Annotated in this window: 86 protein-coding genes (1 of these 86 running past the window's edge); 49 read left to right on the top strand and 37 right to left on the bottom strand. The window is 60.9% G+C overall.

Annotated features, from left to right (window positions below):
- Positions 1-125: 125 nt before the first annotated feature.
- A complete protein-coding gene (locus ACILSI_RS04140) occupies positions 126-1,421 on the bottom strand; it encodes a formylglycine-generating enzyme family protein (RefSeq protein ID WP_395720583.1) in 1,296 nt (431 codons plus the stop codon).
- A gap of 26 nt (positions 1,422-1,447) precedes the next feature.
- Positions 1,448-2,242: a hypothetical protein gene (locus ACILSI_RS04135; protein ID WP_395720582.1), complete on the bottom strand. Its 795-nt coding sequence runs from the start codon at positions 2,240-2,242 to the stop codon at positions 1,448-1,450.
- 123 nt (positions 2,243-2,365) lie between these two features.
- On the opposite strand from ACILSI_RS04135, the gene ACILSI_RS04130 reads away from it, so the two are divergent.
- The gene (locus ACILSI_RS04130; protein ID WP_395720581.1) at positions 2,366-2,629 is read left to right on the top strand and encodes a hypothetical protein; all 264 of its coding nucleotides are present in this window, start codon (positions 2,366-2,368) and stop codon (positions 2,627-2,629) included.
- A 13-nt stretch (positions 2,630-2,642) separates the two neighbouring features.
- On the opposite strand, the gene ACILSI_RS04125 is transcribed toward ACILSI_RS04130, so the two are convergent.
- On the bottom strand, positions 2,643-3,524 hold the full coding sequence (locus ACILSI_RS04125) for a hypothetical protein (RefSeq protein WP_395720580.1): 882 nt from the start codon (positions 3,522-3,524) through the stop codon (positions 2,643-2,645).
- A gap of 49 nt (positions 3,525-3,573) precedes the next feature.
- Complete coding sequence (gene trpD, locus ACILSI_RS04120; RefSeq protein WP_395720579.1) at positions 3,574-4,611, bottom strand: anthranilate phosphoribosyltransferase; 1,038 nt, start codon at positions 4,609-4,611, stop codon at positions 3,574-3,576.
- Positions 4,612-4,675: 64 nt separating this feature from the next.
- Here trpD and ACILSI_RS04115 point away from each other — a divergent pair, with 64 nt between their 5' ends.
- Positions 4,676-6,403 carry an Hsp70 family protein gene (locus ACILSI_RS04115; protein WP_395720578.1) on the top strand — a complete coding sequence of 576 codons (1,728 nt, stop codon included), beginning with the start codon at positions 4,676-4,678 and terminating at the stop codon, positions 6,401-6,403.
- Here ACILSI_RS04115 and ACILSI_RS04110 read toward each other — a convergent pair whose 3' ends face one another.
- Positions 6,404-7,126: a hypothetical protein gene (locus ACILSI_RS04110; RefSeq protein ID WP_395720577.1), complete on the bottom strand. Its 723-nt coding sequence runs from the start codon at positions 7,124-7,126 to the stop codon at positions 6,404-6,406.
- Between the two features lie 22 nt (positions 7,127-7,148).
- Here ACILSI_RS04110 and ACILSI_RS04105 point away from each other — a divergent pair, with 22 nt between their 5' ends.
- Complete coding sequence (locus ACILSI_RS04105) at positions 7,149-7,343, top strand: hypothetical protein (protein ID WP_395720576.1); 195 nt, start codon at positions 7,149-7,151, stop codon at positions 7,341-7,343.
- 179 nt (positions 7,344-7,522) lie between these two features.
- Here the strand turns inward: ACILSI_RS04105 and nadB are convergent, their stop codons facing one another.
- From nadB to ACILSI_RS04080, 5 genes are all read right to left on the bottom strand, one after another.
- Complete coding sequence (nadB, locus tag ACILSI_RS04100; RefSeq protein ID WP_395720575.1) at positions 7,523-9,127, bottom strand: L-aspartate oxidase; 1,605 nt, start codon at positions 9,125-9,127, stop codon at positions 7,523-7,525.
- Between the two features lie 42 nt (positions 9,128-9,169).
- Positions 9,170-10,288 (bottom strand): aldo/keto reductase, encoded by a 1,119-nt coding sequence (locus tag ACILSI_RS04095; RefSeq protein WP_395720574.1) that lies wholly within the window; start codon positions 10,286-10,288, stop codon positions 9,170-9,172.
- Between the two features lie 125 nt (positions 10,289-10,413).
- Positions 10,414-11,145: a hypothetical protein gene (locus tag ACILSI_RS04090; protein WP_395720573.1), complete on the bottom strand. Its 732-nt coding sequence runs from the start codon at positions 11,143-11,145 to the stop codon at positions 10,414-10,416.
- Positions 11,142-11,744 (bottom strand): RNA polymerase sigma factor, encoded by a 603-nt coding sequence (locus ACILSI_RS04085; protein ID WP_395720572.1) that lies wholly within the window; start codon positions 11,742-11,744, stop codon positions 11,142-11,144. The genes ACILSI_RS04090 and ACILSI_RS04085 overlap by 4 nt, the downstream gene beginning before the upstream one ends.
- Before the next feature lie 200 nt (positions 11,745-11,944).
- The gene (locus ACILSI_RS04080) at positions 11,945-12,466 is read right to left on the bottom strand and encodes a glutathione peroxidase (RefSeq protein ID WP_395720571.1); all 522 of its coding nucleotides are present in this window, start codon (positions 12,464-12,466) and stop codon (positions 11,945-11,947) included.
- Positions 12,467-12,611: 145 nt separating this feature from the next.
- Here ACILSI_RS04080 and ACILSI_RS04075 point away from each other — a divergent pair, with 145 nt between their 5' ends.
- The gene (locus ACILSI_RS04075) at positions 12,612-14,630 is read left to right on the top strand and encodes an FAD-dependent oxidoreductase (RefSeq protein WP_395720570.1); all 2,019 of its coding nucleotides are present in this window, start codon (positions 12,612-12,614) and stop codon (positions 14,628-14,630) included.
- 56 nt (positions 14,631-14,686) lie between these two features.
- Positions 14,687-16,507, top strand: a complete 1,821-nt coding sequence (locus ACILSI_RS04070; RefSeq protein ID WP_395720569.1) for a monovalent cation:proton antiporter-2 (CPA2) family protein — start codon at positions 14,687-14,689, stop codon at positions 16,505-16,507.
- A gap of 26 nt (positions 16,508-16,533) precedes the next feature.
- Here ACILSI_RS04070 and ACILSI_RS04065 read toward each other — a convergent pair whose 3' ends face one another.
- A complete protein-coding gene (locus ACILSI_RS04065; RefSeq protein ID WP_395720568.1) occupies positions 16,534-17,169 on the bottom strand; it encodes a DUF1080 domain-containing protein in 636 nt (211 codons plus the stop codon).
- Positions 17,170-17,235: 66 nt separating this feature from the next.
- The gene (locus ACILSI_RS04060; RefSeq protein WP_395720567.1) at positions 17,236-20,778 is read right to left on the bottom strand and encodes a hypothetical protein; all 3,543 of its coding nucleotides are present in this window, start codon (positions 20,776-20,778) and stop codon (positions 17,236-17,238) included.
- Between the two features lie 98 nt (positions 20,779-20,876).
- Here ACILSI_RS04060 and ACILSI_RS04055 point away from each other — a divergent pair, with 98 nt between their 5' ends.
- Together ACILSI_RS04055 and ACILSI_RS04050 are read left to right on the top strand one after the other, a co-directional pair.
- Entirely contained in the window at positions 20,877-21,587 is a 711-nt protein-coding gene (locus ACILSI_RS04055) for an SGNH/GDSL hydrolase family protein (protein ID WP_395720566.1), read from the top strand.
- Between the two features lie 2 nt (positions 21,588-21,589).
- On the top strand, positions 21,590-22,405 hold the full coding sequence (locus ACILSI_RS04050) for an SGNH/GDSL hydrolase family protein (protein ID WP_395720565.1): 816 nt from the start codon (positions 21,590-21,592) through the stop codon (positions 22,403-22,405).
- Positions 22,406-22,411: 6 nt separating this feature from the next.
- Here ACILSI_RS04050 and ACILSI_RS04045 read toward each other — a convergent pair whose 3' ends face one another.
- Both ACILSI_RS04045 and ACILSI_RS04040 read right to left on the bottom strand, forming a co-directional pair.
- Positions 22,412-23,071 (bottom strand): response regulator, encoded by a 660-nt coding sequence (locus tag ACILSI_RS04045; RefSeq protein ID WP_395720564.1) that lies wholly within the window; start codon positions 23,069-23,071, stop codon positions 22,412-22,414.
- Entirely contained in the window at positions 23,068-25,188 is a 2,121-nt protein-coding gene (locus tag ACILSI_RS04040) for a sensor histidine kinase (RefSeq protein WP_395720563.1), read from the bottom strand. The genes ACILSI_RS04045 and ACILSI_RS04040 overlap by 4 nt, the downstream gene beginning before the upstream one ends.
- 117 nt (positions 25,189-25,305) lie before the next feature.
- Between ACILSI_RS04040 and ACILSI_RS04035 the strand changes: the two genes are divergently transcribed.
- The 8 genes from ACILSI_RS04035 to alr all read left to right on the top strand — a co-directional run bounded on the left by ACILSI_RS04035 (position 25,306) and on the right by alr (position 34,672).
- The gene (locus tag ACILSI_RS04035) at positions 25,306-26,157 is read left to right on the top strand and encodes a BPL-N domain-containing protein (protein WP_395720562.1); all 852 of its coding nucleotides are present in this window, start codon (positions 25,306-25,308) and stop codon (positions 26,155-26,157) included.
- Entirely contained in the window at positions 26,154-26,984 is an 831-nt protein-coding gene (locus ACILSI_RS04030; RefSeq protein WP_395720561.1) for an NlpC/P60 family protein, read from the top strand. The genes ACILSI_RS04035 and ACILSI_RS04030 overlap by 4 nt, the downstream gene beginning before the upstream one ends.
- Positions 26,985-26,989: 5 nt before the next feature.
- A complete protein-coding gene (locus tag ACILSI_RS04025) occupies positions 26,990-27,928 on the top strand; it encodes a hypothetical protein (protein ID WP_395720560.1) in 939 nt (312 codons plus the stop codon).
- Between the two features lie 93 nt (positions 27,929-28,021).
- Positions 28,022-28,600 (top strand): hypothetical protein, encoded by a 579-nt coding sequence (locus tag ACILSI_RS04020; protein ID WP_395720559.1) that lies wholly within the window; start codon positions 28,022-28,024, stop codon positions 28,598-28,600.
- A gap of 21 nt (positions 28,601-28,621) precedes the next feature.
- Positions 28,622-28,756, top strand: coding sequence for a PEP-CTERM sorting domain-containing protein (locus ACILSI_RS04015; protein WP_395720584.1), 135 nt, complete (start codon positions 28,622-28,624; stop codon positions 28,754-28,756).
- 97 nt (positions 28,757-28,853) lie between these two features.
- Positions 28,854-30,680: a phosphoenolpyruvate carboxykinase (GTP) gene (locus ACILSI_RS04010; protein WP_395720558.1), complete on the top strand. Its 1,827-nt coding sequence runs from the start codon at positions 28,854-28,856 to the stop codon at positions 30,678-30,680.
- 143 nt (positions 30,681-30,823) lie between these two features.
- Positions 30,824-33,466 carry a PAS domain S-box protein gene (locus ACILSI_RS04005; RefSeq protein WP_395720557.1) on the top strand — a complete coding sequence of 881 codons (2,643 nt, stop codon included), beginning with the start codon at positions 30,824-30,826 and terminating at the stop codon, positions 33,464-33,466.
- 87 nt (positions 33,467-33,553) lie between these two features.
- Entirely contained in the window at positions 33,554-34,672 is a 1,119-nt protein-coding gene (gene alr, locus ACILSI_RS04000) for an alanine racemase (protein ID WP_395720556.1), read from the top strand.
- A 3-nt stretch (positions 34,673-34,675) separates the two neighbouring features.
- Here the strand turns inward: alr and ACILSI_RS03995 are convergent, their stop codons facing one another.
- On the bottom strand, positions 34,676-35,563 hold the full coding sequence (locus tag ACILSI_RS03995) for a diacylglycerol/lipid kinase family protein (protein ID WP_395720555.1): 888 nt from the start codon (positions 35,561-35,563) through the stop codon (positions 34,676-34,678).
- A gap of 141 nt (positions 35,564-35,704) precedes the next feature.
- On the opposite strand from ACILSI_RS03995, the gene ACILSI_RS03990 reads away from it, so the two are divergent.
- The 9 genes from ACILSI_RS03990 (at position 35,705) to ACILSI_RS03950 (ending at position 48,419) form a co-directional block, all read left to right on the top strand.
- Positions 35,705-37,441, top strand: coding sequence for a molybdopterin-dependent oxidoreductase (locus ACILSI_RS03990; protein WP_395720554.1), 1,737 nt, complete (start codon positions 35,705-35,707; stop codon positions 37,439-37,441).
- A gap of 33 nt (positions 37,442-37,474) precedes the next feature.
- Positions 37,475-39,916 (top strand): DUF3656 domain-containing protein, encoded by a 2,442-nt coding sequence (locus ACILSI_RS03985; RefSeq protein WP_395720553.1) that lies wholly within the window; start codon positions 37,475-37,477, stop codon positions 39,914-39,916.
- Between the two features lie 57 nt (positions 39,917-39,973).
- Positions 39,974-41,467 carry a glycerol kinase GlpK gene (gene glpK / locus ACILSI_RS03980; RefSeq protein WP_395720552.1) on the top strand — a complete coding sequence of 498 codons (1,494 nt, stop codon included), beginning with the start codon at positions 39,974-39,976 and terminating at the stop codon, positions 41,465-41,467.
- Between the two features lie 17 nt (positions 41,468-41,484).
- Positions 41,485-42,027, top strand: a complete 543-nt coding sequence (locus ACILSI_RS03975; RefSeq protein WP_395720551.1) for a Uma2 family endonuclease — start codon at positions 41,485-41,487, stop codon at positions 42,025-42,027.
- A gap of 2 nt (positions 42,028-42,029) precedes the next feature.
- Positions 42,030-43,115, top strand: coding sequence for a GNAT family N-acetyltransferase (locus tag ACILSI_RS03970; RefSeq protein ID WP_395720550.1), 1,086 nt, complete (start codon positions 42,030-42,032; stop codon positions 43,113-43,115).
- Positions 43,112-43,537, top strand: coding sequence for a hypothetical protein (locus ACILSI_RS03965; protein ID WP_395720549.1), 426 nt, complete (start codon positions 43,112-43,114; stop codon positions 43,535-43,537). The genes ACILSI_RS03970 and ACILSI_RS03965 overlap by 4 nt, the downstream gene beginning before the upstream one ends.
- A gap of 295 nt (positions 43,538-43,832) precedes the next feature.
- The gene (locus tag ACILSI_RS03960; RefSeq protein WP_395720548.1) at positions 43,833-46,487 is read left to right on the top strand and encodes a DEAD/DEAH box helicase; all 2,655 of its coding nucleotides are present in this window, start codon (positions 43,833-43,835) and stop codon (positions 46,485-46,487) included.
- Between the two features lie 193 nt (positions 46,488-46,680).
- A complete protein-coding gene (locus ACILSI_RS03955; RefSeq protein WP_395720547.1) occupies positions 46,681-47,328 on the top strand; it encodes a hypothetical protein in 648 nt (215 codons plus the stop codon).
- A gap of 62 nt (positions 47,329-47,390) precedes the next feature.
- Positions 47,391-48,419, top strand: coding sequence for a PIN/TRAM domain-containing protein (locus ACILSI_RS03950; protein WP_395720546.1), 1,029 nt, complete (start codon positions 47,391-47,393; stop codon positions 48,417-48,419).
- Here the strand turns inward: ACILSI_RS03950 and ACILSI_RS03945 are convergent.
- On the bottom strand, positions 48,403-49,407 hold the full coding sequence (locus ACILSI_RS03945) for a hypothetical protein (RefSeq protein WP_395720545.1): 1,005 nt from the start codon (positions 49,405-49,407) through the stop codon (positions 48,403-48,405). The genes ACILSI_RS03950 and ACILSI_RS03945 overlap by 17 nt on opposite strands.
- Before the next feature lie 176 nt (positions 49,408-49,583).
- Between ACILSI_RS03945 and ACILSI_RS03940 the strand changes: the two genes are divergently transcribed.
- Positions 49,584-50,894 carry a L,D-transpeptidase family protein gene (locus ACILSI_RS03940; RefSeq protein ID WP_395720544.1) on the top strand — a complete coding sequence of 437 codons (1,311 nt, stop codon included), beginning with the start codon at positions 49,584-49,586 and terminating at the stop codon, positions 50,892-50,894.
- Here ACILSI_RS03940 and mpl read toward each other — a convergent pair.
- Together mpl and recO are read right to left on the bottom strand one after the other, a co-directional pair.
- Positions 50,891-52,276 (bottom strand): UDP-N-acetylmuramate:L-alanyl-gamma-D-glutamyl-meso-diaminopimelate ligase, encoded by a 1,386-nt coding sequence (gene mpl, locus ACILSI_RS03935; RefSeq protein WP_395720543.1) that lies wholly within the window; start codon positions 52,274-52,276, stop codon positions 50,891-50,893. The two genes, ACILSI_RS03940 and mpl, sit on opposite strands and share 4 nt — an antisense overlap.
- Positions 52,277-52,381: 105 nt before the next feature.
- Positions 52,382-52,963 carry a DNA repair protein RecO gene (gene recO / locus ACILSI_RS03930; RefSeq protein ID WP_395720542.1) on the bottom strand — a complete coding sequence of 194 codons (582 nt, stop codon included), beginning with the start codon at positions 52,961-52,963 and terminating at the stop codon, positions 52,382-52,384.
- A 12-nt stretch (positions 52,964-52,975) separates the two neighbouring features.
- Between recO and prfB the strand changes: the two genes are divergently transcribed.
- The 6 genes from prfB to rnr all read left to right on the top strand — a co-directional run bounded on the left by prfB (position 52,976) and on the right by rnr (position 59,825).
- Positions 52,976-54,125 (top strand): peptide chain release factor 2 gene (gene prfB / locus ACILSI_RS03925; RefSeq protein WP_395720541.1). Its coding sequence is split into 2 segments (ribosomal slippage): positions 52,976-53,062 and positions 53,064-54,125, totalling 1,149 coding nucleotides; the frame shifts between segments, so codons are not numbered across the junction.
- Positions 54,126-54,223: 98 nt separating this feature from the next.
- Positions 54,224-55,090, top strand: a complete 867-nt coding sequence (locus ACILSI_RS03920; protein WP_395720540.1) for a helix-turn-helix domain-containing protein — start codon at positions 54,224-54,226, stop codon at positions 55,088-55,090.
- A gap of 42 nt (positions 55,091-55,132) precedes the next feature.
- Positions 55,133-55,930: an Hsp33 family molecular chaperone HslO gene (locus tag ACILSI_RS03915; RefSeq protein WP_395720539.1), complete on the top strand. Its 798-nt coding sequence runs from the start codon at positions 55,133-55,135 to the stop codon at positions 55,928-55,930.
- Positions 55,931-55,933: 3 nt separating this feature from the next.
- Positions 55,934-57,022, top strand: a complete 1,089-nt coding sequence (locus ACILSI_RS03910) for a glycosyltransferase family 4 protein (protein ID WP_395720538.1) — start codon at positions 55,934-55,936, stop codon at positions 57,020-57,022.
- A 2-nt stretch (positions 57,023-57,024) separates the two neighbouring features.
- The gene (locus ACILSI_RS03905) at positions 57,025-57,561 is read left to right on the top strand and encodes a YkgJ family cysteine cluster protein (protein ID WP_395720537.1); all 537 of its coding nucleotides are present in this window, start codon (positions 57,025-57,027) and stop codon (positions 57,559-57,561) included.
- A gap of 41 nt (positions 57,562-57,602) precedes the next feature.
- The gene (gene rnr, locus ACILSI_RS03900) at positions 57,603-59,825 is read left to right on the top strand and encodes a ribonuclease R (protein ID WP_395720536.1); all 2,223 of its coding nucleotides are present in this window, start codon (positions 57,603-57,605) and stop codon (positions 59,823-59,825) included.
- A 129-nt stretch (positions 59,826-59,954) separates the two neighbouring features.
- Here the strand turns inward: rnr and trpS are convergent, their stop codons facing one another.
- The 6 genes from trpS to ACILSI_RS03870 form a co-directional block, all read right to left on the bottom strand.
- A complete protein-coding gene (gene trpS / locus ACILSI_RS03895) occupies positions 59,955-60,920 on the bottom strand; it encodes a tryptophan--tRNA ligase (protein ID WP_395720535.1) in 966 nt (321 codons plus the stop codon).
- Between the two features lie 34 nt (positions 60,921-60,954).
- Positions 60,955-61,788 (bottom strand): metal ABC transporter permease, encoded by an 834-nt coding sequence (locus ACILSI_RS03890; RefSeq protein ID WP_395720534.1) that lies wholly within the window; start codon positions 61,786-61,788, stop codon positions 60,955-60,957.
- Positions 61,785-62,636 carry a metal ABC transporter permease gene (locus tag ACILSI_RS03885; RefSeq protein ID WP_395720533.1) on the bottom strand — a complete coding sequence of 284 codons (852 nt, stop codon included), beginning with the start codon at positions 62,634-62,636 and terminating at the stop codon, positions 61,785-61,787. The genes ACILSI_RS03890 and ACILSI_RS03885 overlap by 4 nt, the downstream gene beginning before the upstream one ends.
- Positions 62,637-62,705: 69 nt before the next feature.
- Positions 62,706-63,614 (bottom strand): manganese/iron ABC transporter ATP-binding protein, encoded by a 909-nt coding sequence (locus ACILSI_RS03880; RefSeq protein ID WP_395720532.1) that lies wholly within the window; start codon positions 63,612-63,614, stop codon positions 62,706-62,708.
- A 2-nt stretch (positions 63,615-63,616) separates the two neighbouring features.
- A complete protein-coding gene (locus ACILSI_RS03875; protein ID WP_395720531.1) occupies positions 63,617-64,516 on the bottom strand; it encodes a metal ABC transporter substrate-binding protein in 900 nt (299 codons plus the stop codon).
- A 6-nt stretch (positions 64,517-64,522) separates the two neighbouring features.
- Positions 64,523-65,305 (bottom strand): transporter, encoded by a 783-nt coding sequence (locus ACILSI_RS03870; protein ID WP_395720530.1) that lies wholly within the window; start codon positions 65,303-65,305, stop codon positions 64,523-64,525.
- A gap of 134 nt (positions 65,306-65,439) precedes the next feature.
- On the opposite strand from ACILSI_RS03870, the gene mntR reads away from it, so the two are divergent.
- From mntR to ACILSI_RS03840, 6 genes are all read left to right on the top strand, one after another.
- The gene (gene mntR / locus ACILSI_RS03865; RefSeq protein WP_395720529.1) at positions 65,440-65,889 is read left to right on the top strand and encodes a transcriptional regulator MntR; all 450 of its coding nucleotides are present in this window, start codon (positions 65,440-65,442) and stop codon (positions 65,887-65,889) included.
- 73 nt (positions 65,890-65,962) lie between these two features.
- A complete protein-coding gene (locus ACILSI_RS03860) occupies positions 65,963-66,277 on the top strand; it encodes a hypothetical protein (protein WP_395720528.1) in 315 nt (104 codons plus the stop codon).
- 119 nt (positions 66,278-66,396) lie between these two features.
- The gene (locus ACILSI_RS03855) at positions 66,397-66,897 is read left to right on the top strand and encodes a hypothetical protein (RefSeq protein WP_395720527.1); all 501 of its coding nucleotides are present in this window, start codon (positions 66,397-66,399) and stop codon (positions 66,895-66,897) included.
- Between the two features lie 122 nt (positions 66,898-67,019).
- Complete coding sequence (locus ACILSI_RS03850; RefSeq protein WP_395720526.1) at positions 67,020-67,472, top strand: hypothetical protein; 453 nt, start codon at positions 67,020-67,022, stop codon at positions 67,470-67,472.
- Between the two features lie 111 nt (positions 67,473-67,583).
- A complete protein-coding gene (locus tag ACILSI_RS03845; RefSeq protein WP_395720525.1) occupies positions 67,584-68,825 on the top strand; it encodes a TolC family protein in 1,242 nt (413 codons plus the stop codon).
- Positions 68,826-68,842: 17 nt separating this feature from the next.
- Complete coding sequence (locus ACILSI_RS03840) at positions 68,843-71,977, top strand: efflux RND transporter permease subunit (protein WP_395720524.1); 3,135 nt, start codon at positions 68,843-68,845, stop codon at positions 71,975-71,977.
- Positions 71,978-71,985: 8 nt separating this feature from the next.
- On the opposite strand, the gene ACILSI_RS03835 is transcribed toward ACILSI_RS03840, so the two are convergent.
- The 7 genes from ACILSI_RS03835 to grpE form a co-directional block, all read right to left on the bottom strand.
- Positions 71,986-72,525, bottom strand: a complete 540-nt coding sequence (locus ACILSI_RS03835; RefSeq protein ID WP_395720523.1) for a septal ring lytic transglycosylase RlpA family protein — start codon at positions 72,523-72,525, stop codon at positions 71,986-71,988.
- A 138-nt stretch (positions 72,526-72,663) separates the two neighbouring features.
- Positions 72,664-74,994, bottom strand: coding sequence for a sialidase family protein (locus ACILSI_RS03830; protein ID WP_395720522.1), 2,331 nt, complete (start codon positions 74,992-74,994; stop codon positions 72,664-72,666).
- A 454-nt stretch (positions 74,995-75,448) separates the two neighbouring features.
- On the bottom strand, positions 75,449-76,333 hold the full coding sequence (locus ACILSI_RS03825) for a polysaccharide deacetylase family protein (RefSeq protein ID WP_395720521.1): 885 nt from the start codon (positions 76,331-76,333) through the stop codon (positions 75,449-75,451).
- A 41-nt stretch (positions 76,334-76,374) separates the two neighbouring features.
- Positions 76,375-77,115, bottom strand: a complete 741-nt coding sequence (locus ACILSI_RS03820) for a pseudouridine synthase (RefSeq protein WP_395720520.1) — start codon at positions 77,113-77,115, stop codon at positions 76,375-76,377.
- Between the two features lie 24 nt (positions 77,116-77,139).
- The gene (locus ACILSI_RS03815) at positions 77,140-77,475 is read right to left on the bottom strand and encodes a hypothetical protein (protein ID WP_395720519.1); all 336 of its coding nucleotides are present in this window, start codon (positions 77,473-77,475) and stop codon (positions 77,140-77,142) included.
- A gap of 27 nt (positions 77,476-77,502) precedes the next feature.
- The gene (locus ACILSI_RS03810) at positions 77,503-78,993 is read right to left on the bottom strand and encodes an Hsp70 family protein (protein ID WP_395720518.1); all 1,491 of its coding nucleotides are present in this window, start codon (positions 78,991-78,993) and stop codon (positions 77,503-77,505) included.
- 46 nt (positions 78,994-79,039) lie between these two features.
- Entirely contained in the window at positions 79,040-84,595 is a 5,556-nt protein-coding gene (grpE, locus tag ACILSI_RS03805) for a nucleotide exchange factor GrpE (protein ID WP_395720517.1), read from the bottom strand.
- Between the two features lie 154 nt (positions 84,596-84,749).
- Here grpE and ACILSI_RS03800 point away from each other — a divergent pair, with 154 nt between their 5' ends.
- Positions 84,750-85,574, top strand: a complete 825-nt coding sequence (locus ACILSI_RS03800; RefSeq protein ID WP_395720516.1) for a hypothetical protein — start codon at positions 84,750-84,752, stop codon at positions 85,572-85,574.
- Positions 85,575-85,580: 6 nt separating this feature from the next.
- Here the strand turns inward: ACILSI_RS03800 and ACILSI_RS03795 are convergent, their stop codons facing one another.
- A complete protein-coding gene (locus tag ACILSI_RS03795) occupies positions 85,581-86,243 on the bottom strand; it encodes an FHA domain-containing protein (RefSeq protein WP_395720515.1) in 663 nt (220 codons plus the stop codon).
- A 131-nt stretch (positions 86,244-86,374) separates the two neighbouring features.
- Between ACILSI_RS03795 and ACILSI_RS03790 the strand changes: the two genes are divergently transcribed.
- From ACILSI_RS03790 to ACILSI_RS03780, 3 genes are read left to right on the top strand one after another with little or no spacing between them, the layout of a single operon-like run.
- Positions 86,375-86,839, top strand: a complete 465-nt coding sequence (locus ACILSI_RS03790) for a hypothetical protein (protein ID WP_395720514.1) — start codon at positions 86,375-86,377, stop codon at positions 86,837-86,839.
- 12 nt (positions 86,840-86,851) lie between these two features.
- Positions 86,852-87,778 carry an FAD:protein FMN transferase gene (locus ACILSI_RS03785; RefSeq protein WP_395720513.1) on the top strand — a complete coding sequence of 309 codons (927 nt, stop codon included), beginning with the start codon at positions 86,852-86,854 and terminating at the stop codon, positions 87,776-87,778.
- Between the two features lie 57 nt (positions 87,779-87,835).
- The gene (locus ACILSI_RS03780; protein ID WP_395720512.1) at positions 87,836-89,851 is read left to right on the top strand and encodes an ATP-dependent DNA helicase; all 2,016 of its coding nucleotides are present in this window, start codon (positions 87,836-87,838) and stop codon (positions 89,849-89,851) included.
- 27 nt (positions 89,852-89,878) lie between these two features.
- Here ACILSI_RS03780 and ACILSI_RS03775 read toward each other — a convergent pair whose 3' ends face one another.
- Positions 89,879-91,141 carry a Glu/Leu/Phe/Val dehydrogenase gene (locus ACILSI_RS03775; RefSeq protein WP_395720511.1) on the bottom strand — a complete coding sequence of 421 codons (1,263 nt, stop codon included), beginning with the start codon at positions 91,139-91,141 and terminating at the stop codon, positions 89,879-89,881.
- Positions 91,142-91,241: 100 nt separating this feature from the next.
- Between ACILSI_RS03775 and deoC the strand changes: the two genes are divergently transcribed.
- Positions 91,242-92,180 carry a deoxyribose-phosphate aldolase gene (deoC, locus tag ACILSI_RS03770; RefSeq protein WP_395720510.1) on the top strand — a complete coding sequence of 313 codons (939 nt, stop codon included), beginning with the start codon at positions 91,242-91,244 and terminating at the stop codon, positions 92,178-92,180.
- Positions 92,181-92,191: 11 nt separating this feature from the next.
- Here deoC and gltB read toward each other — a convergent pair whose 3' ends face one another.
- Together gltB and ACILSI_RS03760 are read right to left on the bottom strand one after the other, a co-directional pair.
- A complete protein-coding gene (gltB, locus tag ACILSI_RS03765) occupies positions 92,192-96,766 on the bottom strand; it encodes a glutamate synthase large subunit (protein ID WP_395720509.1) in 4,575 nt (1,524 codons plus the stop codon).
- A gap of 121 nt (positions 96,767-96,887) precedes the next feature.
- On the bottom strand, positions 96,888-98,042 hold the full coding sequence (locus ACILSI_RS03760) for a M20 family metallopeptidase (RefSeq protein WP_395720508.1): 1,155 nt from the start codon (positions 98,040-98,042) through the stop codon (positions 96,888-96,890).
- Between the two features lie 145 nt (positions 98,043-98,187).
- Here ACILSI_RS03760 and ACILSI_RS03755 point away from each other — a divergent pair, with 145 nt between their 5' ends.
- A complete protein-coding gene (locus ACILSI_RS03755; RefSeq protein ID WP_395720507.1) occupies positions 98,188-98,943 on the top strand; it encodes a c-type cytochrome in 756 nt (251 codons plus the stop codon).
- On the opposite strand, the gene ACILSI_RS03750 is transcribed toward ACILSI_RS03755, so the two are convergent.
- Together ACILSI_RS03750 and ACILSI_RS03745 are read right to left on the bottom strand one after the other, a co-directional pair.
- On the bottom strand, positions 98,944-100,233 hold the full coding sequence (locus ACILSI_RS03750; protein ID WP_395720506.1) for a DUF1501 domain-containing protein: 1,290 nt from the start codon (positions 100,231-100,233) through the stop codon (positions 98,944-98,946). It abuts the gene before it with no gap.
- A gap of 90 nt (positions 100,234-100,323) precedes the next feature.
- Positions 100,324-101,985, bottom strand: a complete 1,662-nt coding sequence (locus tag ACILSI_RS03745; protein WP_395720505.1) for a DUF1549 domain-containing protein — start codon at positions 101,983-101,985, stop codon at positions 100,324-100,326.
- Between the two features lie 105 nt (positions 101,986-102,090).
- Here ACILSI_RS03745 and ACILSI_RS03740 point away from each other — a divergent pair, with 105 nt between their 5' ends.
- The 6 genes from ACILSI_RS03740 to ACILSI_RS03715 form a co-directional block, all read left to right on the top strand.
- Entirely contained in the window at positions 102,091-103,254 is a 1,164-nt protein-coding gene (locus tag ACILSI_RS03740; protein WP_395720504.1) for a DUF4013 domain-containing protein, read from the top strand.
- Between the two features lie 63 nt (positions 103,255-103,317).
- Positions 103,318-104,085, top strand: coding sequence for a sulfite exporter TauE/SafE family protein (locus ACILSI_RS03735; protein WP_395720503.1), 768 nt, complete (start codon positions 103,318-103,320; stop codon positions 104,083-104,085).
- A 23-nt stretch (positions 104,086-104,108) separates the two neighbouring features.
- A complete protein-coding gene (locus ACILSI_RS03730; RefSeq protein WP_395720502.1) occupies positions 104,109-106,859 on the top strand; it encodes a PVC-type heme-binding CxxCH protein in 2,751 nt (916 codons plus the stop codon).
- A 78-nt stretch (positions 106,860-106,937) separates the two neighbouring features.
- Positions 106,938-107,942: a UDP-glucose 4-epimerase GalE gene (gene galE, locus ACILSI_RS03725; protein WP_395720501.1), complete on the top strand. Its 1,005-nt coding sequence runs from the start codon at positions 106,938-106,940 to the stop codon at positions 107,940-107,942.
- A gap of 50 nt (positions 107,943-107,992) precedes the next feature.
- Positions 107,993-108,730, top strand: coding sequence for a fibronectin type III domain-containing protein (locus tag ACILSI_RS03720; RefSeq protein WP_395720500.1), 738 nt, complete (start codon positions 107,993-107,995; stop codon positions 108,728-108,730).
- Positions 108,731-108,767: 37 nt separating this feature from the next.
- Positions 108,768-108,961, top strand: partial view of a hypothetical protein gene (locus tag ACILSI_RS03715; RefSeq protein ID WP_395720499.1) — the 5' portion only. 124 nt of this gene lie beyond the right edge of the window; the window shows 194 of its 318 coding nt (coding positions 1-194); it begins with the start codon at positions 108,768-108,770; its stop codon lies off the right edge, out of view.

The raw sequence follows: 108,961 nt of genomic DNA, 5'->3' as shown, positions 1-108,961 counted from the left end.
AACGCCTCGCTTTGCGTGCCGACAAAACCGCCTCATCCTTTGCGGGGTTCATCACTTTCGCCGCCCTCCTGGATAGAACTCACCTCGCTTGATTTGCAAAGACACCGCCTAGTCCTGCTGGCGTGCTATGGAGCAGACTCGAGAACGCAACGGAATCCTCGGTTGTAGAAACGACCTTCAGGAGCAATATGCTCACGGTTCGATGATAGCAGGACATTACTTTCGCAGCTGAACCAAGAGCCGCCACGCAATACACGCTCATCCCCAGCCGCGCTGTATTTGTCTTCACACCACTCCCACACATTACCACCCAGGTCGTAAATGCCTTGCTGAGTGGGCTTGAAACTCATTACCGGTGCGGTTGTGACAATCCCATCGTTGTAGCCAACGATAAATGGCTGTGTTGGGAATTTTGAATTCCAGGCTAAATCGCCGTAGTTCCCGGCCAAGTCGCTCGATTGCGGCGGATAGTGGCCGCCCCATGGGTATTCCTTTTGTAGTTTTTGACTCATCATTTCCGGAGTCATCGCCCGCGACCACCTTTCCTTGTTACCGATGCCCACCGCATAACTCCATTCCTTGTCTGTTGGTAAGCGATAGGAAAGCCTTTCCTTCTTGCTCAGCCAGGCACAAAATGTCTGCGCGTCATCCCAGTTTACATTGGTTACCGGATGGTCTTCTCCCGTGCTGACCGGAACACCGTCTCGACTGGCGGCTTTCCAGCCATCATGCACTCCGACGTTCTCGGCGGAGTATGCGGCATAATCCCCCTTTCGAGTCTCATGAATGCAAATAAGAATGTTGGTTCCTTGCACAGGAAGAAATTTCATCCCGAGGCTGTTCACGAACATTTTGCCTCCAGGGGCCAATGAAACAGTTTTTTCTGAATCTGAAACACTGGAGGCAGGTGCGAGCAGTTCTTCGCGCATTTTCTTGGCGGCCATCGCCTCATCCAGCTTGCCATTTTTAGTCAGGGTATCGATCACCACTTCGAGCGACTTGGCCAAGACATCTTTGAGTGGGCGCAATTTTTTATCCCTATCGAGTTCCAATTTTGCCAGCGCTGTGCGGTAAGTGGCTCTCAAAGTTTTAAGACCGGCGGCTGTCTTGGCGTCATCTGCTGCCGGAGTGTAGTTGCCAGCCTGCACAGCCTCCTTCTCCGTCTTGATAGCAATGGCTTCCTCCAATTTTCCCGACTTCTGGGCTGCTTCCTGAGATCGTTCCAGCGCGGCGGCAAACTTGGTATTCAGATCCGCAACCGCCAATTCATGCGGGCGCAAAACATCGAGTTTCACTTTTTCATCATACTTTGTCTTCAGTTCTGAGGTGGACCCCGGCACACTGACTGTTTGTGAAAGCGCGGCGCTGAGCGCCAGTCCTGTAAACACCAAGACGATGAGAAATGCGGCTGGATTTTTCATGAATGTTTCGAATGAGTTCAGAGTGCTTACAAAAGATCAAATGGCGTCAGAAAACCCACGATCTCGGAACCTGCCTTTTTAGAGGTCACTAGGAGGGGCTTGCCACCGCTCTGATTCAAAGCTTGGGCAATCGTCGCCGATGAATGGATGCACACTGCATCATCAAGACTCGGAAACGAATCTTTATCCTCCATTGCCTCTTCGAGTGATGTGGCGAGGCGCTTTTTCCTTTTTGCATTGGAACAGCCTTGCAGATACTTGGCAACCGCCAAGTCAGATACCAATCGCCATTTGCCGTCTCCCATCGCCACGGGCAAATACGAAAATGAATTCGTCAGCATGATCTGTCTGACGATGCTGATGGGCTGCCAGCTATGGGCAAATACAGGATTACGAATCATGAAGTCACTGACGGTTGTTTCCATTTTTTTGACCTCCTTGAGATTGGTTTCTTTGATTCTCAACGCATCCTCCAAAACTATGGCCAGTTCAATCGCGTGGATCGTCAGATGTCGAGCGTAAGCACCGACGTGCAAAGCGTCGTTTCGTGCGTTTTTGACTTCGTTGTAGAGCAAATCGAAGGGCGTGTGCAGTTCTCGCCACTCGCTGGGAATATCCGAAGCCAAAGCAGATAGCTCTGCAAGATCCTTCAAGGGAGGCTGATATGGCCCCAGTGCTTCGATTCTTCCCAGCAAGAAACTTCCGAGACGTTCAATCGCATGGATAATCCCTTCGAACGCTTCTGCGTCCTTGATCGCATTTTCTCGCGCTGCCTGAAGATCGAGCCGGAAAGCACGAGCAGATTTTTCATCCAAATGCATTGGCTTTGATAAAAGGAATCGAGAGATGCCGCAAGGTTTTTGATGGGCATCTGGCGAACTGACAGCCAGGGGATGAAATGAACTTGGCGTGGATTTTCAAAGGGCTAAGACTAGACTTCAGCCATGCCCGCCGTCGCCACCCGTGATCTCGCCAGCCTCATCGCCGAGGAAGCCGCCATGCTGCCGGCGGACAAGCAGTCCTCCGTGCTCGACTATGTGCTGTTCATCAAGCAGCAGGTCCGTTTGGAGGATGAGACCGAGGAGGACGGCGATGCGATTTGGGAGCGCCTGCTCTCCGACCCCAAAAAGACGGCGCGTGTTGCCGCCTGGGCTGAGGAGGCCATGAAAGAAGGACCGTCGGAACCTCTCGACTTGTCCAAGCTGTGAATATTCGTTTGTTTTAACGCAGCGTCACCGGCTGCGGGCGTTGATAAACGACGGAATCCATCGCTTGTTCAAGCGCCAATCCGCTGAGCACGGGCTCCAGGTCCGGGTGGTGGGCGGCTTCTTCGACCTTTTTCATCTGCATCAGTCCGGCGAAGTCCTGTTTCTCGATGGCCTTGCGCACCTCCGGGTCGTAGCCAAGTTCGGCGATGCGCGGGTGGTTCAGCGCGGCGGCCGTGGAGGGGCTTTGGGCGGCGAGGCGCTGCCACATGCTGCCTTCCGGCCACAGAATCAGCAGGCGGGCGAGGTTCGCGGTGGCCTTGATGTCATACGGATCGAGTTTTTCGGCCAGCTTGCCGAAGGGGCTGCCGTCCATGCGCTGGCTGAGGCTGTGCCAGAAGGATTTCGCCTGGCTTTCCAGTTCGCCGCCTTTTTTCACCACCTCGGAGGCGCTTTCCATGCCGTAAATGTTGCCGACGAGCCGCAGCACCATGCTGGCGATCCACAGCAGCGCCCCGGAGGGGATGAAGCTCATCATCACCCCTTTCCAGCCGGCCATGCCGCCGAGGATTTTCAGGAAGCCCAAAGTGGCCAGGAGATACATGCCGAGCTTGCACAAAAAGTAGGTCAGCAGGCCGGCGGCGGCGGAAAGCATCAGCAGGCGGTCGGTGCTCATGCCCATGCCTGTCGCGCCAAAAATCTGCACACGATGCCGGAACACATACCACGCGACACCCACGGAGATCGCCAGCGTCGCCACGCCAACAATCTGGCGCACCGCACCACGGGCGAAGGCCAGACCGGCGGTGAAAAACAAGAAACCGACGATGCCCCAGTTCACCCAGGTGCTAGAGGGCACCTTCTGGACGGTTTCGAGCACTTCGCTGGTCATGGGCATGGGAATGATCGTAACATCTCTCGCCGCGCTGTCTCGCGGGAAAATGGCCTCAGCACAGGTCTTGCATGGCCCGCAGCTTCGCATGCGCCGCGCCGCGCTGGAGAAGTTCCTCCGCCAGCGCTTTGCCCGCAGGCAGGTCCGGGGCTTTGCCTGTGATGACAAAACCCGCCGCCGCGTTCAGTACGGCGATGTCGTGCTTCGCGCCTTTGATGGTCCCGGCCAGCACACCTTCGAGGATCGCCGCATTCTCAGCCGCATCGCCGCCGACAAGCTCTTCGAGCCTCGCTTTGCCGAAGCCGAGAGACTTGGGATCGATCTTCGCCTCGCGGAGACTGCCATTTTCGAGCTGGCAGACTTCGTTCAGGCCCAGCGTGGAGAGTTCATCCATGCCCAGGCCACTTCCGGTGCTGCCATGCACCACCCACGCGCCTTTGCGGCCGAGCTGCACGAGGATTTCGCCAAAGGCGCGCGTCAGTTTCGGATCAAACACGCCGATGAGCTGGTAGTCCGGTCGGCTTGGATTCAAGAGCGGCCCCAGCACGTTGAAAATCGAGCGCTGGCCCTCGGCAGCGAGCATCTTCCGCGCTTCAGCCACCGCCTTGAAGGCCGGATGATACAGCGGCGCGAAAAAGAAGCCCAGACCAATGCTTTCGATGCCCGCGACGACTTTCTCCTTCGGCAGGTCGATCTTGATGCCCAGCGCCTCCAGCACATCCGCGCCGCCCGCCTTCGAGGTGATGCCCCGGTTGCCATGCTTCGTCACACACACGCCACCAGCGGCCAGGATGAACATCGCTGTGCTCGACACATTGAAGAGATGCAACTGGTCACCGCCCGTGCCCACCACATCCAGCATCGGTCCCGGCAGTTTGGTGCGGTCCAGGCCCGGATCGACCGCCAGCTTGAGGAATTCATTCACAAAGGCCGCGATCTCCGCCGGCGTCTCGCCCTTCTTTGCCAGCGCCCGCAGAAAATTCGCCTTCGCCGCCGACTCAATGGCCGGATCGACCAAATGCGCCGCTGCTTCGGCAATCTGGGCGTCGGTGAGGTTCGTTTTGGAGAGAAGCTGGTGGGTGAGCGATTCCATGATTTGATTTTGAATGCCGCCCCGTGTTTAGCAACCCTCGAACTTGAAACCTGAAACTTTGAACTTGGCTCCGATCCTCGGCATCGACCTCGGCACGACGAATTCCCTCGTCGGCGTGGTCGATTGCGGTTTCCCCATTCTGCTTGCCGATGAGCATGGCAGCCGCAGCACGCCCAGCGCTGTTTGCATCGCGGAGAATGGCGCGATCACCGTCGGAGCCGTCGCTTTGCGCCAGAGGGCGCTGCATCCCACGCGCACGATCACCTCGGTGAAGCGCCTCATCGGTCGCAGGCCCGGTGAAGGCGGATGGGTGCCGCCCTATGCTCTAGGTGATTTGAAAACCTCCCCCGTCGAGGTCTCGGCGGAGATCTTGAAGCACTTGAAAGCCGTCGCGGAGCGGGCGCTGGAGCAAAGTGTGTCGCAGGCCGTCATCACCGTGCCCGCCTATTTCAATGACGCCCAGCGCAACGCCACGAAGCGAGCCGGAGAGCTCGCCGGACTCGAAGTCCTGCGCATTTTGAGCGAACCGACCGCCGCAGCACTCGCCTACGGCCTCGACAAACTCGGGGAGCATCAAAAAGTGGCCGTCTATGACCTCGGTGGCGGAACCTTTGACATCTCCGTGCTCGAAATGCGCGACGGTACCTTCCAGGTGCTCTCCACCGCCGGAGACACACAGCTTGGTGGCGACGACATTGACCGCCTGCTTGCCGGATTTATCGCCGAGCGGCTCAACTTGCCTGCCAATGACATCCGTGTGCTCGAAGGGGCCGAAGTAGTCAAAAAACGCCTCTCCAGCGACGAAACGGCCTCCTTCAACGGTCTGGACATCACCCGCGCCGATCTCGAAAAAATCGCCCGCCCATGGATTGAGCGGACACGCATGCACTGCCTGCGCGCGTTGAGCGATGCGAAGATCAAACCCGATCAGCTCGACGAAGTCATCCTCGTCGGCGGCAGCACCCGCATGCCGTTGGTGCGCGATTATGTGCGCGAACTCTTCGGACGTGAGCCAAACACTTCGCAAAACCCCGACGAGGCCATCGCGCTCGGCGCCACGATCCAGGCGGGCATTTTGGGCGGCAGTCTGCGACAGGTGTTGCTGCTCGATGTCACACCGCTCTCGCTCGGCATCGAAACCTTCGGCGGTTTGATGAACATCATCATCCCGCGCAACACAACGATTCCTGCCAAGGCAGGTGAGATGTTCACCAACGCCGTCGCCAACCAGGACAGCATGCTGATTCGCATCCTTCAAGGTGAACGTGAGCTGGCCAAGGACAACTGGGAGCTAGGCCGCATTGAGGTGCCGTTTCCAGCGGGACCGAAGGGCAGCGCCCGGGTCGGTGTGCAGTTCAGTTTGGACGCGGATGGCATCTTGAAGGTGCTTGCGCGTGACACGGCCACGAACCACGACCGCACGCTCGAAATTCGCGGCACCGCCGTCGACGTCGAAGATGAACGCGTGGAGCAGATGATTGCCGAGAGCGTTGATTTCGCCTTTGAGGACATGAACGAGCGCATCTGGACCGAGGCGAGGCTCAAGGCGGAAGAATTGCTGCCCGCCGTCGATGCCGCGCTTGCTCAACTTGGCGATGCGATCAGCGCCGAGGAGAGCGCCACCGTGCTCCAGCATGCCGCCGAGGTGCGCCGTCTGCTCGTCTCTGCCGAGCACAACGCCCAAGCCCTCAAATCTGCCACTCAGTTGCTCGACGAAGCCACGCAAACGCTTGCTGTGCTGCTCATCGACCGGGCGATGGAGGAATCCCTGGTTCGACGCGGGCTGGTGTGATCAGCGAACCACGCTGGCACCTTGCTTGAAGTACGCATCACGCATGCGGCGGAGTTCATCGAGACGTGAGGAGATGGCGGTGTGCTCGCGTTCTTTTTCGACCTTTTGCTGGCGGACGAAATGGTTGTTGTCGCCAATGTTGCGCCAAGGACCGGAGGGAACCTCGCTGACATCCACGAAGCGCCAGTCGCAGCGGGACATGCTTTTCAGGCCGAGGTAGTCGCGGATGGCAGGTGAGATGTCGATCCCGGCGCCGTTGTTGCTGGCGTTCTTTGGGCGGGCGTTGCCGAAGACATAATCGTGATCGTCTGTGACAAAGGGGCCGCAGTCTTCCCACTGGGCGTAGCAAACGCGGTTGCCGTGGCGGATGGCCACCCACTGGCCTTTCAGCACCGTCCTGCCTGAGCGGCTGAAGCGCTGCTGGAACCACGGGATGACTTTGGACGCCTCGGGCTTGTGCGAGTTGTAGTCGATCACGTCATTGTAAGGCAGCGCGATGTAAAAAGGGTTCTGCTTGGGCATGAACCCGATCGGGGTGAAAGCCTCGGAACGCTTGGTGGGGTCAGGGTCGTCGTATCCGCCGAAGTTTTCCATCCACTTGGTGTCCCAGGAGCTTTTGTCGTTCGGCGTGGGATTGTTTTCCGTTGGCTGCTCCCCCACCCAGAACACGGTGGCCACGATGTCGAGCTTCCAAGGGTAGCGGGCATAGCCAAGGCGGGGCATTTGAGAGGGGAGCGATGCAGGCATGGAAGACACCAAGCTTGGGGCTTTGCTCTGCGGCAGCGCTGTCGCGGATTCGCGTTTCTTCAAAGCCGCCACAGCACCTGTGGCGGAAACGGATGACGCGCTCTGTCCAAAAGCCGCCAGCACCGTCGCGAAGAACGCGGCGACGATCATTGGGAAAGAACGTCCGGCAGGCATAGGGGTTGAGGCGATTTAGGTGAATTTTAGCAGCTTCACGGGGTGAACTGCAATCTGTAATTCGTGCGGTGAGGCACGCGTGAATGGTTTCGATGGATGAAACAAACCCACAGAAATCTGGACAGGCACCGCTGCGGGCCGTTCAAAAACGAACTTGGCACGAGGCTGCCGCCACAACGCAGGAAGCCGGCAATAATCTCAATAGCGCCGCAGCGTGCTGTCCTGTGGCGGTCGCGTGTCGTCCGTTTGCGGGTAGTCCAGCGTGTAATGCAGACCCCGGCTTTCATGCCGACGGATGGCGCACTCGACGATGAGGGAGGCGGTTTCGACGAGGTTGCGCAGTTCCAAGATCTCGCTGGTGACGTGGTTGCTCCAGTAAAACTCCTGCACCTCACGCTTGAGATTGCGCAGACGGGCGGCGGCGCGTTGGAGGCGCTTGTTGGTGCGCACAATGGAGACGTAGTCCCACATCAGGCGGCGGATTTCGTCCCAGTTGTGGTAGATGACGACGAGTTCGTCATTCTCCACGTCACCGCTGGTCTGCCAGGGACGCAGATCGTAGCTCTGCTCGGCTTGTTTGCCCTGCGGGATCTTTTTGAGCAGATGCGCCACCGCCCGCTGCGCGGTGACGCAGCATTCGAGGAGTGAATTGCTGGCGAGACGGTTAGCGCCATGAAGGCCGGTGCAGCCGACTTCGCCCACAGCACAAAGACCCCGGATGTTGGTGGCGCCGTTCACATCTGTGAGGACGCCGCCGCACTGGTAATGCGCGGCGGGCACCACGGGGATCGGCTCCTTGGTGATGTCGATGCCGACTTCGAGACAGGCCTTCTGGATGTTCGGGAAATGACTCGCGATGAAGTCCGCCGGCTTGTGGCTGATATCGAGATACACGCAGGGGCCGCCGGTGCGCTTGATCTCGTGGTCGATGGCGCGTGAGACGATGTCACGCGGGGCCAGGGAGCCGCGTTTGTCGTAACGCTGCATGAATTCCTGGCCGTCCTTACCGATCAACCGCGCACCTTCGCCGCGCATCGCCTCGGTGATGAGGAAGGAGCGTTTTTGAGGATGGTAGAGGCAGGTCGGGTGGAACTGGATGAATTCCATGTTCGAAATCGTCGCCCCGGCGCGCCAGGCCATCGCCACACCGTCTCCCGTCGCGACGCGTGGATTCGTTGTGTACAAATACACGCGTCCGCAGCCGCCGGTGGCCAGGATCACACGGTCGGAGCGGAAGGTGTGAACGTCGCCGCTCGTCTCATCGAGCACATACAGCCCCAGCACACGGTCTTCAGACACGAGGCCGAGCTTGGCAGTGGTGATGATGTCGATGGCGTAATGATTCTCGTAGATCTTGATGTTTGGCTTCGCTCGCACGGCGGCGAGCAGCTTCTCGGTGATCTCACGGCCTGTGGCATCGGCGGCATGCAGCACCCGGCGGGCGGTATGGCCGCCTTCCTTGGTCAGATCGAACTCCAGATGGCCGCTTTCCGACTCGCGCTGGTCGAAATCCACACCCCACTTTACCAAATCGGCGATGCGCTCCGGCCCTTCGCTCACAATGGTGCGTACGGCCGGTTCTTTGCACAGACCAGCGCCGGCGATGAGCGTGTCACTCACATGCTTCTCAATGGAATCCGTCTCAGCCGTGACACAGGCGATGCCGCCCTGCGCCCAGTTTGAGTTCGAGTCCAAAGCGCCGCGTTTGGTGACCATCACCACACTGCCATGATCCGAAGCATGCAAGGCGGCCACGAGGCCGCCCGCGCCGGTTCCGACGATGATAAAATCTGCCTCGATCATGGGTGATGCCTATCAACGTGGAACGGCCAAGATGCAAATGCGCTACCACGCCGTGCCCAAACTCCAGCGCGTCGCAAGGTCGAGCAGGTCGGGGCGCATCGGCCATTCGTCGGCACGAGGTTCCTGCCCCTCGTGACGCTGGCTGGCGCCCTTGAGAGCCATGCAGCCGGTGTTGTCGCCGATCTGGCGGATCGCCTCGACTTCCTCGGCAGTCAGGCGCTGCTCTGGCAGGGCGGCGAGATCATCGAGCTTGCTCTCGATCGTGCGCGCACCTTCGCCGTGCTCCTGAATCAGCGTGGGGACGACGCTTTTCACGCCTTTGTTTCCCAGCGTCCACTGGCAGGCCAGTTGTAGCATGGTCAGGCCGTGTTTTTCGGCATAGGGCCGCACCTTTTCGAGTTTTTCGACGCCGTGCTCGATCCAGTCGCCCGGACGATGCGTGCGGTGGTCACCATCGCGGAACTTGTGACCGGGCTTCACATCATCGTGGAACAGACCGCCGTAATCGACCACACGGGCCAGAATATCGACGCCGTTCTTTTCCGCCGCGCCGAGCACATGCTGGCCGGGCCAAGGCTCGAAGGGATTCAAGATGATCATCGCCCAGTCCATGCGGTCGCCAAAACGCTCAAAGCACTCGATCATGTCGAGTGTGAAGCCGTTCGCGGGTCCGGGGGCGATGCCGAGACGGTCTGTGAGACCTTCGGTCTTCAGCGCAGTGAAGGCATCCCACACTTTTTCGCTCGTGTAGGCGATGCTATCGGGATTGTGCAGCATCAGCAGGTCAAACTTCGAGGTCTGGCAGCGTTCCAGGCTCTTCTCCGTCGCCATTTTGAGGTAGTCGTAATACTTCTCCGGCCCGCGCAGCGTGGGATCGGTGAAGCGCGGGTAGCCGCGTGAACCCTGGCGGATGCCCTCGTAAATGTCGTGGCCCACGATGCCTGCGAGGCAGTATTCCTCACGCGGGATGCCCTTCAAAGCCTCACCCAGGAGCGAATCGGCACGCCCCACGCCATACACATCCGCCGTGACAAAGGTGCGCACGCCCTTGTTAAAAGCATCGCGCATCAACTGCATGTAATGCTCTTCCGTGAGCTGCTCTCCATAATGCATGAAGCGTCCGCCGCTCCAGGTTCCGTAGGCTGTCCGTGTCAGGTTCATAAAAGGTCGGTTGGTTTTTGAGGGGCGGATACATACCGAGCCTGTCCGGGCTTTCAAACGCGGATCAGAACGCGCCGCAAATGGCGCGGGGTGCATGACAATTCCTGTCATGCGACGATTTTCACTCAAACCAGTCCGAACAGCTTCTTCAAGGCCGCCTCGTCCGCCGTGGTGGCGAGCATGAAGACGTGGGAGCCATGGCTCCAGGAGGCGTAGCGCCAGTTCTTCGCGGATTTGAAGCAGGGGGCGTCGGCGGCGGGGCAGTCGCCGAGGTTCGTGTTATCGAGGACGACGAGATGGGCCTCCTTGCCGGTTTGGAGTTCGAAACAGATGATCGTGGCGGCATGGCCGTCGATCTGGACGCGTTTGCAGCCATAGGTCCGCAGGCCGGCGAGAGCGGGAGGCAGCGCGCTCGGACACGGGCATTCGGCCAGTGTCAGATGCTTCTTCACCGCCTCCAGGCTCGCCTCCCGCTCATCGAGCTTCATCACGCCGTATTCGACTTTGGCGACGGCGGCGAGAGATTCGGACTCCCAAGCGGCCATGGCGGAGTTTCCAGGCCAGAACAGGGCCCAGCCAAAGGCCAGGCAAGCAGCGGCGGCGATGAGTGTGGGCGTCACCCAGCGCGTGCTCTTTTTGGGGCGGGCATAGGCGGAGCTGAGGATGCTATCGCGCAATCCAGGTGCCACGGGCAGGTTTTGAAATGCATCGGCCACACTCGCATCGAAAGCGGTGCGCTGCTCCAGCCACGCGGCCAGCTCTGGATCGCTTTCCGCCTGCGCACGGGCCTCTGGCGACGCGTCCTGGGGGCGGAGCGTGGTGGCGTCGAGTTCGAGTCTGGCTTCTTCGCGGTTCACGAGGTGAATGGGGCAGGGATGATGTTGGCGGCGGTGGATTCTTCGAGGCGGAGCAAAATGGATCGCAAACGGTCTTTGGCGCGGGAGAGGCGTGACATCACCGTGCCGATCGGCAGGCCCAAAGTTTCGGCGATGTCGCGATAGGACAGTTCTTTGAGGTAAAACAGCACCAGCGGGGCGCGGTAATTGGGATCGAGCTGCTCCAGGGCCGTTTGCAGGGTAGCGCTGTCCACGCGCGGATTTTCGCCTTCATCGTGAGGCTGGCTCGCGCCATGCAGGTCCGGCTCAAACTCGACCTGCTCGTGTTTTTTCTCCCGACGGGCGATGCTGAGCCATTCGCGGTAGATCGTGGTGAAGAGCCAGGTCTTCACTTTCGCGGCATCCCGCAGCGTGTGGCCCTTCCTCGCCCATTGCAGGAAGGTCTGTTGCACGAGATCCTGCGCCGTCGCATCACTCCGGCACATGCTCAGGGCAAAGCGGTGGAGCCCCTGGTAGTGGGCGTCCACGATCTGCTCGAAGCTGGGCGGGGAGTCGGTCACGCGGCGTGCTATCGGGCGGTACGCGGGCAGTTCAATGCCGAAATTGAGGGTGAGTTCCATGAGGGCATGCGGGCCATTTCGACATAAGAGGGGTGGAAGGCCGGCTTATTCCCACAGGCGGTGAGAAAATGGGTTCGTTTGGCAAATAGGACTGCCATGGAACAACCTGCGGCAAGCTCGTGGCTGACGCATGATCGGCAGGAGTGAACGGTGTCACCCAGGATTCTGTGAACCCTGGGGCTTCATGACGCAAGCCCGGCTTACTTCAGCGCCGCCTCAATCGCCGCGAGCAGCTCCGGCGATTCCGGCTCCACATCGGAGCCAAAGCGCTTCAAGACCTTGCCGTCCTTGCCGACGAGGAACTTTTCGAAGTTCCAGCCAACTTCACCGGCGGCGGATTGCAGGGCGGCGTAGAGCGGGTGCTTGGCATCGCCTTTGATCGCGACTTTGGAGAACATCGGAAAGGTCACCTTGTAGTTCTCGGTGCAGAAGGTCTTGATGACCGCCTCGGTGCCAGGTTCCTGGCCGCCGAAATCGTTGCAGGGGAAACCGAACACGGCCACGCCCTTGGCCGCCATCTTCTCGTGCAGCGCCTGCAATCCGGCATACTGACCTGTGTAACCGCACTCGGAGGCGACATTGACGATGAGCAGCACCTTGCCCGCGTAGGCTTTGAGCGTGGTGTCCTTGCCGTCGATGTCTTTGACGGCGATGTCACTCACGTTGGTTTCGGCGGCGAGTACAAGGGAGGTCATGAGGAGGGAGAGCAGAAGGGTTTTCATGGTGCGTTGAGTTACGACGAAAACAGCGGCGAGCGCTCAGGAAAAGGACGAATTTTGAGTCGGGCCTCGTCTGAAGACCGGCCTGGGGCCCGAAAGTTCATGCCACATTGGCCCGGCGTGTGCGCTGCCGCGTGGTCTGCCGCCCATGCACGAGACCCCATCCCGCCATTTCGACGTTGCCATCATCGGCGGAGGTTTTGCGGGGGTGTATTGCGCGCAGCAGGTGCTGAAGCGGCTGGGGGCGGAGCGGTTGCGCGTGGGCGTGATCGCGAGTGAGAACCACATGGTCTTTCAGCCCATGCTGCCGGAGGTGGTGGGCGGGTCGCTCTCGCCACAGCATGTGGTGAATCCCATCCGCATGATCTGTGATGGTGCCGACGTGCTGAAAGCGCAGGTGACGGACCTAGACCTGACAAACCGGGTGATGACACTGGACGGCGGACGCTTCACCCCGGCGGTGAAGGTGAGTTTTGACCATTTGATGCTCGCCCCTGGAGCGGGCGTGGATTTGAGCCGCATTCCGGGCATGTCCGAGCATGCGTATCTCATGCGTACCGTCGGTGACGCGATGAAACTGCGTGCGGCGATCATCAGCCGCATGGAAGAGGCGAATCTGATCAACAAGGCACAGCAGCGGAAGGAAATGCTGTCCTTCGTGGTCGTGGGCGGCGGTTACTCGGGTGTGGAGACGGCGGGACAAATTCAGGATCTCATTGTCGGCGTGCGGCGCTATTACGACAACATCGAGGAAGGCGAGGCGAGCGTGACGCTGATCCACAGCGGCGACCGGCTGCTGGGAATGTTAGGCAAGCGATTGGGCGACTACACCGGCAGTTGCTTGGCAAAAATGGGCGTGAACATCGTCTTCAACAAACGCGTGCGGGCTGTGACGGCGCGCACGGTGCAGCTCAATGATGGGACCACGATCACCTCGCATCTCGTGGTCTGCACAGTGGGCAATGCGCCTCATCCGCTGATCAAGGCGCTGGGAGAAAGCGGCGCGGTGCCGCTGGAGCGCGGCAAGCTGGTGGTGGAGGCGACGGGACAGGTCAAAGGACTCGAAAAAGTGTGGTCGGCTGGCGATTGCGCCGTTTTTCCAAAGGCCGATGGGGGTTGCTGCCCGGAGACCGCGCAGTTTGCCATGCGCCAGGGCGCCTTGATCGGCGACAACATCTTTGCCAGCCTGCGCAAGCTGCCACTGAAGCCCTTCAAGTTCACCGGGCTTGGCGAGTTGGCGACCATCGGGCATCGCAAAGCCGTGGCGATGGTGATGGGGCTGCGCTTTTCCGGCCTGCTGGCCTGGTTCATGTGGCGCAGTGTTTATTTGATGAAGCTGCCGGGCCTCGACCGCAAACTGCGGGTGATGATGGAGTGGACCTTCGAGCTGTTCTTCCCACGCGACATCAATCTGCTCACGCCGAGCTTCTCCTCCCCGCTGGGAGAAATGCACCTGGAGGCGGGAGATTCACTGTTCCGCAGCGGCGAACCGGCGCAGTCGCTGTATGCCGTGAAAAAAGGCTGCGTGGAGATCACGGACGCGCAGGGCCAGATCGTGAAGTCCGCCGTCGCTGGCGAGCACTTCGGCGAGCGGGCGCTCATGGGCGACGGCATCTGGCGCTTTGACGCGACGGCGAAGGAATCGAGCGAACTCGTCGCCATCGACGGCGGCACCTTCAAGACGCTGGTAAAGAGCATCGGCTCGCTTGAATCCCTCTTCAAATCGACCGCGCAGCAGTACCACCTGCCGGAGGAAATTCAGAAGACCGTGGACGCGATCTCCGAATCCACACGTTCGGCCACAGCGGCGGATGTGATGACAAAAAACATCGCTTCGCTCGATGCCGCGCTGTGCGTGCAGGACGCGGTGGAGGAGTTTCAGCGTCACCCGCACAGCACTTATCCCGTCACGGAGGACGGCAAGGTCATCGGACTGCTGCGGCGCTCCGTGGCCTACGACTGGCTCAAAAACCACGGCCTCACCTGCCGCGACGGCTTGAAGGATCTGCCGCTCACCACGCCCTTCTGCGTGCGCGGCGAGGTGCTGGTGCCGGAGCTGGTGCAAACCCTCATGCGCACCGGCGTGAGCAAGGCCGTGGTGATGGACGCCGAGCGCCGCCTGCTCGGCATGGTGACGGTGTTTGATCTGCTCAAAGGGGCGCGATGAACGGCAAATCTGATTTGGCATCGCCGTGATTTTGGCGTCAACATTCGTCCACGCGCATGCACGATCCGAACTTTTTTCTCTCCGCCTTCATTTACCTCGCGGCAGCCGTTCTTCTGGTGCCGGTGGCGCATCGGCTGGGATTGGGCAGCGTGCTGGGTTATTTGATCGGCGGGGCGTTGATCGGACCGTTTGTGCTGGGATGGGTTGGTGGCGCTCAAGGCGAGGAGGCGCTGCATTTCGCGGAGTTTGGCGTGGTGATCATGCTGTTCATGATCGGGCTCGAACTGGAACCATCGCGGCTGTGGCGCATGCGCGGGCCAATTTTTGGCCTCGGCGGGATGCAGGTGGTGTTCACGGCGCTGGCGGTGATGGGCATCGCGCTGGCTTGCGGGCTGGAATACAAGCCTGCCATCGCCACGGGCATGATTCTGGCGCTGTCATCGACGGCGATCGTGATCCAGACGCTGCAAGAGAAGGCGCTGATGCGCACCGATGGCGGCGCGGATTCGTTCGCGGTACTGCTGTTTCAAGACATTGCGGTCATTCCGATGCTGGCGGTGTTTCCGCTGCTCGCAACGAGTGGAACAACGACCGAGCATCATGGCTGGCTGCAAGAGCTGCCGCATTGGGCGCAGCCGCTCGTCACACTGGGCGCGGTGGTGGCAATTGTGATCGCAGGTCAGTTTGTGGTGCCGCGCGGGTTTGCGATTCTGGCGAAAACAGGCTTGCGCGAGCTGCTCACGGCGGCGGCGCTGCTCTTGATCGTCGGTGTGGCGCTGCTGATGACACAGGTCGGCCTCTCACCGGCGCTCGGTGCGTTCGTGGCGGGCGTGGTGCTCGCGGGGAGTCATTACCGGCATGAACTTGAGAGCAATCTGGAGCCGTTCAAAGGCCTGCTGCTCGGCTTGTTCTTCCTCGCGGTCGGTGCCTCGCTGGATTTCAGCGTGATCGCGGCCAAACCGCTGCTGGTGGCCGTTTTGGTGCTGACGTTGATCGTGTTGAAGACCGTGGTGATGTTTGTCATTGCCACGGTGCTGAAGATTCGCGGCAGTCACCGCTGGTTGCTCGCCCTGGCGCTGGCGCAGGGCGGCGAGTTTGCCTTTGCGCTGCTGTCGATGGCCTCACAGCAGCAAATTCTCGATGCGGAGAATGCGAAGCTGCTCGTGGCCGTCGTGGCGCTCTCCATGGCGGTTACGCCGCTGCTGTTCATCCTCTATGAGCGCGTCATCGCGCCGCGTTACACGGCGGTGAGCAAGGAGGAGCGCGCTCCAGACACGATCGACGAGCATGCGCCGGTGATCCTGGCTGGCTTCGGCCGCTTCGGCAATTTCCTGGGCCGCTTCATGATGTCGCAGGGTGTGAAGGTGACGGTGCTGGAAAGCGATCCCGACCATGTGGACATGCTGCGCGCCTTTGGCTTCAAGGTGTTTTATGGTGGTGCCACGCGGCTCGATCTGCTGCATGCGGCGGGCATCGAGCAGGCCTGCATGCTGATCATCGCGCTGGCGGATCAGTCCAAGGTGGCGCGGCTGGTGACGGAGGTGCGCGAGAAATATCCGAGCGTGCGCATCCTGGTGCGCGCGCAGGATTACGACCACCGCTTTGAGCTGCTAAAGCTCGGCATCGAGGCGGAGGACATGGTGCACGAGCAGATGCACAGCGCGCTGGTGCTGGCCACGCGGGCACTGCAAGCGCTCGGCAAACCTGCCGCCGCGATGGAAGAAGCGGCGCGCAAGTGGCGGCGCTACGACGATGAGACAATGCACCTCATCGTTCCGGTGCAGGACGATTTCGATGCCTATGCGAGCATCGTGCGCGAGCGTCGCATTCAGTTGACGCAGTTGTTTGAGAAGGATCGCGCGGAAGTGGAAAAGTAGGCTTGTTGCGGCGCAACCGGACTACTTTATTTCGCCGTGAGGCGAATGTTGCGGAACCACGTCTCGTCGCCGTGTTCGGTCAGCATGATTTTGCCTTTGCCGGGAGCGAAGCCTTCCTTGTTCTTGAACTTGCTCTTCCCGACCATTTCCTTCCACTCAGGCGTCGTGGTGTCCGCCTCGCAGGCAAGAGCACCATTGAGCCAATGCTGGATCTTGCCGTCCTGGACGATGATCTTGCTCGTGTTCCACTCGCCGGCGGTTTTCACCAGCTTGTCCTTTGCGGGTTCTTTGATGTCGTAGATCGATGCCGTGGTGTGGGAGCCGCCGCGCAGGCCGTCGGGATGGCCGCTGTCGTCGATCATCTGGTATTCGATGCCCAGCCATTCCTTGCCGCCGATCTTGGTGACCCAGTATTTGATGCCGTTGTTGCCCTTGGAATTGAGCTTCCATTCCCATTCGAGCTCGAAGTTCGAGTATTCGTTCTTGGAGATCAGGCTGCCACCGCCTTTGCCAGTGAGATGGATCGTGTTATCACCTTCGGCCGTCCAGCCGCCGGAGGGTGCGGCGTCCTTGGTGTCAGTGAAATCGGCGAGCGTCAGATAAACCGGCTCAGCGGCGGATACGAACGAGACGAGGGCGAGGGAGCAGAGAAGCGTGCGCATGGTGGTTGGGGAGTGGCGGAGCGCCCATCAAAGTCGCGTTGAGGCGGGACGCCAGCGCGTTTTTCCTCAATCATCCACCACGATCCGCCCCGGCGGGTTCACGCGGATGATCTCATGAGCGGTGGTGAAAAGAATGACGTAGCCACGGCTGTCGAAGGCCATCGGCGTGCCTTCACAGGGCTTCGGGAGGTGGAAGCGGCGCGTGATCATGCTGGTCTTCTTGTCCATCTGCACGAGCACGTCGGGACGCTCCAGCCGCCAGGAGCGTTTGCGCTTTGAGCGGCCCGGAGTTCCGCCTTCCGGCATGTCATCCGGCGAGCCGGGCTCGACACCGAGCAGACGCAGGCCGTCGCGATGCTCCATGTGAAAGAGCAGCCCGTCCTCATGCAGCGTGAATTTCGTCCCGCCCGGCCCCCACCAGGCCACTTCGAGGCCCGGTTTGTTTTTCAGCGGCGGACGCGGCAGTTTGACCACATGCGTCTTCCCGTCCGGCTCCACCCACGCGCACACCGGCTCGGGGTTCTCGCCCATTTGAGAGGACACCATGAGCACCGCGCCGTCGAGCCATTCGGAGATCTCACCCTTGCTGTAAGTCGGCAGCGGCAGATCAATGCGGCGGCAGCCGGCGTAGCGCTCGCCACGCGTGTCGAAGGGCGTGAAGCGCAGCCCCAGGTCGCGCGTGTTGTTCCATGGCGGCTCGATGATGTTGCAGTGCTCCGGCGTGAAGATCATCGGCCACTCGTTTCCCTCAATGAGCGGCGACTCGGCGCGCATGAGCGGCTTCCATGGGATGTGCATCACGTCAAAGCCCGCCAGCGCTCCCTTGCCCGTGATGATGCCGCGATCCGAGGCGAAGGTGACGTGCCACGAATGCACCGCGAAGCCGAGATGGCCGATGAACTCGTCATTGAGCTCCGGCAGGTCCGGCGCAATCGAGCGGAGGCCCTGTTCCGCAGGCATGGAGGCCTGATAAGGCCGCAGTTGCACCAGCGGCAGCGTCTTTGGAAAAGATTCACGCGTGACGAAGGCGATGAATCGCGGCTTCTGCTCCCCGGCGCGGCCGTCCGAGGGAAAAACGAGATCGCCATCCCCCGCCCAGTCAGACGGGCGGAAGCGCTGCATGCGCGCGCGTGAGCTGCGGTTCAGCGGCGTATGCGTCAGCGAGAGATTGCCCGCCTGCCAGCCGGTCGAAGCGACCGGCACAGGGCCGAGCGGACGCTGTTCCGCATCGAGCAATATCATGCGCGTGATGCTGTGCGGCTGCTCGGGCCATTCGGTGAGCAGATATTCCACACCGTCCTCGATCTGGACCGGCGGCGCGATCACACGGCCCCAGCGGTGCGCGTCCTCCGGCCGCCAGGATGCCGGCTGCGGGACGTTTGCGAGATCCGGGCATGGAACGGAGGCGATCTCCTCTGCAGCGGCCGGTTCGCGGCCGTTGGCGAACAAAACCGGCCGCGTGGAGAAAAATCGCGGCTCGCTTGAGGAGGTCATGCCGTTGATTTGGGAGCGCAGCATGATCTTCAGGCAGCCCGAGGCGGGCAGCGTGATCAATGTGTGCGATCCGCTCGCCGCCGCGTTCGGAATCGTGGCCAGAGAGCGCAGCTTTTGCGGATCGTCTCCGGCGAGCACTTCGAGTGAAAATTTCCCACCGAGCCTGGCGAGCGCGGGAAGCGCGGTCCCGGCACGCCACCAGCGCGCGTCCGCCAGCTTGTCCGCAGGCGTGCGCGCGTCGCGGTCACCGGTCGTGATGATCATGGCGCGATCCGGCGCGAAACCGAGTTCCGGCAGCACAAGCTGCCACTGCGCCGTCACGGCCTCGTTTTCACCCGCCGCCGGGCGTATCCACGCCTCGACCGAAGGCACGAGATCGCCGCGTCCAGTGATCAAGTCGCGCAAGGCCGCGAGTTCCCGCGTCATCGACGTGTAAAAGGATGTGACGCGGTGTTTGGGCAGTTTTTCCAGTCCTGTGACGAAGCGCTCGAAGCCTTCCAAATAATCGCAGGCCATCAGCGCCTCCCCCACGCGCGCCGCGATGCCCGGCGGCGGCAGCGCGGTGCTGCTCATCTCCGCGTGGTGCCGCTCCCACAAGCCCAGCGCCATCATCGCAAACTCCACGCCACCATTTTTTCCAGCGATCACGGCGATGCGTGTGAGAGGCAGCAGATGCTCCTTCTGCTGCGAGGACTGGTCCAGCGCACCGCCCCAGGCCGTGGCGAGCTGCCGCGTTTGCGTCAGATTTTTCCGTCGCAGCACGATCTGCGCGTAGCGCTCCCAATGATCCAGATCATCGAGGCGCGGCGTGGCGTTTTGCATCGTGGTGAGCACATGGCCGAGCCGTTCGCCCTCGCCACCGCGCTCCAGGCCCTCCAGACAGCCAAGCAGGCTCTCAAACGAGGCGCGATCAGTGTTGTCCTTTAATTTTGTGCTCAAACCGAGCGCCAGTTCCTCCAGCCATGGTCCCGATGCGTTCTGCGGATGACTGCCCGGTGGTGCGAAGGCCGTGAGCCGCAGTGCCACACGCGCACGGGCCTCCGCGCTCAAGTTTGAGGCCAGCTCCATTTGCTCCGCGCTCACGCCGCCATCCAGCGCGCGCGCCAGCAGCGCATGCGTGACGAGATTTTCATTCCACGGCTGCTCTAGCGCGACGCGCAGGCAATCCTCCGTGAAGGCGGGATCATCCGCCATCGCGGTGCTCAGGATCTGTCGTGCTTGCGTGGCCGGCTGGTGCGGCGGCGTGGTGTCCTCCCACATGCCGAGCAGCTCGCTGAAGCCGCGCCCGAGCTCCTGATCTGTGTTTTCGCGTGAAACAGGCGCGAAAACGAGCAGTCGTGCCATCTGCCGCGCCAGCGCGGGCTGGCCGCTGTTTTGCAGATCACGCAGCACCACCGCGAAATTCGCCGGATCACCCAGCACGAGGCGCGGTTGCGTGTTTTGCACCGCCTCCAGCAGGATTTGGAGGAGCAGCGGCTCCTTCCTCGCCGCATCGTGGCGCAGGATGGTCAGCACGAGTCGGCAGGCGTCCGGCCGCGCCGTGTTCCTCGGCGCGTTTTCCAGCGCGGCGGCCACGGCCTTGACCCATTCGATGAGATGATCCGCCTTCACCGCGCGCTCCAACCAGTCCACACCGCGATAGGCCCGCAATTGTTTCTCCCAGTGCGGCGAGGCGAGGTCCACACGCCGCATGCCCTGCACACACGCCTCAACCGCCCACACCGCGGCATCCTTCTGCGGAGACGCGTCATACTGCTCCGCGCGGCCGAACCAGCCCTGCGGGAGATTTGGTGCAGCCTGCAGCACCAGATCGTCCGACGCGCTGATCTCCTCGGCGGGCCGTTTCAGCTCGCGGGCCAGGCGTGCCAGCAGCAGGCACTCGATCTTGTGCTGCTGCGGCGGTTTTGCGCGCTCCCGCAGCCATTCATAAAGCGCCGGTTGCCCCGCCGCCGGCACTGCCAGTTCACGCAGCGCCTCGTCCACGCCGTCCGCGTGCTCCACACGCTGGCGGAAGGCGGCATCGTCGAATTTCGTCTTCCAAGCGGCTGTTTCCGTCTGCGCCAGAAGCCCGAACGGTAGCCAGAGAAAAAGACGGAACACGAGGCGCGGCATCATGGTGGGCATTTCCGCAGGCTAGCGAAAAACGCCGCCCGTGGTCAAGCACGGCCTTCTTCGCCGAAATGTGGGCTTTGGGAACGCGTTGATGTGCGCGCATGAAACACCTCTTCCTTCTCGTCCTGCTCGCCACCGCCGTCACGCTCGCCGAAACACCCAAAAAACCCGTCAAACGCGAGCGCAAACCCAATCCCTCGCTCGTGAAAGTCGAGGACGTGGCTGGTCTGCCACGCGTGCTGCTCATCGGCGACTCGATCTCGATGGGCTACACGCTCGACGTGCGCGAATTGCTCAAGGGCAAGGCCAACGTGCATCGCATCCCCACCAATGGCGGACCGACGACGAACGGCCTCAAAAACATTCAGGCGTGGCTCGGCGAGTCGAAGTGGGACGTGATTCACTTCAACTGGGGCCTGCACGATCTGAAATACATCGCCGAAGATCCCTCGAAACGCGCCGACCCGAAGGCTCCCGGATCGCATCTCCAGGTGCCGCTGGCCGATTATGAGAAGAACCTCTCCGAACTCGTGAAAATCATGCAGGCGACTGGTGCGAAGCTCATCTGGTGCAACACCACGCATGTTCCCGCCGGTTCTGATGGCCGCATTGAAGGTGATGAGGTGAAATACAACGAGGCCGCTGCCCGCGTGATGAAAGCAGCCGGCATTCCCACCGATGATCTGCGCGCTCATGCTCTCGCCAAACCGGAGGCGCAACTTCCTGCCAACGTGCATTACTCGCCGGAAGGTTCTCGCTACCTCGCCGAGAAGGTCTCCGCCGTGATCACTGAACATCTGCCGAAGAAATGAGCATGCGATCACTCCTTCTTCTTTTGGCATTCGCGGGAATCGCGAACGCGCAGGTCAAATCGCAAAACGAGCCCACGAACGCCGCCGAAGCTGCCGCTAAGAAGGCGGCAGATGACAAGGCAGTCGATGAAAAATACCAAGCCTGGAAAGCGAAACTGCCTGCCGACCAACAGGCCTGGGAAACCGTGCTGGAGCAGAATCTGGGCAATGGTTTCTATCTGCCTCTCCACAAAAAGGATAAGATCGCAGGCCGCTCCAACGCCTGGGATTTTGTGCAGGATGATCCCAAGCTGCCGCGCGTGCTGCTGATCGGTGACTCCATCTCACGCGGCTACACGCTCGACGTGCGGAAGGTCATGGCTGGCAAGGTGAATGTGCATCGTGCGCCGGAAAACTGCGGTCCCACGGCCAATGGCGTGAAGAAGATCGACATCTGGCTCGGTGACGGCAAATGGGACGCTATTCACTTCAACTTCGGCATCCACGACCGCAAGACGCCCGCCGCCGACTACGAGCAGCGCCTTGAAACCCTCATCGCTCGCATGAAGCAAACCGGCGCGAAGCTCATCTTCGCCACCACAACACCTGTGCCGCCCGACACGAAGGACGGACCTGAAATTGTCACTCAAATCGCCGAGAAGAACGAAATCGCTCGGCGAGTGATGCAGAAGCACGGCGTCATCATCAACGACCTGCACGCCTTCCTTGCCCCACAGCTCGAAGGCATCGCCAATCCGAAGGATGTGCATTTCAATGCCAAAGGCTATGAACTCATGGGCCAGCAAGTGGCGAAGTCGATTGAGGCGGCGTTGAAGTAATTCACCTCACACCAACCGGTCCTTGAGCGCACGAGCCACGGCGGCGGCGCGGCTGTGGACGCCGAGTTTGGTGAAGAGGTTGCGTGTGTGCGTGCTGGTGGTGTGGATGCTGACCTGGAGGCGATCGGCGATTTCTTTGGCGGTGAGGCCTTCGACGAGAAGTTTGAGCAGGTCGTGCTCGCGTGGCGAGAGCGAAACGGGCTGCGCGGCGGGCTTGGTGAGCTTGGCGAGCATTTTGACGACGCTGGTCGCCACCTTGGGTGACATGGGCGAGCCGCCTTGCGAGGCTTCGATGATGGCCTCGACGACGGTTTCGGCGCGTGAGGTCTTCAACAGGTAGCCGCTGGCGCCGGCGCTGATGGCGCGGCTGATTTTTTCCTCGTCCTCGAAGACGGTGAGGATGACGATGCGGCAGTCGGGGGCGAGTTTGTGGACGTCGCTGATGATTTCGAGGCCGCTTCGGCCGGGCAGGCCGACATCAAGGAGTAGCACGTCGGGCTTTTGATCGGCAGGGGCACTTTTCAACGCGGCGAGCATGGTTTCGGCGTTGGCAAAGGCGGGCGCTGCGGCGAGGCCGCGCTCAGGCGCGCAGAGACGCTGCAAGGAGCGGCGGAAGGTGTCGTGGTCCTCGACGATCCAGGTCTGAATCAGAGTTTCAGGTTTCATGTTTCAGGTTTGAGCCAGCGTGGCCCGCGCGGCACGTCGAGGGTGATGGTGGTGCCTCCGCCGGGCTTTGAGAGAATTTGCAGATTCGCTTTCATCACAGCGGCGCGTTCGCGCAGGTTGCCGAGGCCGTGGCCGCTGGAGGATTGGTCGGTGTCGAAGCCGAGGCCGTTGTCGGTGATCTCGACGCGGAGACCGTCGGTGGTGGGTGCGAGGTGGAAGCGCACGTTCGTGGCCTGCGCGTGCTTGGCGATGTTGTGGAGGACTTCTTTGCAGAACAGGTACAACTCGCGGCGCGTCTCGATGTCCGGCTCCAACGTCAGGGGAGCGGCGGGCAGGGCGCAATCGAGCGTGTGATGACGGAGGAGGCGCTCGGTGAGGCGGTGGAGGACGTCGAGCCAGTCATTTTCGGCCTCGGATCGGCGGGTGCTGATGAGATCGACCATGTCACGCATGGAGTCGGCGGTTTCAGCAGCGACGCGCTCGATCTCGGCGATGTCGGCGCGCATCGAATCGGGAGTGGCATCGGCTTGCGCGGCGAAAGAGCAGATGAGAGTGATGCTGCCGAGGTTGGAGCCGATCTCGTCATGCAGATCACGCGCGAGCTTATCATGCAGGCGCTGCGCATCGCGGCGGCGGTGTAGGTGCTGCCGCCAGAACAGGAGGCCAAAGAGCAAAGTGATCCCGCCCACGCTGCCGACGCTGCCATAAACGAGCTGGCGCTGCGAGCGCTCGACGAGGGCGTCTCGTTTCGATCTCAGTTCATCGCGCTCACGCTCGAGTTTCTGCCGCGTTTCGAGCTGAGTGAACCATTCGGGCAACGAGATGAGGCGTCCGCCTTCGGTGAGGCCGTCGTTGAGGGCGGCGAGGCTCCAGTTTGCGGCATCGTCGCCCGTGAGCACATCGCTGGCGGTGAACTGGCCACGTTGGGCAATGTTTTGACCGTCGCTGAAGGCCTGAAACTCGGCGAGGGCAAAGACGTGGTCACCCTTGCGATACCAAAGCTGTTTGGTCGTGATGCGGATGAATCTGGCAGATGTGCGCCGTGCTGGAATGCAGACGAGGTTCATGCCGGGCGCTGGCTGAAATTTGTCCGTGACCTCATGCAGCAGCACGGCATCGCTGAAGTCTTCTTTTGTGGCGGCCTCGACCTTGAAGGTGACGGGGAAGCCGTAATCGAACCATAGCGGCACGTCTTTGCGACGCACGGGCACGAGGCGGATCTCATCGAGCGGTGTGACTTCCGGCAGCGTGAGCGTGAGCGTTTTTTCGTCGTCGGCCTTGTCGGAGACGGCGCTGTGAAAGCCGAGTGTGCCGCCGCTTTGCGGAGCCACGGGCAGGCCGAGCGGCGTGGTCATGTCGATGAGATTTAGCCGCGTCCAGGCTCGCGGCGCGTTGCGGGAGCTGGAACTGGTAACGGTGGCGTCGAGCGCGAGATTGCGATCCCCAGAAAGCACGAGCATCTCGGCCATGGCGAGAATTTCCGGGCCATCGACCGACCACGGGTCGGTAGCGGTGAAGCGCGCGCGTTTGATGCGACGAGGCTCAAATCGCGCGACGACTGGAAAGCAGCCGGGATTGCGAAAATCTGATGCGGTCTGATCCAGGATGACGTGCGGCTGATTTTGCTCATCGAAGACCTCCAGCTTGAAGCGCACAGGGAAACCGTAGCCGGCCACAACGGCGTTCGCGCCCTTCGCCAGCGGCGGCACAAGCACGATGCTGTCCACCGACGCGGCCTCTTTGAGCGTGAGCTCGAACCAGCGCACGTCCTCCTCGGTGGTGTAGCCGGTCTTGAGGCCGATGCGGAGGCAACTGTTGATCAGCATGAGTTCGGGCAGCCTGGCGAGCTGCTGCTCACGCTCGTGGATGCCGGCGCTGAGTGTTTCCAGCTCTGACCATGACCAGAAGGCGAGCCGGTCCACCCAGCGCGAGTCCGCGCCCTGGGCGGGGGAGAACGACGAAATCAGAGCCGAGCAAAGCGAGACAGACAGCCAACGGCTGCCCCGAAGGGGAGAGCAAAGCGAATCAATGACGAATGACGAAACAAGCCGCGCGAGGGCGCGTGGCAGGTTGTGGGTGCTGGACCGCAGTCTCGTCATTCGGGCTTCGATATTCATTCGTCATTCGGAATTCGCCATTCGTCATTTCCAGCTCCTGCCTCACCTATTTTGGTGAGATGACGGAAACGCCCCATGGCGCACGATCTGCGCTGTCCACATCCGGCACCCACACTCATGAAGACCCTGCTCAAGCACCTGCTCTTTTTCACCATCATCGGCGTCTGCGCACCGGCCTTGGCTCAGGACGAGGAGAAGCCAAAGACGACGAAATTTGTCGTGCCGCCAGATGTGAACGGCAACAAGACGGTCATCGCGCTGCCGGAGACCCGGCGGCCGATCAAAGTGGGCGTTTACAGCGGACCTGGAGCGCCACAGAGCAGCGTGGATGCGGTGGTGAAGGTGATGAAGCCTTTCACCGAGGCCACGACGGTCATCCTCAGCGGTGAGGAGATCGGCACGCTGAACCTCAGCGCGTATGACGTGCTCGTTTTTCCTGGTGGCAGTGGCTCCGGCCAGTCGAAGGGCATTGGCGAGGCCGGATTGAAAAACGTGCGCGAGTTTGTGGGCAACGGCGGCGGCTATGTGGGCATCTGCGCGGGGGCTTACCTGGCGTGCTCGAATTTTTCGTGGGGACTCGGCATTCTGAACGCGGGCACGGTTTCCAGCAAATGGCGGCGCGGGCAGGCGATCCTCGACCTGGAGATGACGGAGGCAGGCAAGCCACTGCTGGGTGATGTACCAGGCGTTTTCAAGGTGCGCTACAACAACGGACCGATCCTGAAACCGTGGACCCGCACCGATCTACCCGCCTACACGCCGTTGGCGCTGTTTCGCACCGAGGTGGCAAAAAATGACACACCCGCTGGCGTGCAGGTTAATTCAGCAGCCCAGGCCATCGGCACGTTTGGCAAAGGACGTGTGTTCGTCTCCAGTCCGCATCCCGAAGGCACACCCGGCCTGGAGAATCTCATCCCACGCGGTGTCTTCTGGGCCGCAGGGGACAAGAAAGAAGCCGTGCTGCCATGATCCTGCGCGCCTTGGTCTTCATCTTCGCGCTGCTCGGTGTTGCGCAGGCGCAGAACGCCTACAAGTCGCCCTACAGCGTGAAATTTTCCTTCCCGGAGGAGGAACTCATCGGTGATCTGCTCAAAGGGCCGCGTTCGGATTGGAAAGATCATGCCAGCGTGCCTTTTCGTGATTGGTACAACCCGTCGAATCAAACGCGCTGGGGTTACTGGGGTCCGGCGATGCGGCATTTCGATCCACCAGCCGGTTTGGCGAAAAAATCGCCGCAGTGGTCGCGCGAGCGCGTGATCGCCACGGGCATGCGTTTCATCGGCTACAGCTACCAGCACCATCATGTGCCGGACTGGGACCCGCCCGCCGACTGGCCGTGTGATCCCGAGCAAAAGACACCGGTGGGGAAAGGCGTGGATTGCAGCAACTTCACCGGCTTCGTGTACAATCTCGCGCTTGGCATCCTTCCCTCCACCGGGATCAAAACACAGTCGGAAATGACCGAGGCCGCCGGCCCAGGCGCGGGCCGCAGCGTGCCGGTGAGGCGCGTTGAGCTGCCGAAAAGCCACGAGGATTTTTCCAATGCGTTGCTCACCGGCGATTTGCTCTTCGTGAAGAGCAACAAGGGCAACGTTTCGCATGTCGTGCTCTGGGTCGGCAAGATCGGCAACTCGCCTGAAGGGTTGCCGCTCATCCTCGACAGCACCGGTAGCGGAGCAACGGACTCGAACGGCGAAACCATCCCGGATGGCCTCCAGCTTCGCCCCTTCAAGCGGACAAGTTGGTATTTCACCCAGGCCAGCCATGTGCTGCGCATCATCCCGGAGGACTCCTAGCATTCATGAAGCTCCTGTGCGCCATTGTTGTCTTTGGCATGGTCTTCAGCAGTCATGCGGAAGATCTGGTGCCGGGAAACAGCGTCTTCGGGCAGCGCAACTTCATCGAATACGTCCCCGGCGAGCTGCCGCTCGTTATCGCCGCGCCGCATGGCGGCCGGTTGACGCCTGCGGAAATTCCAAACCGCACCAGCGGCGTGACGGACATTGATGCGAACACGCAGGAGCTGGCACGAACGATTGCGGCGGTGATTCATGCCGAAACGGGCCGCCACATCCATCTCGTGGTGTGCCGCCTGCACCGCAGCAAACTGGACGCGAATCGCGACCTCGCCGAGGCCGCGCAAGGCAACGCGCTGGCGGAGCAGGCGTGGCAGGAGCATCACGCGTTCATCGAAACTGCCTGTGAAGCAGCGGTGAGGCAGTTTAGCGTGGCATTTTTGATCGACCTGCACGGCCACGGGCATGCTGATCCGCGCGTGGAGCTGGGTTATCTGCACAACGCGCTTGATCTGGCAGATTGCGACGAGGCGTTGAATGAATCGACCTATGTAAACGCCAGCAGCCTGCGTTGGATCGTTGAACGCAGCGATTTAAGCCACGTTGACCTCCTGCGCGGCCCGCTGAGCCTCGGCGCGCTGCTTGAGGCGCGAGGATTTCCCGCCACGCCAAGTCCGCGCATGCGGGTGCCCACTGAGCCGTTCTTTCGTGGCGGTTACACCATCGCGCGGCATTGCAAGGCTGACAAAAACATCACCGGCCTGCAAATCGAGGCGAATCGCCCGCGCCTGCGAGACACGGCAGAGAACCGGCTGCGCTTTGCAAAGGCGCTGGTGAGCACCCTGCGAGAATACTTCCCCAAGCATCTTGGCATCAGCCTGTCCGGCGAGCCGAAGTCAAAGGAATGCCAGCGGGTGCAAGCGAGCCTGACTCCCGCGCAGTAGATCGCGCCAGCAACGTCCTCACCCATTTTGGTGAGGTGCCGCCTCAAGCCATGGCACCGCGACTGCTAAATCAATGCACACCCCTCAATGTGCATGGACCCCTCACTCAAAACAAACGCGCTTGCTTTGCTGGCGCCACAGCGCGGTCATTGGCGCGAATTTGCCGTCGCCCTCGTCATCACACTTGCCTTTTGCCAGGCTGCTTGGGCACAAACCACGACTTACTGGGATGGCAGCGACACTGGCGCGGGATCTTCCTGGGGTGTCTCTGCCAATTGGGCTGGCGATGTCATACCGCCGAATGCCAGCAACTCGCATGTGGTCATCGATAATCGCAATGGCACGGGCACCATCTCCACGCTGTCTATCAGCGCCGCACGGACACTGGGCACCATCACCTTTGACAACATCAACTCGAAACTGGCAACGACACTCAATGTGGACACCAATTTCTCCGGAACAACCGACCGCGTTCTCACCCTGCACGGCGGCATCACGCTGCAAAACGCGGACACCAGCGTCGTGTTTCGTGGCAATAACGGTGTGCTGACCATCCATTTGGCGGCAGACAATGTATTCGCCACCTCCTCAAACTCGCTGCTCAGGATCAATGACGAGGCGGTCGTGACAGGAGCCGGAAAAATCACCAAGACCGGCACGGGAACGCTATAGCTTGAAGGCACCAACTCGTACCTGGGCGGCACAGACATCAATAGAGGCACGCTTTGTTCAGCAGCACGGGGGGGCCTCGCCGTCGTTCCAGAGCCAACACGGACGTGCTTCACCATGATCGGCCTGATGGCGCTCGTTTTGCGCCGCAGGAGGTAGGTCCGGCGGCAGTTTCGCCAATATACGCGAGGCTTCTGCGGTGGACATTTGGCATGAAAGCCGCGTGTATGAGACGCGCCAACCGCGCGTTCCGACAATGACCAAACTTTCCTCCTCGAAACCCCTCAGCAAAAACATTCACCTTCAGCGCTGGGTCACCAAAATGGCCGCTCTGTGCAAACCGGACAAGATTCACTGGGTGGACGGCTCCAAGGCCGAGTACGACCGCCTCTGCGATGAAATGGTCGATGCAGGCACCTTCACACGCCTGAACCAGAAGCAATGGCCCGGCTGCTTCTACGCCAAGTCCGATCCGAGCGATGTGGCGCGCGTGGAAGAGCGCACGTTCATTTGCAGCAACGCCAAAGAAGGCGCGGGGCCGACGAACAACTGGATGAACCCCTTTGAGATGAAGGAGAAGCTCCGCAAGCTCTTCAACGGCTGCATGCGGGGCCGCACGATGTATGTGCTGGCCTTCAGCATGGGGCCGGTGGATTCGCCGATGGCGCAGATCGGTGTGCAGCTCACGGATTCACCGTATGTGGTGGTGAACATGCGCATCATGGCGCGCATCGGGAAGAAGGTCTTCGAGAAGATCGACAAGTCGAAGAAACGCGTCGTGCCGTGCATGCACACCGTCGGCGCACCGCTGAAAAAAGGCCAGAAGGACGTGGCCTGGCCGTGCAACAAGGAGAAGTACATCGTACATTTCCCCGAATCACGCGAGATCTGGAGCTACGGCAGCGGTTACGGCGGCAACGCCTTGCTCGGCAAGAAGTGCTTCGCGCTGCGCATTGCCTCCGCGATGGCTCGTGATGAAGGCTGGATGGCCGAGCACATGCTCATCCTTGGCGTCGAAGATCCGAAGGGAAAAAAGACGTATGTGGCCGCCGCCTTTCCCAGCGCCTGCGGCAAAACCAACTTCGCCATGCTGATTCCGCCGAAGTACTTTGCGGACAAGGGTTGGAAGATCTGGACCGTGGGCGATGACATCGCGTGGATCAAACCCGGCGCGGATGGGCGGCTCCATGCGATCAATCCTGAGGCTGGATTCTTCGGTGTGGCTCCTGGAACGAGCGACAAGACGAACCCAAATGCCATGGCCTCGCTGCGGAAGAACACCATCTTCACCAACGTGGCGCTCACGCCTGATGGTGGCGTGTGGTGGGAAGGCATGACTGACACGCCGCCCGCCAAATGCACCGACTGGCAGGGCAATCAATGGACGCCAGAAATCGCCAAGGAGAAAGGTGTCAAGGCCGCGCATCCGAACTCACGCTTCACCGCGCCCGCCTCGCAGTGCCCCACGATTGATCCCGATTGGGAAAAACCCGAAGGCGTGCCGATCAGCGCGATCATTTTCGGCGGTCGCCGTGCCACCACGATGCCGCTCGTGTATCAGGCCTTCAACTGGAGCGGCGGTGTGTACACCGGCGCGACGATGGGCAGCGAAATGACCGCCGCCGCCGCGGGAACCATCGGCAAGGTGCGCCGCGACCCGATGGCCATGCTGCCCTTCTGTGGCTACAACATGGGCGACTACTTCCGCCACTGGATCAGCATGCAGCGCAACCTGAGCGAAACACCGCGCGTCTTTAATGTGAACTGGTTCCGCAAGGACGCCGACGGCAAGTTCCTCTGGCCCGGCTTCAGCGAAAACATGCGCGTGCTCAAGTGGATCGTCGATCGCTCCAACGGCCACGGCAAATCCAAGGAAACGCCCATTGGCTGGGTGCCGCATTACTCGGATATCGACTGGAAGGGCCTCGATTTCTCGAAGGAGAAGTTCGAGGAGCTGCAGCACTTCGACCGCGCCGCCTGGCGGCAGGAAATCCTCTCGCATGAGGAGCTGTTCCTCGATCTGAAGACGCATCTGCCCAAAGAGCTGATCTACGAGCGCGAGCTGCTCATCTGCCGGATGTAGTTTGTCCTGGTCTTCAAGCGGCCCAACAGAGCGGAGGCATGACCTCCGCTTACCTCTGACCACCGCGCAAACGGGTGGTTGTATTGTCGCGTTCTGCAAGTCTGTTTCCGGCGGTCCGTTGTGGTGACGGTCTGGCAGCCGACATGAAACCATCCTCCAAGACGAAAAAGAGCCAGATCAAAGGCGGCCGGAAAGCCGCGCTTTCGCGTCCAGCGCCCGCAGTGACAAGGCTTGCGCAAACAGAACTGGCGCTTCGAGAAAGCGAGGAGCGCTACCGGCGCATCGTGCAAACTGCGGAAGAGGGCGTCTGGACGATCAATGCCGCGTCACTGACCGACTACGTCAATCCAAAGATGGCTCAGATGATGGGCTACAAGGCGGAGGAGATGATCGGGCGGCCGATCGACGATTTTTTGGACGACGAAGGGCGCGCCATGCTGGCCCGGCTGATCAAACGCCGCAAAGGAGGCATTGCCGAGCAGTTTGAGTTCAAATACCTGCGCAAGGACGGCTCCGAGCTGTGGGCCTTTGTCTCCACCAATCCCATCACAGATGCCAACGGCGTCTATGTGGGCGCGATGGCGCTGCTCACGGACATCAGTGCGCGCAGAGAGGCGGAGACGGCGATGCGTGAAAGCGAGGCACGTTACCGCCTGCTGGCCGATCACTGCGACGACATTGTGGGTCTCAACGACACGAAAGGGAACCGGCTCTACATCAGCCCGTCTTATTATCGCAAGACGGGTTGGACACCAGAAGACCTGCAAAGCAGTGATTGGCGCTCCCGCATTCATCCAGACGATATCGAAACCGTCGAACGAGCACGCCTCCAAAACCTGGCAGGCAAGGCCACCCGGATCGAGCATCGCACGAGCTGCAAAGATGGTTCCTGGATCTGGTGTGAAACAAACTGCAAACCACTTACTGGACCTGATGGCAAAGTTTGGCGTCTGCTCGTCTGGTCGCATGACATCACGGATCGAAAGCAAACTGAAATCGAGTTGGCCCATGTCGCCAATTTACTGCTGCGCACGGGTGAAATCGCGAAAATTGGTGGTTGGGAGCTGGATTTGAAAACCTCAAAGCTTGTCTGGTCACTGGAGACTTGCCGCCTTTTTGAAGTCGATGTTCCAGAGGCACCTTCCCTTGAAGGAGCGATTAACTATTATGCTCCGGAAGCGCGGCCAATCATTCGGGCGGCCGTGAATTCCGCGATTGAGAAAGGCACGCCTTATGATTTGGAATTACGCGTGATCAGCGCCAAGGGGCGCCCCTTTTGGGCGCGATCCCAAGGCGCCCCCGTTTTCGAAGGTCATCAAATCATCAAATTGATCGGCACGTTCCAAGACATCTCCGATAAAAAAGAGGCGGATATAGCCTTGCGAGAAAGCGAGGAGAAATTCCGTGCCATCTTTGATCAGGCCGCCGTGGGTGTTGCGATACGCGACAGCTTCACCGGCAAATTCCTGAACATTAACGACCGGTATTGCGAGATCATCGGATTGCCCCGAAAGAAAATCCTGGAGCGGAGTTTCATGGACTTCGTGCATCCCGATGATCTGCAAATTGACTTGGAGCAGATGCAGAATCTCAGAGATGGCAAGATCAGCCATTTCACCATGGAGAAGCGCTACCTGCGTGCCAAAGGCCCGGTGGTATGGGTCAGCCTCACCGTCTCGCCGCTGTGGAAGCCTGGTGAGGCACCGAGCCACCACATTGCCGTGGTCGAACACATCACCGATCGCAAGCTTGCTGAGGCAAAGTATTTACGTGAACTCAAGTTCAACGAGACGCTCGTCGATCACACTTCCGTGATCATTGTATTGTTGGATCGCCAAGGACGCATGGAACACGTGAATCAGGCCACGGTGGACATCCTCGGCTACAGCCGGAAGGAATTGCTTGGACGTACGCCATGGGCTGTCGGCATTATGGACCCCGAGGAAAAACTGCGAGCAATGGAGCGGCTCCAAGTCCTACTCAAAGGTGGTGGCTCCAATCCACCGCGAGAAACCATCCTCAAAGCCAAGGATGGTAAGCCTCATGTGTTCTCCCTTTCGAGCGTCGCCACCAACGCGCCAGACGGCACGGTTGACCGCATCATCGTGACCGGAACCGACCTCACCGAGCGCAACCGCATGCAGCGGGAGATTCTCAAAATTTCCGAGCAGGAGCAGGCGCGCATCGGGCACAATCTTCATGATGGCGTCGGACAAACGATGACCGGTGTCGCGACCCTCATTGAGGCGCTGGAAAGCGAGCTGGAAGGCCGGCAGCGAGACAGTGCCGAGCGCATCCGACAGCTCATTCAACAGGCGATCCAGGAAGTCCGCCGAATGTCCCACAGCATGTCTCCAGCCGCGGTGAAGAATCGTGGTCTGGGCGGCGTGCTGCAGTTGCTCGCCGAAACCATCCGCATCAATCACCGCACCCAATGCGTCTGTGAAGTCGATTCAAGTGTTCACATTCGTGACTCGGAGATGGAGACCCACATTTACCGCATCGCCCAGGAGGCCGCCAACAACGCCATCAGGCACGGCAAACCCGCCAAAATCTCCATTTCTCTCAAACGTCACTCGGACAGGGAATGCGTTCTGACCATTGAGGACGATGGTTCCGGCATCAGCAAAGCCAGCCGCAAGGCCGGCCATGGGATCGGCATGCAAGTCATGGACTACCGGGCAAATCTCATTGGTGGCAGCCTTAAAATTGCCGCCAAGCCACGCCGTGGCGTGAGGGTGACCTGTCGCTTTCCTTGCGACAGCAGTCAGGCCCGCAAGCCCTGATTCCCGACAGGCTGGAGAAGAGGTGTTCGCGACTCTGCTTTGAAATTCGGGAGCGAAAATTTGAAAGCCCGCCTATCGTCACGGCTCATGAATCGTGAACCGGACGCCATCCGCCCCACCCACGTCGAGGTGAACCTCGGCTCTATCGCGCAGAATTTTGACGCGATCCGGGCGCATGTCGGCACGGCGGAGGTGATGCCGGTGGTCAAGGCGAACGCGTATGGACACGGCCTCGTCGAGGTGGCGCGGCATCTGGCGGCGCATGGGGCAGGGTGTTTCGGCGTGGCCTTGCTTGAGGAAGCCGTCGCCCTGCGGCAGGCAAGCATCACGGTGCCGATTCTGGTGTTTGGCGGCGTCGCGACACGACAGATCCCGCAGTTCATCGCGCATGATCTGATGATGTCGGCGTCGTCCATCGACAAGCTGCGACAGATTGACGAGGCGGCCGCAGCGGCCAGGACGAAAGCACGCGTGCATTTGAAGATCGACACCGGCATGGAGCGCATTGGCGTGCATTGGTACAGCGCGGAAAAGCTGCTGGAGGCCAGCCTGGGCTTCGCCAACGTCGAGGTGGCCGGAATTTATTCGCACTTCGCCAGCTCGGACGCGGAAGACCTCTCGGCGGCGCGGACGCAGCTCACTCGATTCCTCGAAGTGCTCGAATTTTATCCCAAACGTGGCCTGAAGCCGCCACAGCGGCACATCGCAAACTCCGGCGGCATTTTGCAGCTTCCCGAGAGCCATCTCGACCTCGTGCGACCAGGGATCATGCTCTACGGCGTGTATCCGTCGCGTGAAACGGCGCAAACGGTCGCGCTCAAGCCAGCGCTGGGCTGGAAATCACAAGTGGTGTATTTCAAGGTCGTGCAGCCAGGCAACGCGGTGAGTTATGGAGGCACCTGGGCCAGCGATCATCCGGTGCGCGTCGTCACCGTGCCCGTGGGCTATGGCGACGGGTATTTCCGCGCTCTGTCCAATCGCGGGCAGGTCATCATTCGCGGCGAGCGGCATCCTATTGTGGGCCGTGTGTGTATGGACCAGTTCATGGTGAATCTCGAATGGGGCACGGCCTACAACGGCGACGCAGTGACGATCATCGGCGACTCCATCACCGCGCAGGACGTGGCCGACTGGGCGGGCACGATCCCGTATGAAGTGCTGACGAACATCAACGCCCGCGTGCCGAGGCTTTACCTCCAGTCCTGAGCCTCAAACCGCGACACTCAGGCGAAACGGCGCGGGGCGGAACACCACGGGCGCGTTCAGCTCCGCTAGCTCTCCATCCAGTTCCACCGGCGTCTCGCCCGCGTCCGAGGTCACGGTGAACTCGCAGGCCTGGAGGTAGTCGAGGTATTCGCACTCCTGGTAGCCGTCCAGCAGCATGCCGCGCAACAGTTGCAGGAACTCCAGCCCGCCGAGGCCGCGGAAGATGATCAAATCGAGCTTCCCATCCGTGTTCGACGCGTCGCGGAACAGCGGGAACGGCCCACCGTAGTGCTTGCCATTGCCGATCAGCACCACGGTGCCGAGCAGCGGCGCTTTGCCATCAATCTGCACGCTGAGCGTGGGCGGCGGGCGCATCAGCACGTTCACGGCACTCATCACATAACTCAGCGGGCCAAATCTCTTCTTCGCCTCCCACGAGGTCTCCTGCACGATCTGGGCGTCGAGCCCCACCCCGGCGAGCTGGGCGAAGTACATGTCATTCGCCATCCACAGATCGACCTCACGGCGCTGGCCGGAGGTGATTTCGCGCCAGCAGCCTTCGATGTCCCGGCCCGGCAGCTTCAGCTCCACGGAAAACACATTCATCGTGCCGAGTGGCAAAACCCCGAGCGTCGTGTGCTTTTCTCCGGGTTGGCGGAGGGCATTCGCGCGGCAGAGGCCTTGCAGCACCTCGTTCATCGTGCCGTCGCCACCGGCGGAGACGACGAGTTCGTGGCCTGCTGCGGCCAGTTTTTCAGCAATGAGGGCTGCGTCGCCAGGCCCGGTCGTCAGATGCAGCTCCGGCTCTGGGGAAAGCCTGCGCAGGGCATGTTCGAGCGCGGCGGCTTTCGTGCTGCGGGCGGCGGGGTTTAAAATGACCGGAATGGGCATGGCGGGGGCGCATGAATGGCACGCGGAGACCGCTTGGCAAAGCAACAAGGCCGTGAGCTTGTGAAACTTTTCACAAAATCGGGTTGCCGCACCCCTCCCCGCTCCGATAATCGCCCGAACGCCCCCTTTTCCCCTTCGCTCATGCCTGCCCCCGCCGAAGCTCCCGCCCCCGTCGCCGCCCCCCCTCCGGTCGATCTCGTGAATGTGCAGATCGACGGCGTCTGGCACAAGTTCCCCAAAGGCACGCGCATGATCGAGGCGTGCAAGCAGGCCAAGTCAGAAGTCCCGCACTACTGCTACCACCCGAAGCTCTCGTCCCCCGGCAACTGCCGCATGTGCCTCGTCGAGATGGGCATGCCGCCGCGTCCCGCGCCCGGCACCGAGCCGGAGAAAGACGAGCACGGCATGCCGAAAATCGGCTGGATGCCGCGTCCGGTCATCGCCTGCGCGAACACCGTCGCCGAAGGCATGGGCATCCGCACCGAAAGCGTCCTCACGCAAGAATGCCGCAAGGGCGTGATGGAATTCCTCCTCATCAATCACCCGCTCGACTGCCCCATATGCGACCAGGCTGGCGAGTGCCGCCTCCAGGAGTTCAGCGTCGAGCACGGCAAAGGCGAGAGCCGCTTCCGCGAAGACAAGGTCAAGAAGCCGAAGAATGTCGATATCGGCCCCCGAGTGCGCCTGGATGACGAGCGCTGCATCATGTGCAGCCGCTGCATCCGCTTTACCGCTGAGATCGCCGACGATCCTGTGCTCGGCTTCACCGAGCGCGGCAGCCACACCACGCTCGCCGTGCATCCCGGCAAGCGCCTCGAAAACAACTACTCGCTCAACACGGTGGACATCTGCCCCGTCGGCGCTCTCACCAGCAATGATTTCCGCTTCCAGCAGCGCGTGTGGTTCCTCACCGAGACGAACAGCATCTGCACCGGTTGCGGTCGTGGCTGCAACATGGAAATCGGCGCCCGTGGCGACACGATTTACCGCCAGACACCGCGCGATAACAATGACGTCAACTCCACTTGGATGTGCGACAGCGGCCGTCTCGACTTCCACTTCGTGAACAGCGAGTTCCGCCTCACCGACCCGATGATCAAAACTGGCGGCAAGCACAACATTGCCACATGGAAGGCCGCGCTGAGCAACATCGCCACCGCTTTGGCCGGCAAGAAGGGCGAGGAGATCGCCATCATCGCCAGCGCCCGCATGACGAACGAGGAATTGTTCTTCGTGAAGCATCTCGCCGCCCAGCTCGGTACCACCAATGTCGATGTCATCCCACGCACCGGCGGTTCGGATAATTACCTCCGTGCCGACGACCTCAATCCGAACACCAACGGCGCCAAACTCATCCTTGGCATCGAACCCGGCGCTAAAATCGCCGAAATCACCGAAATGATGAGCCGTGGCCGCCTCCGCGCCGTTCTCGCCCTCGGTGAAAACCTGCTCAAAGTCGGCTTCGCCCAGCGTGATCTCGAAAAAGTGCCCTTCATCGCCACTTTGCACCTTCTGGCCAACGCCAGCGCCGAACTCAGCAACGTTGTCCTGCCCGGCACCGCCTATGCCGAAAAGCGCGGCAGCATGATCAACGTCACCGGCCGACTCCAGCGCCTCAACAAGGCCGTCAAAGCCCCTGGCAACGCCCGCGACACCTGGGAAATCCTCCGCGACCTCATCGTCGCCCTCGGTGGCTCGAATGGCATCCATACCATCGAAGACGTCTTCAAACGCCTCGCCGCCGAAGTTCCCGCGCTCAGCAACCTCACTTTCTCCAAGATTGGTGACCAAGGCGTTCAAGTGCTCGAAATATCCGAGAAAATCCCGCTGCTGGAGCGCGAGAAAGAGCGCAAGGCGAAGGGCATCATCGTCGGTTGAGTGTGGGGCCGTGCGCCTGTAACCATAGGCTGCATGCTACCTTCCACTTCGCCACGTCCCGAACTCCTCTCTCCCGCCGGAAACTGGGATTGCGCCCGCGCGGCGGTCGCGAACGGGGCGGATGCGATTTACTTTGGCATGCCGCGCTTCAATGCGCGCCTGCGGGCGGATAACTTCACGGAGGAAGACCTGCCGGAGCTGATGAAGTTCCTCCATGCGCATGGGGTGAAGGGTTATGTGGCCTTCAACACGCTGATCTTCACCAAAGAGCTGCCGGATGCCGAAACGCAGCTTCGTTTGCTCGAAAGCAGCGGTGTGGATGCGGTAATCGTGCAGGACCTCGGCCTCGCACGCATGGTGAAGGCGCTCACGCCCGGCCTGCGGCTGCATGCGAGCACGCAGATGACGATCACCTCGCCTGAAGGCCTCGAATTCGCCAAGCAACTCAACATCGACCAAGCGGTGCTGGCTCGTGAGCTTTCGCTGCGCGAACTGGAGCGTTTCAAGGACGCGCATGTGCCGCTGGAAGTGTTTGTGCATGGCGCGTTATGCGTGGCTTACTCGGGTCAGTGCCTCACGAGCGAGTCGCTCGGCCGCCGCAGTGCGAACCGCGGCGAATGCGCGCAGGCCTGCCGCATGCCGTATGAAATGATCGTTGATGGCGAACAGCGCGACCTCGGCGACAAGCGCTACTTGCTTTCGCCTCAAGACCTCGCCGCTGTGGATGAAATCCCGCGCTTGATCGAGCTGGGCATTCGCAGTTTCAAAATCGAAGGTCGCCTCAAGACGCCGGAATACGTCGCCGGTGTCACGCAGGTGTATCGCGCGGCGATTGATCGTGCGCTGGCCGGAAAACCGGCGCCCGCGACGGAAGACGACCGCTACGCGCTCGAAATGACCTTTTCACGCGGCCTTTATCCCGGCTGGATGCATGGCGTGAATCACCAGGAACTCGTCGGAGCCTATTACGGTAAGAAACGCGGCCCGTATGTCGGCCAGGTCACACGCATTCTCGGTGCGGACACGCTGGAGCTTGATGAATTGCACATCGCCATGAAGCCGGGCGACGGTGTGGTCTTGGAGAACCTTGCCGACACCAATTACGAACAAGGCGGCAGTGTTTATGAGATGCGCGGCAACGCCTTGAGCTTCCGCCATGGTCATTTCCGCATGGAGGATGTCAAAATCGGCATGCGCGTCTTCAAAACCAGCGATCCCGCGCTCAATCGCTCGCTACGGCAGTCGTTTGAAGGTGATCTGCCCATTCGCAAGCAGCATCAGCTTGATCTCCACGTCACTGGCAAGGCTGGCGAGCCTCTCGTCGTGCGCAGCGGCGCTCATCAAATCGCCTCCGCCATGCCCTTGCAGGCCGCGATGAAGCGCCCACTGACACCGTCCGCATTCATCGAGCAGTTCAGCCGCCTCGGCGGCACGGAGTTTGAACTCGGCAGCGTGGATTTCCAGGTCGAGGGCGAAGTGATGCTGCCGATCAGCGAGCTGAACCGCATGCGACGTGAGTTGGTGACGCTTTGGAGCGGCGACGACTCGTCGCCAAAAAAACCTGAACGAAGCCTGGTGACACTCGAAAGCCTCATGCCCGCTCGTGGGAAAGGCGACGAATCGTCGCCACTCCATATCCATGCCTTGTGCCGCACGCAGGAGCATGTGGAGGCGGCACTCGTGCTGGGCATCCCGCGTCTCTACCTCGACTTCGAGGACATCCGTCGCTACGCGGACGCGGTGAAGCACATCAAAGCCGCCAGCGACACGGCGCAGGTCTGGCTTGCGACGCCACGCATTCAAAAATCCGGCGAGGCGGGCTTCTTCAAGCTCATCCAGCGCGCGGAGCCGCATGGCGTGCTCATTCGTAATCTCGGAGCCATGTCGTTCTTCCAGGATGCGGGCATCCCAATGACGGGCGATTTCTCGCTCAACGTGGCGAATCCGCTCACGGCGGAGATTTTGAAAAAGGCCGGGCTGGAGCGGCTGACCATCAGCTATGATCTCAACATCGAGCAGGTCGTCGATTTGCTCGCCGCCGCGCCGCCGTCGTGGTTTGAGCTCACGCTGCACCAGCACATGCCGATGTTTCACATGGAGCACTGCGCTTTCGCGGCGTTTTTGAGCAAGGGAACCGATTTCACGAACTGCGGGCGTCCTTGTGACCGCCATCGCGTGCATCTGCGCGACCGAGTAGGCATGAACCATCCGCTCAAAGCCGATGTCGGATGCCGCAACACGCTCTTCAATGCCGTGGCGCAAACTGGGGCGCAATTCTTCTCCGAGCTGCGTGATTTTGGTCTGAGCTGCTTCCGCGTCGAACTGCTCGAAGAAGACGCCGACGAGGCGATGATCGTCCTGCGCACCTACCAGGAGCTTTTGGCCGGTCAGCGCGATGGCGACGAGATCTGGCGCGATCTGAAGGCCCAGAGCCAGCTCGGCGTGACGCGCGGGACATGGACCGAGATGGCTTAACCGCGCAGAATTCATCTTCTGACTGGCCTTCCGGGCGCGGATGTGAAAAATCGCGCCATGAAATACATCCTCGCACTCGACCAAGGCACCACCAGCTCACGCGCCATTTTGTTCAACCACGAGGGCGGCATCGTGGCGACGGCACAGAAGGAGTTTCGGCAGATTTTCCCCAAACCGGGCTGGGTGGAGCATGACGCGCAGGAAATCTGGGCCACGCAGGCCGGGGTTGCGGCGGAAGTGTTGCAAACCGCGCGCGCCAAGGCGGCGGATGTGGCCGCCATCGGGATCACGAATCAGCGCGAGACGACCGTGGTGTGGGATCGCAAGACCGGGAAGCCGGTTTGCAACGCCATCGTCTGGCAGGACCGCCGCACGGCCTCGATCTGCGACAAGCTGCGTGCGCAGAAGCTCGACAAGCTCATCCAGCGCAAGACTGGCCTCGTCGTCGATGCCTACTTCTCCGCCACGAAGGTGCAGTGGATGCTGCAAAATGTGAAAGGATTGAAAGCCCGCGCTGCGAAGGGCGAACTCGCCTTTGGCACCATCGACACCTGGCTGCTGTGGAACCTCACCGGCGGCAAGGTGCATGCCACCGATGTCAGCAACGCCTCACGCACGATGCTCTACGACATTCGCAAGGGCGATTGGGACGATGAACTGCTGAAGATCTTCGGCGTGCCGCGCTCCATGCTGCCGGAGGTGAAGGATTCGAGCGGCGTGTTTGGCTCGACCTCGCTGCTCGGCGGCAGCATTCTTGTCGCGGGCATTGCGGGGGATCAGCAGTCGGCGTTGTTCGGTCAGGTCTGCACGAAACCGGGCATGGTGAAGAACACCTATGGCACCGGTTGCTTCATGCTGATGAACACCGGCACCAAGCCCATCGCCTCGAAGAACAAACTGCTCACCACCGTCGCTTGGCGCATCGGCGGGCGCACCGAATACGCACTGGAAGGCAGCGTGTTCATCGCCGGGGCGGCGATTCAGTGGCTGCGCGATGGTTTGGGCATCATCAAAAAATCCACCGATGTCGAAGCGCTCGCCGCGAGCGTGCCGGACACGGGTGGCGTCTATCTCGTGCCCGCGTTTGCCGGTCTCGGCGCTCCGCATTGGGATGCGTATGCGCGTGGCACGCTCGTGGGCATGACGCGCGGCACCACGGCGGCGCACATCGCGCGTGCGGCGCTGGAAGGCATCGCCTTGCAGGTCATGGACATCTTGAAGGCCATGGAGGCCGATGCGGGCATCAAGCTGAAGGAACTCCGCGTCGATGGCGGCGCGTGCGTGAACAACCTGCTCATGCAAATGCAGTGCGACCTGCTCGGCGTGCCCGTCGTGCGTCCGAAAGTGAATGAAACCACCGCGCTCGGTGCCGCCTGTCTCGCCGGACTTGCCGTCGGCTTCTGGAAGAACGTGGCCGACATCGCGAAGCACTGGCAGATGGATCGCAAATTCAAACCGGCCATGAAAGCTGCCGCCCGCGCCAAAATCACGGCGGGTTGGAATCGTGCGCTTGGCCGCGCGAAGGCGTGGGAGTTGAAGCAGGAAGGATGATGTGCCAGACTCCCGCCATGAACGCCCTGCTTTCCATCCCGAAGGTCAAAAACCAGACGGTCTTCAACATCGACCGCTGGGAGAAGATCGGGCGCGATCCAATGGTCCGCAACTGGCCGGGCAGGGTGGAAACTGACCGCTACGGAAACACGATTATGATGTGCTACACCGAATTCTCTCATGGCGGCAAACAATACGACCTCGCCAAGCTCATCGAGATGCATGCGCCTGCCGGCAAAGTGACTGTCGAGTGCCCCATCTCCACAAGTGAGGGCATCAAGGTCGCAGATGTGGTGTGGCTCTCGAAGAAGCGGCTTGTGCAGGTGGGTGGCCGCGTGGCGCTCAAGGGTGCGCCGGAGATTTGCGTCGAGGTTGTTTCTCCTGGCAACAAGCGTGGCGAGATCGAGGAAAAGCGCCGCCTCTACTTCGAAGCGGGTGCCAAGGAAGTCTGGGTGTACGACCGTCGTGGACGGCTGCTGTTCTTCCTCAAAGACGAGCCAGAAAAGGCCGCCGCATCACTGCTCTGCCCGAAGATGCCACGCAGCTTAAGCATTGACTGACCATGCGACATAACGCGTGGATCAATCCGCCCTGTCCGTTGCTGCCGGAGGAGAATCGTCATTACGATCACACGGACATTGAGGAGCTGGGCAGCGAGCGTGGGCCGTTATTCTATGAAACGGCACTGCATTACGCGCAGAGCCTGTGGCGCGAGGGTTTTCCGGCCAAAAGCATCCTGCTCATCAACCGGGCGCTCTCGTTGCCGTTGAAGGCGAGCGAACCCATTCTGGCGAAATGGCCGCTGCCGTATGCGGCGCTCGTGTGGGTCATGCAGAGCCGTGTGGAAGGCCAGTTTATCGGCAATCCGCGCCGCCACTGGCAGCATCTGGCCACGCGCATGGTCGAGCCGAACAAGGAGCTGCGCACCTGGCGTGCCTGGGCCTGCTGGTATCTTGCCAAAACCGTGCTGCCGGAGGCAGATTTCCCATCCGACCAAAAACAAATCCGCGAGGAGCAGATTGTGGAGCCGACGCACGAGCAAATCGCCGATCATTTGCAGAGACTCTCACCCGCCAACGATCTCGAATTCTGGCAGCGCACGCTGGAGTCGATCCAGGGCGTGAAACAGCCGCTCCACTCGCGCATCCGCCGCATCGGGCCGGAGGAACTGCCCATGGTGCAGCAGCTCGGGCATGCCATCTGGCTTGCGTATTATCCTGGCATCATCAGCGTCGAGCAAATTCGCTACATGCTCTCCGTCTGGTATCAGCCCGGCAACATGGCGCACGAGATGCAGGCGCGTGACGTGTGGTATGCGCTGGTCGAGGTCGAGGAGCGCGGGGCGGTCGGCTACATCTCGTTTGAAAAGCTCGCCTTGGAGCCTGTGCTCTTCATCAACAAACTCTACCTCCTGCCCGAGGTGCATGGCCACGGCCTCGGTGGCCTCACCCTGCGCTGGGCCGAGGACCGCGCCCGCGACTTGCGCTGCAAACTCGTGCGCCTGCGCGTGAACAAACGCAACGCTCCCGCCATCCGCGCCTACCTCCGCCACGGCTTCCACTTCACCGAAGACGTATGCAGTGACATCGGCAGTGGCTTTGTCATGGATGACTATGTGATGGAGAAGGAGATTGGAGGCTATTTATGAAGCAACAATGGAGAGGAATTTTTCTGCTTGTAGGGGGGGCGCTTTTGCTGGCCTATATGTTCCACTGCGTCAGTGATCCGGGTCCTGAAATGCATGCCCACATCGTGATACCAGCGATATCGAATTTAAATCATGCCCTTTTGAATCGAACGGCAACCGACTCCAACTTTGTGCCCGCAGAAGACTTTTGGAGCATGATCGAACAGCTTGGTAGAGATCCTGATGAAATGGCCGCCAAACTTCAATACGGAACTCTTTATTATCGCGGTGGGCGACTTGAGTCCAGAAAGGACACAGTCCGTTTTCTCTATGCTTCTGATTTTGGCTCAGCCGCTTACTTTACCGACGGGTCTAATACAGAATTCAATCTCAGTTCCAAAGTGTTTTTGAGTGAGGATGGTAAAGCCATGCCGGCGAAATGAGGGTTCCGTTCGGGGGGGGGATTCGATCTAGTGTAGTGGTTCCACCCGACCTGTTCTTTGTGAATGTCCTTCGAATGTTCGCACATGCAGCGCATTTGTCTGGGAGGGAGCGCACGCGTCCCGCGTGCAGACTTCAGCGTCCCCGCTGAAGGACATTGCAAGACATGGTAGCATCCTAGAACGTCGAATCAGGAGTCGCTGATCCTCGGACGGTTTCCCGCGAGGACGCGGGAAACAGCACGCGGGACGCGTGCGCTCCTGTTGACACTGCCACTCACGCATTCCATCTCACGCGGTGATTCCACTCGACCTGTCTCTCGCCGAAGTTCCCAGCCTGCCTGCGCATGCGGCGCGGCTTTTGGCGAGGGAGGGGATCAAAACGGTGGCGGATGTGGTGTGGCATCTGCCATTTCGGCATGAGGATCGGCGGCAGATGCAGGCGCTGGCGTTTCAGGCGGGGCTGCTGCCGTCGTGCCATCATGTTTTGGTGACGAAGACGGGGAACAAGTTCTTTGGCGGCCGTTCCGGGGTGTTTGAGGCGGTGGTGCGGCATGCGACGGGGCTGCTGGGCCAGCAGCTCACGCTGAAGTGGTGGAACATGCCGTTCATGAGCCGGGTTTTGGCCGAAGGGCAGGAATTGATCGTCTATGGAGTGATCAAGGACTCGAAAGGCCGGCTGAGCATGTCGCACCCGGAGTATGAGATCGTCAAAGGCGGGGCGGATGACGATGCGGAGCAGATTCACACCGGGCGCATCACGCCGATCTACCGTTTGAAGGGAGCGATGACGCAAAAGGCGCTGCGGGTGGCAGCGTGGCATGTGTGTCAGGCGCTGCCGGGGGCGTTTTGCGAGGATCTGCTGCCGACGCCGAGTGCGGAAGGCGAGTTCGCAGGCCTGACGCGCTCACTGGCGCTGCGGGAGGGGCATTTTCCTGCAAGCATGGAGAAACTGGAGCAGGCGCGGCGCTATCTGGCGCTGGAGGAGTTCTACGGCTACCAGCTCCGCGTGGCGCGGCGCAAGCGGCGCGTGATCGAATCGGGCGGGCGCAAACAAATCGGCACGGGCGAGTTGCTGCGCGATTTTTTCAACGAACTGCCTTTCCAGCTCACGACGGCGCAGCAGCGCTGCCTGGAGGAGATTCATCGCGACATGGCCTCCGGCGCGCCGATGAACCGCCTGCTGCACGGCGATGTGGGCAGCGGCAAAACGGTGGTGGCCTTCGCGGCGATGCTGAGGGCGGTTGAATCCGGTCGTCAGGCCGTGCTGATGGCTCCCACGCAGATTCTGGCCGAACAGCATGCGATCAATGCGCGAAAGTGGCTGGAGCCGCTGGGCCTGCGCGTGGCGTTGCGGACGGGATCCAAGCGCGAAGACGGTGATGGCTTGGAATTGATGGAGAGGAGCGCACGCGTCCCGCGTGCTGGTTCCCGCGTCTCGCGGGAAACTCACCCGGCGTCCTCGCAAGAAACCCGCTACTCCCGCAGACGATTGCCGCACTTCGAGCGGCCCTGGGCGAAGTACTTCGTCACGTTCAGCACGGCGGCGAGACGCAAGCTGCCGGAAAACGCCAGGCAGATCGTACTGGATGCGATCCGCCACTTTCACGGGAATCGCTACCACCTCTATGCGGCATGCGTGATGCCAGATCACGTCCACATGCTCATTGAGCCTGCGATTAGCGAACGTGAGCCTGGAGCCGATGCACCGGTGTTTCATAAGCTGGCGGACATTCTGCATTCGCTCAAATCCTTCACGGCGCATGAGATTGTGAAGGCAGGATGGCAGGATCAGCGGGTGTGGGAGAAGGAGTCGTTTGACCGGCTGATCCGTTCGGAGGCGGACTTGCGGGAGAAATTTGAGTATATTGTGGGGAATCCGCAGGAGGCGGGGCTGGTGGGACCGGAGGAAGAGTATGCATGGCTCTGGCCGTCAGGGGACGGTGCTCCGCGAGACGCGGAGCACGGCACGCGGGACGCGTGCGCTCCATCGATCGTCATCGGCACGCACGCGCTGCTGCATGATGCGGAGCTGATGCACAACACGGGGATCGTGATCATCGACGAGCAGCACAAGTTTGGCGTGGCGCAGCGGGCGAAGCTGATTCGCAAGGGTGACACGCCGGATGTGCTGGTGATGACGGCCACGCCGATCCCGCGCACGCTGACGCTGACGATCTACGGCGATCTGGAGGTCTCGACGATCGACCAAAAGCCGCGTGATGGCGTGAAGATCATCACGAAGGTGCGACCGAAGACGAAACTGAAGGATGCGGCGAATTTTTTGCGCGAGCAGATCGAGGAAGGCCGCCAGGGCTACATCGTGTATGCGCTGATTGATGAATCCGAGAAGCTGGAGGCCGGTGCGGCGACAAAAGGGCATGAGGAATGGTCCAAACTGCTCGCACCTTGCGAAGTCGGGCTGCTGCACGGTCGGATGAGCGCGGAGGAGAAGGAGGATGTGATGAAACGCTTCCGCGCGGGCAAGCTGGACGCGCTGGTTTCGACGACGGTGATCGAGGTGGGCATCGACGTGCCAAACGCAACGGTCATGTTCATTCACGACGCGGGCCGGTTTGGGCTGGCGCAGCTTCATCAGCTTCGCGGGCGCATTGGGCGCGGGGCGCACACGAGCTATTGTGTGCTGTTTGTGGAGGACAAGGACGAGGAGAACCGCCAGCGCCTCGCGATCATGGAGGAGACGAGCGACGGATTCCAAATTGCCGAAGAAGACCTGCGGCGTCGTGGACCAGGCGATGTTTTGGGCCATGCGCAGAGCGGGCAGGCGCCGCTGCTGTTTGGCGAGCTGCTGGCGGACACGCGTTTGGTGCGCTTGGCGCGTCAGCTTGCCGAGAAGACGCTGGATGAAGATCCGCATCTGCAACGTCCGGCGCTGGCGGTGTTTCGTGATGAGCCGGTGGTGGCGGAGAAGGCGCAGGCGATGATGCAATGAGGCACGCTTTGGTTAAGAGAGCTTGACGACTTGCGCTTTTACCTGGTCAGTTCCGTGTGTCATGCATGCCCACGCTGCCATGCGCCCTCCTGGCGCGGCTGAGTCCCCAACTGAAGTCGTTCGCAAACGGCATCGGCGTGGGAAGCCACGTCTAAAGACGGCGGCGCGAGTGAGCGTGATCATGGTGGCAGTGATGAGCGTCACAGCAGGCGTGTTCTTGCTGAAACGTGAGATTCCGAACCCAGAGCCAGCCTACGCCGTCCGCGAATCACCGCTGGTCGAAGCACGCAGCCTCAAACTGCTGCTGGAGACGGCGAAGCCAGCCGAACTAACCGCGTACGCGGTCCAGAAGGAGCCTGTGCTGGAGAAGGTGGAGTCGCAGCCAGACGGCGCTGCATCAGCAGCCGATGTTTTGCCCGTATGGCTGGCGACCGACGCACCCGGCTCTGCGGACCGGCTGAAGGCGGAACTTCGCGATCGCGGAGCGCGGCAGATGGGAGACTCCGTTCGTTTCGGCATGCTGAAGCTGGCCGAACTGCTGGCCATGGACGAAAAAGCCTGGGCTGCCGGCCAGAAGACTCCCGCCGCCAATGAGAACGAGGCCTCGGCGCTGCTGCTGACCTATTATCTTCAACAACTCGACCGCTCAGGCGACGCGGCAGGCTTGACGGCTTTCCTGCGGGCACTGGAGAAAGGGATGCCTCTAAAGCAGGCGGTGAGCGAGTTCATCCTGGCAGGGCGGAGCGTCGAGGATTTGGAACGTGAGCTGGGACTCGCCTTTGAAGGAGCCGGTATCGGGCTGCAGTTCACGCGGCGGGGTGGCGCGGTGTTCAAGCCGTGATGAAATCCGGGGAGATTCCTTTTGCCCGGCGGATGTTTCGCTTTTAATCCCTGCCTCAACTGATGAAAACCTCCTGGTCCATCCGCCTTGTGCGCGCGCTGTTTTTTGCCTTCTCCGTGTTCATCGGCATGGCGATCGCGGTGGGCCTGCAGCAGGAAGCCTGGACCGGGGCGGTGAGCGGAGCGGCATTCATGGGTTTGCTGCTGTTGCTGGACTCGATCTTCGCGCATTTCACGCTGCGTGATTTCTCACACGCGACACTGGGGCTGGCGGTGGGGTTGTTCTGCGCATGGCTGATCACACGCATTGGCGTGTTCCAGCTCGCCTACTTCCAAAATCATGCCGATGGCGTCATGATCCAGAACATCGTGGAGATCTGCATCTACGGCACGCTGGCGTTTTTCGGCGTCACCTTCGCGCTGCGCAGCGACCGTGATCAGTTTGCCTTTCTGATTCCCTATGTGCGCTTTCGTCGTGATGGCTCGGAAGGCGAGCCGATGCTGCTGGACACGAATGTGATCATCGACGGCCGGCTGCCAGGTGTTTTTGCCACCGGCTTTCTCAGCGGGGCGCTGGTGGTGCCGCGCTTTGTGCTCGATGAGCTGCAGCGTCTGTCCGACTCCGCCGAGCCGACGAAAGCGATGCGCGGCAAGCGCGGCCTGGAGATGATGGAAAAGCTGCGCTTGATACCAAGCATGAGCGTTTCGATTCACGAGGACGCCGGCGGCAATCCCGACACGCCGGTGGACACGCGTCTGGTGACATTGGCGCGGGAGCTGAACGCCCGCCTGCTCACCAACGACGACAACCTCGTCAAGGTGGCCCGTCTGCGCGGTATCACAGTGCTGAGCTTCCATGAGCTGGCGGGGGCACTGCACCCCGAACTGAGCGTGGGCGATGAGCTGCGCCTGCCGCTGAGCAAGCCGGGCAAGGACAAGCATCAAGCCGTCGGCTACCTGCCAGACGGCACGATGATTGTGGTGAACAACGCTGCGCCGCAAATCGGCCAGACCGTGGATGTGGTGGTCTCCGGCACGCTGCCAACGAGCGCGGGCAGGCTGATTTTTGCCGAGATCAAGGCTGCGGCGTGATACGGCGGCGCTGAAAGACGCCGCACAATACGGAGAGCATCACCAACAGGGCGGATTGCGGCTCAGGAACCACCGCGATGGACATGATGGTCGCCGCATTGGTCGAAATGCGCGAGGCGTAGAGGTTGGAGGGATTGTCGAGCGGCAGATTGGGGTTGTATGACCAACCGAACGCATCGGAACCTTGGTACAACCCGCCGCGATCAAACAAAGCCGCGTCAAAATCCGAGCCGTCCCCCGTGGTGTTGTTCGTATCGAAGCGGCCGTCAATGCTGTAGTTCACGCCCGCGAGCTTCCACACGCCGCCGTCATTGACGAAAACACCTCCGCCGGAGTCGCCGCCGGAGAGCGAGGCCTCATGCAGGGTGCCGCTGGCGCTGAAGCTGGCGGTGAGCAGATCGCCGAGCGCGGTGGAGTAGATGCTGCCCACGGTATTGGTGCCCCAGCGCGCCACGCCGTCGGCTCCCGTGTGCTCCCAGCCGTGCAGGTCAGCACCCACGAGAACCTCGGCACCACGCACACCACCCATGCCGTGGGTTACCAGGGTCATGCCGACTTCGAGAACGCCGGTGTACAGCGGGGCGTAATCAGGAAAGTATTCCTGCACCCTGAAGATGCGCAGATCGGTTCCCGCGATGTCCCAGTAGCCCGTGCCGCTGTTGGCAGCGAGGTCGATGTTGTAAACCACATCCGAACCGCCGTTGAAGATGCCGCTGTGGACGAACGTGCCGCCCTGCGTGCCGTAATGCTGCGCGGTGATGAAGTGCTGCGGCGCGATGATGGTGCCGAGATAAGAGCCATACTTGCCCTCAAACTGCCAGCCGGAGTCCGCGAAGAGGCCGGTGGGCGCGGTGGTATTGTGATTGGCATCTCCCGTGTCGTAAAACAAAATGGCCTGGCATGGAGCAGCGCCCATCCATGACAACACCCACACCGCCGCCATGCCCCGCATGCGGGAGAGAGGAGAGGTCTTATGGCGCGACAACATGCTAGTACGATCTCATCACACGTTTGAATTTCCATAACTACCTGCTGATGCCTCATGAAAAAGGCTTCTCCCGCATGGCATGGTGTTTGCATTGGGAAAACGTCGCTCGACACACCGGTCATTTTTGTTATCGGTGGCAGCCTTGTGACTCAAAAATGAAAAGCCGGTGGCTCAACATGCTCAGCGCCTGCGTGCTCCCGCCCATCGTCGGCGTTGGAGTTTGTGGCAGCCTCATCCATCTGCTCAAGAACCATGATCTGTTTCGCATGGAGGCGGCCAGACTTCCCACCGCCAAGACAAGCCAAATTCGGCAGGCGCGGTTGTCTGAAAGTTCGGCCGAAATCCGCGCCACGCTGCGGCTCAATGGCGCGACCGACATCGTGCCGCATCGAATCCCTGACAGCGAGGAAAAGGCCGCGCTGCAACGCGCAGTGACACAGCCGAAAGCCAAATCCACACCCGCTCCTTCCTCCAGGGCCGAGCCTGGGATCGCAGCAGTTAAAAAGGCCGCCCCGCATCCCTTCATACCTCGTGTCTGGCGACCACTGGTGGACCCAATCACTGATTTTTGGACCACCTTGATGCCGCGTACCGACGCGCTACCCCAGGTTTATCAGGCGGTGCTCAATGATGACCCCGCTCATCTCGCCCGAATCATCGCGCAGGGTTTCTCGCCGCATGAAAAAACCCTGGGAGGTGACACGCCGCTCTGTGCCGCCGTGCGCATGGGCCGCGCTGAGTGTGTGCGAGTACTGGCGCTCGCTGGCGTGGACTTGAACCAGCCTTCGCACGAACAACAGCCGCCCATTGCCCTCGCCTCCCTGCGCCGCAACGCGCCGGTGCTCGAAGCCCTGCTCGATTCAGGCGTCGATCCCAACACGCGATTCAAAACGCCGGTGCTGAAGCAAGTCGTTGACCGCTGTGTGATCAAGGATCTGCGCAACGCGCTGGAGAGCGACCGTGGCATCACGCCTCTCATCTGCTGCGCCGCGCGCGGTGATGTCGAAGGAGCCGTCACCTTGCTACAGGCGGGCGCAAAGCCCGGTGTCTGCACCACGCGCTATCATCGTTACCCGATCAACTTCGCCGCCACGCAGGGCTACCTCTTTCTCATGCGTGTGCTTCTTGGGCGCGATCCTGAGTCCGAGCCGGACACGCTGGTCACCGTGGATCTTTCCAACCAACGCGCCTGGGTCATGAAGCAGGGGCGCATCGTCAACAGCACCAGCGTCTCCACTGGACGCGAAGGTTACAACACACCCGCCGGACGCTATGTCATCACCGACAAGCACCGCTCGCACACCTCCACGCTGTATCATGTGGCCATGCCATGGTTCATGCGCCTGAACTGCGGCGCCATCGGCCTGCACAGCGGCTACGTCACCGGACGTCCGGCCTCCCATGGCTGCATCCGTCTGCCTTATGAGAAGGCCAGGGAGTTCTTCCAACAACTCGCCGTGGGCGACGAGGTGGAGATCGTCCACTAAAGCGTCTTCAAGAGCTTGTCGTGGATGCCGTCGAAGCCGCCGTTGCTGAAAACGACGATCACATCGCCATCCCGACTTTCACTCTTCAAGCGGTTCACAATGGCGTCGGTGTTCACCTCAAACCAGCACGGCTTGCCACGCGCCGTCACGGCGGCGGCCACCTTCACGGTGTCCAGGCGCTGATCGGCGGCGACTTTTTCGGGATTCGCCACGGCGGCGATGACGGAGGCATCCGCCTCGGCCAGCGCCTCGATCAATTCGTTTTGCAGCACGTTGCGGCGACTGGTGTTCGAGCGCGGCTCAAACAAGGCCCACAGGCGGCGGCCGTTGTAGCGCTGGCGCAGGCCGCGCAGCGTTTCGCGGATTGCCGTCGGATGATGACCAAAATCATCAATCACCGTGATGCCATGCGCCGTGCCGCGCTCCTGCTGGCGGCGGCGGATGCCACGGAAGCTCATGAGGCCGGCTCGAATCTCATCATCGCTCAATCCGGCGAAACGCGCCGCGCACACGCACATCGCCGCGTTGCGCGCGTTGAACTCGCCCACCATGGGCACTTCAAAAGCGTCGCCGTTGATCTCAAAAGCCGTGCTCTCCGGCGTCACTGCCGTGATCTTGATGCGGAAGTCACAGGTCGGCCCCATACCGACCGTTTTCAGCGGTGCCGGGCACTTGGCGCGCAGCGAGAGGCAGTTTGCATCATCGCCATTGATCAGCACCAGCCCGTTGCGCGGCACGGTGTTTAAGAAGCGCTGAAACGAGAGAAGGATTGCGTCCAGATTCTCAAAGATGTCCGCGTGATCGAACTCGATGTTGTTCACGATCGCGCACTCCGGCAGGTAGTGCAGGAATTTGCTGCGCTTGTCGAAGTAGGCCGTGTCGTACTCGTCCCCCTCGATGACAAACAGGTCCGAATGCGTGAAGCGTGCGCCCGATTCGAAGTTCTCCGGCACTCCGCCGATCATGAAGCCCGGATTCTTGCCCGCATGCTCGTAAATCCACGCCAGCATCGTTGTCGTCGTCGTTTTGCCATGCGTGCCGGTGACCACAAAGCTGCGCTTCCCCTGGATCACCTCGCGCTTCAGCATCTCCGCCATCGACACATATGGCAGCTTCTTTTCCAGCAGCGCCTCGAGCTCGGGATTGCCGCGTGAGATGGCGTTGCCCACGACATAGACATCGGCGTTCAGCGGCAGGTTTTCCGGCAGGTAGCCTTCAGTCACACGGATGCCCGCGTCCCGCAGCACATCACTCATCGGAGGATACACTTTTTCGTCCGAACCGCTGACTGGGTGGCCCAGTGCCCGGAGTGCGACCGCAGTCGAGCCCATCGCGGTGCCGCAGATGCCGATGAAATGAATGTGCTTGGTGCTGGATGCCATGAATGAGGGGTCAGCCCGGATTTAAGCCGGACTTTCCGGCCCTGCCCGCAAAAAATTCAGCTTTCCTGGAATAATCCAGCCGGCCCTTCTCGCGCCTCTGTTCCATCAATGCTTCGCCATCCAATCCACCAACTGCCGTCGCTGCACGGGCAGTTTGCGGTGAAAGCTGTCTTCAATCGCCGCGGCGGCCATGCCAGTTTCGCCTTCGGGGATGATGCCGAGCATTTCACCGAGGCGTTGTTCGAAGCGTGTGATCAGGGCTGGCACGGGGTCTTTCGCGGCGAGGTAGTCGAGCGCTTTGACGAGCAGTTCGTGAATCTCGGGGATCGGTGAGCCGGTTTCGGCGACGAGGGTGATCAATTTGACGACGTAAGTCGCGGCGAGCACGCGCCCGTAGCTTTCACGCAGGCCGAGACGTGGATTGGTCCAACGCGCCTCGGCCAGCGTGTGCAGGTCGCCGGATTTGCTGCGCACGAAGCGGAGTTCGGCGGAGACGAAGAGGTCCAGCACGCCATTGAGCGGTGATTTGGGCCGCAGCGCACCTTTCGCCATCGTTCGGAAGAGTCCGATCTCAGGCGAGCACCACTGCACGATGAGACTCGTCTCCGCATAACGCGTGCGTCCGATGAGGATGGCCTCGGTTTTTTCCATGATGACAAAGGCGTTGAACTCGCGCGCCCAAGCCATTATCTACGCCGCATGGAAAAGACCAGCAAGACCATCCTCACCGACCTCCAAGCCCTCGACACCACCGCACTCAAGGCAAGGTTGGGCGAGCTCCGGAGGTATCTTTGACGTACCGAAATTAAAAGACGAGCTGGCAATGCTGGAGGACCGCATGGGCGCCCCCGGCTTCTGGGATGACGCGAACGCGGCGCGGAAGACGATCGACCGCACGAATGTCATCAAAAAGAAAATCGGACCGCTCCAGGATCTGGAGCAGCGGGCTGGAGATTTTGACGGACTCATCGACCTCGCCAAAGAGGCGGGCGACGTGGACACCTGGCGCGAGGTCGATCAGGAGCACACGAAGCTCGAAAACGACGTGAGCGCCTTTGAGCTCAGCCAGCTCCTCAGCGGGCCGTTTGATCGCGGCAATGCCTTCATCACCATCCACTCCGGTGCCGGTGGTACGGAGGCCTGTGACTGGGCGGACATGCTCATGCGCATGTATCAGCGCTGGTGCCAGCGCCGCGGCTACAAGGTCGAACTCATCGATCACGAAGCTGGCGATGACGTGGGCACACGCTCCGCCACGCTCGAAATCATCGGCGAAAATGCCTTCGGCTTCCTGCAAACCGAGCGCGGCGTGCATCGCCTTGTGCGCATCTCGCCCTTTGACGCGGCGAAGAAGCGCCACACTTCCTTTGCCTCGATTGATGTCACGCCGGATTCCGAAGAAGAGATCGACATCGTCGTGCGCGATGAAGACCTCCGCGTCGATACTTACCGTGCCGGCGGCAAGGGCGGCCAGAACGTGAACAAGGTCGAAACCGCCGTGCGACTGACACACATTCCCAGCGGTGTCATCGTTGCCTGCCAGATCGAGCGCAGCCAGCCCAAGAACCGCGCCAAAGCCATGGCGATGTTGAAGGCGAAGCTCTTCCAGATCGAGGAAGACAAGCGTCAGGCCGAAATCGACCGCCAGTATGGCGAGAAAAGCGACATCGGCTGGGGCAGCCAGATCCGCAGCTACGTCTTCCAGCCCTACCAGATGGTCAAAGACCACCGCACCGGTGAAAAAACCAGCAGCGTCCAGGCCGTGATGGACGGCGACCTCGACGCCTTCATGGAAGCCAAGCTGCGCGGCCGGAAGGCCGGTGACAATGACAAGGATGATGACGTGTAGAAGAAGTTTGCGGTGGTTGGCAGTTGTTTGCTATCGTTGGCAATGGTTGAACAATCGCAAACCACTGCCAACAACGGCCAACCATTGCAAACCTACCCATGAAGCCTGTCTTCGAAAAAGTGCCCAAGCGCCAGTGGGAGTCGTTCCACTGCGAGGTGGTGCGTGGGCCGGACTATGGGACGCGCTGGCATTTTCACCCTGAGTATCAGCTCACGCTGGCCATTGAGAGCAGCGGGCACCGTGTGGTGGGGGACAACATCGGCACGCTGACGGATGGCGACATCGTGTTGCTCGGCTCCAATCTGCCGCACGTCTGGCATCAGGACACCGGCGGCAAGGCGCGGCAGGTGCATGCGATCATCGTGCGCTTCGACGACACCTTTTTGGGGCGCGATTTCTTCTCGCTGCCGGAGGTGGAGCCGGTCAGACGACTCTTGCAACGCGCCGCTCGCGGTCTGGCGGTGCGCGGGGCCACGCGCACCGCTGTGACGGAGCACATGAAACGCCTCGCTCAGAGCGATGGACTCGCCCGTGTGATCGAGCTGCTGGCCATCCTGGACACACTGGCGAATTCGGATGAGCTGAAGACGCTCGCCAGCGCCAGCTACGAGCCGAAGCTCGAATCCGCCGACCAGGACCGCATGGAGCGCGTGGTGGATTTCATCCACTCGCATCTGACCGATGAGATCGACCGCGAGCGGCTGGCGAAGCTGGCGCACCTCAGCCTGGGGGCCTTCAGCCGCTTTTTCCATTCACGCACGGGCAAAACGGTGCCGGAATATGTGAACGAGGTGCGCATCGGTCGCGCCTGCCGCATGCTGGGCGAGGATGCGGGAAACATCACCGACATCGCCATGGACTGCGGCTACCGCAACCTGGCGAACTTCAACCGCCGCTTCCGCGAGGTCATGGGCACCACGCCCAGCGCCTACCGGCAGAAGTTCCGCGGCGTGGCCGGGCAGTAGCGCAGGCTTGCGTGCCGCTTTTTCCGGTGAGATAGCAGGGGCATGAGTCAGATGCTTGAACCGGACCTGTCCGTGGTGGAACTCCGCTCCTATTTCGTGCGGAAGCGCAATGCGCTGCTGGTGCGCGGCCGTTTCAGCCCGCTGTACCTTGATTATTACCTGCATCTGATGCAGCACGGCATCCAGCATGCCGAATCCCTGGACCAGATGCTGAAGGACACTCTTGCAGCCCTCGCGCTGCATCTGTGCTCGCGACCGCAGGACGAGAGCTGCGCGTGGACGATCCATGTGAAGGAGCCGCAGCGGGCGAATGTCTTCGTCACCGGCAGCACACGGCCCGGCCGTGTGACTGGTCGCGTTTTCACCGAGGACGTGCGCCAGGAGGGCGAGGCGATGTTCATCGCGCAAACCACGCGCCCGGATCATCAGCCGCGTCAGAGCATGATCGAATTCCACGGCGACGACATGCTGAAGGCCGTTGAGGCGTTCTACACCACCAGCGAGCAGCGTCTCACGCGCTTCTTCCGGCTCGAAGACGAGGAGTTTGTGCAAATCTCCGCCGAGCCTGACTGCGACGAGATCTGGCTCTCTGAGCTGGCGCTGGAAAACGTGCTAGAACTCGAAACGACCGAGCATCTCACCCTGCTGGAGACGCGCGGCTACATGTTTGACTGCGGCTGCTCGGTGGAGCGGCTCATGCCCATCATCATGCGCCTGCCGCAGGACGATCTGGACCACATTTTCGAGGACGGCATCGCCCAGATCACCTGTCCGCGCTGTGGCTCGGTCTATCGCACGCCGAAGGCGAGTTTCGAGGAATGGCGGCAGAAGCAGTCCTAGCGCATGAAACTCGCCCTCATCCGCCGCCAGTTTTCCGCCACCGGTGGTGCGGAGCTGTATGTGCAGCGTTTGCTGGCCGCGCTTGTGTCCGCAGGCCATGAGACGCACCTGTTTGCCGAAAAATGGCAGGGGCAGGCCACGGGCGTGCAGTTCCACACCATCAACGTCAATGCCTCACGCGCCGAACGACCGCTGCGTTTCGCCGAGGGCGTGAACGCCGCTTTGCAGCAGGAAAAGTTCGACTGCGTCTTCAGCCTGGAGCGCACGCTGAAGCAGGACGTGTATCGTGCTGGAGACGGCCTGCATCGTGTGTGGCTGGAGCGCCGCAAACAGTTTGCGCCGTGGTGGAAACGACCGCTCATCGGCCTGGGAGCCTTTCATCGCAACATGCTGGAGCTCGAAGCGCAAACGTTTGACCCGGTGAACACGAGGCACGTCATCGTGAACTCCGAGATGGTGCGCGGCGAGATCGCCCGACACTTTCCCGCCTTCCCGCAGGAGCGTGTGCATCTCGTCCGCAACGGTGTGGAGGTTCGGCGATTCCAGAATGTGGATCGTGCTGCTGCAAGGCAGCGTTTCGGCCTCGCAGAAGATGATTTCGTACTCGTCTTCGTCGGCTCCGGCTGGGAGCGCAAGGGACTGCCCTGGCTGCTCAAGTTCATGGCTGGGCGCAGTGACGATCCCCGGCTCAAACTCCTGGTCGTCACGCGGGACCGCATGCGTGGCAGGGTGCCGCCGAACGTCATCCTCGCCGGGCCGCTTTCAGATGTCGAAACGGTCTACGCGGCGGCCGATCTGCTCACGTTTCTGCCGATTTACGAGCCTTGTTCGAATGTGGTGAGCGAAGCGCTCGCCACGGGCATTCCCGTCATTACCACCAGTTTCAACGGTGCGTCCGAATTGATCGAACCCGGCGTCAACGGCCACGTCCTCGACGATCCGCGTGATTTTTCCGCGCTGGGCATGTGCGTGAATCACTGGCGGGCGCGAGGCAATGTGGGTCCGGTGAAAACACACCAGCCGCTCGATTTGGAAGCCAATGTGAGGCAGACCCTTCAAGTGCTCGAACGCGCCGCCCAAATTCGTGACTGACCATGAGTGCGGAAAACTTCACCGAAGCCGCCTCGCGCCTCTGCACGGCGTGCGGGATGTGCTGTGACGGGACGATGTTTCAAATCGTGCGCATGCAGCCGGGTGATTGTGCGGCGGAGCTCGGGAAGCTGGGGTTGAAGATCCGCAGCCGTAACGGTGAGTTTCACATGGAGCAGCCGTGCGCGGCGCTGAAGGAGCTGAGATGCACGGTTTATGAGAAGCGACCAACGCGCTGTCGGCTGTTTCATTGCCAGCAGCTCCGGCTGATGGAGACGGGCGAGACGACTGAGCCCGAGGCGATGAAGTTGATCCTCGAAACACGCGCACAGGCAGCGCTGGTGCGTGATCTGATCGAGCAAAACGGACTGCGGGAGGACGGCCAGGCACTGCTGGACCGCTTCGAGCGTGTGATGAGCACACCGGTGGACGCTGCGCTGGAACCGGAGCTGGCGGTGGCGCGCGAGGCTTTGGACAACGCGATGCGCAAGCTGCGGCGGGTCATCAACCGCGAGTTCCGGCCGCCTCCGCTGGCTGGCTGACGAATGATTCGTCTTTTTGCGCTTTAGTGCCATGCTGGCGGATGGAACTGAAATTATTGAAGCTGCTTGGCAGTGAGGACTATGTGCCCTCGAATGTGCCGGAGCTGCTTTCCCAACTGGGCATGAAGCCCAATCAACAGCAGGTGCTGCAAAGCCTGCTCAAAACCCTGGAGAAACAGGGAAAAATCGTCCGCACGAAGGGCAATCGCTACATCGTGGCGAAGGAGGCGGACTTGGTCCCCGGTGTGATTCAGATCACCCGCGGCGGGCGTGGTTTTGTGCAGCCGGACGAGGCGGGCATCACCGAGATCAGCATCTCGGACAGGGACACGGGCACGGCGATGCATGGCGATCGTGTGCTGGTGCGTCTGGATGTGAAGCCGGGACAGACGGACAACAGCGGCAGCGTGGTGCGTGTGCTGGAGCGCAAGCGCACGCAGTTTGTCGGCACCTTGCAGCGCTCGAAGCAGTTCCTGCACGTCACGCCGGATGATCCGCGCCTGCCTGGGGCGATCTATGTGTCCGAACCCCGCGACGTGGGCCGCAAGCCGAACGTGGGGGACAAGGTGGTCGTGGAAATCACGCAGTGGGAGTCCAAGCAGACCGCGCCGGAGGGCGAGATCATCGAAGTGCTCGGTCCGCCGGATGAGGAGGGTGTCGATATGCTCTCCGTGCTTCGTCATTACGACCTGCCGCTGCATTTTCCGAAGAACGTGCTGCATGAGGCGCAGACGATTGCCAAGTCGCGACCGGACAACCAGCCGAGTGCGCAGGAATGCGCCCACCGAGTTGATTGCCGACCGCATAACGTCATCACGATCGATCCTGATGACGCGAAAGATTTTGATGATGCAATCTGCATTCAAAAACATGGCGATCAGTGGCAGTTGTGGGTTCACATCGCCGATGTGTCCCATTATGTGCTGCCGGGCAGTGCTTTGGATGTCGAGGCCAGGAAGCGCGGCAATTCGACCTACCTCGTGGATCGCGTGATTCCGATGCTGCCGGAGGCGCTGAGCAACGAACTGTGCTCGCTGAAGCCGAACGTGGACCGTTTGACGAAGTGCGTGGAGTTCGTGCTGTCGAAGGATGGAAGTGTCGTCAGCTCGAAGTTTTACGCCGCCGTGATCCGCTCGAAGCGTCGCTTTACTTATAAGGAGGCGTTTGCGGCCATTCAGGTGCCGCCAGCAAATGAGACTGAGCAGATGCTGCATGATGCGCACGCCATGGCGCAGAAGATACGTCATCATCGCTTCAAGAACGGCTCGCTCGATCTCGACTTCCCGGAGAACAAGATCCGGCTCGATGAGCAGGGCAAGGTGCTGCGCATCGAGCGCATCGAGAACGATGTCTCGCATCAGTTGATCGAGGAATACATGCTGCTGGCCAACGAGGCTGTCGCTGGCCGTCTCATGGGCTTGAACCGTCCTTCCGTATATCGCATTCACGAGTCGCCCAAGGAAAAGCGGCTCAATGATTATCGTGAGGACGTGCTCAGCCATCGCGTGCCGTGCGGAAACCTCACGCATCGTCCTGAGGTGCAGAAACTGCTCAGCAAGCTCGGCACGCTGCCGATTGGCCCCGCGTTGAAGATCGGCTTCCTGCGCTCGCTCATGCGCGCACGTTACGCCGTGGAGCCGCTCGGGCATTACGGCCTCGCGAAGACGAAGTACACGCATTTCACCTCGCCGATCCGCCGCTACGCCGATCTCGTCGTGCATCGCTCGTTGTTCGACAAGGTGGAGCTTCAAGTCGGCATTGCGAAGCAGATCGCCGATCACATCAGCACCACGGAAAAGAACTCCTCCGATGCTGAGCGAGACAGCAAGGAGGTGAAGCTCTACGCCTACCTCAAGGCCCAGATCGCCTCGAAAAAGCCGCAGCCTTATGCCGCGCTCGTCACCGATGTGCGAAACTTTGGCTTCTTCGTTGATGTGCCGGATCTCGGCCTCAGCGGCGTCGTGCCGCTTTCGGCCATTCCCGATGACTTCTTCATCTTCGATCCCGCCACCCGTCAGCTCACGGGCCGTCACACGCGCCGCGTGATTCGTCTCGGCGACAACCTCGTCGTGCAGATCTACAAGGTGGACAGCTTCAAGAAGCAGGTGGATTTCATGCTTGTTCCCTCACGCGACAGGCCGACGCGCCAGGATCGTTCCGAGCGGCAGGAACGCCGAGGCCCGCCTGATCGTGAACCCCGCCAAACAGCGGCTCCGCGCAAACCCGGTCACGGGCACAAGCGCGCGCAGAAGCGGCGAAAGTAGCCATCTCGCTCCGCGAGATGAGCGGAGAGCTGGCGCAGAAATAAAACGATTCCGAATCTCGAAAGCGCCGCGTGAGGGCGTGAGCGCCATGCTCATCACGCGGAGCGATGATGGCTACTTTGCTTCGCCTCACCCCAAACCCACCGCATCACGCACGCGGCTGAGCGTCTTGCGTGCGACGGCGCGGGCTTTCTCGGCTCCTTCGGATAAGACTTTGTCCACATAGCCCTTGTCAGCGAGGATTTCATCGCGGCGGGCGCGGTAGGGGGCGAAGTAGTCGGTGACGCCTTGCAGCAGGCGCTTTTTGAAGTCGCCGTAGCCGACGCCGCCGTTGAGGTGGTCGTTCACCATCGTGTCGTAATCGGCCTCGGAGGCGACGAGTTTGTAGAGGGCGAGGATGCTGCTGCCTTCGACGGGCTTGGGGGCCTCGACGGGCGTGGAGTCGGTCTTGATGCCCATGATTTTCTTTTTGAGAGGTCCGGGCTCCTCAAACAACGGGATGGTGTTGTCGTAGCTCTTGCTCATCTTCTGGCCGTCGAGGCCGGGGACGACGGCGGTGGCCTCCTGGATGCGTGGCTGCGGCAGTTTGAAGAGGCCTTCGCCGAAGGTTTCGTTCATCTTGATGGCGATGTCGCGGGTGACCTCGACGTGCTGCTTCTGATCTTTGCCCACGGGGACGACATCGCTGTCGTACATCAAAATATCCGCCGCCATGAGCACGGGATAGGCAAAGAGACCGTGCGAGGCATGAAGGCCACGGGCGATCTTGTCCTTGTAGCTGTGGCAGCGCTCCAGCAGGCCCATCGGTGTGACGGTGCTGAGGATCCAGGCCAGTTCGCAGTGCTCCGGCACGTCGCTCTGGCGGAAGAAGACGCATTTCGTCGGGTCGAGGCCGCAGGCGAGGAAATCGACGGCGAGTTCGCGCACATAGCCGCGCAGGGCCTTGCCATCCTGCACGGAGGTGAGGGAATGGTAGTCGGCGATGAAGTAGTAGGCGTCGCCTTCATGCTGCAGCTTGAGCGCAGGCTTCATCATGCCGAAGTAATTGCCGATGTGAAGTCTGCCGCTGGGTTGAAGTCCGGAAAGGATGCGCATAAGGCCGCTGATATGGCGGCGCGTGCCGGAGTCGTCAAGCCAGCCGTTTGCGCGCGGCGATCAGGCCGTGCTTGGGGCCAAAAACAAAGGCCAAGGCGAACAAAGCTGCTTGCGCGAGCACGATGCAGGCACCGGTGGCCCCATTGATAAAGAAACTGACATAGACACCGAGGCAGCTTGCTAGCACGGAGGAGCCGGCGGCGATGAGCAGCATGTGGTCGAAGCGATCGGTAAGCAGCCGGGCGGTGCAGCCGGGGGTGATGAGCATGGCCACGACGAGGATGATGCCGACGGCCTGGAGCGAGGCGACGATGGTAGCCGCCAGCAGGCCCAGGAGCACATAGTGGAGCAGGTTGGTGTTCAGGCCGATGGCGCGGGCATGGGCGGCGTCGAAGCAGAACAGCAGCAGGTCTTTGCGCATGAACAGGATGACCAGCAGCGTCAGCACCGAGGCCGTGATGGTCTGGATCATGTCATCGCGTTCGATGCCGAGGATGTTGCCGAACAGGATGTGGTTCAGATGCGCTTCTGTTTCGACTTTGGTAAACAGCACGAGGCCGAAGGCAAATAATCCGGTGAAGACGATGCCCATGACGGTGTCTTCTTTGATGCGGGTGTTGGATTTGATCCAGCCAATGGCCGTGGCGCACAACAGGCCGGAGGCAAACGCACCCACGGGCAGCGGCAGACCGAGCATGTAGGCACCGACCACGCCGGGCAGCACGGCGTGGGAGATGGCGTCGCCCATGAGTGACCAGCCTTTGAGCACTAGGTAGCATGAGAGCACCGCGCACACGGCCCCGACGAGAGCGCCGACGAGCAGCGCCTCGATCATGAAGCTGTATTGGAAGGGGGTGAGCAGGTTCATGACATGGCGGCGGCGCGGCGCTGAGTGCGTGCGGCGAGGAGGCCGTGCTTGGGTGCGAGCACGAGTGCGACGAGAAAGACGAGTGTTTGTAAAACCACGATGCAGCCGCCGGTGGAGCCGTTCAGGAAGTAGCTGGCATACGCGCCCACCACACCGCATGTCACTCCGGTGATCGTGGCGATGATGAGCATTTTGCCAAAGCGATCGGTCAATAGATAGGCCGTGGCCCCCGGTGTGACGAGCATGGCCACGACCAGGCATGCGCCCACGGTCTGCAAGGCCGCGACGGCTGTGGCGGAGAGCAGCGCGAGCAGCAGGAAGTGCAGAAATCGCGTGTTCAGCCCCAGACTGCGGGCATGGCTCTCATCGAAGCAGTAGAGCAGCAGATCGCGCCATTTCAGCCCGAGCACGAGGATGGAAACGGCGGAGATGATGAGCACCTGAAGGATGTCGGGATCGGAGATGGCGAGGATGTTGCCAAAGATGATCGTGCGCAGGTTGAGATTGCTCGGAAACAGCGAGAGCAGCAGCAGGCCGAGGGCAAAAAAGCTGGTGAAAACCACGCCGATCACCGCATCCTCGCGCAGACGTGAGTGATTCTTCACCCAGCCCATGCTCAGCGCCGCCAGGATGCCCGCGACGAACGCTCCGACAGAAAACGGCAGTCCCAGCAGCCAGGCCAGCGACACGCCCGGTACCACCGCATGAGATAACGCATCGCCCATCAGCGACCACCCCTTCAGTGTGATGAAACAGGACAAAAACGCGCACACACCGCCGATGAGGCCGCTCACGAGGATGGCTTTCACCATGTAATCGTAATGGAAGGGGGTGAGAAGGTCAGTCATGGCACTGTAGTTCCGGCTTTAGCCGGTTCTTTGCAGACCGCCTGAAGGCGGGACTACGAACGAAAAGATTCACTCGCCCACCTCCTTCTCCCGCTCCTTCACCAGTTTCTCCCTGCCGAGTCGATCCGTGTACTCCAAATGGCCGTCCTTGCCGAAGACCAGCGGACGTTCGTCGTCAGTGAGCAACTTCACGGTTCTGCCATCGTGCTCTTGGATCGTCGATTGCTCGAAACGGAACTGCCGCAGGACGCCGCCGAAGGCACGCGTGAGGTTGTCTTCCGTGAACACCTTTTCAGTGGGACCGAAGGCGAGCACGGTGCGGTTCACGAGCACGACTTGATCGCAGAACTCAGGCACGCTGCCGAGGTTGTGGGTGGAAACGAGGATGATGTGGCCTTCTTCACGCAAGTCGCGCAGCAGTTCGATGATGGCGGACTCCGTCTGCACATCCACGCCGGTGAAAGGCTCGTCCAGCAGCATGATGCGGCCGCGTTGCGCCAGGGCACGGGCTAGAAAGACGCGCTTCTTTTGTCCTCCGGAGAGTTCGCCGATCTGGCGGTCTGTGAAGTCGCTCATGCCCACGCGCTCCAGGCATTCCTGCGCGATGCGTTTGTCCTCGGCACGCGGGATGCGCATGAAGTTCATGTGGCCGTAGCGGCCCATCATCACCACGTCCCAGACGCTGACCGGGAAAGTCCAGTCCACCTCCTCACTCTGCGGCACATAGGCGACGAGCTTGCGCTTTCTGGATGCTTCGACGGTGAGCCCCGCGATCTGCACGCTGCCTTTCGCCGGACGCAGGAAACCCATGATGGCTTTAAACAACGTGCTCTTACCGCTGCCGTTCACGCCGACCAGGGCGCATATGGTGCCAGCTCCGAGCGTGAACGAGGCGTCCCGCAGCGCGACGTGACCGTTGGTGTACGCCACGGTGACATCGGCGACTTCAATGGAGAGCGGCGGGGTGGTATCGTGCATTGTCAGGGATGGGCGAACGCCTTCACGATTGTGTCAGCGTTGTATTGCAGGAGCTTCAGATACGTCGGTGCGGGGCCGTCGTCGCTGGTGAGCGAGTCCACATACAGCACGCCACCGTAGCGCGCACCGGTTTCCTTCGCCACCTGCAGCATGGCCTTGTCGCTGATGGTGCTTTCCGAGAACACGACCGGGATTTTGTTTGCCCGCACGGTGTCCACAACCTTTTGCACCTGCTGCGGCGTGCCCTCCTGGTCCGCGTTGATGGGCCAGAGATAAAGCTCCTTCATGGCGTAGTTGCGCGTCAGGTAGGAAAAGGCACCTTCGCAGCTCACGAGCCAGCGCTGGTCCGCAGGAATGGCCTCCAGCTTCTTGCGCACCGGCTCATCCACGGCGCGGAGTTCGGCGGTGTAGGCGGCGGCGTTTTTCGTGTAGGTGGCCTCATTCGCGGGATCGAGCTTCACCAGTGCCTTGCGGATGTTTTCCACATAAATGATCGCGTTCGCGGGCGACATCCAGGAATGCGGGTTTGGTTTGCCATTGTAAGGTCCTTCGCCGATGCCCATCGGTTCGATGCCTTCGGTGAGCACCACGCTGGGCACGTCCTTCACCTGCTGCAGGAACTTTTCAAACCAGCGCTCCAGCCCCAGGCCGTTCCACAGCACGAGATCAGCGTCCTGCGCCTTCACGAGATCCAGCGGCGTCGGCTCGTAGTCGTGAATCTCCGCGCCCGGCTTGGTGATGGATTCCACGATGGCCGCCGTGCCCGCGACATTCTGCGCGATGTCTTGGAGGATGGTGAACGTGGTCAGGATGCGCTTCGGGCCTGTTTTTTGTTTTTCAGCAGACGGGCCGCAGGAAACCAGGGAGGCGCAGAGAATGAGGAGGAAGGGGAGTTGTTTCATGGAAGATCAAAAGCGAAAGCTCACGCCGCTGAAGACACCGAGGTCGGGTGCGGGGCGGTTCATGCCAATACGCACGCCCGCGTCAAAGATGAGGGAGTCACTCACAGCAAAAGTCAGGCCCGCGTCGAAAATTCCCTGGTAGTTGGCATCCTGGCCGGTGATGCCGACGATTTCCACATACATTCCCAGTGTTTCCGTCAGCGCGAAGCCGAGCGTGGCGGAGTGGAGCCATTCGAGATCGTAGCCATTGGTGTCCGTGTCGTGAACGATGTCTCCCTCGATCATCAGACCGAGGGCCATCCGGTCCGTCAGAGTGACCGAGAGCGGCATGATGAGGCCGCCTGCCCAGGCTTCGTCGCTGACCTTGGTATGGGTTGGAATGGTCATATAGGGCATGAGGGCGAGCGCTGTCGTGCCGCTGTCGTTGCCCCAGAGGTTTTGCTTCAAGCGGACTGTGATGTCGCCAAAGCCGGAGGTGCGGGTGGCGTCACCGCGCTCGGACTCGCCCGCCACAGCGTGGCTGTTGAGGATCACCTGGAGGTCGGTGCTTTGCGTCAGGCCGGCTTTGAGATTGGTCTGGGCGTAGATCCACTGGTCCGCCACCTTTCCGCGGTCGGTATCGCGGGCGTAATCGAATAAGCTCATCTCCACCTGGAACATCCCGGCGGGCACGGTGTAACCAGACTCGGTGGTGTCCGGGCGGTCGGTGCTCATGGGGCGCACCGGTTCGATGCCGAAGACGGCCTGGCAGGTGAGCAGAAGACTGGCTTTGAAAAGATTGGCTCGCATGATAAAGTTAGCTTGGGCTAAAAACATCAAGTCAGACTGATGGGCAAGTAGAAATTTTAGCCTGGTCTAACTTTCATTTCCATCACCGGGAGTTTCCTCTTTGCCGCAGCCCGCTTCTGGCTACTTCTGCGCCCATGCCACCCAAACGTCAGGAACACACGAGCCACCTAGGCTCTCCAGCCATCGAAGATTACCTTGAGCAGATTCACAATCTTATCGCTTCGAAGGGCTACGCCCGCGTGGTGGACATCGCACAAAACCTGGGCATCTCCCAGGCCAGTGTGACCAACATGATCCAAAAGCTCGATGCGGAGGGCTTTGTCATTTACGAGCGTTATCGCGGCGTGGTTTTGACCGAGGAAGGCAGCAAAGTGGGCGCGGAGATCGCCCGACGGCATGAGGTGCTCACGCGTTTGCTGGCGGGCTTCGGTCTGGACCCTCAGACTGTCCACGAGGATGTGGAGGGGATGGAGCACCACATCAGCCGCCAGACCTTGGATGTGCTGACCTTGCTCATGGAGGAGCTCGAAGGGAATGCCGAGCTGTTGCGCAAGCTGAAGCGCAAGCTGGCGCAAAGCGCATGACAAAATTGTGCTGGTTAAGCGCAACCATGAAGTGATAGACAGGGTTGGTTGTCGCGTTTTACGGGGAGTGAAAATGCGTTCCGCCAACTGGATGCTCTGCATCCTCGCCTTGCTGCTGGCCCTGCCAGTCGGCTTGGAGGCGTGCTCTGTGCCAGGGGCAGTCAGTGAAAAAGATCAGCCACATGCCTTGGTGTCAGATGGTGATGACCAGGCGTCATTTGCCCAAGCGCTTGATCCTCATGTGATGGACGCTGACTGGGCTGATTTCCCGGCCCTGCTGAGCACACTGCTCGTTCCATCGGCGGGAACTCGCCTGGATGTGGCAGCGCCTCTGCAATCCAGTGTCGGAGTGCGCCTGCATCGCAGGCTCTGCAGGGAGCTTTGCTGAGATAGACACAGCCTCAGCTTCGCACGGTCGCCGGTTTGTTCGGACCTCCCTTGTCGCGGGATCGTGCCCCCCCTCTCATTCCAAGGGAGATCCGTGTCATTTTATTCCCATACCCTCTTATGAAATCCTTCCTATTAATTTGCAGTCTCTTCACTCTGGCGATCCAAGCCAACGCCGGCACACCCAAGGTTTCCATCCAAGTTCAAATCCATGGCGAGCGCCAGGACAAGGAGCGCGGCTCTCCTGACCAGAGCCGTGCCTACAACCTCATCGTTCGCGTCACCAACCCCACCCCTCTGCCGATGGAGGGGCTCACTCTAAAATGGGCGCTTTACGCCGATAGTCTTCAGCGTGGAACCGACGAGATTATTTTGGAGAAAGCGGGTGAACAAACCTTCAATGTCGAGCCCTCGGGCCGGTTTACGGATGTCAGCACGGCCAAGGTGGTCTTTAACTGGACTCCTCAGCACTCGGAGCGCACCGGCAGCGGCAGGCGTGTGCAGTTCAAAAAGGTGGACGAAACCGGCCATCGTTATCATGGATACTCAGTTCAGGTGCTGCAAAATGGCGAGGTGATTGGCGAGGCTTACAGCCACGCAGCGCTCAAAAACCAGCAATGAATTCTTTCTGAAGTCGTTTTTGAGGCTGGCGCATCGTCGCAGGCAAACTATCCTTAAGATCAAGTAGAATGAACTCCCTCCGTCATCAGCAAGGCACATCCCCGCTCGCACGGGCGGTGCATTTGCTGCTGCTGCTGGGGTGGCTTCTGTCGTCGCAGGGGCTTGCTCCTGCGCTTGCCCTGACAGCAGCCTGGCTGGATGGCGGGCATGCGGTCAAAGTCGGGGCTTCATCGGAGGGGGCGGTGACAGTCGTGCTCACCCATGAGGAGTCGGCGAGTCCAGCAGAGGTTCACCAGCACGATGTCCTCAATGTTCTCATCGCAGTCTTTGCCCAGACAACCAACATGGACAAACCTGACCATGTGTTGTCCTTCAAAGACGTTGAAGATGCCTCGCGCATGCTGCGGCGGTTTTCGTTGGATCTGGAGACGACCTGTCTTGCCGCTCCATTTGCCTGGACATGGTTGAAGACGCCTTTGTTGGCAGTGCGGACACAGGTTGTCCGTCACACTGAGGCTCCGACATGGTCGCCCGGCCTGGAATTAAAGGTCGGCATGACGCTCATGCTCTGCTGAGGTTTTGTGGTTGAAATCAACCGTGATCCGCCGCTGCGGATCGCACGCCGTTCACGTCCACGCATGGCGTGAAGGCAGCCCAACCTCCACCTTTTTCGAAAAACACGCGCTATGAAAACATCCACATCCTTATTCTTCAGCCTCTTATTGTCCGTCACCGCCTCCGCCGAGCCCGTCACCGTTCACTCACTTGTTCAAAGAGCCCTCGCCACGCATCCAGAGCTTCGCTACTACGAAGCGCAGATTGATGTGGCCCAAGGCGGCAAAACCAAGGCGGGCGAGATCAAAAACCCTGACCTCATGACCGGCGTCGGAAACTGGCGCGTGCGCGATCTCGCCACCAATACCGTCAGTGACGGCCCCACCTGGGCCGTGCAGCTCACTCAGACCTTTGAGTGGCCCGGTCGTCTCTCCCTGCGCAAGGCCATCGCGCAAAAAGACATCGAACTCGCCCAGCTCGGCATCGAGCAGTTCCGCGCCGCGCTCGCCGCGCGCGTGCGTACCATCTCATGGAAGATGCTCGCCGCGCAGGAAAAAACCCGTGCGACCGAGGAAGTCGCCAAACGCTTCAAATCCCTCGCGGATGTGCTGCTTCAGCGCGATCCCGCAGGTGCAGCGCCACGCCTTGAAGCGCGCATCATCCAGGCCAGCGCCCTCACACTCGGTTCTGAGGCCACGCTTGCTCGAAACGAGCTCGAAGCCGCCCGGTTCGAGCTCAACCAGCTTCTGGGTGAGAAGGCCGAGCACCCGCTGGAACTGCGCATGGAAAATCTCACACTCAATCCGCCTCCGGCACTTGAGGCATTGCTCGCGGATGCCCGCCGGAAGAACTTCGACCTCCGCGCCCGCATTCTGGATGTCGAGCAGCAGGGCTATGCGGTGAAGCTCGCACAAAACGAACGCTGGCCTTCGATCACCGTGGTTCCGTATGTGCAGCGTCAGAGCAATCAGACCCGCGAAACCCAGGTCGGCATCGGCATTTCCATCCCGTTGCCTCTTTGGAACCGAAACAAAGGCGCCATCGACTCCGCCAAGGCCAAGGAAGTCCAGGCCGAGGTCATGCTCACCGCGCAGTTGCGCCAGCTCGAGCGTGATGTGGCCTCGCAGTCCAGCCATTATCGCCTCCATGTCGAGGAACTCGTTAAATGGCCCTCGGACACACTCGATGGCTTCCGCAAAGCCGCAGCCGAAGCGGATGAGCACTATCGTCTCGGCGCCCTGCCACTTTCCACCTACACGGAGCTTCAGCGTCAATACATCGGTTCTGTCACCGCCGTGCTCACTTCTCAGCTTGGCGCGGTCGATGCACGCCTTCAGCTAGAGCAGCTCACCGGCACCAAACTGGCCCAGTAACCTTTTCACCCACGGCCATGCTCAATTTCCTGTTGGAGTTTTCCGTCCGGCAGCGCGCCCTCGTGCTGCTCGGTGCCTTTTGCCTGTTCGGAGCAGGTGTGTATTCACTCATGCATCTGCCCATTGATGCGGTGCCGGATCTTACTGGCCCGCAGGTGCAGGTGAATGTCGCCGTGCCGGCCCTCGCGCCGGAGGAATCTGAACGCGCCGTCACGCGGCCCATCGAAATGGCGCTCGCGGGCATGCCCGGCGTGCTCGATTCGCGTTCCATCACCAAATTCGGCCTCAGCCAGGTCACGATCGAGTTTGAAGACGGCACGGACATTTTCCGCGCCCGCCAGCTCGTCACCGAACGTCTCACGGCGATCATGCAGGACCTGCCGCCTGGCAGTTCGCTCAGCCTCGCGCCGATCAGCACCGGCCTCGGCGAAATCTTCTACTACACGCTGCATTGGAAGAAGGACGCCAAGGAGAAACCCGCCGATGAACGCGAAGGATTGATGCGTCTTTGGGAAACACACGAGTACATCGTCAAACCCATGCTGCGCACCGTGCAGGGCGTCGCCGAGATCAACAGCAACGGCGGTCATCAGCGTCAGGTCACCGTCGAGCCCATGCTCGACAAACTGAAAGCCGCAAACATGACCGTGGGTGAATTGGCCGACATCATTCGTGGCAACGTCGAAAACGCCGGCGGTGGGGTCATCAATCGCGATGGCGAGCAGCTCACCATCCGCAGCGTCGGCCGTGTGAGCACGGCGGAGGAGATCGCGAAGCTGCCGATCAAGTTCGGAGCCGCCGTGCAGCCGATGAAAGTCGAGGACGTGGCCAAAGTGCAGTGGGGGTCCGGCTTTCGCGGTGGCGCAGCGACCATGGACGGCGAGGAAGTCGTGCTCGGCACCGTGATGATGCTCATGGGCCAAAACGCCCGCGTCGTCTGCCATCGTGTGGCTCCGCGACTCGAAGAGGTGCGCGAAAAACTGCCTCCAGGCATGGACGTGACCATCGTTTATGAGCGTAGCGATCTCGTCGAAGCCACCGTCGGCACCGTGGAGAAAAATCTCGTCGAAGGCGCCGTGCTCGTGGTCGTCGTTCTGCTCGTTCTGCTCGGAAACTGGCGTGCGGCGATCATCGTGGCGCTCGCCATCCCACTTTCCTTCCTCTTCGCTATTTGCGGCATGGTTCAGGGCGGATGGTCGGGCAATCTCATGAGCCTCGGCGCGGTCGATTTCGGCCTCATCATCGACGGTGCCGTCGTGATGGTCGAAAACATCGTTCGCAGGCTCGGAATCAAGCAGCACCACTTCGGTCGCATTTTGACGCGGGAGGAGCGCAGCCGCGAAGTGCTCGCCGCTAGCAAGCAGATGGCCTCGCCGATGTTTTTCGGCGTTCTGATCATCACCATCGTCTATCTGCCCATTTTGACACTCACCGGCATTGAGGGGAAAATGTTCCGCCCGATGGCCGTGACAGTCATTTTCGCCCTCATTGGTGCCTTGCTGCTCGCTCTCACACTCATGCCCGCGATGTGTTCCTATTTCCTCGGCGGCGACATCAATGAGAAGGAGAATTGGATCATCGCCGGACTCAACCGCATCTTCCAGCCGCTGTTGCGCCTCGCCATCAAAGCCCGCTGGGTCGTCACCCTCATCGCCATCGGCTTTTTCGGTTTCTGCGGCTGGCGCTTCACCACACTGGGCGCGGAGTTCGTCCCGAAACTCGATGAAGGCAGCATTGCGGCCATGATTTACCGCAAAGTCGGCATGAACCTCAAAGAGTCAGTCCACGAGGATCTCGAGCTCGGTAAGATGGTGCGCGAGAAGTTCCCCATGGTCACCCGCTTCTTCACCCGCAGCGGCACCAGCGAGGTGGCCACTGACCCTATGCCGCCGAACGAGACCGACTTCTACGTCTTCTACAAACCGCTCAACGAATGGCCCAAAGGCCCCGGCATGCCGACGACGAAGGAAGAACTCTGCACCGCCATCGAAGAAGAAGCGCTGCGTGAGCACGAAGGCCAGACCATCGAGTTCGGCCAGCCGATCGAGACGCGCTTCAACGAGATGATGGAAGGCACCAAGGCGGAGCTCGCTGTGCGCATCTACGGCATCGACTTCGACGTGCTCGAAAAACTCGCCAACCAGATCAAGGACATCATCAACGACACGCCCGGCGGCGAGGCCGAACTGGAAACCGACGGTCGGCCCAGCAGCGTCGTGATGCAGGTGAAACGTGAGGTGCTCACCAAATACAACGTCCCACTCGCCGAGCTGAACCGTGCCGTTTCCTCCGGACTCGGCGGCGAGATTGCCGGTCAGGTTGTCGAGGGCAATCGCAAGCGCGACATCGTCGTGCGTCTTCCTGAAGAAGATCGCTCCAAGGAGGATATGATGAAATCTCTCCCGCTTCGTGTCGGCGACTTCGGCATGATCGCGCTTGGCGATGCGGTGGACATCCGCACTGAAAAAACCGTCGATCCTATCCGTCACAGCCGCACGCAGCGACGTGCCGCTTTGCTCGTCGGTGTCAAAGGCCGCGACATGGAAGGTTTTGTCAACGAGGCCACCGCCCGCATCAAAAAAGAGGTCAAATTCCCCGAAGGTTACGACTTCGAGTTCGGCGGCACCTTTGAGAACCTGCAAGAAGCCCGCGCCCGCCTCGCCATCGTCGTGCCGACAGCCCTGGTGCTCATTTTGATGCTCATCTTCTTTGCCTTTGGCAGCGTGCGGCAGACCCTGCTCGTCGCCACCGGCATCCCGCTCGCGTTGACCGGCGGCATCATCGCCCTCGGCCTGCGCGGCATGCCCTTCAGCATCACCGCCGCCGTCGGCTTCATCGCCCTGAGCGGTGTGGCCGTGCTCAACGGCCTCGTGCTCGTGAATTACTTCAACGAATTGCGAGAGGAAGGCATGAGCGTGCGGGATGCGGTGCTCAATGGCGTCGCCACACGACTGCGGCCCGTCATGATGACCGCCCTCGTCGCCGCGCTCGGCTTTGTGCCCATGGCCCTCGCCCACGGTCCCGGTGCCGAGGTGCAGCGCCCCTTGGCCACCGTTGTCATTGGCGGCATCATCAGCTCCACGCTGCTCACGCTGCTCCTGCTGCCGATGCTTTACGACTGGATCGAGCGCACGGTGAAGAAAGAGGATTGATCAAATCATCAACGATAACCTGCCGGCGGCGGTGGCAGTCCAGAAGGCTGGGCTGTGGTGCCGTAGCCGGCGGGAGGCGCTCCATAATTCGCCGGTGGAGCGCCGTAACTGGCGGGTGGCGGAGCGCCGTAGTTCGTCGGAGGTGGTGCGCCATAACTCGCGGCAGGGGCCTGGCCTCCTGGGATGGTCTTCGCTGTCACCGTCACATTGGAGAGCTGATTGTAGGGGATTTGGATGTATTCCGCTGCCGCCCGGGAGAGGTTGATGACACGGCCAGGATAATGCGGGAAGCGGTCGTTGACGACAACCTTCACGGAACGTCCATTGTAACTGTTTTTGACCTTCACCTCGGTGCCGAAGGGCAGGGTGTTGTGCGCTGCCGTCCAGCCTTGCGGGTAATAGGGCTGGCCAGAACTGGTCATGCGGCCCGCGTATTGATCCGCGATGTAGGAGGCGTAGCCCTGCTCCTTGTAGGCGGGCGGAGCGCAACTGATCAGAAGCGCGGGCAACGTCAGGGAAACCGTTCGGATGAGGGCGGAGATGTTCATGTTCTGCTGGGGGAGAATAAGCGGGTTTGTCAGACGCACAATCCCACTCACCGTTCGTTCTGCGAAACAGAATTCATCAGGTGCTCCAAGGGTGGCGGAGTGGCACCCCTTGGCTCTTCCAGCTTGAAGGGTTGCGAACTACTTCAGCGGCGGCAGCTTCGCGCTGTAATGCACGGCGCGATGCCGGTTGTCATCGAAGGCGAAGTGAAGCCACTGGCCGTCTTTGCTGACGAAGCCGTCGGGGTAGTTCATGCGGCCTTTGGGGCCATCGACGGATTCCTGCTGCAGCACGCGCTGGTAGGGCCAGGTCTTCATGCCGTCGAAGCTGATCCACAGCGCCATCGGGCTGCGGTGCTTGCTGTTGGGGTTGTGCAAGATGGCCACGGTGTCGCCACCGAGATTGTAGAGCGTGGTTTTGCTGCCGGGATTGGGGATTTGAGTGGTGCTGGCGAATTCGGGCCAGGTGAGACCACCGTCCTTCGATTCCGCCTTGTAAAGCATGCCACCGAGGCCGTCGCCACGGATGACCATGGTGATGCGGCCATCGGGATGCTCGAAGAGGTCGTTCTCCGCCCAGCCGAAGTAGCGGCTGTTTGGCGTGAGACGGATGTTGCCGTGCTCGCTCCAGGTTTTGCCGTTGTCGCTGCTGATGAGCACGCCGTTGCGCGGATTGGTGAAGGCGCGATCAAGCGGGGCTTTGTCCTGCTCGTCATCGGGGCCGATGTAGTGCTGGAACGGAATCATGATGCGACCGTCTTTGCAGACGATGTGCTTGCGGATGAAGGTGCGCTCTTTGAGGCGACCGGGGACTTCGATGGGCTTGCTCCAAGTTTTGAAGGAGTCGTCGCTGGTGAGATACCATGAGCGCCACCCCGTGTTCCAATGCTTGGCGTGCGTGCTGAAGAACAAGGTGCTGCGCTGGCCGACGATCATGACCTCGGTCGGTCCCTGGCCAATGGTGGAGCCTTCGCGTGGGAAGCCCACATCGAAGCGTTCCAGCGGGCTCCACGTCCTGCCCTTGTCCATGCTGCGCGTGACTCCGGTGTAGTTCAGCGGACTGGGCTCGATGTCACCACCGGCGAGCATGAACAAGATCCATGAGCCATCCGGCAGTTCGCGCAGGGTCGTGTCGCACACTTCCTTGTTAGGCGTCACGCCATCATACGGGATGCTCTTGAAGTCCTGCTTCGCGTCTTCAATGCCCTGCGCGGTCCACTTGGGATCAGGCGTGATCGCCTTCGGCAAATGAGGCGCGAGCGCTTTGTTCACCACCGTCTTCCCAACACTGATCTGCTTAACGATTCCATTCGGCTCCACCAACAGCTTGCCGCCCAGCGCTTGCTTTACGATGTCGTCCTCCGTGAATTTCACATGCAGGATCTCAGCATCGGTGTGGCGGTTCCAGTCATAGAGGATGTGGATGTCACCGTTCGGCGCTTGGAATCCGTCTGGATAGGAAACTTCGGCGCGATCATCGATCAGGAAGCCTTTGCCCCATGACTTGCCGTCATCGTCGGAAAGGAAAGCTTTCAAATTGGAGCGGCGCGGCAGACGTGCGTTGATGGGGCCGTTTTTGACGAGGATGAGTTTTCCGCTGGCGAGACGGCGGATGAAAAAGCGCGCGCTGGGATTTTGAATCGACGACGGTTGCGGCTCGCTCCACGTCGCGCCTTTGTCGGTCGAAACACTCTCACTGATGCCATCCTTCGTCCGCGCGAGCATCCACAGGCTGCCGTCCTTGCGCTCCACGATCATGTGCTCGTCGAAATCGGTGCGCGGGAAGGCCACGCCGCCGCGACGCTTCCACGTTTTGCCCTGATCGGTGCTGGCGAAGACATTCGCCATGCGGATCACGTCGAGATCCTTGTGCGCTTCCTTATCCACGCCTGGGCCGTGCATGCGGTCGCGCGTCCAGAGCGCGACTGGCAGCAGCCAGTCACCATTGCTGAGCACCGTGGGTTTGTTCAGCGTGCAGCCATCGGCAAAGCGCACCGGCGCGGTCCATTTCGGCTCCGCTGCATCGGGCTCATCGCAGCGGATGTACCAATCGCCGCAGCGTCCATCGAAGTAGCCGATGCTTTGATCAAAGAAGCACCACAAGCGGCCCAGCGGGTCGGTCCACAGGTTGCCGACCAGCGCCCGTCGCTCATAGCGCACGCCATTCATCTCCCCATCCTGCGGATCGATCACGACGCGCGGTTTCGACCATGACTTCCCATCGTCATCACTCGTCGCCAGCATGAAGAAGCCGTTCGGCGAGTCGCCATTGCCCACCCATGCGGCCCAAAGGCGGCCTTTCGGCGTGCGGTCGATGCCGATGATCATGTTGCCGGGTCGCTTCTCCGCGTCGTATTCGGGTCCGGGCGCGGTATTGATGACCGGCGGCTCCAGCGCGAGGTCGAGCAGAGCCTTGTCCTGGGCGAAGACGCTGCTGGCGGCAATGAGGGCGGCGATGATGAAGAATCTCATGGTGTGGGGCTATCAAACGTGTTTATGGGCGGGCTTTGCCACAATGAACGACGGATCATCGTGGTATGATAACAAGGGGATGCCGCCATGAAGGTTGATCTGCGGCGTATCACGGCCTAACATCATCGGCGTGGCCCGTTAGCGTCAATGCTGCGGACCGGCTCTTTGAAATTTCCGCCGCCTCGCGCGGCCTTTTAACTTCCTGCGGTGTTCGTTTTCGAGCTTTGCGGCCCGGCCCGATTCATCAACTGCGGGGGCTACGCGCTGAAGTGACATGTCATGCCTTCACTGGAAGACAGAGCTTCATCACGCGGGTTCCCACCTGGTCTCATGGGATACGTGAGCCCTTTGTATTCGGACGGCACAGGCGGGTTTGAAAGCGTCCCGGCTCCGCCCGGGGCGCTTTCTCTATTTTGGAGCGGCGACGATTCGTCGGCTCTCCATGAAAAAGAACTCAAGCCTTCGGCTTGGTCTGCGGCAACGGCTGGGGATCTTTGTCACCCACGCCAGCAGCGGGGCGGATGATCACGCCTACGGGCATGGAGGCCTTTTCCATGTTCAAAAGCTGGCTGACGGTGACGAATTGATAACCCTTCGCCAGAAGCTGGTCGAACATGGCCGGCATGGCGGTGATGGTGGGCGGATGAATGTCATGAGAGAGCATGATCGCTCCCGGATGCGCGCCATTGACGAGGCGGCTGGTGACAGCGGCCACGCCAGGGCGGCGCCAGTCCTGCGGATCGACGGACCACATGATCGTGGAATAGCCGAACTCGGAGAACATGAGGTCTTTGATGCGGGTGTTGATCGCGCCGTAAGGCGGGCGCATCAGGTGCGGGCGCACGCCGGCCACCTCATAGACGGCGTCTTCGGATTTCTTGAGCTCGTTGCGGATCTGCTCGTCCGAGCGGCTGGTCAGGCTGCAATGCGTCCAGGTGTGATTGCCGATCTCGTGGCCTTCCGCGATGATGCGGCGCACGATGTCGGGATAAGTCTTCACCAAGTTGCCGATGAGGAAGAAGGTGCATTTGATATTCCGCTCCTTGAGGAGATCGAGCAGTTTCGGGGTCAGGCTCGGATGCGGGCCGTCGTCAAAGGTCATCGCGAGTGTCTTCTGCGTGATTTTGACGGAGGAATACGAGGTGCGGGCGCCTGCGGGCGGCACGACGGGCATGGAAGACGGGTTGTTCAGCCGTTTCACCAGCGGGTTTTCGACCTCTTCGGCTGGCAGCGCTTTCCGCGCCTCGATGGCAAGCTTCTCCGGTTTGGGAGCTTTTTGCTGGGTTGTGCAGCCGGTGTTGGCCGCCAACATGATGCCAAACCAAATGCTAAGATACATGCGTGGGGGGATCACAAGGAGAGGAGATTAACGGGTGAAATTCACTCGCGAAAGCTGGAATTTCTGAAAATCGAAGAATCGCCAGAGAGGGCCGTCTTCCAGGCGGCTTGCGGGTCCAGCGGACGCCACTGCCCCGGTTCCAGATCTTCCGGCAGTCCAATGGGGCCGATGCTTTCGCGGTGCAGCCGCGTCACCCGGTTGTTCACGCGGTGGAACATGCGCTTCACCTGATGGTAACGGCCCTCATGCAACGTCAGCCGGGCGTGGCGTTCGCCCAGAATGACGAGTTCGGCGGGCAGGGTGGTGATGTCCTCCGTGTGGAAGTAAAACCCACGGGTAAACTCGGCCACGGCCTCTGGGGCGATGGGTTCGGCGGTTTCGACAAGGTACACCTTCGGCACCTTGTGCTCCGCCGCCATCAGAAGCTTCGACCAGCGGCCGTCATTGGTCAGCAGTACCAGTCCGGAGGTGCCCCGGTCTAGCCGTCCGGCGATGTGGAGCGAGTGTTTGTCAGGATCGTCGATCAAATCGATGACGGTAGGATGCTGGTCGTCCTTCGTGGCGCTCAGAATGCCCACCGGTTTGTGCAGCATCAGGTATAGCGCCCGTTCTGGCGTCTGGATTACTGTCTCATCGAGTTCCACCCGCATGAAGCGGTCCACCGGATGATGCCCGTCCGTCACGACGACGTCGTTGACCCTCACACGTTTTTCCGCGATGGCCCGATGCGCTGCCTGACGGCCCATGGATTCATGGGCGGCAATGAGACGGTCCAGTTTCATGCCGCAACCACCGCACAGGCTGGATCAAATCTCTCCGAAGTGCTTTTCGCGCACCTCAACGATGGCATCGAGCATTTTGTCGGCTTCGGCGCGGGTTTTGGCGTCGAGGCTGGAGGCGCTGCGGTTGTAGCGACGGAAGAGGATTTTCAACTGCGCCCGGACTTCGTCCTTGGGCATCTTTGAGGTGATGCCGCACAGCTCCTCGGCGGTTTTGGGCGGTTCGGCCTTCGTGGCGGCGGGCGCGCCTTTGTTGACCTTGTCCAACAGCGTGCCGCCCGCCTTGGGCGCGGCCTGCGGCTTGGGTTCGGCGGATTTACCACCACCGAGGGATTTCGAGAGGGACTTGAGGATTTTGAACATGGCGTGGTTCCTTTGAGAGCGTGCGGGTTACTCGATGCGCATGGCGCGGAGGTGCGCGCTGCGACGTTTCAATTCCTCGTCAGAAAGCACACCTGCGCCTTTGTAGCTCACGGCGACTTCCTTGCTGCGACCGGACTGCTTATCGACCACCAACGCGCGCACGCGCTGGTTTTCATCGTAGCTGAAAGTCACGGCGATCTCGCAGCCCTTCGGACGGTTTGGCGGCACTTCGAGTGTGATGCGGCCGATGACGTCGATGAATTTCGCGTCCTCGTCCTCGCCCTGGGTGATGTCTACCTCGATGACGCGCTCGTTGTCCTCGGAGGTTTGGTAAACCTGGGAGCGGGAGCAGGGGATCGGCGTGTTCTTGGGGATGACGATGGAGTTCATGAGCTTCTCCTCCTTCGTCTTTGCGTTATAGACCATGGCCAGGGTGCCGTAGCTCGCATTGCAGACTTCCTGGATCTTCGCGGACTTCTTCGCAAACAATGCCGCGCCCAGCGCGACACACTCATCGACGTTGCCGCAGGACTTAGGTGTCTTGCCGAACATCTTTTCCAGAATCGTCTTCACCTTCGGAATGCGCGTGGAGCCGCCCACCAGAACGACGTGGTCGATGTCGGAGGGCTTTAGCTTTGCCGAATCCAGCGCCTGCTCCACGAGGAAGACCGTGCGGGTGAGCATGTTGCGGATGATTTTTTCAAAGCCCTCACGGGTGAGGTCGATGCGCGCGATACCGCTGTTCTGATCATTCGCCACGGTGTCGTTCACACGCTGGAGCTTGGAGAGCATCTTCTTCGCGTCCTCGGTGGCCTGGAGCACGCGGCGGCGGTGGCGTTCGTCGTTGTAGAGCGCCGCGCCGGTCTGTTTTTTGTACTGCTCGGCGTAGGCTTCCAGCAGCAGATCGTCAAAGTTGCTGCCGCCAAGGTGGCGGGCACCTTCGGAGGTCAGGATCTTGATGTTGTCTCCCTCGACATCAAGGATGGTCGTGTCCAGCGTGCCGCCGCCGAGGTCGAACACCAGGATGCGTCCCTTCACCCCTTGCGAGTGGGCGTAATACACCGCCGCCGCCGTCGGCTCGTTCACCAGACGCTTCACCTTCATGCCGGCCATCTCTGCGGCTGCGATGGTGCTCTTGCGGGCCAGTTCGTTGAAGTTTGCCGGCACGGTGATGACCACCTCGGTAATATCGCCGCAGATCTTCGAGCAGTCGCGCTTCAGCTTGGAAAGAATCAGTGCGGAAATTTCCGCCGGGGTCCATTTTTTGCCGTCGATCTCCACCAGATGCTCCGGGTCGTCCATGTGGCGTTTGATCTGGAAGACGGTGCGGTCCGGCTCGCCGCCATCGCGCGCGGCGCTGCCCACGAGCTTCACGTCCTCATGCGAGTCGAAGAAAACCACCGAGTGCGTCAGTCGCTCGCCGTCGGAGTTCGGGACGATTTCAGGATTGCCATCGGGTTTCAGGTAGGCCAGCCCGGAGAGGGTGGTGCCAAGGTCGATTCCAACGTATTCAGCCATATGACGAGAGTGATGATGAGTAAAAAAGCGCGCTCCGGGAGAGGTCTCACTGGCTGGAGGTGCGCACCTCCACTTTGCGCAGGATAATCTCGTGACCCTCGCCACGCGAGAAGATAAAACCAGAACGGCAGCTTTCCGTCACACGCGGCTTCGACTTGCCCGGCAGCGAGTCCACCACGGCGATGCGCTTGCGCAGCTCAATGTCCACCTCGGTGCCGGGAGGCACGTCGAACTCGGTCACGCCGTGCTGGTGCAAAATGTCCTCAAACGAGGCCCGCAGCGTCTGAAGCTGGCCGGGCACGTCGCTGCCGTTGGCTCCCGCGTAACGCGCCACCAGCGCGTCGATGAGGTCGATGCGTTTGATGATGTCGTTGGCGAAGATGACCACGGTGCTGTCCTCGGTGGGCAGGCCGCGGCGCATGATCTCGTGTTTCTCCTCCAGCTCCTCCAACTGGCCGCGCAGACGTTTTTCAATGTCCTGCCAGTGCTTGAGCTGCGCCTCCGCCTGCGCAAACTCCTGTTTGCGGCCTTCCAGCCGCGCCAGCTCGGCCTGCGTCTCTTCGAGACGCCCGGTGGTGCGCTGCTGCATCGTGCCGAGGTCGGCGATGCGTTTTTCCAGCTCCGCGATGCGCTTCTTCTGCTCCACCTCGTAGTTTTGCAAAGTCGCGGCCTGTTTCTGGATCTCGGCGCTGAACTTCTTGAACTCCGCGTCCGCCGCCTCGCGGTCCTTGCGCGCCTGCTCGGCCTTGGCGGACTCGCGGTTCAGCGCTTCCTGGGCGGCGTTGAGTTTCACCTGGATGGCCAGATCCTCCTCGGCGGCCTTGCGCAGGGATTTGTTGATCTCCGTCTGGCGTGACTCCAGGCCCGCCAGCGCCTGGCCGAGACCGAGAATCTGACCGCCGACCTTGAGATAGTCTCCCAGCTCGTTTTGCCGGGCCTCGATCTTCGTCTGCAACTCCTTCAGCGCCATGTCCGCGCCTTGGATGTCTTGTTTCTGCGTGTCGATCGTCTTGGCGAGGCGTTCCTCGTCAGCCTTGAGGTTTTGCACGCGGTCAAGCCGCTGGCGCAGCTCGCCTTCGAGGGCTGCGGCGTCTTTCTTGGCGGCGTCGGCCTTTACCTTCGTTTCCTTGAGTTCTTTTTCGAGCTCGGCCTTCTGGACCTCTGCGGCGCGTGATTGTTCCTGCGCGGCCTTGAGCCGGGCGGTTTCCCTGTCCACGTCCTGCTGCGCCTTCATCACGCGCTCTTCGCGCAATTGATGCGCCGCTTCGAGCTGGCTGATCTGCTGCTGAAGCTCGGCCAGCTTCTTGTTCTGGTTGTCCGTGCTGACATTGAGACGCGTGACGAACTGCGAGGCCTCGTCACGCTCCTTGTTCAATCCGCCCAGCATGGCCTGAATGCCCGCCAGCTCGGTGTTGAGCGCCGGAATCTGCTTCCGCAGGCTCTTTTCCTCACTTCGGGCGGCTTCCAGTGTGGCCTCGGCCTCGGTGCGTTTTTTGTCGGCGGCTTCCTGGGTGGCTACGGCCTTCTCGGCGCGTTTTTCGGCATCGGCGGCCCGCGCCTCGGCGGTTTTGACGTTCTTGGTGAGTTCGGCAAGACGCGTATTTTCCGTCTTGAGGGACGCTTCGAGCACGGCGAGCTCCTTTTTGAGCTTCTCCTGGTTCCGTGCCAGTTCTGCCAGTGCTTTGTCCTCGTTGTGGCGTTGTGCCTCGGTGTCCTTGAGCGTCTTGGCGGCGGTGGCGATGCGCGCATCGACATCCGCCAGCTCAGCGAGGCGTTTTTCAGCGGCGGCGATGCGTTCCTGCACGCCTTTGAGCCGTGTCTCGGCAGCGCTGGCCTCGGCGAGCTTTGCTTTCGTCTCCGCTTCGAGGTTGGCGCGCTTGTCGCCGAGAATCTTGTCGAGATTGATCGATTCGACGCGCAGCGCCTCGACAGCGGCGTCGGATTTCTGGCGTTCGGCCAGGGATTCCTTCAAAGCGGCGGCGGCGGCATCGCGGTCCTTGATCAAACCGGCCAGCTCGGCCTTCACATTGTCCGCCTCGGCGCGGGTCTGCGTCACGCTGGCGCGGAGATCCGGCAGCAGCGCCTCCAGCTCGGCACGTTCCTTGGTGAGACGCTGCGTTTCAGCGGTCAGCTTGTCGCGTTCTTGTGTGGAGGCGGTGATGGTGGCGGTCAGCTCAGCCTGCTGCTTGTTCGCGGCGGCCAGTTCTTTGACGCGGTCTTCCAAACCGGCGGTCTGCTGCGTCAGTTCGGCCACACGCGCCTCGGCGGTGGCGATTTCCTTCTGCCGGCCGGAGATCCGGTCCTGCAGATTCTGATGATCGGACTCGGCGGCGGACAACTTTTGCTGGGTGCTGGCGTGCGTCGTGGTGAGCGTGGCGATGACGGCTTCCAGCCCGCTGATCTTCTCTGCCAGCGTGAGCTGCTGCTGGGAGCTCTTCTCTGCGGCTGCGGCTGCGGCTGCTGCCTCCTTCTTTTTCTCGATGGCGCTGGTGGTGGCCTGTTCCAGATCGGTTTTGGCCTGTGCCACCAGCTCGCTGAGCTTCTTGTGCTCGGCCTGCACGGTTTTGAACTGCTGGGCGGCGTTGGCGGCGAGTTCCTCCAAGTTTTTCGTGCGCTGCTCGGCGGCGGCGACCTGCGTTTCACGTTCCTTGAGATCATTCTCGGCCAGACGGAGCTGCTCACGCACCTTGCCCATGGCCTGTGACATCTCGGTCTGCTGCTCTTCAATCAGACGCACCTCTTTTTCCACCGCTTCGCGGCGCTGGGTGAGTGTCTGGGTGAGCAGGGTTTGCGCACGGCCGTGCTCAGTGGAGGCCAGCAGCTCGCGGGTGCGCTCGTCGCGGTCCTTCACCAGAGCGGCGACTGCGGCGACAACCTCCGCCTTGTGCGATTCGACGGCTTTGAGCGCTTCAGACGCGTCATTGAGCTTGGTGTCGGTCGATGCGAGGTCGTCTAGTTTGTTGTTGAGGTCGGCGACCTTGTCTTCCAGCGCTTTGACCTCGGCCTGAACAGCCGCGAGACGTGTGCCTCGCTCGGCGATTTGAGAATCGAGATCCGCACGACGCTTTTCGGCCTCCTGCTGCGCTAGATCGTCCGCTGAACGGGCGTCGCGGCCTTGTTTGTCGATGGCGGCCAGCCGGGCCTGAGCCTCCTGCTGCTGTTTGGCAAAATCGGCCTCGGCGTCCGCCTTCTGTGTGTTCAGGTTCGCGACCTGTTCTTCGGCGGCAAGACGCTGCTGGTCCAGTTCGGCAAGCTGGGTGCGCAGTCCCGTCAAACGTTGCTCGGCGGCGGTCGCTTCGGTCTCGTGGGACTGTTGTTTCCCGAGCAGGGCACCAATGGCGGCGTCGAGCAGACCGCGCTGGTTTTCCATCTGCCCGAGCGTCTGTGTCAGAGCGGCGAGGCGGTCCTCGTTGCCACGCAGTTCATTGACACGGGCGGCGATGGTCTTTTCCTCGCCACCGAGCTGGGCGATCTGTGATTGCGCGTCGCGCACCTGCTCCTGAGCCTTGGTCAGCGTGGCGTTGACGGCCTCGATCTCGTCCTGCTTCGTGCCGCGTTGCGCGTCGAGCTGGGTGAGTTCGGCGCGACGTGCGTCGAGCTGTTTGTCGAGGTCTTGCAGCTCGGTGCTGCGTTTCGCGCGTTGCTCGGCCTCAGATTTCTGCGCGTCGTCGCGCAACGTGTTGAGGCGTTTGACCTCCGCGTCGGCTTCGGCGGCCTGCTTCTGCAAATCGGCCAGTTTTTTGGCTGTGGCGGTCTCGTCGGCGCTCAGTTTGGCAAAGGCGATCTCACGAGCTTTGACCTCGTCGCTCGTCTTGGTGAGCACGGCCTGCTGCGTGGCGAGTTCGCTTTGCATTTTCGCCAAATCAGCCTGCGTTTTGCTGAGTTCGGTGGTTTTGGTGGCAAGCTGCGTGTCGAGCGCCTGCAACTCACCACTGCGCTTCGATTTGAGCTCGGCCTCGGATTTTTGTGCCTCGCTTTGAAGCTGGGTGACTTCTTTGAGCCTAGCCTCGGCCGCCGCGAGCTGGGATTGCAGTGCGGTGAGTTTTTCACCCGTGGCGGTCACATCGGCAGCAGCTTTCGCAGCAGCGGCTTCCTTCGCTTTGGCCTCGTCGCTTGTTTGGGTGAGCGCGGCCTGCTGTGTGGCGAGTTCGCTCTGAATTTTCGCCAAATCGGCCTGCGTTTTGCCGAGTTCGGCGGTCTTCGTGGCAAGCTGGGCGTCGAGGTTTTGCAGTTCGCCGCTGCGTTTTGATTTGAGTTCGGCCTCGGACTTCTGCGCGTCGGCCTGAAGCTGTGTGACTTCTTTGAGCCTGGCCTCGGTGGCAGCGTGGGCCTGGAGGGCGGTGAGTTTTTCGGCTGCGGCGGCAACTTCGGCTGCTGCCTTTGTGGCAGCGGCTTCACTGGCCTTGGCCTCTTCGCTGGATTGAGCGAGCGAGGCGGTGATTTGCTCAAGTGAGGCGCGTTTGGCGGTGACTTCGGCCTCTAAGGTCTGCAATTCGGCGCTGCGCTGGGTTTTCAGCTCCGCCTCGGACTGCTGCGCGGTGGCGAGGAGTTGGTTGATGACGGCGACTTTGGCCTGCGCGGAGGTTTCCTCGGCCGCAAGTTTCGCAATCGTGGCCTCGCGGTCTTTGCGTTGCTTGTCCGCCTCGTCGTGCAGGGTTTGCAGGCCTTTTTGCGCGGTGGCGAGATCGGTCTCGGCCTTGGCGACGAGGGTGCGGGTGGATTCGAGCTTGCTTTCGATGTTGCCGAGATCGCGGCGTTTGGCGTCGAACTTCTCCGCCTCGGTTTTGGCGTTTTCGACCTCGGCGCGTGAGTTCTGCACCTGGGTGCGGAGCTTTTCGATCTCGGTCTTGAAGCCGGCGATCTCCGTTTGAGTTTGGCCAAGCTCTTTTTTGCGGGCGTCGATCGTGGTTTCCAGGGAACGGACCTCATCCCGCCGCTTCTGCTCGATGTCGTTCTCCGCACGGAGGACATCGCGCTGGCGCGTGAGTTTTTCGATCTCGTCCCGCAGTTCGGCGGCCTGACGGCCGGCGGCGGGATCGGGCGCTGGTGCCGGCGCGGTGGAGGCCGCAGGTTTCGGCAGAAAGGAGACGGGCGGTGTGAAGCTTGGGGGCTTGGACGATTCGGCCGGAGTGCGCTGGACGACGGGCTTGGTGACCTCGATTTTGCCTGTTTCAGGCGTGGGCTTGGGCGGTTCGTCTTTGTCGCGGGCCGGGATGCTCTCGGTGTCGCCTTTTTTACCGTCTTCGCGGGTGGGCTGGCCTTTGGGCGGGGCGACCGTCTTGGAGCCGCTGTCTGGGGCGAGCCCCTTCGGCGCACGTTCACGGAAGCGGCTCTCAAGCTGGCCGAACATGATGCGGTCGCCACCTTTCACCCGGGCGCGCTCGACGCGCTTGCCATTGACGAAGGTGCCGTTGGAGGACTTTAGATCGACAATTTCGTAACCGCCGTCCGCCTGGCGCAGGAACTCCGCGTGGAAGGAGGAGATGAAGGTGTTGTCGATGACAATGTCATTGCTGGATTCACGCCCGATGGAGAGCCGTTCTTCGAGGATGTCGAAGACGAACTCATTTCCATCATTAAGATTGAAGGCCAGATATGGCATGCCGGACGCGCAGGAAGGCTAAAGAGCCAGCAGAATAAGGGTGGAAAATCAGTGAATCAAACTTAATGAAATCGCAGGGGCAGGAAGATGGAGGAATGTCTTATTGTTTCAAAAACCACTTCGATAGAACAGCATCATTTAAGATTTCTAAAATATGAACCCGCACCTTGTCTCCACCAAACTTGGCGTTCTAACCCTGTTTTTGAGCTGCCTGGCCAGTTGTGCCGAGACGCCGCCCCCTGTGGCGACAAGCAACGCACGGCTTTCTGCGGTCCAAATCGACCGTGTAGGTCGGCGTATCTGGCAAAACGAGTGCGGTGGCACCGTGGCAGGGCTGACGAGCTGGAACGTGGGAGAGGACTTCGCCTCGCTCGGCATCGGGCACTTCATCTGGTATCCGCAGGGGCAGAGCGGGCCGTTTGAGGAGAGTTTTCCGCCGCTGGCGGCCTTTCTGGCCGCGCGAGGTCATGGGGTGCCGGGCTGGATGCGTGGCTCCTGCCCATGGCCGACGAAGCCGGCTTTCGAGGCGGACAAGAACGGTGCGCGGCAGCAGGAACTCCGCGCGTTGCTGGGCCGGACGGTGCGGGAGCAGACGGAATTCATTATGGAACGAATGGAGCGTGCGCTGCCGAAGATGCTGGCGGCTGCCCCGGCTGGAAAGCGTGCCTGGGTAAGTCTGGCCTTCGGTTCCCTGAAGGCTACCCCCGAAGGTGTGTTCTGTTTGATCGACTATGTGAACTTCAAGGGGGAAGGAACCAGCCCCAAGGAACGCTATCAGGGCCAGGGCTGGGGCCTTTTGCAGGTGCTTCAAGAGGTCGGAGAATCGCCGAGCAGCTACATCGCATGGAATGTCCAGTTCGCCGAAGCCGCGAAACGCGTCCTCAGCCGCCGGGTGGCGAACGCACCACCGGAGCGCAAGGAGCAACGCTGGCTGGCCGGCTGGCACAATCGCTGCGACGGTTATAAGAGGTCGCTGTGAGCGTTGCTACTCGTCTTTCCGCTCGATCTTGATCTTTGGCATGCTGCCGGTGACTTTCGCCATCACGTCGCTCAGCAGGTTGCCGTTCATCTCCTTTGAGTGGCGCATGGCCAAACCGACGACGAAGGCGAACACAAACATGGCGGTGACAATGATGGCGGACATGCAGCCGCTTTCTGTCGTGTCAGGGTAGCTGTTGGCAGAGGTTTTGCCATAGGCGCGTCGCACCGGGCTGAGCTGGCGGCCACCGGCTTTCGCAGGCGGTGCGGCTGATGGGGATGGCGGCGCATCATTGGCGGCTGAAGACGCCGAGGCCGGCGGCGGCAGTCCCTTGGAGGCACGCGGCGGTGCCACGGGCTTTTCTTCCAGCACCGCAGGCGGATTGCCCGCGTAAAAAACGGCCTGCACATCCCCGAAGCCCACGCGGTCGCCATCCTTGAGCTTGGCCTCCTCAATCTCCGCTCCATTCACGCGAGTGCCGTTGCTGGAGTTGAGATCATGCACATAAACACCGTCCGCCGCCAGCTTGATGACGGCGTGTCGTCCAGATGATGACGGGCAGGTCAGCACCACCAGGCTATCCGGGTGGCGGCCAATGGTGGTCACTTCATTTTCCAGCTTGTGGACGAGCGTGCTGCCGTCCTCCATGTAAAAGACTACCGAGGCCATGAATACGAATATGGGGGGTGAATGTTCGCGAAATCAGGAACCAACCACGAACAGCTTAACAGAAACTTGGGATTTTCCTGATGCAACGGCTATGTTCGCGTGTGAGATTAAAATCCTTCTCATTCTTCGCCATGCGCCTCTCCGCCGTCCTGCCCCGCCTCGTTTTCGTCACGTTTGCCGTTTCGATGCTCCTTCTTGCTCCCGCATGGCTGCATGCAGATGACCAGGAGGACGCGGAAAAAGCCGCGCATGCCCTGGCCTATGACCAGGAGAAAGAAGAGTTCAACATCCGCGCTGAAACCTGGGTGCGCACCCTGGAGCCCAAGGTCGGCAAGGCCTCGCGCATGCAGCTTTACAAAGGCAATGAGTACTGCTTTTGCGTCGCGGTGCCGAAAAAATCCGGCGTCCACATCACTGGCGCCGTGCTCGACCTCGAAGGCAAGCCTGCCGGCGAAATCCTCCCGGTGCTCGACGGCTGGGGTTTTGTGCTTTTCTACAAGCCGAAGAAGACCGGCATGTACATGATCGCCATTCACCAGACGGAACAAGGCAAGCGCAAAGAAGTGCCCTGCGCCATGGTCACCGGCTACAAATGACCGGCCGGGGCCATGCGTCGCGCCCTTCATGCTCTTTTGATCCTGCTGCTCTGCGGCTGCTCACGCGAAGAGCGGCGCATCACCCTTGGCGGGCGCACCATGGGCACAGCATGGGCTCTGCGGGCTGATGCTTACGCCCAATCGATTCATCAAACCGACCTCCAGCAGAAGTTGGACTCCTGGGAGGCCATTCTGAGCCACTGGCGGCCTGATTCCGACCTTTCGCGCTTCAATTCATCCACAAGCACCGACTGGATCGCCGCTCCTGCCGAACTCATCGAAGTCGTCGAACTCGCGCAGCAAATCGGCCACGACACCGATCATGCACTCGATGTCACCATCGCCCCGATCGTCGATCTCTGGGGCTTTGGAGCCCAGGGGAAACGCGATTCACCTCCCACCGAATCCGAAATCACGGCCGCCAAAGCCAAATGCGGCTGGCAGCATCTCCAAATACGCCACGATCCTCCCGCTCTGCGGAAAACCATTCCTGACCTCCAGATCAACGTCAGCGCTGTCGCCGAAGGCTGGGCTTTGGACAAGATCGCGAAGCAGCTCGAATCCAAAGGCATCACAAATTTTCTCCTCGAAATCGGCGGTGAAGTGCTCGCGCGTGGTGAATGGAGGGTCGGCATCCAAACGCCCGCAGCTCCACCCGGCGAAGCTGCTCAAGCTCTTCAGCTCAAAGACCAGTCTCTTGCCACCAGCGGGGTGTATCGCCAAAACTTCACCGCCGAAGGCAAACAGCGCTCTCATATCCTCGATCCACGCACTGGCCGTCCTGTTGAGCATGAACTCGCCTCGGTGAGCGTCATTCATTCATCCGCCGCCCAAGCCGACGGCTACGCCACCGCCCTGCTCGTGCTTGGCCCCGAACAAGGACGCCAAATCGCCGAAAAACTCGGCCTGCGTGTCGTGTGGTTCGAGCGTGGCAAATAGCATGAGGTGCAAAAAACCTTTGCCCTTCGTCCTTAGCTCTCTGCTATCCGCCCTCGCATGTTTCACGTCGCTGAAGATCACGAAGAAGGAGTCGCTGGCCGCATCTCGCGTCCTCCGCTGGCTCCGCGCATGCGTTTCGCCTTTTCCAACGACGGGAAGATGGCCGAGTCACCGCAGTTCGAGTATCGCCCGCAACAGCAGCGCATGGCGGAACTCGTTGGGGCCGCGTTAGACGGCAATCACGCCTTCGTCTGTGAAGCCGCCACCGGCGTTGGTAAATCGCTCGCTTACCTCGTTCCCGCCGTCACGTTTGCACTGGAGCAGAAGCGCAAGGCCATCATCTGCACGCACACGATCAATTTGCAGGAGCAGCTCATCTCCAAAGACATTCCCATCGTCAAACAGCTCGTCGGCGACTTCCATGCCGAGATTCTCAAAGGCCGTGGCAACTACATCTGCCCCACACGCCTCAAACGCGCCCTCAACGAATCTGGCGATCTCTTTTCCACCTCTGAAGCCTCCGAACTGAAGCTCCTGCTCGACTGGGTGGCCGAAACCGAAGACGGCACGCTCAGCGATCTCGATTTCACACCCAGCGCGCGCGTCTGGTCGCTCGTGTGCAGCGAGCCGCATGCCTGCACGCCGCGTCGTTGCCCGCCCGGCAGCCGGTGCTGGTATCAGGACACTCGCCGCCGCATGGAGCAGGCAGATGTCATCGTGCTCAATCACACGCTGTTCTTTACGCTCCTCGCCTCTGCCGACGAAAACACGACCGAAGACTGCAATTTCCTCTTCCCGCGCGACTTCGTCATCCTCGACGAGGCGCACACCATCGAGAATGTCGCCGCGAAGGCCTTCGGCCTGCACATCAGCGAGTCGAATATCAAATTTGAGCTTGGCCGTCTGCACAATCCAAAGAGCCGCAAAGGCTTCTTCCAGCTCGTCGGCGACAAGGACGGCGTGCGCGAGGTCTTGATGGCCCTGGACAGCGTGGACACCTTTTTCCGTGCCGCCGAGGCCAGTTGCAAATTCAACGCCATGGGCCGCGAGTTCCGCGTGCGCGAGCCCGGTCTCGTGGAAGACACGCTCAGCCTCCCGCTGCAACGCCTCGCCCAAAAAGCCATCAAAGCCGGCGATGCCGCCAACAAAGAAGGCACCAAGCTCGAACTTCACGACCTTGCCAAACGTCTCGGCGCGATCCGCGTCGGCTTGAAGACCTTCCTCGATCAAGAAAACGAGGATCACGTTCATTGGGTCGAGCGGGGTGGCCTCGACAACCGCATCGTCTCCTTCCACACCGCGCCCGTCGATGTTGCGCCGCGTCTTCGGCAGATCTTTTTCGCCAGTCACAAAGCCTGCGTCTTCACCAGCGCCACTTTGAGTATCGGCGACGACCCCAAGATCCGCTACTTCCGCAATCGCGTCGGCGCTGAAGAAGCCCGCGCCGCCTTGATCGAAAGCCCCTTCGACTTCAAGAAGCAGATGAAGCTCTACCTGCTCAAAAAGATGCCGCAGCCCAGCGAACCTGGTTATCTCGACCAGCTTGAGCACTGGATCACGCATTTCATCGATCTCAGCATTGGTCGCGCCTTCATTTTGTTCACCAGCTACAGCCAGATGACCTCCCTGGCCGACAAACTCGAAGCCCACTGCGAAAAACGTGGCTGGCGGCTCCTCGTGCAAGGCCGCGGTATGCCACGGCATCAAATGCTCGCCGAATTCAAGAACGACACCCACAGCGTCCTCTGCGGCACCGACAGCTTCTGGACCGGCGTCGATGTTCCCGGCGAATCCCTGAGCAACGTCATCATCACGCGTCTGCCCTTCGCCGTGCCGGATCATCCGCTCACCGCGTCGCGCATTGAGCACCTCGAAGAACAAGGCCTCAACGCCTTCACCGAATACAGCGTCCCCGAGGCCATCCTTAAGCTCCGCCAGGGCGTCGGCCGCCTCATCCGCACCGCGACCGACAAAGGCATCTGCGCCATCCTCGACAACCGCATCCTGACGAAGCCGTATGGCCGCGCGTTCCTGTCATCGTTGCCCGAGTGCCCGACGGAGATTTTGCAATGAGCCTGAGGCAGGCGAGCCTGCCTCATGTCACGGAAACAGCCCGCGGATCTGCTTCGCGTCATGCACGCGTTTGATGCCTAGGCTGAGCGCGGCGAAGCGCATGCTGACGTTGCGCTTGCGGCTCATGGTGAGCGTTTGCACGAAGGCTTGTTCGAGGATGCGGTAGAGTTTGCTCATCACCTCGCCTTCGTCCCAGAAGAAGCTCTGCAAGTCCTGCACCCATTCGAAGTAGGAGACGATCACGCCGCCGGCGTTGCAGAGGATGTCGGGAATCACGAAGATTTCCGGTCGCTGCGAGATGATCGCATCCGCCTCGGGCGTGGTGGGGCCGTTCGCGCCTTCGGCGAGGATGCGGCATTGGATCTTCGCGGCGTTGTCAGCGGTGATTTGACGTTCGAGGGCGGCGGGAACGAGGATGTCGCAGGGCGTGACGAGCAGTTGCTCGTTGGTGATCGGCTCCGCGCCGTCAAAACCGACGATGCTGCGTGTTTTGGCGACGTGCTCGTCGAGTTTGCCCAGGTCGATGCCGTTGGCGTTGAACAAGCCGCCGAACGCATCACTCACGGCGATGATCTTGAGGCCCATGCGTGACAGCGATGCCGCAGCGACCGCGCCGACGTTACCGTAACCTTGTACCACCGCAGTGGCTCCACTGGCGGCAATGCCGAGCGTGTCCATCGCGCGAGAAATGAGATACGCCACGCCGCGTCCCGTCGATTCACGACGTCCGAGCGAACCGCCGATGCTCACAGGCTTGCCGGTGACGACCGCAGGCACGCAATGGCCGGTTTGCAGCGAGTAGGTGTCCATCATCCACGCCATTGTCTGCTCGTTCGTGCCCATGTCCGGCGCGGGGATGTCGATCTGCGGGCCGATGAAAGGGATTAGCTCCTGCGTGTAGCGACGTGTCACGCGTTCCAGTTCACCGACCGAAAGCTCACGCGGATTGCAGGCCACGCCGCCCTTGGCTCCGCCATAGGGCAGACCGGTGAGCGCACATTTCCAACTCATCCACATCGCAAGAGCCGCCACTTCGCCGAGCGTCACGTCATGGTGAAAACGCACGCCACCTTTCGTGGGTCCGAGTGTCAGGTGATGCTGCACGCGATAGCCCATGAAAACCGTGGTGGTGCCATCATCACGCCGCACCGGCATGGCCACGCTCACGGAGCGTTTGGGCATCTTCAGGCGGTCGCGTGCGTTTTCGGGAATCTCCAGAAAGTCGGCCACCAGATCAAACTGCTGGCAGGCCATGCGGAAAACGGGCGTGTCATAGACTTGGGGAATCATGTTGCTCATGGTGTGCTGAATTACGCCGCTGGCTGGATTTTTGCCACACGCTAAAATTGGTATCTTGACAGCGCTGCCTGCGTCCGAACAACATCACTTCATGCCCGCTGCCAAAGCCCCCGCAAGCCTCCGCCGACTTTTCGATGAGATCGGCACGGTCGATTATGTCGGCATCGAGGAACGCGTGGCGAAATACACGACTCGTAGCATCAAAAATAAGTCGAAGGTCTTCGGCCTGCGCCTTGCTGTCACGATGGTCGATTTAACCACGCTTGAGGGCAAAGACACGCCCGGCAAGGTCGCTTCGCTCTGCCAAAAAGCGCTCACACCGCATGATGTCGGTGACATTCCCTCCACCGCTGCTGTCTGCGTCTATCCGGCGATGGTAAAGCACGCGAAGAAGCACGTCGGCGGCACCCAGGTGAAGATCGCCTCCGTCGCCACATCCTTCCCGAGCGGTCAGGCTCCGCTCAAGACGCGTCTCGCCGAGGTTCATGCCGCCGTGAACGACGGAGCCGATGAAATCGACATGGTGATCAACCGCGGTGCTTTTCTCGCGGGTGAATTCGGCCGCATGCAGGATGAAATCGCCGCCGTGGTCGAGGCCTGTGGTAAAGCGACGCTCAAGGTCATTCTTGAAGTCAGCGAACTCGAAACCTACGACAACATCCGCGCCGCCAGCTTCCTGGCCATGCGCGTGATTCGCCCGAACGACTTTATCAAAACCAGCACCGGAAAAACTTCATCGAACGCCACGCTCGGCAACAATCAGGTCATGCTGGAGGCCATTCGCGATCATTTTCTCGCCACCGGCGTCCCCATCGCCATGAAACCCGCTGGCGGCATTCGCACCGCCAAGCAAGCGCTGCATTTTCTCATCGCGGTGAAGGAAACGCTCGGCGACGAATGGCTGAGCAACCGCCGCTACCGCTTCGGTGCCTCCGCCTTGCTCAACGACCTCGTGCGCCAGCTCGAAAAAGAACGCACCGGAGCCTATCAAGCCCCCTGGAAATTCAGCGACGCGACAGAGGGTTACTGATCGTCCTTGTTTCAAGCCGCAGCAGGAACTGCTGCCGCTGCTGGCTCCGATTCTTCCACGGGAAAGGCCACGGGCACTGCCTTGCTGGTGACGCGGATGAATTTGGGTTCATAAGCGGCCCAGTTCTCCAGGATGTCCTTGGCGCGAGCGCTGTCGGTCTTTTCGAGGTGGTCGAAGATGAGTTTCTTGAGCTGGTTGATGTCCTCGGGATCACTGAGCTTGTCGCCCTTGATCATCTCGGCGTTGTGAAGCTTGGCGAAGCTGTCGGTTTCATCGAGCAGGTAGGCGACTCCGCCGCTCATGCCAGCGCCGAAGTTTTTGCCGAAGCTGCCGAGCACCACGACGGTGCCGCCGGTCATGTATTCGCAGCCGTGGTCGCCGATGCCTTCAACGATGGCGGTGGCACCGGAGTTGCGGACGCAAAAGCGCTCACCGGCGCGACCTGCGGCGTAAAGACTGCCGCTGGTGGCTCCATACATCACGGTGTTGCCCATGATGCTGTTTTCCCAGGTCTTGTACTCAGCGCTGATGCGCGGGCCGGGTTTGAGGATGAGTTCGGCCCCGCACAGGCCTTTGCCGACGTAATCGTTCGCCTCGCCGATGAGCGTGAGTTTGAGGCCGCCGCAGGTGAAGGCGGCGAAACTCTGACCAGCGCTGCCTTCGAGCGTGACATCCACCGTGCCAGGCGCGAGGCCGTGATTGCCGTGGTTGAAGGCGATCTGGCCGCTGAGCTTCGTGCCGATGTTGCGGAAGGTGTTCTTCACCTTGTAGCGCAGCGGGCGCACCTTCATGCCGTCGCTGATGGCAAACTGAGCCTCCTGAATGATGCGGTCATCCAGCGGATGCTGGTCGAGACCGTCATTACGATTCATCTGGCAGATGCGGGAGGAGTCCTGGCCGAGATCGCTGCCGACATCGCGCAGGATGCGGTCAAGCTTGAGCAGATTGGCCTTCGGATGGCCGGGGACTTCGCGTTGCTTCAAAAACTCGGGCCTGCCAATCATCTCATCCATCGTGCGCACGCCGAGGCTGGCCATGATCTCGCGGACTTCTTGCGCGACGGCGTTGAAGAAGTTCACGATCTGATCCGGCGTGCCTTTGAATTTGGCGCGGAACTTCGGATCGGTCGTGGCGACGCCGACAGGGCAGTTGTTCAAATGGCACTGGCGCACATACACGCAGCCGAGGGCGATGAGTGCGATGGTGCCGAAGTTGAACTCCTCCGCGCCGAGAATCGCGGCGATGGCGATGTCACGTCCGTTGCGCAAACCACCGTCGGTGCGCAGTGTGATGCGCTCACGCAGACCATTGAGCATCAAAACCTGCTGCGCTTCGGCCAGACCGAGTTCCCAGGGCAAGCCGGCATGTTTGATGGATGACAACGGACTCGCGCCCGTGCCGCCTTCGTGGCCGGAGATGAGAATGATGTCCGCGTTCGCCTTTGCGACTCCGGCGGCGATGGTGCCGACACCGTTTTCCGCGACGAGCTTCACGCACACGCGGGCACGCGGGTTCGCTTCCTTCAAGTCGTGAATCAACTGCGCCAGATCCTCAATGGAATAGATGTCGTGATGCGGCGGCGGGCTGATGAGCATGACGCCGGGCGTGGTGTTGCGCAGCCGGGCGATCATGCGGTTCACCTTCATCGCCGGAAGTTGACCACCTTCGCCGGGCTTTGCACCCTGGGCCATTTTGATCTCCAGTTCCCACGCGTTCGCGAGATATTCCGCCGTGACGCCGAAACGTCCGCTGGCGACCTGCTTGATCTTCGAGTTCGCCCAATCACCATTTTCATAGGGCTTGAAGCGCTTCGGATCTTCGCCGCCTTCACCGCTGTCGGACTTGCCGCCGATGCGGTTCATCGCGATGGCGAGTGCTTCGTGCGCCTCGGGTGAGATAGCACCGAGGGACATCGCCGCCGTGGTGAAACGCACGCGGATGTCCTCAATCGGCTCCACCTCGTCGATGGAGATCGGGCCTTCCTCGCCGGGCACGAACTCAAACAAGTCCTTCAAGGCCGTAGGCGTGTTTTCCAATGCGGCCTTCACATAGGTCTCGTAGTCCTCGTGTTTGCCGCTCTTGACGAAGGTGTGGAAGTTCTTGATCACCGGTCCGGTGACGGAGTGCATCTCGCCTTTCTGACGTGGGCGGTAATAACCCGGATCACCGAGGTCGATGCTGGTCTGTCCTTCAGGCAAAGCGGTGCCGTAACCTGCCGCATGGCGTGCGAGGGCTTCTCCCGCGATCTCCTTGAAGCCGATGCCGCTGATCTGGCTGGCGGTGCCGATGAAGGCAGCCTGCATCACTTCCTCTCCGATGCCGACGGCTTCAAAAATCTGCGCGCCGGTGTAGCTGCTGAGCACGGAGATGCCCATCTTGCTCATGATCTTGAGCACGCCTTTTTCGAGGCCTTTGCGGTAGTTCGTCACGGCCTTGGCGAAGTCCATGCCATCGAGCTGCGGCTTTTTCGCCATTTTGTCTTGCTCCACGATCTCGCGGATCGTTTCAAAGGCCAGATACGGGCAGACCGCGCTCGCGCCGAAGCCGAACAAGCAGGCCATCTGATGCGTGTCGCGTGCCTCGCCGGTGTCGATGACCAAGCTGAGCCGCATGCGGATTTTGCGGCGGTTCAGGTGGTGATGCACCGCTCCGGTGGCCAGCAGCGCGGGAATCGCGGCGCGTTCATGATCGAGCGCCCGGTCACTGAGGATGAGGATCTGGACACGATCCTTCGCGGCCTTTTCAGCCTCCTGGCAGAGCCGATCCAGCGCGTGCTGCATGCCGTCCGTGCCTTCGGCAATCGGCCATGTCGTGTCGAGGATGCGGTGCGGGTAATCCGGCAGCGCTTTGAGCGAGGTGAGCTCGTTTTCAAACAGGAAAGGCGAGTTCAGATGCACCACCTTCGCGTGCTCGGGAGTCTCGCCGAGCCAGTTGCGCTGCGAACCGAGTACGACATCGAGGCTCATCACCGCGCGTTCGCGGATCGGATCAATCGGCGGATTCGTAACCTGTGCGAAAAGCTGACGGAAATACGAGGTCAGCAGGCGTGGCCGCGTGGACAGCACGCTCAGCGCCGCGTCATCGCCCATAGAGTAAGTGGCCTCCTCGCCCTTCGCGAGCACGGGCGTGAAGGACATGTCGAGTTCCTCCTTTGTGTAGCCGAAAGCGGCCTGCTTTTGCGACAGCGTGAGGATGTCGAGATCGCCTGCGGGCAGTTCGGGCGCGAGCGTGGTGAGGCTGGTGCGATTGTTGAGCCATTCGCCGTAAGGCTTGCGGCTGGCGAGATCGGCCTTGATTTCGTCATTGAAACGCACACGACCGCGCATGACGTCGATCTCCAGCATCTCGCCGGGCGCGAGGCGGCCTTTGCGCAGCACTTTGGCGTCGTCGATGGGCACGATGCCGACTTCGGAGCCGAGGGCGAAGATGCCGTCGCTCGTGAGCTTCCAGCGGCTCGGGCGCAGGCCATTTCGGTCCAGACTGGCGACCACACTGAGTCCGTTCGTGAACACCAGCGCCGCCGGGCCGTCCCACGGCTCGCTGAAGCACTCGTGATACTCGTAAAACGCCTTCAACTCGGCTGAGGTCGTCGGATCGATGCCATACGCGCTTGGCACCAGCATCGCCAGCGCATGCACAGGATCGCGGCCGCTTTGTACCAGCAAATCCAGCGCCGCATCGAGACTGGCGCTGTCGCTTTGGCCCTTGGTGATGAGTTCCTTTAAAAGCTGCTCCTCGCCTTCCCAGACGACGTTTTCAAAGTCGCTCGCGCGGCTGTTGAGCCAGTTGCGATTGCCGCGCACGGTGTTGATCTCACCGTTGTGCGCCAGCGTGCGGAAGGGATGTGACAGCGCCCAGGTGGGGAAGGTGTTGGTGCTGAAGCGCTGATGGAAAATCGCAAACGCGGTCTCGTAATCGTCGCTCTGGAGGTCGGTGTAGAACTTCTGCAACGAGGATGGCAGCAGCAGCGCCTTATAGACAATCGTGCGATGCGAGAATGAGGCGATGTAAAAGTCCGCCAGCTTGTGAATGCGCGCCTTGAGCCGCATCTCGCGACGGATCAGATAAAGCTGACGCTCGAACGGATTGTCATCCATGCCCTCCGGCCGGGCGACGAGCAGTTGCTGGATCACAGGCATGGTGAGGCGTGCCTTGTGGCCCAACTCGTTCGGATTCACCGGCACATCGCGCCAGCCGATGACCTGGATGTCGCGGTTCCGCAGCAGCCCCTCGGCCAGCAGGTGGATTTTCATCCGCTCCGTCTGGTCCGTGGGCATGAAAAACACGCCGACAGCGAGATCCATCGGGTGATCCAGCTCGAAGTGCATCTCGTCGATAAAAGGCTGGAAAATCTTGTGCGGGATCTGCGTCAGCACTCCCGCGCCATCCCCGGTCACCCGGTCCGCATCCACCGCGCCGCGATGCTGTACGTTGCAGACGCCGTTGATTGCCAGGTCCAAAATGGCCCGCGAGCGCTTTCCCTCGATGTTCGCCACAAAACCGACCCCGCAGGCGTCTTTTTCGTTCTCGATGTGGTGAAGGCTGCCTTCGTTCGGGATGTCCAGGTCGTAAAAGGGGTATTTCATGGCGGCAAACCCCAGGCGGGCCGTCAACCGACCGGCATGGGGCATGGAGATTGGCTGGGTTGAGCCTGATCGCAATAGCAGGTTCAGGGCCGGATTTGTTGCCAAATAAATACGCCTCGTTTTAGCCCGCCAGACTGCTCAAAAACCGCCTGAAAAAGTCCACCCCGGCCTCTAGATCGCTCACGGCGATGAATTCGTCCTTCGTGTGCGCTTGCGCGATCGAACCGGGGCCGATGGCGATGGCGGGCGTGCCCGCTGCGGCGAGGAAGGCGGCGTCGCAGAACCACGGTGCGCCGGTCAACTCGGCGCCAGCGGCGATCAGTTTCTGCACGAAGGGATTCGCGGGGTCGGTGTCGAGGTGGAAGGCCTCGCTGGCGACGGTGACGCGAGCGGATGCGTCGATGCGTTGCACAAAATCCGTCAACAATGCGAGCGCGCCTCCCGCCCGCTGTAAGCCGGGCGTGGTGCGGATGTCCACGCGGAGTTTGCAAGCATCGGCCACGATGTTGCTGCGCGTGCCGCCTTGGATCATGCCGAGATTGATCGTGCTGACGCCGAGCCATTCGTCAGCACCACTGGCTTCGGCCAAAAGTTCGCGGAAGTCAGAGTCCAGCGCGGCGACGAGTTTCGCCATCTTCACAATGGCGTTCACGCCGAGTTCAGGCGTCGCGCCATGCACGGCGACGCCGCTTGTATGCACATCGGCCCACAGGCAGCCTTTGTGGCGAAACACGGTCTTCAAACTCGTCGGTTCGCCAATGATGGCGAGGTCGTAGCGCCCGTGATGCTTTGCGAAATGCTGTGAGCCGAGTTGGGCGCTTTCCTCGGACATGAAACCGGCGAAATGCACCTCTACCGGCAGATTCGGGATCTCATCGCGCATTTTGTGCAGCGCCCACAGGAACGAGGCCATCGGGCCTTTGGTGTCCGAGGCACCGCGCCCCCAGACTTTGCCATCGCGGAGTTCACCGCCAAACGGATCAATGGTCATGCCGCCAACGCTCACCGTGTCTGTGTGCGGCGCGAAGAGGATGCGTGGCTTTGGTGCGCCATCTGGGCTCGGATTCGTGGGAAAACGGCCGATTACGTTGGGGCGGCCAGGCTCGACCTCGTCGAGAAACGCCTCGGCACCTGAGGCTTCGAGAAACTCAGCGATGAAGCGCGCGCACCTTTCCTCGCCGATGCCGTCGGTGCCGGGATCACCGTCAGGATTCACCGACGGGATGCGCACGAGGGCCTGGGTGAGTTCGACGACGTTTTTCGGCAGCGCGGACATGGCGGCAGGAACGCACAGGCCGGAACGAAGCGCAAGCACGCGCCGGATTTGTCCCGCAGTGCGCGGATTTTGGCAAAGAAGGCCCTGCGGCAGGTTCCTTGCGGCATTGTTGTAATCCGCGTGCAACTTACCGCGTTTCACGACCATGAAAATCAAGCGCCACCATCTCGCCTTCGTGCTTTTGAGCATCAGCGCAGCGGTTTTGCAGGCCGCCGACCCTGCTGTGCCGGTGGTGGTGCCGACGAAGGCCACGGATGGCAAAACGATCTTCCAAACCGTCTGCGCCCAATGCCACGGCAACAATGGCGAAGGGAAGGCGGAGTTGAAGTCCCCCTCAATCGCCAGCCTGCCCTCGTGGTATGTGAACACCCAGTTCACCAATTTTCGCGAAGGCCGTCGCGGTCATGACGCCGCCGATCCGCAGTCCTTCATGATGGCCACGATTGCGAAGGCGCTGCAACCGGAGCAGATCAAGGCGGTGGTCGAGCATGTCGAAAAGATGGCCATGGTCGTGCCGCAGGGCCAAAATCGTGAAATGGCCGAGGCCAGCGCCCAGGCGGGCATGCAACTGTTTCAAGAACGCTGCATGGAGTGTCACCGCTACAACGCCAGCGGCGAAATGGCCTTTGGCAGCCCGCCGCTGCTCGGCCGCCAGGGCTGGTATCTGGCCGATCAACTCAAAAAATTCAAAACCGGCAAACGTGGCACCCATAAAAGTGACGTGAACGGGGCGAAGATGGTGCAGATCACCAACTTCTTCATCGAGGACGACCAGATGCTACGCGACGTGGTGGCCTACATCATGACGCTCAATCCCGACCCCAGCGCCTCCAAGGAGCAGCAGGACAAGCAGATCATCGAAGGCAGCCCGTTTGAGGCGGTGAAAACGGCGGAACGTTGATCACGCCTTCAATTCACCCACCACCTCGCCTTTGCTCAGCGCTATGGGCCGACCGATGGGCGTCATGATTTCCTTGCTGGAGTCGATTCCGAGCAGGTCCTGCACGGTGGCGTGCAAATCTTCGACGAAGACCGGCTTCTCCGGCTCCTTTTTCACACCTTCGGGATCGGTGGAACCCATGACGCGCCCTCCCGCGAAACCGCCGCCCGCCACGAGCATGCTGAAGCCATGCGGCCAGTGATCGCGGCCACCAACGTTGTTGATCTTCGGGGTGCGGCCAAACTCGCCACCACAGACGACAACGGTGCTCTCCAACAGGCCCAGCCGTTTCAAATCGCGGATCAACGAGGCGTAGGCCGCGTCGAGAATTTTCACCTGTGTTGCCTGCCCTTCGAAATTGTTCGCGTGCGTGTCCCAGCCGTTGAGCGTGACCTCGACGCAGCGCACACCGGCTTGAATCAAACGCACCGCCGCGAGGCAGCCGCGACCAAACGGTGTGTCGCCATACGCGGCGAGTTCCTTTGCGGGCACGTCGCTCACGTTGAAGGCCTTCAACTGATCCGAAGTCATCATGCTGCGTGCCCGCTGCATGGAAACCTGATGCAGCGTCTTGTCCTGATCGAGATTCGGCGCACGCCCTTGTGCGAAGGCTTGTTCCACGACGGACAGGCTCTCCAGGCGGCGGTCCATGCGCTTGTCTTCAACGCGGGCCTTCACATCCGGCACCGGAGATTTGGGGTCGTACATTTGGAAGGCGTCATACTTTGCCCCGAAAAAGCCGCCGCGTGCCGGCCACTGGTTCGGCAGGATGGAGACATGCGTCGGAATCTCGATCTTCGCCTCTGGCAGCTCATGGCAGACGATGGCGCCGATGCTGGGATGAATGAGCGTGGGATCGGGGCGGTAGCCGGTCTTGATGTTGTAGAAGGCACGCTCGTGGTCGCCTTCCTTGCTTACCATGGAGCGAATGAGCGACACGTCCTGCATCACACTGGCGGTTTGTTCGAGTCCCGTGGCAAATTCGACACCCTTGATTGCCGTGGGGATCGTTTTGACACCTCCGCCGATCTTCGTGGTGGGATGCGGATCAAACGTGTCGAGCTGGCTCGCGGCTCCGCCAAGCCAAAGCAGGATCACGGAGCGCGCCGGCTTGCCCTTCGGCGCTTTTTCCGTCTCCACAGCCAGCAGATCCGCCATCGGCGTGAGCCAGGAGAGACCGGCAATGCCTGTGCCGCGAAGAAGCGAGCGACGCGTGTGGTGGGAGCGGCTTTGGCAGGGAGAGGTGTTCATGAAATGACGAAATCAGAATGAGGAATGACGAACCGGGAAATCAGATGGCGATTGGAGCTTGGGGCATTCATTCGTCATTCCCGCGCAGCGCTAGTGGTTCCAGGAAAACTCGGTGGCGTTCATGAGCGTCCAGTAGAGGTCGGACATCGCATTGCTGCGTGAGTTGGTGCTTTTGGCGGTGGCGAGGAGGCCGGTGAAGTGATCCGCCTCCGGCGCGGTGGGACGACGCGTGAAAATCGAAAGGTACGCGGCCTCCACCGCTGTGGCGTCGTTGGGCGCGAGCATGCCGATGCGGGTGCCCGCATTGATCAGCGGATTGCCGCGAGTGTTGTCGGTTACCATGTTGCCGTTCATGAGCAGCAGACGCTGCGGGATGGTGCCGCCGCCATCGTCAAAGTTGTCCTCGCCGGAGTCACCGTAGCGTTTGACGAAGTTCGCCACGTCGAGATCGCGCTTAATGCGAAAAACGACATGTGCTTCCGAGTCGATGGTGCTCAGCGACGCGGCCTGGATGACACTGCCGGCCATCTGCTCCGGCCGCAGGCGTGTCACTGGAAAAGCCGCCCAGCATTTCTCCGCTTCCTCGGTCACGGGATGCGCCGGGTCAGCGGAGCGGCTGGACTGCTGGAAGACACGCGTCGCGACGATGACGCGAATGAGCCGATGCAGATCGAAGTTGTGCGCAGTCAAATCATCTGCCAGCGCCTCCATGCCTGGTGGGAACGGCCCTTCGAGCGGAATGTCATCCACCGGCGTGATGAGCGGACGGTTGAAAAGCAGCGCCCACAGGCGGTTCACGAGCGTGCGTGCGAAGGGCTTGTTCTCCTTTGCCGTGACCCAGTGAGCAAGCCGCTCGCGTGGCGTGCCTTTTTGCGGGAGCAACTCCGGCTTCCACGGCACCATGGCAGGAACGACTTCCTCGTCGGTCTTGCCGAGATAGCGTGTCTTGTATTTCTGCTTCGGATCATCGCGCAGGCCATTCAGCTCGAACTTCGCCTGCCCGAAGTAAGCGGCCAGCGTGTGGAAATCCGACTGCTTCCAGGTGCTGCCGAGCTTGCCATCGTGACACTGCACGCAGTCCATCTGCACCCCGAGGAAGGCCCGGCTCACGCGGGCGGCCAGCTTCGCCTCGTCAGGACCTTTGTTGTTCATCTGGTTCGTCACCGTGACAAAGTTCACCTCCGGGTTCGTCGTCCAGATGCCTTGCGCATTGATCAATGAGCGGGCGACTTGATCATACGGACGGTTCTGCTGGATCGAATCGCTCAGCCAGTCCACCAAGCGGCGGCGGCGATAGATGAGAAAGGGGCCGTTCTCGATCCCGACATACACGCGCACGAGCCGCTCTGCGAGGTAGTCACTCGTGCGACGGTCAGGCAGCAGATGCGAAAGCCACCACTGCGCCGCATCGGTTCCCTTCAGCGACTTCAGCATGCGCACCTCCTGCAACGATGGGATGCTGCCCGTCAGTGCCAGCGACAGACGGCGCGCCACCGTGAGGTCATCCGCACGCGGAGCCGGCTGGAGCTGCTTCTGCGACCAGTCTTTTTCAAAATCCGCGTCCACCGCCTTGGCTGTCGTTTGGATGTCCGCCAGTGCGGCCTTGGACAAGCCGACATGACTGCTGGCATGCATCACGGGCGGCGTCAGCAGCTCTGCGATGCCCCACGCCGCGCCCGCAGCCAGCGCCCCGAGGATGACGGCATTGCGCAGCCAGAGCAGCCAGCTTGAGGACGTTTGGGCGGAGTTCATGACAATGCGCTTCGATTGAGCCTGTCTCTAACACACGGTTGGAGCATCGGTTTCCTCGCGATCTTTGCAACAATCCTCGGGCACAGGACTTTCATACCGCACATCATGTCCGAACCCCCGCCTCTCCCATCCCAGCCTCCGCCTTCAGGCGAGAAGCCTGTCGTGGTCGGGAAGAAAGGTTTTGTCCGCGCCCTCGCCTCCATCCTCGATTGGCTCTTCGGCTTTGTGGCCTTGCTCGCGTTGCTAGCGGCCTGCTCGGTGGTTCCAGTGCTTAATTTCCTCAGCCTCGGCTACTTGCTCAACGTGAGCGGCACCATCGCACGCACCGGTCGCATTCGAGATGGATTCATCGGAGTGAGGAAAGCCTCCGTCATCGGCAGCATCGCCGCCGGCACGTGGCTCGTCGTGTGGCCTGCCCGACTCGTCTCCGGCATGTGGCGCGACGCCGAGCTCATCGCCCCAGGCAGCAGCGTGGCCAAAGCGTGGCATGCGGGCCTCGTCGCCGTCATCGTGGTCGTAATCGCGCACATCGTGTGGGCCTGCGTGCGTGGTGGCAAGATCCGTCACTTCCTGTGGCCGCAACCGCTGCGTTTCATGCACTGGCTGCGCACGCCGGAGAAGTTCGGCAATCTCCAGCGCATCGTCACGGAATACGTCGTCGCTTTGCGGCTGCCGTTTTACTTCTGGCTTGGCCTGCGTGGCTTCGTCGGCGCGCTGGCGTGGCTGATTGTGCCCGTGGGCATCCTGCTCATCGCCACGAAGCTGCCGCTGGGCTTCTCCATTCTCGTTTCGCTGATTGGCGGCATCCTGCTGCTGCTCGTGGCCATTCATCTGCCGTTCTTGCAAGCACGCTTCGCGCAAACCGACCGCTTCAGCGCTCTCTTCGAGCTGCGTGAGGTGCGGCGGCTCTTCCATCGTGCTCCTCTGGCCTTCTGGGTGTCGCTTCTCGTCACGCTGCTATTCGCCGTGCCGCTCTACCTGCTGAAGATTGAGCTCACTCCGCGTGAACTCGCCTGGCTGCCGAGTCTGCTCTTTGTCCTCTTCATCTTCCCTGCCCGACTTCTCACCGGCTGGGCCATGAGCCGCGCCACACGTCACGAACAGCCGCGTCACTGGTTCTGGCGCTGGACGGCGCGTCTCGGCATCGTTCCCGTCGGACTCGCTTACGTGATCGTCGTTTACATCACGCCCTACCTCTCCTGGAACGGAACCTGGAGCCTGCTGGAGCAGCACGCCTTTCTCGTCCCGGCACCGCTAATGGCGCTGTAAAAAGCGGCGCGGATCGAATCAGCACTTGTTCATCATTCGCCATTCGCCATTCGTCATTTTCTGATGACTTGGCTCACCGAACACACCCTCCTGCCTGCTGATACCTGGATGCTCGTGCTGGCCTTGCTCGGCTCCATGTGCATCGGCATGTCGAAGGCGGGGCTGTCAGGCACCTCGACGCTGAATGTCGTGCTGATGGCAAAAATCTTCGGCGCGAAGGAATCCGTCGGTGTCATCCTGCCCATGCTCATCGCGGCGGACTTCATGGGCTACTTCCTGAATCGCAAAGGCGGCACCTGGCGGCGCATCCTGCCGATCCTGCCTCCAGCCATCGTCGGTGTGATCGTGGGTTGGGTGCTGCTTGGCAAATTCGACAACGCCATGGCCCGCATCGTCATCGGCTGGATCATCATTGCGCTGCTCATCTTCAACTGGGTGCTCAACAAGCGGCGGCAGGACTTCCTCGCGCTCACCGAGCACCAGGGCTTCACCTGGACGATGGGATTCCTCGCCGGCGTCGTCACCATGCTCGCCAACGCCGCCGGTCCGGTGATGACCGTTTACCTCCTCGCCCAACACCTGGAGAAAAAGGAGCACCTCGGCGTCTTCAGCCGCTACTTCCTCTTTGTGAACCTCTTCAAGGTCCCGTTCAGCGCTGACCTCGGCATCATCAATCCGAAGTCGCTCATGACCAACCTCACGCTCATGCCCGGCGTCATTCTTGGCGTGTTCCTCGGCTGGTGGATCTTGAAAAAGCTGCCGCAGAAGCTCTTCGAAAACGTCCTCTTCTGGCTCACGGCCTTCGCAGCCGTGTGGCTGATTCGAGGGTAAACCAACCTGCCTCGTCTCCTTCCATGAAACCGATCCTCCTCAGTCTTTGCCTACTGGGAAGCGCCCACAGCGCCGACTTCCCCGCGCTCTACAACAGCGAGCCCGGCAATCCCTCGCCGATGTCGCCGCAGGAGGCGTTGAAGGCGCTCAAGCTGCCGGAGGGCTTCAAAGCCACGCTCTTTACCGCGGAGCCGGACGTGCAGAATCCCATCGCGATGGCTTGGGATGCGAAAGGCCGCATGTGGGTGGCGGAAAACTACACGTACGCCGAGAGCGCGAAACGCTTTGACCTCTCGCTGAAGGATCGCGTGATCATTTTGGAGGACAAAGACTGGGATGGTGTCGCGGAGACGCGGAAAGTGTTCACCCAGGACGTGCAGATGCTCACCAGCGTCGAGGTCGGTCGCGGCGGCGTGTGGCTCATGTGCCCGCCGCAGGTGTTGTTCATTCCTGATGCGAATGGCGACGACATCCCCGATGGTGAGCCGCAGGTGGTGATCGACGGCTTCACGGTGGCCAAGGACAACTACCACAACTTCGCCAACGGCCTGCGCTTTGGCCCCGATGGCTGGCTCTATGGCCGCTGCGGCCACTCGTGTCCCGGCAAACTCGGCGTTCCCGGCACGCCAGAAGACCAACGCGTGCCGATGAAAGGCGGAATCTGGCGCTATCATCCCGAGAAGAAGATCGTCGAAGTGCTCACGCACGGCACCACGAACCCGTGGGGCCACGATTGGGATGCGAACGGCGAGATGTTCTTCATCAACACCGTCACCGGCCACCTGTGGCATCTCATCCACGGTGCGCATCTCATGGATTCGAGCATGCTGAACCCGCTCGTGTATGAAAAGCTCGACACCATCGCCGATCACTACCACTACGACCGCAGTGGAAGTTGGTCGGATTCTCGCGACGGCAAGGCGAACAGCCTCGGCGGCGGCCACGCCCACATCGGCATGATGATTTATCAGGCTGATCAATGGCCCGAGCAGTATCGCAACAAGCTCTTCACGCTGAACATGCACGGCCGCCGCGCCAACGTGGAGCGTCTGGAACGCAACGGCAGCGGCTACGTCGGCAAGCACGAGCCCGATGTTTTCCTCAGCGACGATCCGTGGTTCCGCGGCATCGAAATCAGCACTGGACCCGACGGCAGCGGCTTCATTCTCGACTGGAGCGACACCGGCGAGTGCCATGACTCCACCGGTGTCCACCGCACCTCCGGCCGCATCTTCCGCATCAGCTACGGGGAGCCGAAGAAGCCCGGAAAGCCCTTCGCTTGGCGTAAAGCGTGGCCGAAGGCCGATTTGAATGGAGACGAACATCAACGTGCTCTCGCCATTCGCGAACTCGTGCAGTTCTCGCCTCTCGATGCCATTCCCGGCCCGCTGCCGCACGCGAAGTATCCCGAACTCGCCTTCGATCCCGTCAAAATGGCCTTGAGCGAAAAATCCGCCTTCGTGCGCCTTCAACTCGCGTCCGTGCTTCAGCGTCTTCCGGTCGAAAAGCGGCCTCTTCTCGCCAAGGCGCTGCTTTCGCACGCCGAAGACGCGAACGACCCGTTTTTGTCCCACATGGTCTGGTTCGGCATCTCGCCGCTTGCGAAGCATGAGCCCGTCGGACTCGTCGCTCTGGCGAAGGATTGCCAATGGCCCAAAGTGACGCGTTGGATCGCCCGTAGCCTCGCCACGCAGCCGGAGATGCTGAACATGCTTCTCGTCATCAACCAATCCGACGAAGTGCTCGAAGGCATGTCCGAAGCCTTCAAAGGCCTGCGCAAGGCTCCGAAGCCCGCGAATTGGGACAGGATTGTAGCCACCTCGAAGTCACCGCTCATCCGCGATCTCAGCATCCTTTTCGGCGATGGCCGAGCGCTCGATGATGTGAAGAAGATCGCCCTCGATGACAAAGCCGACCTCCCTTCCCGCGAAGCTGCGCTCAAAACGCTGATCGAAGCGCGCCCGGACGATCTGCGCAGTCTTTGCGCACAGCTCATCGAAGTTCGCACACTCAACACCACCGCCGCGCGCGGACTGGCTCTCTTTGATGATCCAGAGATTGGCAAGCAGCTCGCGAAAAACTACCGCAAGTTTGCGCCCGGCATCATCGACACGCTCGTCTCGCGCCCCGCCTTCGCCAAAGCGATGCTCGCCGAGATGGCCGCCGGCAAAATCCCGCGCACCGACCTGAGCGCCTTCCACGCCCGCCAGATTCGCTCCTTCAATGACGAAGCGCTCACGAAACAGCTCACGGATGCCTGGGGCGAGCTGCGTGAGTCTGCCGCCGACAAAAAGCAGCTCATCGAGAAGGTGAAAGCCCAGCTCACGCCTGACACGCTTGCCAAAGCCAACCTCAGCCAGGGCCGCATGCTCTTCACCGCCGTCTGCGGCGCCTGCCACGTCATGTACGGCCAAGGCGGCAAGATCGGCCCGGATTTGACCGGCTCGGGCCGTACGAACCTCGATTACCTGCTCGAAAACATCGCCGATCCCAGCGGTGTGGTCAGCGCCGACTTCCGCATGAGCCTCCTCACGCACAAAGACGGCCGCGTCCTCAGCGGCGTCATCGCCGAATCGAACGACCGCACGCTCACCTTGCGCACCGTGACCGAAACCTTGACCCTCGACCGCGCCGACATCACCAAACAGGAAACGTCCCCCATGTCGATGATGCCCGAGGGCCTGCTCCTCGCCCTTCAACCGGACATGGTGCGCGATCTCATCGCCTATCTCATGCATCCCGTGCAGGTGCCGCAGCCGGGAGCCAAGCCATGATAAAGGCCTCCCAATTGTGGGGAGGCTCTAAAGGAATCTCCATTTGGCAACGCATCCATCGCCTGCTGTACTTCCGAAATGTCACAAGGAACCCTTCTCATCACCGGCGGTGCCGGCTACATCGGCTCGCACACTGTTCGTCATCTGCTGGATCAGCATGAGCGCGTCGTCGTGCTCGACAATCTCGTCTTCGGCCATCGCGGTGCCCTGCCGCTGGACCGTGTGACTTTCATTGAGGGCGAAATGGCAGACGCCGCGCTCATTGAGCGTCTTTTCGCCGAGCACAAGCCGGAGGCTGTGCTGCACTTCGCCGCTTTTGCCTATGTGGGCGAGTCCGTCACCGATCCGCTTAAATACTACCGCAACAATCTCGCCTCGCCGCTCACGCTGCTGGAGGCCATGCAGCGCCATGGCTGCAAACGCTTCATCTTTTCCTCTACCTGCGCGACGTATGGTGATCCGGTGCGCATCCCTATCGACGAGTCGCATCCGCAATCTCCGGTGAATCCCTACGGCGCTTCGAAGTGGATGCTGGAGCGTGTGCTGCGTGATTGTGGCACTGCGTGGGGACTGAAGTCCGTTTTCCTGCGCTACTTCAATGCCAGCGGCGGCCACCCCAGCGGCGAGATCGGCGAGGATCACAATCCCGAGACTCATCTTATCCCGCTCGTGCTTCAGGCCGCCGCCGGTCAGCGTGAGCACATCACCGTCTTCGGCACCGATTACCCCACGCCGGATGGCACCTGCATCCGCGATTACATCCACGTTTGCGACCTCGCCAGCGCCCATGCTTTGGCCCTGAAATATCTTCGTGAAGGCGGCGATACCATCGCCATCAATCTCGGCACGGGCTGTGGTTTCAGCGTGAAGGAAATCATCGCCACTGCCGAGTCCGTCACCGGCAAAACGATCCCCGTGAAGTATGGCGAACGCCGCGCCGGAGATCCGTCCGAACTCGTCGCCGATCCGGCGCTCGCCGCGAAGGTCATCGGCTGGAAGGCCGCGCACCTCGATCCACGCGAGCACATCGAAAGCGCGTGGAAGTGGATGAGCGGCCCGCGTGGTGGGCGATATGCAGATTGAACGGATGCCACCTAGGGCTGTCTCACTGTGACCCGCCACGTTTCAAGTTCATGAAAGGACTCGCATCACTGCTTATCGTCATCCTCGTCGCCTTTGCTGGCGCGCTGTCGCATGCCGTTGAGCTTGTCGGCCAGCCGCAGGTGAAAGCAGAGGCGAACACGGCCACCATTTCCTGGAAAACGGATGTCGAGTGCGGCACCCGGCTAAGCTACGGCCGCAATGCCGCTCAACTGGATCAAAAGACGGAAGGTGGCGTCAGCAGCGCACATGAGGTTTCGCTCCCGGGCCTGGCTCCCGGGACGACGTATTATTACAGCATCGGCAGTGCCCGTACGAAGCTCGCCACCGGCACCTTCACCACGCCCGTTACTGCGGCACCTTCTTCCATCGTGCGACGAGTTCTCGATGTTCTCTCGCCTGAAAAAAAGCCCCCGCCGAGTGATGTCGCAGCTTTGCGAACTCCGCCCACACGCCAAACCTGGGGCAATATCACGACGTTGCAGGATCATTTCGACCGACATGGGCGTGACTTTTCCAGCACATCGCCCGATGACTATGCCGCGCAGGCCTGGCGCTTTCTCCAGCGCGCCCGCGCTGACAGCCTGCCCATGAAACTCGATGAGACCGATGGCACGCTGCGGGTTTTTGACACTAAAACAGGCATCTTCGCCGCCTACAATGGCGTAGGACGCACAAAAACATTCTTCAAGCCGGAAAGCTCCGGCTACTGGCAGCGCCAGCCCGGACGTCCGGTGAAACCTGCTGACCTACGCTTTTCCTCCCGCTGAAAAAACTCCCGCAAAACCGCCCCCCAAACAACCTGTCATGAAAAACTCGTTAAACACCTGTCCTGTGTGTGGCTACGACCACCTCGCCGAGCCGCCACGAAATCGCACTGGCGGAGCCTCCATGGAAATTTGCTCCTGCTGCGGCTTCCAGTTTGGCGTGACCGATGACGACCAAGGCGTCAGCTACGATGCTTATCGCGAAAAATGGATCACCGACGGCATGCAATGGAG

The sequence above is a fragment of the Prosthecobacter sp. genome, from assembly GCF_044232965.1.
GTDB lineage: Bacteria > Verrucomicrobiota > Verrucomicrobiia > Verrucomicrobiales > Verrucomicrobiaceae > Prosthecobacter.
Note: the sequence above shows the minus strand (reverse complement) of the source record. Positions and strands in the feature narration are given on the sequence as shown.

Coding starts and splice junctions, on each gene's coding strand:
- ACILSI_RS04140 (WP_395720583.1), bottom strand. CDS start 1,421: ATGAAAAATCCAGCCGCATTTCTCATCGTCTTGGTGTTTACAGGACTG.
- ACILSI_RS04135 (WP_395720582.1), bottom strand. CDS start 2,242: ATGCATTTGGATGAAAAATCTGCTCGTGCTTTCCGGCTCGATCTTCAG.
- ACILSI_RS04130 (WP_395720581.1), top strand. CDS start 2,366: ATGCCCGCCGTCGCCACCCGTGATCTCGCCAGCCTCATCGCCGAGGAA.
- ACILSI_RS04125 (WP_395720580.1), bottom strand. CDS start 3,524: ATGCCCATGACCAGCGAAGTGCTCGAAACCGTCCAGAAGGTGCCCTCT.
- trpD (WP_395720579.1), bottom strand. CDS start 4,611: ATGGAATCGCTCACCCACCAGCTTCTCTCCAAAACGAACCTCACCGAC.
- ACILSI_RS04110 (WP_395720577.1), bottom strand. CDS start 7,126: ATGCCCCGCCTTGGCTATGCCCGCTACCCTTGGAAGCTCGACATCGTG.
- ACILSI_RS04105 (WP_395720576.1), top strand. CDS start 7,149: ATGGAAGACACCAAGCTTGGGGCTTTGCTCTGCGGCAGCGCTGTCGCG.
- nadB (WP_395720575.1), bottom strand. CDS start 9,127: ATGATCGAGGCAGATTTTATCATCGTCGGAACCGGCGCGGGCGGCCTC.
- ACILSI_RS04095 (WP_395720574.1), bottom strand. CDS start 10,288: ATGAACCTGACACGGACAGCCTACGGAACCTGGAGCGGCGGACGCTTC.
- ACILSI_RS04085 (WP_395720572.1), bottom strand. CDS start 11,744: ATGGAACTCACCCTCAATTTCGGCATTGAACTGCCCGCGTACCGCCCG.
- ACILSI_RS04080 (WP_395720571.1), bottom strand. CDS start 12,466: ATGAAAACCCTTCTGCTCTCCCTCCTCATGACCTCCCTTGTACTCGCC.
- ACILSI_RS04075 (WP_395720570.1), top strand. CDS start 12,612: ATGCACGAGACCCCATCCCGCCATTTCGACGTTGCCATCATCGGCGGA.
- ACILSI_RS04070 (WP_395720569.1), top strand. CDS start 14,687: ATGCACGATCCGAACTTTTTTCTCTCCGCCTTCATTTACCTCGCGGCA.
- ACILSI_RS04065 (WP_395720568.1), bottom strand. CDS start 17,169: ATGCGCACGCTTCTCTGCTCCCTCGCCCTCGTCTCGTTCGTATCCGCC.
- ACILSI_RS04060 (WP_395720567.1), bottom strand. CDS start 20,778: ATGATGCCGCGCCTCGTGTTCCGTCTTTTTCTCTGGCTACCGTTCGGG.
- ACILSI_RS04055 (WP_395720566.1), top strand. CDS start 20,877: ATGAAACACCTCTTCCTTCTCGTCCTGCTCGCCACCGCCGTCACGCTC.
- ACILSI_RS04050 (WP_395720565.1), top strand. CDS start 21,590: ATGCGATCACTCCTTCTTCTTTTGGCATTCGCGGGAATCGCGAACGCG.
- ACILSI_RS04045 (WP_395720564.1), bottom strand. CDS start 23,071: ATGAAACCTGAAACTCTGATTCAGACCTGGATCGTCGAGGACCACGAC.
- ACILSI_RS04040 (WP_395720563.1), bottom strand. CDS start 25,188: ATGAATATCGAAGCCCGAATGACGAGACTGCGGTCCAGCACCCACAAC.
- ACILSI_RS04035 (WP_395720562.1), top strand. CDS start 25,306: ATGAAGACCCTGCTCAAGCACCTGCTCTTTTTCACCATCATCGGCGTC.
- ACILSI_RS04030 (WP_395720561.1), top strand. CDS start 26,154: ATGATCCTGCGCGCCTTGGTCTTCATCTTCGCGCTGCTCGGTGTTGCG.
- ACILSI_RS04025 (WP_395720560.1), top strand. CDS start 26,990: ATGAAGCTCCTGTGCGCCATTGTTGTCTTTGGCATGGTCTTCAGCAGT.
- ACILSI_RS04020 (WP_395720559.1), top strand. CDS start 28,022: ATGGACCCCTCACTCAAAACAAACGCGCTTGCTTTGCTGGCGCCACAG.
- ACILSI_RS04010 (WP_395720558.1), top strand. CDS start 28,854: ATGACCAAACTTTCCTCCTCGAAACCCCTCAGCAAAAACATTCACCTT.
- ACILSI_RS04005 (WP_395720557.1), top strand. CDS start 30,824: ATGAAACCATCCTCCAAGACGAAAAAGAGCCAGATCAAAGGCGGCCGG.
- alr (WP_395720556.1), top strand. CDS start 33,554: ATGAATCGTGAACCGGACGCCATCCGCCCCACCCACGTCGAGGTGAAC.
- ACILSI_RS03995 (WP_395720555.1), bottom strand. CDS start 35,563: ATGCCCATTCCGGTCATTTTAAACCCCGCCGCCCGCAGCACGAAAGCC.
- ACILSI_RS03990 (WP_395720554.1), top strand. CDS start 35,705: ATGCCTGCCCCCGCCGAAGCTCCCGCCCCCGTCGCCGCCCCCCCTCCG.
- ACILSI_RS03985 (WP_395720553.1), top strand. CDS start 37,475: ATGCTACCTTCCACTTCGCCACGTCCCGAACTCCTCTCTCCCGCCGGA.
- glpK (WP_395720552.1), top strand. CDS start 39,974: ATGAAATACATCCTCGCACTCGACCAAGGCACCACCAGCTCACGCGCC.
- ACILSI_RS03975 (WP_395720551.1), top strand. CDS start 41,485: ATGAACGCCCTGCTTTCCATCCCGAAGGTCAAAAACCAGACGGTCTTC.
- ACILSI_RS03970 (WP_395720550.1), top strand. CDS start 42,030: ATGCGACATAACGCGTGGATCAATCCGCCCTGTCCGTTGCTGCCGGAG.
- ACILSI_RS03965 (WP_395720549.1), top strand. CDS start 43,112: ATGAAGCAACAATGGAGAGGAATTTTTCTGCTTGTAGGGGGGGCGCTT.
- ACILSI_RS03955 (WP_395720547.1), top strand. CDS start 46,681: ATGAGCGTCACAGCAGGCGTGTTCTTGCTGAAACGTGAGATTCCGAAC.
- ACILSI_RS03950 (WP_395720546.1), top strand. CDS start 47,391: ATGAAAACCTCCTGGTCCATCCGCCTTGTGCGCGCGCTGTTTTTTGCC.
- ACILSI_RS03945 (WP_395720545.1), bottom strand. CDS start 49,407: ATGTTGTCGCGCCATAAGACCTCTCCTCTCTCCCGCATGCGGGGCATG.
- ACILSI_RS03940 (WP_395720544.1), top strand. CDS start 49,584: ATGCTCAGCGCCTGCGTGCTCCCGCCCATCGTCGGCGTTGGAGTTTGT.
- mpl (WP_395720543.1), bottom strand. CDS start 52,276: ATGGCATCCAGCACCAAGCACATTCATTTCATCGGCATCTGCGGCACC.
- recO (WP_395720542.1), bottom strand. CDS start 52,963: ATGGCTTGGGCGCGCGAGTTCAACGCCTTTGTCATCATGGAAAAAACC.
- ACILSI_RS03920 (WP_395720540.1), top strand. CDS start 54,224: ATGAAGCCTGTCTTCGAAAAAGTGCCCAAGCGCCAGTGGGAGTCGTTC.
- ACILSI_RS03915 (WP_395720539.1), top strand. CDS start 55,133: ATGAGTCAGATGCTTGAACCGGACCTGTCCGTGGTGGAACTCCGCTCC.
- ACILSI_RS03910 (WP_395720538.1), top strand. CDS start 55,934: ATGAAACTCGCCCTCATCCGCCGCCAGTTTTCCGCCACCGGTGGTGCG.
- ACILSI_RS03905 (WP_395720537.1), top strand. CDS start 57,025: ATGAGTGCGGAAAACTTCACCGAAGCCGCCTCGCGCCTCTGCACGGCG.
- rnr (WP_395720536.1), top strand. CDS start 57,603: ATGGAACTGAAATTATTGAAGCTGCTTGGCAGTGAGGACTATGTGCCC.
- trpS (WP_395720535.1), bottom strand. CDS start 60,920: ATGCGCATCCTTTCCGGACTTCAACCCAGCGGCAGACTTCACATCGGC.
- ACILSI_RS03890 (WP_395720534.1), bottom strand. CDS start 61,788: ATGAACCTGCTCACCCCCTTCCAATACAGCTTCATGATCGAGGCGCTG.
- ACILSI_RS03885 (WP_395720533.1), bottom strand. CDS start 62,636: ATGACTGACCTTCTCACCCCCTTCCATTACGATTACATGGTGAAAGCC.
- ACILSI_RS03880 (WP_395720532.1), bottom strand. CDS start 63,614: ATGCACGATACCACCCCGCCGCTCTCCATTGAAGTCGCCGATGTCACC.
- ACILSI_RS03875 (WP_395720531.1), bottom strand. CDS start 64,516: ATGAAACAACTCCCCTTCCTCCTCATTCTCTGCGCCTCCCTGGTTTCC.
- ACILSI_RS03870 (WP_395720530.1), bottom strand. CDS start 65,305: ATGCGAGCCAATCTTTTCAAAGCCAGTCTTCTGCTCACCTGCCAGGCC.
- mntR (WP_395720529.1), top strand. CDS start 65,440: ATGCCACCCAAACGTCAGGAACACACGAGCCACCTAGGCTCTCCAGCC.
- ACILSI_RS03860 (WP_395720528.1), top strand. CDS start 65,963: ATGCGTTCCGCCAACTGGATGCTCTGCATCCTCGCCTTGCTGCTGGCC.
- ACILSI_RS03855 (WP_395720527.1), top strand. CDS start 66,397: ATGAAATCCTTCCTATTAATTTGCAGTCTCTTCACTCTGGCGATCCAA.
- ACILSI_RS03845 (WP_395720525.1), top strand. CDS start 67,584: ATGAAAACATCCACATCCTTATTCTTCAGCCTCTTATTGTCCGTCACC.
- ACILSI_RS03840 (WP_395720524.1), top strand. CDS start 68,843: ATGCTCAATTTCCTGTTGGAGTTTTCCGTCCGGCAGCGCGCCCTCGTG.
- ACILSI_RS03835 (WP_395720523.1), bottom strand. CDS start 72,525: ATGAACATCTCCGCCCTCATCCGAACGGTTTCCCTGACGTTGCCCGCG.
- ACILSI_RS03830 (WP_395720522.1), bottom strand. CDS start 74,994: ATGAGATTCTTCATCATCGCCGCCCTCATTGCCGCCAGCAGCGTCTTC.
- ACILSI_RS03825 (WP_395720521.1), bottom strand. CDS start 76,333: ATGTATCTTAGCATTTGGTTTGGCATCATGTTGGCGGCCAACACCGGC.
- ACILSI_RS03820 (WP_395720520.1), bottom strand. CDS start 77,115: ATGAAACTGGACCGTCTCATTGCCGCCCATGAATCCATGGGCCGTCAG.
- ACILSI_RS03815 (WP_395720519.1), bottom strand. CDS start 77,475: ATGTTCAAAATCCTCAAGTCCCTCTCGAAATCCCTCGGTGGTGGTAAA.
- ACILSI_RS03810 (WP_395720518.1), bottom strand. CDS start 78,993: ATGGCTGAATACGTTGGAATCGACCTTGGCACCACCCTCTCCGGGCTG.
- grpE (WP_395720517.1), bottom strand. CDS start 84,595: ATGCCATATCTGGCCTTCAATCTTAATGATGGAAATGAGTTCGTCTTC.
- ACILSI_RS03800 (WP_395720516.1), top strand. CDS start 84,750: ATGAACCCGCACCTTGTCTCCACCAAACTTGGCGTTCTAACCCTGTTT.
- ACILSI_RS03795 (WP_395720515.1), bottom strand. CDS start 86,243: ATGGCCTCGGTAGTCTTTTACATGGAGGACGGCAGCACGCTCGTCCAC.
- ACILSI_RS03790 (WP_395720514.1), top strand. CDS start 86,375: ATGCGCCTCTCCGCCGTCCTGCCCCGCCTCGTTTTCGTCACGTTTGCC.
- ACILSI_RS03785 (WP_395720513.1), top strand. CDS start 86,852: ATGCGTCGCGCCCTTCATGCTCTTTTGATCCTGCTGCTCTGCGGCTGC.
- ACILSI_RS03780 (WP_395720512.1), top strand. CDS start 87,836: ATGTTTCACGTCGCTGAAGATCACGAAGAAGGAGTCGCTGGCCGCATC.
- ACILSI_RS03775 (WP_395720511.1), bottom strand. CDS start 91,141: ATGATTCCCCAAGTCTATGACACGCCCGTTTTCCGCATGGCCTGCCAG.
- deoC (WP_395720510.1), top strand. CDS start 91,242: ATGCCCGCTGCCAAAGCCCCCGCAAGCCTCCGCCGACTTTTCGATGAG.
- gltB (WP_395720509.1), bottom strand. CDS start 96,766: ATGAAATACCCCTTTTACGACCTGGACATCCCGAACGAAGGCAGCCTT.
- ACILSI_RS03760 (WP_395720508.1), bottom strand. CDS start 98,042: ATGTCCGCGCTGCCGAAAAACGTCGTCGAACTCACCCAGGCCCTCGTG.
- ACILSI_RS03755 (WP_395720507.1), top strand. CDS start 98,188: ATGAAAATCAAGCGCCACCATCTCGCCTTCGTGCTTTTGAGCATCAGC.
- ACILSI_RS03750 (WP_395720506.1), bottom strand. CDS start 100,233: ATGAACACCTCTCCCTGCCAAAGCCGCTCCCACCACACGCGTCGCTCG.
- ACILSI_RS03745 (WP_395720505.1), bottom strand. CDS start 101,985: ATGAACTCCGCCCAAACGTCCTCAAGCTGGCTGCTCTGGCTGCGCAAT.
- ACILSI_RS03740 (WP_395720504.1), top strand. CDS start 102,091: ATGTCCGAACCCCCGCCTCTCCCATCCCAGCCTCCGCCTTCAGGCGAG.
- ACILSI_RS03735 (WP_395720503.1), top strand. CDS start 103,318: ATGACTTGGCTCACCGAACACACCCTCCTGCCTGCTGATACCTGGATG.
- ACILSI_RS03730 (WP_395720502.1), top strand. CDS start 104,109: ATGAAACCGATCCTCCTCAGTCTTTGCCTACTGGGAAGCGCCCACAGC.
- galE (WP_395720501.1), top strand. CDS start 106,938: ATGTCACAAGGAACCCTTCTCATCACCGGCGGTGCCGGCTACATCGGC.
- ACILSI_RS03720 (WP_395720500.1), top strand. CDS start 107,993: ATGAAAGGACTCGCATCACTGCTTATCGTCATCCTCGTCGCCTTTGCT.